This is a genomic window from Actinomadura latina NBRC 106108, assembly GCF_001552195.1.
Classification (GTDB): domain Bacteria; phylum Actinomycetota; class Actinomycetes; order Streptosporangiales; family Streptosporangiaceae; genus Spirillospora; species Spirillospora latina.
The window spans coordinates 619,467-733,176 of sequence record NZ_BCQS01000003.1 but is presented as its reverse complement, the minus strand read 5'-3'; the positions used below and the strand labels follow the sequence as shown (position 1 = coordinate 733,176).

The 113,710-nt window shown below is 71.0% G+C and carries 114 protein-coding genes, 1 pseudogene and 1 riboswitch (2 of these 116 only partly in view); of the genes and pseudogenes, 36 read left to right on the top strand and 79 right to left on the bottom strand.

The genetic code is table 11. The features are described 5' to 3' along the window. Together AL2_RS04225 and AL2_RS04220 are read left to right on the top strand one after the other, a co-directional pair. A protein-coding gene (locus tag AL2_RS04225; RefSeq protein ID WP_376741298.1) for a 2-oxoacid:ferredoxin oxidoreductase subunit beta crosses the window boundary here: on the top strand, positions 1-580 show its 3' portion. Its footprint begins 512 nt before the window's first position; 580 of the gene's 1,092 nt are visible here — the last part of the coding sequence; its start codon lies beyond the left edge, outside the window; it ends in the stop codon at positions 578-580. Positions 581-771: 191 nt separating this feature from the next. After that, entirely contained in the window at positions 772-1,725 is a 954-nt protein-coding gene (locus tag AL2_RS04220; protein WP_067629269.1) for a SecDF P1 head subdomain-containing protein, read from the top strand. Positions 1,726-1,729: 4 nt separating this feature from the next. Here the strand turns inward: AL2_RS04220 and AL2_RS04215 are convergent, their stop codons facing one another. After that, positions 1,730-2,557 (bottom strand): YceI family protein, encoded by an 828-nt coding sequence (locus AL2_RS04215; protein ID WP_067629267.1) that lies wholly within the window; start codon positions 2,555-2,557, stop codon positions 1,730-1,732. Between the two features lie 54 nt (positions 2,558-2,611). Further along, positions 2,612-5,197: an MFS transporter gene (locus tag AL2_RS40020; RefSeq protein WP_157437999.1), complete on the bottom strand. Its 2,586-nt coding sequence runs from the start codon at positions 5,195-5,197 to the stop codon at positions 2,612-2,614. A gap of 119 nt (positions 5,198-5,316) precedes the next feature. Between AL2_RS40020 and AL2_RS04205 the strand changes: the two genes are divergently transcribed. From AL2_RS04205 to AL2_RS04195, 3 genes are all read left to right on the top strand, one after another. Continuing rightward, the gene (locus tag AL2_RS04205; protein ID WP_245666311.1) at positions 5,317-5,952 is read left to right on the top strand and encodes a TetR/AcrR family transcriptional regulator; all 636 of its coding nucleotides are present in this window, start codon (positions 5,317-5,319) and stop codon (positions 5,950-5,952) included. A gap of 68 nt (positions 5,953-6,020) precedes the next feature. Next, positions 6,021-8,483, top strand: coding sequence for an alpha/beta fold hydrolase (locus AL2_RS04200; RefSeq protein ID WP_083945913.1), 2,463 nt, complete (start codon positions 6,021-6,023; stop codon positions 8,481-8,483). After that, on the top strand, positions 8,480-9,310 hold the full coding sequence (locus AL2_RS04195) for an ABC transporter permease (RefSeq protein ID WP_067629265.1): 831 nt from the start codon (positions 8,480-8,482) through the stop codon (positions 9,308-9,310). Before AL2_RS04200 ends, AL2_RS04195 begins: the two co-directional genes overlap by 4 nt. A 260-nt stretch (positions 9,311-9,570) precedes the next feature. Here AL2_RS04195 and AL2_RS04190 read toward each other — a convergent pair whose 3' ends face one another. From AL2_RS04190 to AL2_RS04170, 5 genes are all read right to left on the bottom strand, one after another. Further along, the gene (locus AL2_RS04190) at positions 9,571-9,771 is read right to left on the bottom strand and encodes a thioesterase family protein (protein ID WP_067629256.1); all 201 of its coding nucleotides are present in this window, start codon (positions 9,769-9,771) and stop codon (positions 9,571-9,573) included. 34 nt (positions 9,772-9,805) lie between these two features. Next, positions 9,806-10,498, bottom strand: coding sequence for a methylenetetrahydrofolate reductase (locus AL2_RS04185; RefSeq protein ID WP_245666310.1), 693 nt, complete (start codon positions 10,496-10,498; stop codon positions 9,806-9,808). 224 nt (positions 10,499-10,722) lie between these two features. Beyond that, complete coding sequence (locus tag AL2_RS04180; protein WP_067629252.1) at positions 10,723-11,439, bottom strand: hypothetical protein; 717 nt, start codon at positions 11,437-11,439, stop codon at positions 10,723-10,725. A 293-nt stretch (positions 11,440-11,732) separates the two neighbouring features. Next, complete coding sequence (locus AL2_RS04175) at positions 11,733-12,044, bottom strand: DUF4190 domain-containing protein (protein ID WP_067629251.1); 312 nt, start codon at positions 12,042-12,044, stop codon at positions 11,733-11,735. 134 nt (positions 12,045-12,178) lie between these two features. Beyond that, complete coding sequence (locus tag AL2_RS04170) at positions 12,179-13,222, bottom strand: serine hydrolase domain-containing protein (RefSeq protein ID WP_083945912.1); 1,044 nt, start codon at positions 13,220-13,222, stop codon at positions 12,179-12,181. A 110-nt stretch (positions 13,223-13,332) separates the two neighbouring features. Between AL2_RS04170 and rarD the strand changes: the two genes are divergently transcribed. The 9 genes from rarD to AL2_RS04125 all read left to right on the top strand — a co-directional run bounded on the left by rarD (position 13,333) and on the right by AL2_RS04125 (position 23,241). Continuing rightward, complete coding sequence (rarD, locus tag AL2_RS04165; protein WP_245666309.1) at positions 13,333-14,217, top strand: EamA family transporter RarD; 885 nt, start codon at positions 13,333-13,335, stop codon at positions 14,215-14,217. 47 nt (positions 14,218-14,264) lie between these two features. Then, positions 14,265-14,624 (top strand): hypothetical protein, encoded by a 360-nt coding sequence (locus AL2_RS04160; RefSeq protein WP_067629245.1) that lies wholly within the window; start codon positions 14,265-14,267, stop codon positions 14,622-14,624. Positions 14,625-14,970: 346 nt separating this feature from the next. Continuing rightward, positions 14,971-16,347, top strand: coding sequence for a cytochrome P450 (locus tag AL2_RS04155; RefSeq protein WP_083945911.1), 1,377 nt, complete (start codon positions 14,971-14,973; stop codon positions 16,345-16,347). 22 nt (positions 16,348-16,369) lie between these two features. Then, entirely contained in the window at positions 16,370-17,314 is a 945-nt protein-coding gene (locus AL2_RS04150) for a terpene synthase family protein (RefSeq protein WP_083945910.1), read from the top strand. Beyond that, positions 17,311-19,014: a prenyltransferase/squalene oxidase repeat-containing protein gene (locus AL2_RS04145; protein ID WP_245666307.1), complete on the top strand. Its 1,704-nt coding sequence runs from the start codon at positions 17,311-17,313 to the stop codon at positions 19,012-19,014. The genes AL2_RS04150 and AL2_RS04145 overlap by 4 nt, the downstream gene beginning before the upstream one ends. A 250-nt stretch (positions 19,015-19,264) precedes the next feature. Next, a complete protein-coding gene (locus AL2_RS04140; RefSeq protein WP_245666306.1) occupies positions 19,265-21,790 on the top strand; it encodes a sensor histidine kinase in 2,526 nt (841 codons plus the stop codon). After that, positions 21,787-22,212: a roadblock/LC7 domain-containing protein gene (locus AL2_RS04135; RefSeq protein ID WP_067629241.1), complete on the top strand. Its 426-nt coding sequence runs from the start codon at positions 21,787-21,789 to the stop codon at positions 22,210-22,212. Before AL2_RS04140 ends, AL2_RS04135 begins: the two co-directional genes overlap by 4 nt. Next, positions 22,209-22,649, top strand: a complete 441-nt coding sequence (locus tag AL2_RS04130; protein WP_083945909.1) for a DUF742 domain-containing protein — start codon at positions 22,209-22,211, stop codon at positions 22,647-22,649. The genes AL2_RS04135 and AL2_RS04130 overlap by 4 nt, the downstream gene beginning before the upstream one ends. Continuing rightward, a complete protein-coding gene (locus AL2_RS04125) occupies positions 22,630-23,241 on the top strand; it encodes a GTP-binding protein (RefSeq protein WP_067629239.1) in 612 nt (203 codons plus the stop codon). Before AL2_RS04130 ends, AL2_RS04125 begins: the two co-directional genes overlap by 20 nt. Before the next feature lie 65 nt (positions 23,242-23,306). On the opposite strand, the gene AL2_RS04120 is transcribed toward AL2_RS04125, so the two are convergent. The 19 genes from AL2_RS04120 to AL2_RS04030 all read right to left on the bottom strand — a co-directional run bounded on the left by AL2_RS04120 (position 23,307) and on the right by AL2_RS04030 (position 43,738). Next, positions 23,307-24,347: a polyprenyl synthetase family protein gene (locus AL2_RS04120; protein ID WP_083945908.1), complete on the bottom strand. Its 1,041-nt coding sequence runs from the start codon at positions 24,345-24,347 to the stop codon at positions 23,307-23,309. Between the two features lie 10 nt (positions 24,348-24,357). Next, positions 24,358-25,944, bottom strand: a complete 1,587-nt coding sequence (gene nuoN / locus AL2_RS04115) for an NADH-quinone oxidoreductase subunit NuoN (RefSeq protein WP_067629237.1) — start codon at positions 25,942-25,944, stop codon at positions 24,358-24,360. After that, complete coding sequence (locus AL2_RS04110) at positions 25,941-27,521, bottom strand: NADH-quinone oxidoreductase subunit M (RefSeq protein ID WP_067629235.1); 1,581 nt, start codon at positions 27,519-27,521, stop codon at positions 25,941-25,943. Before AL2_RS04110 ends, nuoN begins: the two co-directional genes overlap by 4 nt. Further along, positions 27,518-29,428 carry an NADH-quinone oxidoreductase subunit L gene (gene nuoL, locus AL2_RS04105; protein ID WP_067629233.1) on the bottom strand — a complete coding sequence of 637 codons (1,911 nt, stop codon included), beginning with the start codon at positions 29,426-29,428 and terminating at the stop codon, positions 27,518-27,520. Before nuoL ends, AL2_RS04110 begins: the two co-directional genes overlap by 4 nt. Before the next feature lie 10 nt (positions 29,429-29,438). After that, positions 29,439-29,738, bottom strand: a complete 300-nt coding sequence (gene nuoK, locus AL2_RS04100; RefSeq protein ID WP_067629231.1) for an NADH-quinone oxidoreductase subunit NuoK — start codon at positions 29,736-29,738, stop codon at positions 29,439-29,441. Further along, the gene (locus AL2_RS04095; RefSeq protein WP_067629229.1) at positions 29,735-30,640 is read right to left on the bottom strand and encodes an NADH-quinone oxidoreductase subunit J; all 906 of its coding nucleotides are present in this window, start codon (positions 30,638-30,640) and stop codon (positions 29,735-29,737) included. The genes nuoK and AL2_RS04095 overlap by 4 nt, the downstream gene beginning before the upstream one ends. After that, a complete protein-coding gene (gene nuoI / locus AL2_RS04090; RefSeq protein ID WP_067630294.1) occupies positions 30,637-31,245 on the bottom strand; it encodes an NADH-quinone oxidoreductase subunit NuoI in 609 nt (202 codons plus the stop codon). The genes AL2_RS04095 and nuoI overlap by 4 nt, the downstream gene beginning before the upstream one ends. Beyond that, on the bottom strand, positions 31,232-32,569 hold the full coding sequence (nuoH, locus tag AL2_RS04085; RefSeq protein ID WP_067629227.1) for an NADH-quinone oxidoreductase subunit NuoH: 1,338 nt from the start codon (positions 32,567-32,569) through the stop codon (positions 31,232-31,234). Before nuoH ends, nuoI begins: the two co-directional genes overlap by 14 nt. Beyond that, on the bottom strand, positions 32,566-35,031 hold the full coding sequence (locus AL2_RS04080) for an NADH-quinone oxidoreductase subunit G (RefSeq protein ID WP_067629225.1): 2,466 nt from the start codon (positions 35,029-35,031) through the stop codon (positions 32,566-32,568). Before AL2_RS04080 ends, nuoH begins: the two co-directional genes overlap by 4 nt. Further along, the gene (nuoF, locus tag AL2_RS04075) at positions 35,028-36,326 is read right to left on the bottom strand and encodes an NADH-quinone oxidoreductase subunit NuoF (protein ID WP_067629223.1); all 1,299 of its coding nucleotides are present in this window, start codon (positions 36,324-36,326) and stop codon (positions 35,028-35,030) included. The genes AL2_RS04080 and nuoF overlap by 4 nt, the downstream gene beginning before the upstream one ends. Further along, positions 36,323-37,102 (bottom strand): NADH-quinone oxidoreductase subunit NuoE, encoded by a 780-nt coding sequence (gene nuoE, locus AL2_RS04070; protein WP_067629221.1) that lies wholly within the window; start codon positions 37,100-37,102, stop codon positions 36,323-36,325. Before nuoE ends, nuoF begins: the two co-directional genes overlap by 4 nt. After that, positions 37,099-38,445 carry an NADH-quinone oxidoreductase subunit D gene (locus tag AL2_RS04065; RefSeq protein ID WP_067629219.1) on the bottom strand — a complete coding sequence of 449 codons (1,347 nt, stop codon included), beginning with the start codon at positions 38,443-38,445 and terminating at the stop codon, positions 37,099-37,101. Before AL2_RS04065 ends, nuoE begins: the two co-directional genes overlap by 4 nt. Beyond that, on the bottom strand, positions 38,442-39,221 hold the full coding sequence (locus tag AL2_RS04060; RefSeq protein ID WP_067629217.1) for an NADH-quinone oxidoreductase subunit C: 780 nt from the start codon (positions 39,219-39,221) through the stop codon (positions 38,442-38,444). The genes AL2_RS04065 and AL2_RS04060 overlap by 4 nt, the downstream gene beginning before the upstream one ends. 1 nt (position 39,222) lies before the next feature. Continuing rightward, positions 39,223-39,768 (bottom strand): NuoB/complex I 20 kDa subunit family protein, encoded by a 546-nt coding sequence (locus AL2_RS04055; protein WP_067629215.1) that lies wholly within the window; start codon positions 39,766-39,768, stop codon positions 39,223-39,225. A gap of 1 nt (position 39,769) precedes the next feature. After that, positions 39,770-40,129, bottom strand: coding sequence for an NADH-quinone oxidoreductase subunit A (locus AL2_RS04050; RefSeq protein ID WP_067629213.1), 360 nt, complete (start codon positions 40,127-40,129; stop codon positions 39,770-39,772). Between the two features lie 169 nt (positions 40,130-40,298). Continuing rightward, a complete protein-coding gene (locus AL2_RS04045; protein ID WP_067629211.1) occupies positions 40,299-41,555 on the bottom strand; it encodes a geranylgeranyl reductase family protein in 1,257 nt (418 codons plus the stop codon). Positions 41,556-41,691: 136 nt separating this feature from the next. Beyond that, entirely contained in the window at positions 41,692-42,393 is a 702-nt protein-coding gene (locus AL2_RS04040) for a demethylmenaquinone methyltransferase (protein ID WP_067629209.1), read from the bottom strand. Positions 42,394-42,456: 63 nt separating this feature from the next. After that, positions 42,457-42,714 carry a DUF4229 domain-containing protein gene (locus AL2_RS04035; RefSeq protein ID WP_067629207.1) on the bottom strand — a complete coding sequence of 86 codons (258 nt, stop codon included), beginning with the start codon at positions 42,712-42,714 and terminating at the stop codon, positions 42,457-42,459. Between the two features lie 46 nt (positions 42,715-42,760). After that, positions 42,761-43,738 (bottom strand): threonine ammonia-lyase, encoded by a 978-nt coding sequence (locus AL2_RS04030; RefSeq protein WP_067629205.1) that lies wholly within the window; start codon positions 43,736-43,738, stop codon positions 42,761-42,763. Between the two features lie 247 nt (positions 43,739-43,985). Between AL2_RS04030 and AL2_RS04025 the strand changes: the two genes are divergently transcribed. After that, a complete protein-coding gene (locus AL2_RS04025) occupies positions 43,986-44,192 on the top strand; it encodes a BldC family transcriptional regulator (protein ID WP_067629203.1) in 207 nt (68 codons plus the stop codon). A 92-nt stretch (positions 44,193-44,284) separates the two neighbouring features. On the opposite strand, the gene AL2_RS04020 is transcribed toward AL2_RS04025, so the two are convergent. The 9 genes from AL2_RS04020 to AL2_RS03980 form a co-directional block, all read right to left on the bottom strand. Continuing rightward, a complete protein-coding gene (locus AL2_RS04020; protein ID WP_067629201.1) occupies positions 44,285-44,551 on the bottom strand; it encodes a hypothetical protein in 267 nt (88 codons plus the stop codon). 35 nt (positions 44,552-44,586) lie between these two features. Further along, positions 44,587-45,579, bottom strand: a complete 993-nt coding sequence (locus tag AL2_RS04015; protein WP_067629199.1) for a hypothetical protein — start codon at positions 45,577-45,579, stop codon at positions 44,587-44,589. 231 nt (positions 45,580-45,810) lie between these two features. Then, positions 45,811-46,779 (bottom strand): c-type cytochrome biogenesis protein CcsB, encoded by a 969-nt coding sequence (gene ccsB, locus AL2_RS04010; protein WP_067629197.1) that lies wholly within the window; start codon positions 46,777-46,779, stop codon positions 45,811-45,813. A 4-nt stretch (positions 46,780-46,783) separates the two neighbouring features. Beyond that, positions 46,784-48,466, bottom strand: a complete 1,683-nt coding sequence (resB, locus tag AL2_RS04005) for a cytochrome c biogenesis protein ResB (RefSeq protein WP_067629195.1) — start codon at positions 48,464-48,466, stop codon at positions 46,784-46,786. A gap of 1 nt (position 48,467) precedes the next feature. Next, positions 48,468-49,208, bottom strand: coding sequence for a cytochrome c biogenesis CcdA family protein (locus tag AL2_RS04000; RefSeq protein WP_067629193.1), 741 nt, complete (start codon positions 49,206-49,208; stop codon positions 48,468-48,470). Beyond that, the gene (locus AL2_RS03995; RefSeq protein ID WP_067629191.1) at positions 49,205-49,795 is read right to left on the bottom strand and encodes a TlpA family protein disulfide reductase; all 591 of its coding nucleotides are present in this window, start codon (positions 49,793-49,795) and stop codon (positions 49,205-49,207) included. Before AL2_RS03995 ends, AL2_RS04000 begins: the two co-directional genes overlap by 4 nt. A gap of 48 nt (positions 49,796-49,843) precedes the next feature. Then, complete coding sequence (locus AL2_RS03990) at positions 49,844-50,482, bottom strand: histidine phosphatase family protein (RefSeq protein WP_083945907.1); 639 nt, start codon at positions 50,480-50,482, stop codon at positions 49,844-49,846. A gap of 62 nt (positions 50,483-50,544) precedes the next feature. Then, a complete protein-coding gene (locus AL2_RS37220) occupies positions 50,545-52,332 on the bottom strand; it encodes a serine/threonine-protein kinase (protein WP_157437997.1) in 1,788 nt (595 codons plus the stop codon). 56 nt (positions 52,333-52,388) lie between these two features. After that, positions 52,389-53,315: a LysR family transcriptional regulator gene (locus tag AL2_RS03980; RefSeq protein ID WP_067629187.1), complete on the bottom strand. Its 927-nt coding sequence runs from the start codon at positions 53,313-53,315 to the stop codon at positions 52,389-52,391. Between the two features lie 72 nt (positions 53,316-53,387). Between AL2_RS03980 and AL2_RS03975 the strand changes: the two genes are divergently transcribed. Further along, positions 53,388-54,302: an EamA family transporter gene (locus tag AL2_RS03975; protein ID WP_067630288.1), complete on the top strand. Its 915-nt coding sequence runs from the start codon at positions 53,388-53,390 to the stop codon at positions 54,300-54,302. Further along, entirely contained in the window at positions 54,299-55,180 is an 882-nt protein-coding gene (locus tag AL2_RS03970; protein ID WP_083945906.1) for a dihydrodipicolinate synthase family protein, read from the top strand. The genes AL2_RS03975 and AL2_RS03970 overlap by 4 nt, the downstream gene beginning before the upstream one ends. 10 nt (positions 55,181-55,190) lie before the next feature. On the opposite strand, the gene hemL is transcribed toward AL2_RS03970, so the two are convergent. Further along, positions 55,191-56,486 carry a glutamate-1-semialdehyde 2,1-aminomutase gene (gene hemL / locus AL2_RS03965; RefSeq protein ID WP_067629183.1) on the bottom strand — a complete coding sequence of 432 codons (1,296 nt, stop codon included), beginning with the start codon at positions 56,484-56,486 and terminating at the stop codon, positions 55,191-55,193. A 100-nt stretch (positions 56,487-56,586) separates the two neighbouring features. Between hemL and AL2_RS03960 the strand changes: the two genes are divergently transcribed. Next, the gene (locus tag AL2_RS03960) at positions 56,587-58,269 is read left to right on the top strand and encodes a serine/threonine-protein kinase (protein ID WP_067629181.1); all 1,683 of its coding nucleotides are present in this window, start codon (positions 56,587-56,589) and stop codon (positions 58,267-58,269) included. A 1-nt stretch (position 58,270) separates the two neighbouring features. Here AL2_RS03960 and AL2_RS03955 read toward each other — a convergent pair whose 3' ends face one another. From AL2_RS03955 to AL2_RS03920, 8 genes are all read right to left on the bottom strand, one after another. Then, positions 58,271-58,861, bottom strand: a complete 591-nt coding sequence (locus AL2_RS03955) for a bifunctional DNA primase/polymerase (RefSeq protein ID WP_369688481.1) — start codon at positions 58,859-58,861, stop codon at positions 58,271-58,273. A gap of 284 nt (positions 58,862-59,145) precedes the next feature. Continuing rightward, positions 59,146-60,126, bottom strand: coding sequence for a porphobilinogen synthase (hemB, locus tag AL2_RS03950; RefSeq protein ID WP_067629177.1), 981 nt, complete (start codon positions 60,124-60,126; stop codon positions 59,146-59,148). Positions 60,127-60,144: 18 nt separating this feature from the next. Beyond that, positions 60,145-61,716: a bifunctional uroporphyrinogen-III C-methyltransferase/uroporphyrinogen-III synthase gene (locus AL2_RS03945; protein WP_281181571.1), complete on the bottom strand. Its 1,572-nt coding sequence runs from the start codon at positions 61,714-61,716 to the stop codon at positions 60,145-60,147. A gap of 62 nt (positions 61,717-61,778) precedes the next feature. Beyond that, positions 61,779-62,648, bottom strand: a complete 870-nt coding sequence (hemC, locus tag AL2_RS03940) for a hydroxymethylbilane synthase (protein WP_210747696.1) — start codon at positions 62,646-62,648, stop codon at positions 61,779-61,781. A gap of 44 nt (positions 62,649-62,692) precedes the next feature. Continuing rightward, positions 62,693-64,084: a glutamyl-tRNA reductase gene (locus AL2_RS03935; protein ID WP_083945905.1), complete on the bottom strand. Its 1,392-nt coding sequence runs from the start codon at positions 64,082-64,084 to the stop codon at positions 62,693-62,695. 22 nt (positions 64,085-64,106) lie between these two features. Next, positions 64,107-64,847, bottom strand: a complete 741-nt coding sequence (locus tag AL2_RS03930) for a redox-sensing transcriptional repressor Rex (RefSeq protein WP_067629173.1) — start codon at positions 64,845-64,847, stop codon at positions 64,107-64,109. A 344-nt stretch (positions 64,848-65,191) separates the two neighbouring features. After that, positions 65,192-65,443, bottom strand: coding sequence for a glutaredoxin family protein (locus tag AL2_RS03925; protein ID WP_067629171.1), 252 nt, complete (start codon positions 65,441-65,443; stop codon positions 65,192-65,194). Between the two features lies 1 nt (position 65,444). Then, complete coding sequence (locus AL2_RS03920) at positions 65,445-66,764, bottom strand: putative quinol monooxygenase (RefSeq protein WP_067629169.1); 1,320 nt, start codon at positions 66,762-66,764, stop codon at positions 65,445-65,447. A 164-nt stretch (positions 66,765-66,928) separates the two neighbouring features. Between AL2_RS03920 and AL2_RS03915 the strand changes: the two genes are divergently transcribed. The 3 genes from AL2_RS03915 (at position 66,929) to AL2_RS03905 (ending at position 69,164) form a co-directional block, all read left to right on the top strand. Beyond that, positions 66,929-67,570: a sigma-70 family RNA polymerase sigma factor gene (locus AL2_RS03915; RefSeq protein ID WP_210747656.1), complete on the top strand. Its 642-nt coding sequence runs from the start codon at positions 66,929-66,931 to the stop codon at positions 67,568-67,570. 395 nt (positions 67,571-67,965) lie between these two features. Beyond that, positions 67,966-68,835, top strand: coding sequence for an HAD family hydrolase (locus AL2_RS03910; RefSeq protein ID WP_067629165.1), 870 nt, complete (start codon positions 67,966-67,968; stop codon positions 68,833-68,835). Between the two features lie 44 nt (positions 68,836-68,879). Next, complete coding sequence (locus AL2_RS03905) at positions 68,880-69,164, top strand: AfsR/SARP family transcriptional regulator (RefSeq protein WP_067629163.1); 285 nt, start codon at positions 68,880-68,882, stop codon at positions 69,162-69,164. Between the two features lie 43 nt (positions 69,165-69,207). On the opposite strand, the pseudogene AL2_RS03900 reads toward AL2_RS03905, so the two are convergent. Further along, a pseudogene (locus tag AL2_RS03900) lies at positions 69,208-69,564 on the bottom strand (ATP-binding cassette domain-containing protein); the annotation flags it as partial. Between the two features lie 135 nt (positions 69,565-69,699). Here AL2_RS03900 and AL2_RS03895 point away from each other — a divergent pair. Next, positions 69,700-70,002, top strand: a complete 303-nt coding sequence (locus tag AL2_RS03895) for a magnesium transporter MgtE N-terminal domain-containing protein (RefSeq protein ID WP_067629161.1) — start codon at positions 69,700-69,702, stop codon at positions 70,000-70,002. 183 nt (positions 70,003-70,185) lie between these two features. On the opposite strand, the gene AL2_RS03890 is transcribed toward AL2_RS03895, so the two are convergent. From AL2_RS03890 to AL2_RS03880, 5 genes are all read right to left on the bottom strand, one after another. Next, positions 70,186-70,905 carry a PaeR7I family type II restriction endonuclease gene (locus tag AL2_RS03890; RefSeq protein ID WP_067629159.1) on the bottom strand — a complete coding sequence of 240 codons (720 nt, stop codon included), beginning with the start codon at positions 70,903-70,905 and terminating at the stop codon, positions 70,186-70,188. A 28-nt stretch (positions 70,906-70,933) separates the two neighbouring features. Next, on the bottom strand, positions 70,934-72,607 hold the full coding sequence (locus AL2_RS03885; protein ID WP_083945903.1) for an Eco57I restriction-modification methylase domain-containing protein: 1,674 nt from the start codon (positions 72,605-72,607) through the stop codon (positions 70,934-70,936). A 196-nt stretch (positions 72,608-72,803) separates the two neighbouring features. After that, complete coding sequence (locus tag AL2_RS36065) at positions 72,804-72,983, bottom strand: DUF397 domain-containing protein (RefSeq protein ID WP_083945902.1); 180 nt, start codon at positions 72,981-72,983, stop codon at positions 72,804-72,806. Continuing rightward, a complete protein-coding gene (locus tag AL2_RS36060; protein ID WP_083946022.1) occupies positions 72,980-73,165 on the bottom strand; it encodes a DUF397 domain-containing protein in 186 nt (61 codons plus the stop codon). Before AL2_RS36060 ends, AL2_RS36065 begins: the two co-directional genes overlap by 4 nt. Continuing rightward, positions 73,162-73,974 (bottom strand): helix-turn-helix domain-containing protein, encoded by an 813-nt coding sequence (locus AL2_RS03880; protein WP_067629157.1) that lies wholly within the window; start codon positions 73,972-73,974, stop codon positions 73,162-73,164. Before AL2_RS03880 ends, AL2_RS36060 begins: the two co-directional genes overlap by 4 nt. A gap of 246 nt (positions 73,975-74,220) precedes the next feature. On the opposite strand from AL2_RS03880, the gene AL2_RS03875 reads away from it, so the two are divergent. The 4 genes from AL2_RS03875 to AL2_RS03860 all read left to right on the top strand — a co-directional run bounded on the left by AL2_RS03875 (position 74,221) and on the right by AL2_RS03860 (position 75,941). After that, positions 74,221-74,634 carry an ATP-binding protein gene (locus AL2_RS03875; protein WP_157437996.1) on the top strand — a complete coding sequence of 138 codons (414 nt, stop codon included), beginning with the start codon at positions 74,221-74,223 and terminating at the stop codon, positions 74,632-74,634. Beyond that, complete coding sequence (locus AL2_RS03870; RefSeq protein WP_157437995.1) at positions 74,613-74,987, top strand: hypothetical protein; 375 nt, start codon at positions 74,613-74,615, stop codon at positions 74,985-74,987. Before AL2_RS03875 ends, AL2_RS03870 begins: the two co-directional genes overlap by 22 nt. Before the next feature lie 206 nt (positions 74,988-75,193). Continuing rightward, a complete protein-coding gene (locus tag AL2_RS03865; RefSeq protein WP_067629145.1) occupies positions 75,194-75,529 on the top strand; it encodes an RNHCP domain-containing protein in 336 nt (111 codons plus the stop codon). 1 nt (position 75,530) lies between these two features. Next, entirely contained in the window at positions 75,531-75,941 is a 411-nt protein-coding gene (locus AL2_RS03860) for an RNHCP domain-containing protein (protein WP_067629143.1), read from the top strand. 54 nt (positions 75,942-75,995) lie between these two features. Here AL2_RS03860 and AL2_RS03855 read toward each other — a convergent pair whose 3' ends face one another. The 12 genes from AL2_RS03855 to AL2_RS03805 all read right to left on the bottom strand — a co-directional run bounded on the left by AL2_RS03855 (position 75,996) and on the right by AL2_RS03805 (position 86,185). After that, a complete protein-coding gene (locus tag AL2_RS03855; RefSeq protein WP_157437994.1) occupies positions 75,996-76,445 on the bottom strand; it encodes a hypothetical protein in 450 nt (149 codons plus the stop codon). A 16-nt stretch (positions 76,446-76,461) separates the two neighbouring features. After that, the gene (locus AL2_RS03850; protein ID WP_067629139.1) at positions 76,462-76,875 is read right to left on the bottom strand and encodes a hypothetical protein; all 414 of its coding nucleotides are present in this window, start codon (positions 76,873-76,875) and stop codon (positions 76,462-76,464) included. Between the two features lie 136 nt (positions 76,876-77,011). Beyond that, positions 77,012-77,902: an NBR1-Ig-like domain-containing protein gene (locus tag AL2_RS36055; RefSeq protein WP_157437993.1), complete on the bottom strand. Its 891-nt coding sequence runs from the start codon at positions 77,900-77,902 to the stop codon at positions 77,012-77,014. A gap of 165 nt (positions 77,903-78,067) precedes the next feature. Continuing rightward, positions 78,068-78,886: an alpha/beta fold hydrolase gene (locus AL2_RS03840; RefSeq protein ID WP_210747657.1), complete on the bottom strand. Its 819-nt coding sequence runs from the start codon at positions 78,884-78,886 to the stop codon at positions 78,068-78,070. Between the two features lie 72 nt (positions 78,887-78,958). Next, on the bottom strand, positions 78,959-80,119 hold the full coding sequence (locus tag AL2_RS03835; RefSeq protein ID WP_067630262.1) for a cytochrome P450: 1,161 nt from the start codon (positions 80,117-80,119) through the stop codon (positions 78,959-78,961). Then, positions 80,116-80,949, bottom strand: a complete 834-nt coding sequence (locus tag AL2_RS03830; protein WP_067629137.1) for an SAM-dependent methyltransferase — start codon at positions 80,947-80,949, stop codon at positions 80,116-80,118. The genes AL2_RS03835 and AL2_RS03830 overlap by 4 nt, the downstream gene beginning before the upstream one ends. Positions 80,950-81,025: 76 nt before the next feature. Further along, entirely contained in the window at positions 81,026-81,958 is a 933-nt protein-coding gene (locus AL2_RS03825; RefSeq protein WP_369688472.1) for a lysophospholipid acyltransferase family protein, read from the bottom strand. A gap of 16 nt (positions 81,959-81,974) precedes the next feature. Then, positions 81,975-82,970 carry an NAD-dependent epimerase/dehydratase family protein gene (locus AL2_RS03820; protein ID WP_067629135.1) on the bottom strand — a complete coding sequence of 332 codons (996 nt, stop codon included), beginning with the start codon at positions 82,968-82,970 and terminating at the stop codon, positions 81,975-81,977. A 48-nt stretch (positions 82,971-83,018) separates the two neighbouring features. Beyond that, the gene (locus AL2_RS36050) at positions 83,019-83,117 is read right to left on the bottom strand and encodes a 30S ribosomal protein bS22 (protein WP_018654693.1); all 99 of its coding nucleotides are present in this window, start codon (positions 83,115-83,117) and stop codon (positions 83,019-83,021) included. A gap of 479 nt (positions 83,118-83,596) precedes the next feature. Continuing rightward, a complete protein-coding gene (locus tag AL2_RS03815) occupies positions 83,597-83,800 on the bottom strand; it encodes a helix-turn-helix domain-containing protein (protein WP_021591693.1) in 204 nt (67 codons plus the stop codon). A gap of 352 nt (positions 83,801-84,152) precedes the next feature. Then, the gene (locus AL2_RS03810; protein ID WP_281181568.1) at positions 84,153-85,013 is read right to left on the bottom strand and encodes a phosphatase; all 861 of its coding nucleotides are present in this window, start codon (positions 85,011-85,013) and stop codon (positions 84,153-84,155) included. Between the two features lie 11 nt (positions 85,014-85,024). After that, positions 85,025-86,185 carry an acetoin utilization protein AcuC gene (locus AL2_RS03805; protein ID WP_067630253.1) on the bottom strand — a complete coding sequence of 387 codons (1,161 nt, stop codon included), beginning with the start codon at positions 86,183-86,185 and terminating at the stop codon, positions 85,025-85,027. Between the two features lie 226 nt (positions 86,186-86,411). On the opposite strand from AL2_RS03805, the gene AL2_RS03800 reads away from it, so the two are divergent. Then, positions 86,412-87,377, top strand: a complete 966-nt coding sequence (locus tag AL2_RS03800) for an alpha/beta hydrolase (protein ID WP_245666305.1) — start codon at positions 86,412-86,414, stop codon at positions 87,375-87,377. A 19-nt stretch (positions 87,378-87,396) separates the two neighbouring features. Here the strand turns inward: AL2_RS03800 and AL2_RS03795 are convergent, their stop codons facing one another. The 8 genes from AL2_RS03795 to AL2_RS03760 all read right to left on the bottom strand — a co-directional run bounded on the left by AL2_RS03795 (position 87,397) and on the right by AL2_RS03760 (position 94,039). Next, positions 87,397-87,831, bottom strand: coding sequence for a hypothetical protein (locus tag AL2_RS03795; protein ID WP_067629131.1), 435 nt, complete (start codon positions 87,829-87,831; stop codon positions 87,397-87,399). Positions 87,832-87,907: 76 nt separating this feature from the next. Beyond that, positions 87,908-88,702, bottom strand: a complete 795-nt coding sequence (gene proC / locus AL2_RS03790) for a pyrroline-5-carboxylate reductase (protein WP_067630250.1) — start codon at positions 88,700-88,702, stop codon at positions 87,908-87,910. Positions 88,703-88,800: 98 nt separating this feature from the next. Beyond that, positions 88,801-89,721, bottom strand: a complete 921-nt coding sequence (locus AL2_RS03785; RefSeq protein WP_067629129.1) for a proline dehydrogenase family protein — start codon at positions 89,719-89,721, stop codon at positions 88,801-88,803. 53 nt (positions 89,722-89,774) lie between these two features. Then, entirely contained in the window at positions 89,775-90,953 is a 1,179-nt protein-coding gene (locus AL2_RS03780; RefSeq protein ID WP_067629127.1) for an LCP family protein, read from the bottom strand. A 108-nt stretch (positions 90,954-91,061) separates the two neighbouring features. After that, entirely contained in the window at positions 91,062-91,796 is a 735-nt protein-coding gene (locus AL2_RS03775; RefSeq protein WP_067629126.1) for an ABC transporter permease, read from the bottom strand. Further along, positions 91,793-92,542, bottom strand: coding sequence for an ABC transporter ATP-binding protein (locus AL2_RS03770; RefSeq protein ID WP_210747658.1), 750 nt, complete (start codon positions 92,540-92,542; stop codon positions 91,793-91,795). Before AL2_RS03770 ends, AL2_RS03775 begins: the two co-directional genes overlap by 4 nt. Positions 92,543-92,573: 31 nt before the next feature. Then, on the bottom strand, positions 92,574-93,158 hold the full coding sequence (locus tag AL2_RS03765) for a TetR/AcrR family transcriptional regulator (RefSeq protein WP_067629124.1): 585 nt from the start codon (positions 93,156-93,158) through the stop codon (positions 92,574-92,576). Beyond that, on the bottom strand, positions 93,155-94,039 hold the full coding sequence (locus AL2_RS03760; protein ID WP_067629122.1) for a sugar phosphate isomerase/epimerase family protein: 885 nt from the start codon (positions 94,037-94,039) through the stop codon (positions 93,155-93,157). The genes AL2_RS03765 and AL2_RS03760 overlap by 4 nt, the downstream gene beginning before the upstream one ends. Before the next feature lie 140 nt (positions 94,040-94,179). On the opposite strand from AL2_RS03760, the gene AL2_RS03755 reads away from it, so the two are divergent. From AL2_RS03755 to disA, 4 genes are all read left to right on the top strand, one after another. Next, positions 94,180-94,884 carry a class I SAM-dependent methyltransferase gene (locus AL2_RS03755; RefSeq protein WP_067629120.1) on the top strand — a complete coding sequence of 235 codons (705 nt, stop codon included), beginning with the start codon at positions 94,180-94,182 and terminating at the stop codon, positions 94,882-94,884. A gap of 28 nt (positions 94,885-94,912) precedes the next feature. Beyond that, positions 94,913-95,971: an alpha/beta fold hydrolase gene (locus AL2_RS03750; RefSeq protein WP_067629119.1), complete on the top strand. Its 1,059-nt coding sequence runs from the start codon at positions 94,913-94,915 to the stop codon at positions 95,969-95,971. A 190-nt stretch (positions 95,972-96,161) separates the two neighbouring features. Further along, the gene (radA, locus tag AL2_RS03745) at positions 96,162-97,583 is read left to right on the top strand and encodes a DNA repair protein RadA (RefSeq protein WP_067629117.1); all 1,422 of its coding nucleotides are present in this window, start codon (positions 96,162-96,164) and stop codon (positions 97,581-97,583) included. Positions 97,584-97,696: 113 nt separating this feature from the next. Further along, positions 97,697-98,779, top strand: coding sequence for a DNA integrity scanning diadenylate cyclase DisA (gene disA / locus AL2_RS03740; RefSeq protein WP_067629115.1), 1,083 nt, complete (start codon positions 97,697-97,699; stop codon positions 98,777-98,779). A 75-nt stretch (positions 98,780-98,854) separates the two neighbouring features. On the opposite strand, the gene AL2_RS03735 is transcribed toward disA, so the two are convergent. Next, on the bottom strand, positions 98,855-99,469 hold the full coding sequence (locus AL2_RS03735) for a hypothetical protein (protein ID WP_067629113.1): 615 nt from the start codon (positions 99,467-99,469) through the stop codon (positions 98,855-98,857). A gap of 69 nt (positions 99,470-99,538) precedes the next feature. Here AL2_RS03735 and AL2_RS03730 point away from each other — a divergent pair, with 69 nt between their 5' ends. Both AL2_RS03730 and AL2_RS03725 read left to right on the top strand, forming a co-directional pair. Continuing rightward, complete coding sequence (locus AL2_RS03730) at positions 99,539-100,417, top strand: HhH-GPD family protein (protein ID WP_067629111.1); 879 nt, start codon at positions 99,539-99,541, stop codon at positions 100,415-100,417. Between the two features lie 207 nt (positions 100,418-100,624). Then, positions 100,625-101,203 (top strand): dihydrofolate reductase family protein, encoded by a 579-nt coding sequence (locus AL2_RS03725; protein WP_067629109.1) that lies wholly within the window; start codon positions 100,625-100,627, stop codon positions 101,201-101,203. Here the strand turns inward: AL2_RS03725 and AL2_RS03720 are convergent. Next, a complete protein-coding gene (locus AL2_RS03720) occupies positions 101,185-101,895 on the bottom strand; it encodes a helix-turn-helix domain-containing protein (RefSeq protein WP_067629107.1) in 711 nt (236 codons plus the stop codon). The genes AL2_RS03725 and AL2_RS03720 overlap by 19 nt on opposite strands. Positions 101,896-101,987: 92 nt before the next feature. On the opposite strand from AL2_RS03720, the gene add reads away from it, so the two are divergent. Then, positions 101,988-102,986 (top strand): adenosine deaminase, encoded by a 999-nt coding sequence (gene add, locus AL2_RS03715; protein WP_067629105.1) that lies wholly within the window; start codon positions 101,988-101,990, stop codon positions 102,984-102,986. Here add and AL2_RS03710 read toward each other — a convergent pair. The 6 genes from AL2_RS03710 to AL2_RS03685 form a co-directional block, all read right to left on the bottom strand. Further along, positions 102,983-103,591 carry an ArsR family transcriptional regulator gene (locus tag AL2_RS03710; protein ID WP_157437992.1) on the bottom strand — a complete coding sequence of 203 codons (609 nt, stop codon included), beginning with the start codon at positions 103,589-103,591 and terminating at the stop codon, positions 102,983-102,985. The two genes, add and AL2_RS03710, sit on opposite strands and share 4 nt — an antisense overlap. 276 nt (positions 103,592-103,867) lie before the next feature. Next, a complete protein-coding gene (locus AL2_RS03705) occupies positions 103,868-106,402 on the bottom strand; it encodes an ATP-dependent Clp protease ATP-binding subunit (protein ID WP_067629103.1) in 2,535 nt (844 codons plus the stop codon). 630 nt (positions 106,403-107,032) lie between these two features. Then, positions 107,033-107,356 carry a histone-like nucleoid-structuring protein Lsr2 gene (locus tag AL2_RS03700; RefSeq protein WP_067629101.1) on the bottom strand — a complete coding sequence of 108 codons (324 nt, stop codon included), beginning with the start codon at positions 107,354-107,356 and terminating at the stop codon, positions 107,033-107,035. Positions 107,357-108,472: 1,116 nt separating this feature from the next. After that, positions 108,473-109,093, bottom strand: a complete 621-nt coding sequence (locus AL2_RS39005) for an RDD family protein (protein WP_067629099.1) — start codon at positions 109,091-109,093, stop codon at positions 108,473-108,475. A gap of 7 nt (positions 109,094-109,100) precedes the next feature. Then, a complete protein-coding gene (locus AL2_RS03690) occupies positions 109,101-109,907 on the bottom strand; it encodes an RDD family protein (protein ID WP_067629097.1) in 807 nt (268 codons plus the stop codon). Between the two features lie 5 nt (positions 109,908-109,912). After that, positions 109,913-110,434, bottom strand: a complete 522-nt coding sequence (locus tag AL2_RS03685; RefSeq protein WP_376741297.1) for an amino-acid N-acetyltransferase — start codon at positions 110,432-110,434, stop codon at positions 109,913-109,915. A 267-nt stretch (positions 110,435-110,701) separates the two neighbouring features. Continuing rightward, a riboswitch (cyclic di-AMP (ydaO/yuaA leader) is annotated at positions 110,702-110,907 on the top strand. 3 nt (positions 110,908-110,910) lie between these two features. On the opposite strand from AL2_RS03685, the gene AL2_RS03680 reads away from it, so the two are divergent. Further along, the gene (locus tag AL2_RS03680; protein WP_245666301.1) at positions 110,911-111,906 is read left to right on the top strand and encodes a C40 family peptidase; all 996 of its coding nucleotides are present in this window, start codon (positions 110,911-110,913) and stop codon (positions 111,904-111,906) included. A gap of 208 nt (positions 111,907-112,114) precedes the next feature. On the opposite strand, the gene AL2_RS03675 is transcribed toward AL2_RS03680, so the two are convergent. After that, complete coding sequence (locus AL2_RS03675; protein ID WP_067629094.1) at positions 112,115-112,345, bottom strand: transcriptional regulator; 231 nt, start codon at positions 112,343-112,345, stop codon at positions 112,115-112,117. A 487-nt stretch (positions 112,346-112,832) separates the two neighbouring features. Between AL2_RS03675 and AL2_RS03670 the strand changes: the two genes are divergently transcribed. Further along, positions 112,833-113,710, top strand: partial view of a LacI family DNA-binding transcriptional regulator gene (locus AL2_RS03670; RefSeq protein ID WP_067629092.1) — the 5' portion only. It continues 145 nt past the right edge of the window; only the first 878 of its 1,023 coding nucleotides appear in the window; its start codon is at positions 112,833-112,835; its stop codon lies beyond the right edge, outside the window.

Sequence of the window (113,710 nt, the reverse complement as noted above, 5' to 3'; positions counted from 1 at the left end):
GTCGACGCCGATGGGGTCGCTGGACGCGCCGTTCAACCCGCTGTCGCTCGCGATCGGCGCGGAGGGCACGTTCGTCGCCCGCACGATCGACTCCGACCGCAAGCACCTGCAGTCGGTGCTGCGGGCGGCGGCCCAGCACCGCGGCACGGCGCTCGTGGAGATCTACCAGAACTGCAACATCTTCAACGACAACGCGTTCGAGCCGCTGAAGGACGCCTCCGTGCGGGACGACGTCACCGTCCGGTTGGAGCACGGGGAGCCGATCGTCTTCGGCGCGGACCGCGACAAGGCGCTGCGCCGCACCCGGACGGGGTCTTTCGAGGTGGTGCGGGTCGCGGACGTCGACCCGGCGGAGATCGCGGTGCACGACGCCCACAACCCGGACCCGTCGCAGGCGTTCGCGCTGTCGCGGCTGGACCAGCCGGCGTTCGAGCACACCCCGATCGGCATCTTCCGGGACGTGGACCGCCCGTCCTACGACGAGCTGATGCGGGCCCAGCTCGACGAGGCCGTCGAGAAGCAGGGCGAGGGCGACCTGGCCGCGCTGCTCGGCTCCGGCGACACCTGGCGAATCGATTAATCGCCTTTGCGCAGGCCCGGCCCCGGTTCGTCCGGGGCCGGGCTTTTTCGCGCGTATTGAACGCCCGCGAACGGGCACGGTTGGACATGATGACCAAGGGACGATTCGCGGCGGTCTTCGGCCGGGACGCGATGCGGGGCGGCGTCTCATCCTGAAAGACTGATGGAGATCATGAAGCCGGGGAGGTGACGATGCGGGTCATTCCGCGCCGCAGCAAGGATCGTCCGCGCGACGAAGCCCCCGCAGAGCCCGGCGCTCCCAGTCCGGACACTCCCAGCCCGGACATCCCCAGCCCGGACACTCCCACCCCGCCCAACGGCACCGCGCTGCCTCCGGCTCCCCCGCACGACGCGCCCGGCGGAGAAGGGCGGCCGGAGAAGGACGTCCCGGCGGAGGGGGACACGCAGCCGATCCTCGCGGGGCCTGATCCCGCGGAGGCGCTGGGGCAGGAGAGCTTCCGGGGCGGGACGAAGCCGGAGGCGACCACGGCGGTGCTGCCGGCCGCGGGCGGCGAGGCCGCGCGGCGGCGGGCGCGGGCAGCCGAGCGGCAGCGGCGGGCGGCGGAGGTCAAGCGCAGCCGGGCCGGGCGGCGGCCCCGGGTGCAGCAGGCGGCGGCCCCGGCCGGGGTCGCCGACCAGCACCGGTCCGCGCTGCTGGTCATGGTGCTGACGCTGGGGCTGCTGATCGCGGCCGTCGCGGTGTCCGGCGCGATGATCGCCTCCTCGATGCGGACCCGGCCGGTGGCGCTGGCCGCGCCGCTGCACATCTACCCGGTCGCGCAGGCGACGCCGGGGGCGTGCCCGGCCGGCACGAAGGGCATCACCGGGCAGGCGTCCACCGGGCCGACGTGCTACCACCTCACGCAGGGCATCGCGATCCGCAAGGTCGCCGACCTGCGCGTCCAGAAGTCGCGGGTGAAGCCGGGCGGGTACGACGTGGCGGTGACGCTGCGGCCGGCCGACCGGCAGGCGTTCGCCGACCTGACCCGCGCTACGGTCGGGCGGGACCTCGCGTTCGTCGTCCGCGACAGGCTCGTCACCCTGCCCCGCGTCGACATGGCGATCACGGACGGGAAGGTCGTCGTGACGGGCTCCCCGACCAAGGCGGCGGCGAAGAGGCTCGTCCGCGACCTCAAGGGCCGCTAGGACCCTAGCCTTCGGGGATCTCCTCGCCCTGGACGGCCTGGATCTCCAGCTCGACGCGGAGGCTCTCGCCGACCAGCACGACGCCCGCCTCCAGGATCTGGTTGTACCGGATGCCGAAGTCGGCGCGGCACAGTTCGGCGGTGGCGCGGAACGCGGCGCGGACGCCGCCCCACAGGTCGGAGCCGCTGCCGAGGTAGGTCAGGTCGAGGTCGACCGGCTGCGTGATCCCGTTGAGGGTGAGCCGGCCGTGGACGGTCCACCGGTCGGGCCCGGCGGCGGTGAGCCCATCACCCTCGTAGGTGATGACGGGGTTGACGTCGGCGTTCATGAAGTCGGCCGAGCGCAGGTGGTCGTCGCGCATCTTGTTGCCGGTGTCGATGGACGCGGTCTCGATGCGCGCCGTGACCCGCGACTCCTCGACCGGCTCGGCGACGTCGATCCGTCCCTCGAAGGCGGCGAACCGGCCGCGGACGCTGGACAGGCCGAGGTGCTGCGCGACGGCGCCGACGGTGGAGTGCGCCGGGTCGATCGTCCACGGGCCGGGCGCGGGCAGTCCGGCGCCGCCGGCGCGGCCCAGCACGATCTTCCCGATGTCGGCCGTGCCGGACGTGGAGACGATGAGGGTGGAGGCGGCCGGCTGGAAGCCCATCGCCGTCACGATCACCGTGTACGTCCCGGCGGGCAGTGGGCCGGCGGCGAGCACGCCGTCCTCTCCGGTCCGCTCCCGCGCCACCTGGTCGCCGGCCAGGTCCGTCACCGTGACGATGGCGTGCCGCACCGCCCAGCCGTCCTTCGTCCGCACCGTGCCGCGCAGACCTCGTTCAGCAACCATCAACGACCTTCGTGTCGGGGGCCGCCGCTGCCGGACGGCCCGGGATCGCGCCCGTCATTCGCCGGGGTAGCCGAGCGTCACGTCGTGCTCGTCCAGCCCGCTGCCCGAAAGGGACAGACCGGTGGCGACCGGAGGATATCCGGACGCGATCACGGTGTACTGTCCGCCGGTCAGGTCGGTGAAGGCGTACTCGCCGTCCGGTCCGGTGATCACCATCGCGACGACGTTGCCGGCCGCGTCGACGAGGGTGACGCGGGCCTCCTCGACCGGCTCGCCCGCCTCGTTGCGGACCGTCCCGCGGATCCGGGCGCCGGGCGGCATCTTCACGTCCTGCCGGGTCTGCCCGTTGCCGACCACGTCCACGGGCAGCGCGACCGGGCGGTGCGCGGCGGCGGACACGGCGAGCGTGTAGCCGCCGGACGTGATGTCCTTGAACAGGTAGTTCCCGTCGCCGTCGGTGCGGCCGGTGCCGACGACGTCGCCGCGCACGTCGGTGACCACGACCATCGCGTTGGCGATCGGGGCGCCGTCGCCGCTGCGGACCGTCCCGGCGAGGCCGCCGTTGCCCGCGAGCAGCAGGTCGAAGTCGACCGGCCGGTCGCCGACGACCAGCGTCGCGGCCTGCGGCTCGTGCTCGCCGGTCGCGGCGATCAGCACGTAGTTCCCGGGGCCCGGGGCGGGCAGCGCGTACCGGCCGTCCTCCCGGGTGAGCGCGCGGGCGAGCTGGTGGCCGTCCACGCCGATCAGGGTCAGCGCGGCGGACGGGACGGGCGTGCCGTCACCGGTCCGCACGATGCCGCGGACGGGCACGCCGCCGCCGTCCTGACCGTTCTGCCCGCTCTGCCCGTTCTGCTGCGCGAGGATCTGCGTCCGCGCCGCCAGATCGGCCTGGGGTGCGGGCGCGGCGACCGCGGCGAGCCGCGCGTCCGGGGCGTGGTCGTGCTCGCGCGCGTGCCGTCCGGCGCCGACGGCACCGACCGCTCCCGTCCGCGCCACCGGGGCCGGCGGTCGGACGACGCCGTTCTCCGCCGGAACACCATCGGCCGGAACACCGTCCGCCGGCGGCCGCTCGGCGGACTTGCCGCGCCCCGCCGATCCCCGCAGCGGCAGCTCCTTCAGCGCGAGGACCGCAAGGAAGCCGATCACCGCCACCGGGACGCCGACCAGGAAGACGGCCTCCATCGCCTTGGTGAACGCGTCCTGGATGATCCCGTGCACCGGCTCGGGCAGCTTCTGGATCTCCTCCGGCGAGCCGAGGCTCCCGGACGTGCCGGACGGCATGGGGATGCCGGCCGCGCGGAAGCCCGCCGCGATCTCGTTCGCCACCCGGTTGGTCAGGATCGCGCCGAACGCGGCCACGCCCATCGCGCCGCCGAGGTTCCGGAAGAACGAGACGCCGGACGTCGTCGAGGCCAGGTCGGCGGGCGCGGCGGCGTTCTGCGCGGCCAGGATCAGGATCTGCAGCGTCAGGCCCATCCCGATGCCGAGGAGCGCCAGGTCGGCGCCGATGACGATCTCCGAGGAGTCGGTGTGCAGCCGCGACAGCAGGTACATCGCGGCCGCGACGCACAGCATGCCGGCCACGGGGAAGAGCTTGTAGCGGCCCGTCCGGGTCACGACCTGCCCGGAACCGGTCGAGGTGACCAGCATGCCGAGGACGAGCGGCAGCGTCATCAGGCCGGACGCGGTGGGGCTCATCCCCTTCACGATCTGCAGGTACTGCGGCATGTAGATCATCGCGCCGAACATCGCCATGCCGACGCAGATGGAGATGAACGACGTCAGCACGAACATCCGGTTGCGGAACAGCCGGGGCGGCAGGATCGGGTCGCGGGCGACGCGCTCGGCGACGACCGCCAGCACGAGCAGGACCGCGACGCCCCCGAGGAGGATGTAGGTCCACTGGGAGTTCCACTCGAACTCCGTCCCGCCCATGGACAGGACCAGCATCAGCAGGGCGGCGCTGCCGGTGATGGTGAACGCGCCGAACACGTCCACCCGGGTGTCGCGCCGCACCTTCGGCAGCTTCAGCGCCTTCTGGATGACGATGAACGCGACGACGGCGAGCGGCACGCACACGTAGAAGGTCCAGCGCCAGCCGAGGCCGTCGGCGTCCACGATGAACCCGCCGAGCAGCGGTCCGGCGACGGTCGCGACACCGAACACCGCGCCCATGTAGCCGGCGTAGCGGCCGCGCTGGCGGGGTTCGACGACGTCGCCGAGGATCACCTGGGCGAGCGCGGACAGGCCGCCGACGCCGAGGCCCTGGAACGCGCGGGCCGCGATGAGCTGGCCGATGTCCTGCGACAGCCCCGCGCCCACCGAGGCGAGGACGAAGATCAGCAGGGCGGTCTGGAACATCAGCTTGCGCCCGGCGATGTCCGACAGCTTGCCCCACAGCGGGGTCGAGGCGGTCATCGTCAGCAGCGAGGCGCTGGCGACCCAGGACAGCTGGTCCTGGCCGCCGAGGTCGCCGACGATCGTCGGCAGGGCCGTGGCGACGACCGACGTCGAGATCATCGACGTCAGCATCGCCATCATCAGGCCGGCGAGGATCTTCAAGATCTGTCGGTGCGTGTACTGCGGTCTCGCCGGCTCGGACGCCGCCGGGCCGTGCGACGTCACGCTGGTCTGTGCCACCCTGCCCCCATGCGTACGGGTATTTACCTGTGCCGTGCATGTATCCTAGGTAGACGCTTGTTTACTTGCAACTCGGTGGATACTGAACACTGACCGTTACCGACAGGCCGGGGATGGGGATGCGGGTCGAGGACGAGCGCGCGATGCTGTCCGACGCGAGCGAGGACCGGCGGGCCCGGGGCAGGCGGCCGAGGCGGGACCGGGAGGCGACCGAGCGCCGCATCCTGGAGGCCGCCCGCGACCTGTTCGGCGAGCACGGCTACGACGGCGTCACCGTCCGCGAGATCGCGGCGCGGGCCGAGGCGAACGTCGCCCTGGTCAACCGGTACTTCGGCTCGAAGGCGGCGCTGTTCGGCGAGGTCCTGGCCGGCGAGTCGGTGATCCGCGACGTCATCGCGGGCGACCCGGCGGGACTGCCGCGCCGGCTCGCCGAGCACTTCGTCCGGCAGATCGACCAGCGCCCCGCCACCGCCATGTCCCGGATCATGGACCGGTCGGCGGGCCACCCCGAGGTCAAGGAGATCCTGCTCCGCTACCTGGAGGACAGGATCGTCCAGCCGATGATCGCGCAGCTGGACGGGCCGGACGCCCGCGCCCGCGCGCTGCTCGCGTCCACGATCATCATGGGCGGCGGGCCCGTCCGGCGGCTCTTCGGCCTGGCGGACCTGCGCGCGGCCGACCCCGCCGAGGTCACCGACCGCCTCACCGCCATGTTCGGCGCCGCGCTCGCCCCGCCCGTACGCCGCGGGGCGTAGCCGGCGCGGCCGGGATCGTCTCCAGGTCGGAGCTCCGGCGCGGCGGACCGCGCATAGGGTTGCTGACCATGAGGCTGGGGGGCGCTCTCCGGGCGCGGTGGGGCAGGACGGGACGGGCCGCGCGCTGGACGGCGGCAGGCGCGGCCGTGGTGCTCGCGGGCGGCGGCACGGCGTGGGGGGTCGCGGCCGATGACGCGCCGAGCGTCCGGACGTCCGAGCAGCGCATCGCCGTGGTGGACGGCCCGAAGAACGACCAGCGCGTCACGCTCGACACGACGTTCTACCGGCCCGCCGGGCGGGCGAAGGGCCCGGCGATCATGCTGGGGCACGGCTTCGGCGGCTCCAAGCGGGACGTGGCCGCCGAGGCGCGCGACCTGGCCCGCGCCGGGTACGCGGTGCTGGCGTGGTCGGCGCGCGGGTTCGGGCGGTCGACCGGGGAGATCGCGCTCAACTCGCCCGACTACGAGGTCAAGGACGTCCGGCAGCTGATCGACTGGCTGGCGGAGCGTCCCGAGGTCGTCCTCGACGGCCCGGGCGACCCGCGCGTCGGGATGGCGGGCCAGTCGTACGGCGGCGCGATCGCGCTGATGACGGCCGCGTACGACCGGCGGGTGGACGCCATCGCGCCGCAGATCACCTGGAACAGCCTCGCGGACGCGCTCTTCCCGTCCGCGAGCGGCGCCGGCGCTTCGGACGGCGTGTTCAAGAAGCTGTGGGCGGGACTGTTCTTCACGAGCGGCGCGGATCGTTCCGCATGCGGGCGCTTTCTGCCGTCATTGTGCGAGATGTACCAGGAGGTCGCGGAGAAGGGCCGTCCCACCTCGTCGGCGATCGAGACGCTGCGGAAGTCGAGCCCGGCCTCGGTGGCCGGCCGGATCAAGGTGCCGACGCTGCTGATCCAGGGGCAGGCCGACTCGCTGTTCCCGCTGGACCAGGCCGACGCCAACGCGCGGGCCATCGCCCGGAACGGCGCGCCGGTGTCGGTGGTCTGGTTCCAGGGCGGGCACGACGGCGGCGATCCGGAGACGGCGCGGGTCGACGGGCTGGTGCGCGACTTCTTCGACGTGCGGCTCCGCCGTTCCTCGCCCGCTCTGGGCGCTTTCACGGTGACGCGGGCCGGTGGGCTCGACTCGTCCACGCAGCAGGTCGTCGTGGGGGAGGCGACGACATCCCGGTATCCGGGGCTTTCCGGGGATCCGGTGGCGATGCCGCTTTCCGGCGGGGAGCAGACGATCTTCAACCCGGCGGGCGGGTCGCCCGCGTCGATCTCGGCGATGCCGGGGCTGGGGGCGCTCGGGTCACTGGGCTCGCTGGGCTCCCTGGGCGGGTCGCTGCCGTCCGACATGCCGGGACAGACCGCCGCGTTCGACACGCCTCCGGTGGACCATGCCGTGCGGCTGACCGGAGCGGCCACGGTGCGCCTCAAGGTGCGCGGGGACGGCCCGCTGTTCGCGAAGCTCTACGACGTCGCGCCGGACGGCCGCGCCGCTCCGGCGCGGCGGCTGGCGGCGCCGTTCCGCGTATCGGACGGCGAGGTCACGGTGACGCTCCCCGCGATGGACTACCGCTTCGACCGCGGCCACCGCCTGCGACTCGTCATCGCCACAACGGACATGGGCTTCGCGACGCCCGCTGCGCCTTCGTCCTACAAGGTCCAGGTGGTCTCGCCCTTGAGCGTGCCCACGGTGCCCTCATTGACCACGGCCTCCCCGCCGTTGCCCGCCTGGGTGTGGGTCCTGCCGGTGGCCGCTCTCGCTGTCGCCGTCGCCATCCTCTTGCCTGGACGTCGCCGGCGCGGCTCGTCCACGGGCAACGACGTCCCGCTGGAGATAACGGGCCTTACGAAGGCATACAAGAACGGCCATCTCGCCGTGGCCGACCTGTCGTTCCGTGTCGAGAAGGGGCAGGTGCTGGGGCTGCTGGGCCCGAACGGTGCTGGGAAGACGACGACCCTGCGCATGCTCATGGGCCTGATCCATCCCGACTCAGGCGAGATCCGCATCTTCGGCCACCGCGTCACCCCTGGGGCGCCCGTCCTGTCTCGCCTTGGCTCCTTCGTAGAGGGACCTGGGTTCCTTCCCCACCTCTCCGGGCGCGATAACCTGGACCTGTACTGGCGCGCCACCGGCCGTCCCTTGGACGAGGCCCACCTGGACGAGGCCCTGCAGATCGCCGACCTGGGATCCGCCCTGGACCGGACGGTCCGCACGTACTCGCAGGGAATGCGGCAGCGGCTCGCCATAGCCCAAGCCATGCTCGGCCTGCCGGACCTCCTCGTCCTGGACGAGCCCACCAACGGCCTCGACCCGCCGCAGATCCGCGAGATGCGGGAGGTGCTCGTCCGGTACGCCGCCGCCGGACGAACCGTCATCGTCTCCAGCCACCTCCTGGCCGAGGTCGAGCAGACCTGCACGCACGCGGTCGTCATGGCGGGCGGGCGCCGCGTCGCCGCCGGACCGGTCAGCGAGATCACCGGCTCCGGCCGCCGCCTGGAGGACGCGTTCCTGGAGATCATCGGGGAGAGTTCATGACGACCTACCACGTCCGGCGGACCCTGCCCCTGCGCGTCGAGGCCGTCCGCCAGTTCCGGCGCCGGCGGACCCTCGTCGCGTTCGGGATCCTGCTCGTCCTCCCGTGGATCCTGGTGCTCGCGTTCAAGCTCGGCGGCGATCCCGGCCGGGACGGCGTCCCCAGCCTGGTCGACGTCGCCACGTCGTCCGCGCTCAACTTCGCCCTCTTCGCCCTGTTCGTCTCGACGGGTTTCCTGCTGGTGGTCGCGGTCGCCCTGTTCTGCGGCGACACCGTCGCCAGCGAGGCGGGCTGGGCGTCCCTCCGCTACCTCCTCGCCGCCCCCGTGCCCCGCGCGCGCCTGCTCCGGCAGAAACTGATCGTCGCCCTCTCCTACGCCGTCGTGGCGGTCGTCAGCCTGCCGCTGATGTCCCTCGTGGCCGGCACGGCGGGCTTCGGCTGGGGCGACGTCGAACTCCCCACCGGCGGCACCGTCCCGGTGAGCACCGCGCTCGGCCGGATGGCGATCATCATCGGCTACTCCCTGATCGCCCAGCTCGTCGTCGCCGCCCTCGCCTTCCTGCTCTCCGTCACCACGGACTCGCCTCTGGGCGCGGTCGGCGGCGCCGTCGGCCTCGTCATCGTCAGCAACATCCTGGACGCCGTCACCGCACTCGGCTCCTGGCGCGACTTCCTCCCGACCCACTGGATGTACTCCTGGATGGACGCCCTCCAGCCCCAGATCCAGTGGACGGGGATGGCGAAAGGCGCCGCGATATCCCTCTCGTACGCCCTGATCCTGTTCGCCTTGGCGTTCCGCCGCTTCCGCACCCGCGACATCGTCTCGTGATTTCTGGCGACGTTCCGTGACGTCCTCGGCACGCCTCGTCGACGACCTCTTCCTGAAAATCGGTCGAACCGACAGTGTTCGTCGCATAAGCTCAGCGAACCTCGCACACGCCCGTCGCGTAGTACGAGGTGACGACGGTTAAGTCGGTCCCGTTGGGGGGAGATGATCACCATGGCACGGCAGCAGCTCGTCAAACGCCCCAAGCCCCCACGTCCCCCGAGCCAGCCGGACCTGAGGACCCCCTCGGGCCGCCTGCTCCCCTACTGAAGCCGCGCCAGAAACCCGTCCCGCTCGACGACGACCCGCTCGATGCGGCCGTCTCCCACCACACCGCGCTCGTCGACCGCCGTGACCGCGAACACGAGCCGCTTCCCGTCGACCTCTTCGAGTTGCGCTTCCACGGTCACCCGCACACCGACGGGGCTGGCCGCGCGGTGCTCCAGTTCGACGCGCGTCCCCACGGACGTCCGGACACCTGCCCCCGCAACCCCGCTCTCACAGCTCACCCTCCAGCCGCGCCGCGACCTCCCGGTACCGGCTGACCGGCACGAGATGCACCCCGTCGAACGCCCCCGTGTCGCGGACGGCGAGCACCTGCTCGCAGGCCGCCGCGACCCCCGCCGCCCGATCCCGCTCCACCGCCTCGACGAGCTCCGCGGGAATGTCGATATCCGGAATGGCCGCCGCCAGGTTCCGCGCCATCCCCGCACTCGCCAACACCATGACGCCGGCATAGACGGGCCCATCGATCCCAGCGTCCTCCCGCCACCGGAGCAGACTCTCCACCGAGTAACTGACCTGGACGAACGTGAAATCCGCGGCTCGCTTCCACTCGGGCACCCTCCGCAGCCCGGACGTCACCCCGACCTGGAACGGCGCGCACCCGGCGAACACCTCGTCCCCACTCGCCGCGCGAGCCTCCTCCATCATCGCCCGGACGGTCAGCTCACTCGTCCGTCCGCCCACACCCGGCTTGTCCCCGTAAACGAACAGAAACCGATCGACCCCGTAGGCGGCCGCCGTGAGCAGATCCCGCCGGAACCCGAGCAGATTCCGGTCGCGCGAGTTCAAGCACGCGATACCCCGCGCCCCCATGGCCTGCACCTCATGCGCGACGGCCACACTCGACACCGTGGCCCGCCCAATATGGTTATCGGGAATCAGGAACGAATCCGCGACCGGACTCATCACCCCGATCTGATGCCGAACCGTCCTCAAATCAGGCCGAGTCGGCGGCTCGACCTCACAAACAATTTCAAAGCCCATACCCTCAGTCACCATGTTTCAGTTCTGTCCCTGATATTCGTGACGACGCGCCGTTCGCGGGGGTTCAGCAGCGCCATCCCACACCTCCAGCCGCTCAACACTAACCCGCTCCGCTCCCGCACAGGAGTTCCTGCACGGCAGCGGTCCTAGGAATCGGTTGCCGCGTCGCGTTCTGCCTGGTCGATGAGGTCGATGGCGGCCGCGACGATGATCCTGCGGCCCATGTCGAAGGCCAGGTAGGCGCCGACGCCGTCGAGGTCGCGCAGCGTCCGGCCCGGAACCGGGAGTTTGTGGTCGTAGGTCTCCATGGCGTGCATCGCCGCCAGCAGTGCCCATCCCGTCCATTCTTGCGCTCTGCCATGCGATTCCTGGGCGGCGATGCTCTCGACGATGAAACGGCGCACCATGCCGCCGAGCAGGAGCTGAAGGTCCGGCGTGATCGCCGGGACTCCGTCACCACCGGCGATGCGCCGCGTGTTGAAGCTCCGCGCTTCCACCAGGAAACCCGAGGGACTGGGGCGCCTCATCGCCGCCGTCCCCATCTTCATGCCGGCCCGGTCGACCAGCTCAAAGATCATCGCCTCTAACAGGATCAGCGGCAGAGCCGAGGAGTTGGCCACGTCCGGGGCGAAGACCATCGCATCGGACTTGATCAGGTCACGGGTCAAGTCGGGAACGACCTCGATGAGAATTCGCTGCGCACCGATCAGGCTGCCGGGGGCGACAGAGGACTCGGCGTCAGGGAGCAGCAAGCACATCCTGTCCGTGACGTCACGCCGCAGGAGACGCGAGGTCGCTTTGGCCGCACGCCGCGGGATTCCGAGTTGCATGAAACTCTGCGTCGGCTCGTCAAGAGGCATCATGCCCATCCTTGGACCGCGGTTATGGGCAATGTACATCGCCCCCGCACCCCCGGGAACCCCTACTCAGACGGTGGAGGTCCGCCGCGGGCCGCCCCGTCGAGGCTACGGCGACGCGGCGGGGACGCCACCTCGTCCACCCTCCCCCTGGCGTTCGCGTCCCGTATCGAAGTACCTGGTCACGTAAGCATCCTCGGCAAGGTCGCTCGTGCGCATCAAAGAGAACACTTCAGCCCCTTCAGCGAGGACTCTTCGCCGCCACTAGAGTACGCCTGGGCAAAATCCAAGTACCGCGGCTAAGGGCCGGGCGGCCAGGCCTGGAAGGCCACACCGTAGGCCCAGATCGTGATGCCCAGGACGGCCGCCCAAAGGACGGTGAAGAGATAGCCGAAGATCAGACCCACGGTGGCCCGTCCCCTGCCGCCTTCCCCCGTCCGCCTGATCCTCCTGCGCGCGATGTGCCCCAGGACGATCGCACCGACGGCGAACTGCCCGAACGGAGCCAGCCCCAGCACACCCATGACCATGCTGGCCGTCGCCATGCCGTTCGTCGGCATGCTGTTCGTCGGCACGCTGCCCGGTTCCGGCTCGACCCGTTGCTCCGTCATGATCGTTCTCCCTCCGCGGACCCCGCAACAGTTCGACGCCCGAAATCAGCGCAGGATTACGCACTCTTCAGCAGACTTGCTCTCCACCATCTCCTGCGCACCCATCTCCCTGGGTCAGCATTGACGAGGCCGTATCAGGTCCGTAGGCCCTGAACCCCGTCGTAGGCGGCCATCACGATCTCCAGGCCCCGGTTATCGAGCTCCGGCTCACGCATTTGGTTGGTGACATACGCCACCGCCATGCGGTTCCCGGGATCGACCATGACGAGTGAGCCGCCCCAGCCGCCCCAGCCGAAGCTGTCGCCGAACAGGCCGTAGCCGAGCCCGTAACGAACCGCCATGCCCAGGAGCCGGTCCTCGCCGCTGAACTGCTCCTCCCTCGCGCGGTCGCAGCCCGCCCGCGACAGCAGCCGCACCCGGCCTACTGCGCCCCCGCAGGCCATCACCGACTGCACAAGGGCGACCGACCGGGCGTTGCCGAATCCGCCGGCCGCGGGGATCTGCGCCCGACGCCAGGCCACGCTGTTCCCGTCACGGACCCGTACGGCGGTGCCGGCCGCGGAGGACGCACCACCGCCCGGCGCGCTCGCGGCATAGTCCTCGTCCCGGAACGGCGGCGGCACCGCGAGCGCCACCCGGTGGTCATGTTCGGCAGGCGACCCGATGCGGAAGTCGGCACCCAGCGGGCCCGCCACGTCCTCCGCGAAGAACTCGCCCACGCTTCGGCCGGTGATCCGGCGCACGACTTCGCCCACGAGAAACCCCTGGGTGAGCGAGTGGTACCCGGCCGCGCTTCCGGGTTCCCAGCGCGGAGCCTGGGCGGCCAGACGTGCCGTGGCGGACGGCCAGTCGTACAGTTCCTCGATCGGCCCCTCCCAGTCGGGCAGGCCGGCAGTGTGCGCGAGAAGGTGCCGCACCAGCACCTTCTCCTTGCCCGCCACGGCGAACTCCGGCCAGTAGCGGCAGACCGGCGCGGCCAGATCGAGATCGCCGCGATCGGCCAGGATGAGTGCGCACAGCGCCGTCATCGTCTTGGTGACCGACCAGACATTCGTGATCGTGTCCCGCCGCCACGGAATCCTGCGGTCCGCGTCGGCGAACCCGCCCCAGACGTCCACCACGGGCTCGCCGTCCACGAACACCGCAACCGAACCGCCCGTGTCCCCATCGTCCAGCAACCCGCCCAGAGCGGCACTGGGATGGGCTCGTCCCTGCCGGGAGTGCCATGCCCGGAGCGGTCATGAGCGTCGCTCTTGTTGGCTGATTACGGCCTGGTAGGTTACTCGTCGTGGTGAAGCGGGGGGTGGCGTACGGGGTCGCGGCCTATGCGTTCTGGGGACTGTTCCCGCTGTACTGGCCGCTGCTGAAGCCGGCGGGGGCCGTCGAGATCCTCGCGCACCGGGTCATGTGGTCGCTCGTGGCCGTCGCGGCGGTGCTGGCGGGCAGGAGAAGCTGGGGGTGGATCCGCAGGCTCGGTCCGCGGCAGGCGCTGCTGCTGACGCTGGCGGCGGTCGTCATCAGCGTCAACTGGGTGACGTACATCTACGCCGTCAACTCGGGGCGGACGATCGAGTGCGCGCTCGGGTACTTCATCAACCCGCTCATCAGCGTCGTCCTCGGCGTGGTGGTCTTCCGGGAGCGCCTGCGGGCCTGGCAGTGGGGAGCGGTCGGGGTCGGGGCCGCGGCCGTGGTGGTGCTGACCGTCGATTACGGGCGCCCGCCCTGGATCGCGCTCTTGCTGGCCGTCGCGTTCGCGACGTACGGGCTGCTCAAGAAGTTCGCCGACATGCCTTCGGCGGAGAGCCTGGCGGTCGAGACGACGGTGCTGCTCCCGCCCGCGCTGGCGTTCGTGCTGATCCTGGACGCACAGGGCGGCGGGACGTTCGGGCACCACGGGGCGGGGAACGCGGCCCTCCTGGTCGGAGCCGGGGTCGTGACGGCGGTTCCGCTGATGCTGTTCAACGCCGCGGCCATCCGGCTGCCGTTGAGCATGATCGGGATGCTGCAGTACCTGACGCCCGTGCTGCAGTTCCTCATCGGGTACTTCGTGCAGCACGAGGAGATGCCGCCGAGCCGCTGGGCGGGGTTCCTGCTGGTGTGGCTCGCACTGGTGACACTGACGTGGGACGGGTTGCGCGCGGGACGGCGGGAAGGTCTGCCCGAAGCCGCCTGAAGGGGCTAAAGTGCCGGACGTCATATGCCCGGATTCGAGGAGTCCCGTTGCGTCTGGTCACCGTCAGCCTGCTGGGAACGGCCCTGATCGCGGCGGGAATGCTCGCGCCGGCGACCGGCGAGGCGAAGGCGACCCGGCACGACGACGTCGCGGTCCAGCCCGCGATGGTGCGGCCGGGCGAGCGGGTCCGGGTCTCGGTGCCGGGGTGCGCGGGCAGGGCGCGGGTGGTGTCCGAGGCGTTCACCAGGCGGGCCGCGGACGGCGCCGCGATCGTGAAGCCGGACGCCGCGCCGAGCACGTACGCGGTCGTCGCGCACTGCGGGTCGCGCACGGTGACCGGCGAGGTCCGGGTGGCGGGACGGGTCGCATGGCCGGACCTCCTCCCGCCCCGGCTAGACGACCGGTAACCGGTATAAGGTCGGCACCTTTTCTTTTCGGCGTCCGCTACTCAGCGGATTCAAGCGCTGACAGTAAGTCCTATCCAGGCGTGACCTGGGCAGACGATGTCAGGGTCGCTCAACAAATGAGACAACACGTCCAGCAAGTGACGAACGCCACCCGGAACAGGCTGATATTTCTTTCCTTCGCCCTCTTGATCGCGTTAATTGATCATGTGATACTTCCGGCAAAACTTACAAAGCACCACAAGAAACTCAGACGTGGCCAGAGATCGCTAATCGCCCAGCCAGGACCTCAGCGCAGCGGCCACGGCAGGCGGTCCGATGATGTCGAGCTCGTGGGGGGCCGTCGGAAGTGTCCGTTGATGTTGACGCCGTCCCCTTGCGACGGGCCAAGAACTTTCCTCTGTACCGAACCGCCCTGGGATTCATCAAAGATCCGTTGCAGCAGCTCGAACGCATGGGCGAGGAGGCCGGCGGGCAGCTGATGCGGATCGGCCTCGGGGCCTCCCGCCCGTACCTCGCGACCGATCCCGAGGACGTGGAACAGGTACTCCGGCACCAGTCGGACCGTTTCGACCGCAGCGGGGTCTACTGGCGTCCCATCCGCGACCTGATGACCGACAGCATCCTGGACGAGGGCCCGGGATGGGACGCGAGCAAGCGGACCCTGCAGCCGGTCTTCTCCCTCCACAACACCAAGAGGCTCACCGCGCTGATGGCGGATGCGATCAACGGCGCGGTGGACGGGCTGGAGGAGAACGCCCGGGGCGGCACCCCGGTCGACATGCTCCAGGAGATGTACCTGATCATCAATAAGACCGTGGTCAAGGTGCTCTTCGGCGACAAGATCACGCGTGCCGAGGCGGATGTGATGATCCCGCCCCTGCAGCAGATCGTCATGAGGATCGCGTACCGGTTCCTGTTCCCGTTCATGCCACGGTCCGTGCCCATGCCCGGCGACCGGGCGTTCCGTGCCGCCGTCAAGGCGATGGACGACTGCCTGTTCGCACTGGTCGAGCGCTACCGCGACGACCCCGGCGAGGGCAACGACATCTTCACCGCGCTGTGCCGTGCCGGCAAGCAGGAGGGCGGCCCGGTGGACGACCGGTGGATCCGCAGCAATCTGCTCGCCACGTTCGGTGCGAGCAACGAGACCACCACCGTGGCCCTGACCTGGCTGTGGCCGCTGCTGAACGGGCATCCGGAGGTCAGCGAGAAGCTGCATGAGGAAGCCCTGCGAGTGGTGGGCACCGACCGCGTCCGCGCCGAGCACCTGCCGCAACTCCAATACACCAAGCAGGTCGTCCAGGAGCTGCTGCGCATCTTCCCGGTGGGCTGGCTGTTCTCCAGGGTGGCCACCGAGGACACCGTGCTGAGCGGGGTGCGGATCCGCAAGGGTGACACCGTGCTGGTCAGCCCCTTCGTCACCCAGCGGATGAAGTCGATTTGGGGCGAGGACGCCCGCAGCTTCGACCCCGACCGGTTCGAGCCCGAGCGTGCGAGGCGGTACCACCGCTACGCCTACTTCCCCTTCGGCGGCGGCCCGCACCAGTGCATCGGCCGCCATATCGTCCAGGCCGAGGCGCAGCTGATCCTCGCCTCCATCTTCAGCCGGTTCCGCACGCGGCCGGTGGAAGGGGCGGAGATGCCCAAGCCGCAGGTGGGTCTGACGCTGCGGCCCGACAAGCCGATCATGATGACGCTGGATCCCCTCCAGCGGCCGGCCTGAGAACGGCATCGAGGGCAGAGCGATGCCGAACACTGACATCCCGGACGACGGCGTCCCCCCGTCCAGCGCGGAGCGGGCCGCCGGCGTTCCGATGCGCGTGGCCCAGGGCCACGGCGCAGTCCTGGCGCAGGCGGTGCGGGCCGCCCGCGACCTCGCGGCGTGCGCGGAGGCCTATCCCGACGTCTTCGCCGTCAAGCCCATCGACGGAACCCTGTTCACCGCCGTCGCGTGCGCCAACGCGTTCGGCTCCCCGGAGCTGAGCGCCGCGCGGCTGCGGATCGCCAACCGCACCTCGTTGTGGATCTTCGGCCTGGACTGGCTGGTCGACCACGTGGCGACGACCCGGAAGGAGATCGACGACCTCAACCGGCGCTGCCTCGCCGTGGCCGACGGCCGCGATCCGGCGCCCGGTGACGGGCTCGCCCGGTTCCTGGCCGACATCCGCGACGATGTCGCCGCCTCCCCCGCCTTCGCCGGGTTGCGCGACGACTGGCGGGGCCAGCTGGTGCGGCTGCTGGAGGCGGGGGCGCGGGAGGTGGAGTGGAAGGCGTCGGCCTCGTCCGGTGACCGGAGCGCCCTGCCGTCCTTCGAGGACTACCTCGACAACGCCGACAACTATGGATCGGCCTGGGTCAACATCTCGCACTGGATCGTCAACGGCGACACGGCCACCCTGGCACACGTCGACCGGCTCCAGGTCATCAGCCGCGAGGTGCAGAAGATCCTCCGGCTGCTGAACGACCTGGCCACACTGGAACGGGACAAGGCCTGGAACGATCTCAACGCGCAGTTGCTCGGCGCCGACGCCGGCATGCTGACCGCGCGCATCGAGGAGATCGTCCGGCACTGCCGCACGCTGCTCGAACCGTTGCGCGGCGAGTGCCCGGAGGCCGTGGACTACCTGGAACGCCAGATCGGCTACAGCACCGGGTTCTACGGCATCAGCGACTACTGGGGATCGCTGTGACACTGGACGCGACCCCGGACTGCGCGGGCCTCGTCGACATCATCGTGTCGGCGCAGAAGATCGTCGACGACCTGACCGAGCGGCCCTGGGGGTCGTCCTCGCCGTCGGTCTACGAGACCGGCAGGCTGGTGTCCCTGGTCCCCTGGCTGACCGGCCACGGAGAGCGGCTGCGGTTCCTGCTGGCAGAGCAGCGGCCGGACGGCGGCTGGGGCCTGCCGGACGACGGGTACGCGCTGGTTCCGACCCTCAGCGCGACCGAGGCCCTGCTCTCCGCCCTCGGCGCATCCCCTTCCCGCGTGGAGCCGCCCGGAGTATCTGTCGCCGACGTGGCGCGTGCCGCCGGGCGGGGGATGGTGCTGCTGTCGAGGTGGCTCGCCCCGGGGCGCGTCCTCGACCTGCCGGACATGCCCGCCATCGAGCACATCGTTCCCTACCTGATCGAACGGATCAACGTCCGGCTGGACGCGCGGGCGATGAGCTGGATCCCCGGGCTGGGGCACTGGACGGCCCCCGACCGCCGCCTGCGCGCCCCCGCCGGGATGACCGGCGAACTGCTTCCCGTCGTCCGGGAGGTGCTGGAGCGGGGCGATCCGATCCCGGAGAAGCTCCTGCACGCGCTGGAGATCGCGGGCGACTCCGCCCGCGGAACCGGCTCCGTCGTTCCCGGGCCTTCGGGGACGGTGGGCGCCTCCCCCGCGGCCACGGCCGCCTGGCTCGGCCATGAACCCGACCCGCGCAACGGTACCCGGGCGCGGGCTCGCCGGTATCTGGAGGCGGGCGTCGCCCAGTACAGAGGACCGGTGCCTGTGGCCACGCCCATCACCGAGTTCGAGCGGGGATGGGTACTGAGCTGGCTGACACGGGCCGGAATCCCGGTGAAGGCGCCGCCGCGGCTGACGGCCGAACTGCGTGCCGCTCTGGGGTCGGCCGGTACCGGAGGGGGCGAAGGCCTCCCGCCCGATGCCGACACCAGCTCTGGTGTGCTTTATGCCCTTTCGCTCCTCGGCAGTCCCTGTGCACCCGACCTTCTCCTGCAGTACGAGCTGGACACGCATTTCTGTACCTGGCAGGGCGAGAACGGCCGATCCGTGACGACCAACGCCCACGTACTGGAGGCGTTCGGGCACTTCCTGGAGACCACCGGCGGCGGCACCGCGGCACACCGCTATTCCGCCCCGATGTTCAAGATCACTTCCTGGCTGTGCGAGCGGCAGGAGGCCGACGGTTCCTGGCGGGACCGCTGGCACGCGTCCCCCTATTACGCCACGTGCTGCGCCGCGCTGGCCCTTCAGCGGTACGGTTCCGGGTCCGGGCACGCGGGTTGCGTGGACCGCGCGGTCCGCTGGGTGCTCGGCTCCCAGCGGGCGGACGGGGGGTGGGGACGCTGGGACGGCACCATCGAGGAGACGGCGTACGCCGTGCACATCCTCCTGCTCGCCGGATCGGCTCGGGAGCCGCTCTGGAATGAGTGCCTGCGTGCGGCCTTCCGCGGCGGCGCCTTCATCCGATCGGCCCTGACGGCGGGGGGTACGGCGGATGCGGCGGACACCCCCCAAACAATCGGACAAATGCTAACAAATTTCAATAATCCACCGCTGTGGCATGACAAGGATACATACCTCCCGGCCACCATCGTGAGCGCTGTCACTTTCGCCGCACTCGCGCTGCTCCAGGAATACCGTGCGGGATCTCTGATGTGATTCACCCCACTCGATCCTCGTGAAGGCGTTCGGAATCTTCCCAAATCAAACGATTCGCCTTGAGTGCCTATGAGGTCGTTGGTATGGTGCTGCAAGCAACAGAACCGGCCGACATCGGCGTTCCCCTGCATACCCCACCATCGCGCGCCCAGCATTCGGACATTTTCCGCCAATTGCAGGGCGCCTTGACATATTGTTGGGTTAAATAATGCGCTTCCGCAACTCGCGACTGCGGACCAAGATTGCGGCGATGCTGCTGTCACTCACCGCTCTGTGGGCCTTCGCGGCATGGGTGACCGCACGGGAGGGCGTCAACCTCCTCTGGGTGAGCACGCTGAACACGGTCGTGACCGCATCCAACCCGATGCTGGTCGAACTGCAGAACGAGCGCCGCTTCACCATGGTCTACCTCGCCGCTCCCAACCAGAACGGGCGCGAAGCCATGGTGACCCAGCGGAGCAAGACCGACAAGACCGTGGCGACCATGATCGACCGCACCGAGAGCGGCTCGGTGAGACGCGCCGCCGACGACACGCTCGAGAACCGCATGGCGGAGGCGGTCGGACTCCTGCGGAAGCTCGGCGACTACCGCCGGGCCGTGGACTCGGGCGCGATGGGCCGCAATCAGGCGCTCCAGAACTACACGGCCATGAACGAGGCCGTGTACCGCATGTACGACGCCATGGCCACCCTGGACGACGATGACTTCGCCGACGTCGTGCGCGCCGCCATCGCGGTCGCCCGTAGCGGCGAGCTGCTCACCCGGGAGGACGCGCTGGTCGCCGGCATGCTTCAGACCGGTCGGCTCAGCTCGGGAGATCTGCAGGCCGTCAACCAGTCCATCGCCGTCCGGCGCTACGCCTTCGACCAGGCGATGGTCGGGCTGCGCGACACCGAGCACCGCGAATACCAGGAGATGACCACCAGCCCCGAGCTGGCGGCGGTCAAGGCGCTGGAGGACCGGCTGCTCCAAACCCGGCCGGGCCAGCGCACGCGGGTCACCGCCGCGCAGTGGCGGCAGACCACCCAGGCCGGGCTGGCGGACATGAACCGGAGCATCGACGAGGCCGGTGAGCGCACCATCGACCGGGCCACGCCGCTCGGCGTCTGGGTCATCGTCCGGCTGCTGCTCGCCGGTGGTCTCGGCCTGCTCGCGGTCATCGCGTCCATCATCGTGTCGATCACCACGGCGCGCGCCCTCGTGCGGCAGCTGGAACGGCTGCGCGGCGCGGCCTGGGAGCTGGCCGAGCAGCGGCTGCCCGGCGTCGTCGAGCGGCTCGGGCACGGCGAGAAGGTCGACATCGCGGTCGAGGCGCCGCCACTGCAGTTCGGCAACGACGAGATCGGGCAGGTGGGGCGCGCGTTCAACGCCGTCCAGGAGACCGCGATCCGCACCGCCGTCGAGCAGGCGGAACTGCGCCGCGGCATCCGGGACGTCCTGCTGAGCCTGGCGCGCCGCACCCAGACGCTGGTGCACCGGCAGCTGAACATGCTCGACACGATGGAGCGCAAGCGGGACATCGACCCCAAGGACCTGGAAGAGCTGTTCCGGCTCGACCACCTCGCGACCCGCATGCGGCGCAACGCCGAGAACCTCATCGTGCTGTCGGGCTCGATCCCCGCCCGCGGCTGGCGGCAGTCGGTCCCGATGGTGGACGTCGTCCGCGCCGCCGTCGGCGAGGTCGAGGACTACACCCGCGTCACCGTGCTGCCGTTCGGCCCGATCGAACTGGCCGGACGGGCCGTCGGCGACGTCACCCACCTGCTGGCCGAGCTGATCGAGAACGCCGTGTCGTTCTCCCCGCCCGACACCGCCGTGCACATCGGCGGGCACCTCGTCGCCAACGGCTTCGCCATCGACATCGAGGACCGCGGGCTCGGCATGACCGACGACAAGCTCGCCGAGATCAACGAGCGGATCGTCGACCCGCCCGAGTTCAACCTGCGCAGCTCCGTGCAGCTCGGCCTGTTCGTCGTCGCGAAGCTGGCCGAGCGCTACGGCGTCCGCGTCGCGCTCAAGCGCTCCGCCTACGGCGGCACGACGGCCGTCATCGTCATCCCGCAGGAGCTGGTCGTCGAGAGCGGCGCCCGGCGGGCCCCCGCCGCCACCACCGAGAACGGCCTGGCCGTCCGGCAGCCGGCGGCGGTCCCGGCCGGCGCCGAGCGGGGCCGGCCTGCGGACGCGCAGGCGGCCGGGACGCGCGGTGTCGCGACCCTGACCAGGCAGCAGTCCGCCTCCCCGCTCGCCCTGGTGGCACCGCCCGCGTCCGAATCCGACGACACGGACGCCCCGGACTCCCCCGAGGCCCAGGCGACCGGGACTGGGACCGGCACCCGCTCGGACGCCACCGGCGACCCGCTGACCACCGGACCGCAGAGCACCGGACCGCAGAGCACCGGACCGCAGGCCGCCGAGCCGCTGAGCACCGCACCCCAGGCCGACCCCGCCCATGGTTCCGCCCCGGCGGAACCGCCGGACGGTCCCGAACCGCCCGGTGACGCAGCGACCAGTCACCCGGAGGACCAGCCGCCCGTGACCGATAGCTCAACCACCCCGTCCGGCCTGCCCGTCCGCGTTCCCCAGGCCAACCTCGCGGAGCCGCTGCGCACCGACGAGTCCGCCGCCGCCGAGCAGCCGGACGAGCACGACGACCCCGGCCGCTCGCCCGAGGAGATTCAGCGGATCATGGGTTCCTACCAGCGCGGCACCCGCCTTGCGAGGACGGCGGTCGAATCGCTCGGCAACGAAGCAGTGGAAGGCGAGGACGAGCAGTGAAGCAGAAGGCAGGTTCACCGTCCGATCTGGGCTGGCTGCTGGACGACCTGGTGCACCGCGTGCCGCACGCGCGCAACGCGGTCGTCCTGTCGGCGGACGGTCTCCTCATGGCCTCGTCGGAGGGGATGAGCCAGGACGACGGCGAGCACCTCGCCGCCGTGGCCGCCGGCATCCAGAGCCTGGCCAAGGGCGCCGGGGCGCGGTTCGGCGGCGGCCCCGTCCGGCAGACGATCATCGAGATGCAGTCGCGGTTCCTGCTCGTGACGGTGGCCGGGAAGGGCGCGTGCCTCGCAGTGCTGGCCGACGATGAGGCCGACGTCGGCCTCATCGCCTACGAGATGGCGATGCTCGTCACCAGCATGGGCGACCATCTCACCTCGCCGTCGCGGACGGAGACCGCCGCGGAGGGCCGCCCGACATGATGCCGCCCGAGGATCCCTCGCCCGAACTCTGGCCGGAGGACCCGCCGCGCCCGCCCGTCCCGGAGCCGGAACCGCACGAGCGCTACCTCGACGAGCACGCCGGACCCATGGTGCGGCCCTACGTGATGACCAGCGGGCGCATCGAGCCGACCCGGGGCAAGTTCGACCTGATCACACTCGTGGTCGCGGTCGGCGCGGAACCCGACACCACGATCGGGCTCGGACCCGAGCATCTGGCGATCCTCCAGCTCAGCCAGAACGTCATGTCGGTCGCCGAACTCACCGGGCACCTCGACCTGCCGGTCGCGACCGTGCGGGTGATGCTCGGCGACCTGCTCGACAAGGGGTTCGTCTCCCTGCAAGAACCCGAACCGGAGGCGGACATGCACGACATCAGGCTCTACAAGGCGGTGATCGATGGTCTCCGGGCCCTCTAGGGGCGTGCGCGCCCGCCGGCTCCCCACCGCGGTCAAGATCGTGATCGCGGGCGGTTTCGGGGTCGGCAAGACCACGATGGTGGGCACGGTCTCCGAGACCCAGCCGCTGCGCACCGAGGAACTCCTCACCGACCAGGGCGTCGGCGTGGACGACCTCTCCGGCGTCGAGCGCAAGAGCACCACCACGGTCGCGATGGACTTCGGCCGCATCACGATGCGGAACGAGTACGTCCTCTACCTGTTCGGCACCCCGGGCCAGGAGCGCTTCTGGTTCATGTGGGACGAGGTCTCCCTCGGGGCGCTCGGCGCCGTCGTCCTCGCCGACACCCGCCGGCTGTCCGACTGCTTCCCGTCGGTCGACTACTTCGAGCGCCGCGGCACCCCGTTCATCGTCGCCGTCAACTGCTTCGACGGCGCCAAGGAGTACGACCTCGCGGAGATCCAGATGGCCCTCAACCTGGGCCCCAAGGTCCCCGTCATGCTCTGCGACGCGCGCAGCCTCGAATCCTGCAAGCAGGTCCTCATCGACCTCGTCCTGCACGCGATGAAGGTCCGCGGCCTGACCGGAGAACCCGAACCCCAGAACGCCTAGAACGAGAAAGCGGGGCCGTTCCCGCCGCCGGCTCGACACCGGCGGCGGGAGCGGCCCCGCTTTGATCAGCCCGTGCGGGAGACGACGTAGTCGCAGAGGTTGGTGAAGGCGTCGCGGGCGGGGATGTCGGGGAGGGTGAGGAGTTCGGCGCGGGCGTCCTCGGCCCACTGGCGGAGGTCGGCGCGGGCGCGGTCCATGGCGGAGTGGGCGCGCAGCAGGGCCAGGGCCTCGGCGTGGAGGGCGTCGTCGGTGAGGTCCTGGACGAGGAGCTCGCGGAGGCGGGCGTCGTCCGGGCCGGAGCCGACACCGGCGAGGACCAGGTGCATCGGGAGGGTGCGGATGCCTTCGCGTAGGTCGGTGCCGGGAATCTTGCCGGACTCCTCCGTCTCGGCGTCGATGTCGAGGATGTCGTCGGACAACTGGAACGCGACGCCGATCTTCTCGCAGGCGGAGGTGATCGTGTCGACGACGTGCGAGGGGGCGCCGGACAGGAGGGCCCCGAACTGGCCGGAGACGGCGATGAGGGACGCGGTCTTGTCGGCGACGACGCCCAGGTAGTGCTTGAGGGGGTCGGCGTCCGTGCCGGGGCCGACGGTCTCCTGGATCTGGCCGCGGACGAGCCGGGCGAACGCGCGGGCCTGGATCCGGACGGCCTCCGGGCCGAGGTCGGCGAGCAGGTCGGACGCGCGGGCGAACAGGTAGTCGCCGGTGAGGATGGCGACGGTGTTCGTCCAGCGCGAGTTGGCGGACTCCTGGCCGCGCCGGACGGTCGCCTCGTCCATCACGTCGTCGTGGTACAGGGTGCCGAGGTGGGTCAGCTCGACGACGACGGCGGCGGGGACCACGCCGGACGCGGCGGGGTCCCCGAAGTGGGAGGCGAGCAGCACCAGCATCGGCCGGAACCGCTTGCCGCCCGCCTCGACGAGATGCTCGGACGCCTCGGTGAGCAGCGGGTCCTCGCCGCGCACGCAGTCGAGCAGCATGGTCTCGACGTCGGCCAGGCGCCCATTGGCGTCGGACGCGAGCGCGGCGTCGATGGGAAGCCCGAACGGGCCGGTCACCTTGTCGGCCGGCCCGCCGGACTTCTCGGCGGATGGGTTGCTCACCCAAGACTCCCTAACGGACGAACATGTGGGTCGTGGCCTGACCCGCGAGGTCCAGAACGGGCTGCGGGATCACGCCGAGTACAACAGTAGCCGTCACGCCGACGGCCACGGCGACCGCGGTGGCCGGCCCGGCGACCACGACCGGCCCGTCCGCGTCCGGCTCGCTGAAGAACATGACGACGATCACCCGGACGTAGAAGAACGCGGCGACGCCGGACGCGACGACGGCGACGATCACCAGCGGGGTCGCGCCCGCCTCGACGGCCGCCTTGAACACCGCGAACTTCCCGGTGAACCCGCTGGTGAGCGGGATGCCGGCGAACGCCAGCAGGAAGAAGGCGAACACGCCGGCGACGACCGGGGACCGTTTGCCGAGCCCGGCCCACCGGGACAGGTGCCCGGCCTCGCCGTTCGCGTCCCGCACCATCGTGACGACGGCGAACGCGCCGACCGAGGTGAAGCCGTAGGCGAGCAGGTAGAACAGGGTGCTCGACAGGCCGTGCGGGGAGCTGGCGATCACGCCCATGAGCAGGAAGCCCGCGTGCGCGATCGACGAGTAGGCCAGCAGCCGCTTGATGTCGGTCTGCGTGATCGCGATGAGCGACCCGACGACCATCGTGAGAATGGCCACGCCCCACATGACGGGCCGCCAGTCCCAGCGGAGCGTCTCGAACGCGACGTAGTAGACGCGCAGGATCCCGCCGAACGCGGCGACGACCGTGCCGGACGCCATCAGCGCCGTGATCGGGGTCGGGGCGCCCTGGTAGACGTCCGGCTTCCACATGTGGAAGGGGACGCCGCCGAGCTTGAACAGCAGCCCCACCGACAGCAGCGCGACGCCCGCGAGGAGCAGGGTCTCGCTGCCGGCGTCCTTGCTGATCTGCGCGGAGATGGCCGACAGCCGCACCGACCCGGCATACCCGTACAGCAGCGCGATTCCGTAGAGGAAGAACGCCGACGAGAACGCGCCGAGCAGGAAGTACTTGACCGCCGCCTCCTGGGAGAGCAGGCGCCGCCGGCGGGCGAGCCCGCACAGCAGGTACAGCGGCAGCGACATGACCTCCAGCGCCACGAACATCGTGAGCAGGTCGTTCGACGCCGGGAACATGATCATGCCGCCGACGGCGAACATCATCAGCGGGAACACCTCGGTCTGGGTGATCCCCGCCTCGGTGGTGCGCTGCTCGGCCTCGCTGCCGGGCAGCGCGGACGCCTGCGCGGCGAACGCGCCGTCGGCACGGGCCCCGCCGCGCTCGGCGATCAGCAGCAGGCTGACGAGCGCCAGCACCAGGATGGTGCCCTGGATGAACAGCGTCGGCCCGTCCACGCCGAGCGCGCCCTCGGCCGCGACGTGGTGCGGGTTCTCGCTCCACCCCAGCGCGATCGTCCACGCGAACGCGCCGGCGAGGCCGAGGAACGCGAGCGGCACCTGCACGTAGTAGCGCGCGTTGCGGCCGACGAACGCCTCGACGAGCACGCCCGCGACGGCGATGCCGAGGACCAGGAGCAGCGGGGCGATCTGCCCGTACTCGATGTGCGGCGCGGGGATGTCACCCCCCTGCGCGAGGACCGCGCTCACCTGGTTGGTGGTGCTCATGGACGGGCTCCGTTCTCGGCGACGTTACCGGTGATGTCCGGCGCCGGGTCGTGCTGGTCGACCCGGGCCAGCGTGTGGTCCACCGACGGGTTGATCACGTGCAGCACCGGCTGCGGGAAGAAGCCCATCGCCACGATGATCGCGATGATCGGGGCGATGACCCACTTCTCCCGGGCGGACAGGTCCTTCATGCCCTCGACCGCGGGGACCGTCGGGCCGCCCATGGTCCGCTGGTACATCCACAGGATGTAGATGGCGGCGAGCACGATGGCGATGATGGAGGCGACGGCGGCCCACTCATAGCGGCTGAACGTGCCGACCACGACGAGGAACTCCGAGATGAACGGCGACAGGCCGGGCAGCGACAGGCTCGACAGGCCGGCGACGAGGAACATCCCGGCCAGCACGGGCGCCACCTTCTGCATGCCGCCGAAGTCGGAGATCCGCGCCGACCTCCGCCGGACGATCATGAACCCGACGATGAGGAACAGCGCGCCGGTGGAGAAGCCGTGGTTCACCATGTACAGCGCCGCGCCCGACTGGGCCTGCGACGTCATCGCGAAGATGCCGAGCACGATGAACCCGAAGTGGGAGATCGACGTGTAGGCGATCAGCCGCTTCATGTCGACCTGCCCGATCGCGAGGACCGCGCCGTAGATGATGCTGACGACCGCGAACGCGAGCACGGCCGGCGTCGCCCACTTGGACGCGCCGGGGAACAGCTCCAGGCAGAACCGCAGCATCCCGTACGTGCCGACCTTGTCCAGGACGCCGACGATCAGCACCAGCGCGCCGGCCGGGGACTGCTGCGCCGCGTCCGGCAGCCAGGTGTGCACCGGGAACATCGGCGCCTTGATCGCGAACGCGACGAAGAAGCCGAGGAACAGCCACTTCGCCGTGGTCGGGTCGATGTTCATCTTCGACAGCTCGTCGAACATGAACGTCCCGTGCCCGAGGCCGCCGTCCGCGACGGACTTGGCCGACAGCGGGTACAGCCAGATGACGGCGACCAGCATCAGCAGCCCGCCGAACAGCGAGTACAGCAGGAACTTCACCGCGGCGTAGGAGCGCTGGGCGCCGCCGTAGGACCCGATGATGAAGTACACCGGGATCAGCATCGCCTCGAAGAAGACGTAGAAGAGGAACACGTCGGTCGCCGCGAAGACGCCGATCATGGTCGCTTCCAGCGACAGCAGCAGCGCGAAGTACGTCTTCGCCGATCGCTTCGGCGGGACGTCCGAGCCGCCGGAGCGGTCGGCCTCGTTCCAGGAGGCGAGGATGACCAGCGGGACGAGGATCACCGACATCAGGATCAGCGTCAGCGCGACGCCGTCGACGCCGAGCGCCCAGTGGACCCCGAACTCCCTGATCCACCAGTACTTCTCTTCGAACTGGAAGCGCGCCCCGCCCGCGTCGAAGCCCGCCGCCACGACGCCGGTGAGCGCCGCGACGACGAGGGAGACGCCGAGCGCGAACTGCTTGACCAGCGTCTCCCGCTCGCGCGGGATGACGACGAGCAGCAGCGCGCCCACCAGTGGCAGTCCGATGAGGACGCTCAGCCAGGGAAAGTCGCTCATGAAACGTTCACCACCAGGAGCGCCGCGACCACGAGGGCCGCGCCGCCCAGCATCGAGAGAGCGTAGGAACGGGCGAAGCCGGTCTGGACCCGGCGGAGCCGGCCGGAGCTGCCGCCGACACCGGCGGCGGTGCCGTTGACGAGGCCGTCGACGCCGCGTCCGTCGAACCAGACCGCGAGCCGGGTCAGCCACTGCCCGGGACGCATGAGCAGCGACTCGTTGAACGCGTCGCCGTACAGGTCCTTGCGGGCCGCGACCGTGACGAACGAGCCCTTGGGCGCCTCGCGCGGCACCTTGCGGGCGCCGTACTGCCGCCACGCGATCGCCGCACCGATGACCATCAGTACGAAGACGGCCGCGCCGGGGGCGGTGAGCCACGTGAACTCGTGCTCGTGCTCGGGGGCCCCGACGACCGGTTCGAGGAAGTCGGCGAACCCGCCGAGGATCAGCAGGCCGCCGGCGGCGACGGAACCGACCGCGAGCAGCACCAGCGGCACCGTCATGACCTTCGGCGACTCGTGCGGGTGGACGTCGTCCGCCCAGCGCTTCTCGCCGAAGAACGTCATGAACATCACGCGCGACATGTAGTAGGCGGTGATGGCCGCGCCGACCACCGCGCAGACGCCGAGGATCGCCCCGGACGTGCCGCCCTTGTCGAACGCGGCCTCGATGATGGCGTCCTTGGTGAACCAGCCGGACAGGAACGGGAACCCGATGATCGCGAGGTACCCGAGCCCGAACGTGACGTAGGTGAACATCATCACGGCGCGGAGCGCGCCGTAGTGGCGCATGTTCACGTCGTCCTTCATGCCGTGCATGACCGAGCCGGCCCCGAGGAACAGGCCCGCCTTGAAGAAGCCGTGCGCGATGAGGTGCGCGATGGCGAACACGTACCCGGCCTTGCCGAGCCCGGCCGCCAGCGTCATGTAGCCGATCTGCGACATCGTCGAGCCGGCCAGGGCCTTCTTGATGTCGTCCTTCGCGCAACCGATGATCGCACCGAACAGCAGCGTGGCCGCCCCGACGATCGTGACGACGAGCTGCGCGGTCTGCGACATCTCGAAGATCGGCCCGGACCGGACGATCAGGTAGACGCCGGCGGTGACCATCGTCGCCGCGTGGATGAGCGCCGACACCGGGGTCGGGCCCTCCATCGCGTCCAGCAGCCACGACTGCAGCGGCAGCTGCGCCGACTTGCCGCACGCGCCGAGCAGCAGGAGCAGCCCGATCGCGGTGGCCGTACCGGTGCTGAGCTGGGACGCGAGGCCCGCCTGTTCACCGCCGAGGATCGGCCCGTAGTCGATCGTGCCGAACGTGGCGAACATCAGCGCGATCGCGATGATGATCCCCATGTCGCCGACGCGGTTGACGACGAACGCCTTCTTCGCCGCGGTCGCCGCGGTCGGCTTGTGCTGCCAGAACCCGATCAGCAGGTACGAGGCGAGGCCCACGCCCTCCCAGCCGAGGAACATGACCAGGTAGTTGTTCCCGAGCACGAGCAGCAGCATCGCCGCGACGAACAGGTTCAGGTAGGCGAAGAACTTGCGCCGCTCGGGGTCCTCGGCCATGTAGCCGATGGAGTAGACGTGGATGAGCGAGCCCACCCCGGTGATCAGCAGGACGAAGCTGATGGACAGCGGGTCCACCAGCAGGTCCATGCCGATCTTGAAGGAGCCGACGTCGATGAAGTCCCACAGATGCTGGGTCCGGCTGCGCGCCGCGGCGTCGTAGCCGAGCATCTGCACGAGCATCGCGACGCCCACGCCGAACGACGCGACCGCCGTCGCGGTGCCGAGCAGGTGGCCCCACCTGTCGGTGCGCCTCCCTCCGAGCAGGAGGATCGCGGCGCCCGCGAGCGGGAGCGCGACGAGAAGCCAGGACGCGGCCTGGATGCCTTCCGCTTGCATTCCCGACCTCTCAGTACTTCAGCAGGTTCGCGTCGTCGACCGACGAGGACCTGCGGGTCCGGAAGATGGTCATGATGATCGCCAGGCCCACCACGACCTCCGCGGCGGCCACCACCATCACGAAGAACGCGATGATCTGGCCGTCGAGGTTGCCGTGCATGCGGGAGAACGAGATGAACGCCAGGTTGGACGCGTTCAGCATGAGCTCGATGCACATGAACACCACGATCGCGTTGCGGCGCACGAGGACGCCGAGCGCTCCGATGGTGAACAGGATCGCCGAGAGCGCCAGGTAGTGCCCCGGACTCATTGACCAGCCTCGCCTTCACTCGTGCCGCCGCCCGCGGCCGGCGTCCCCGCCTTCACCGAGCGCCCCTCGGCGTCGGCCTCCTCGGCCTCCTCGGTGACCGCCTTGACCGCGGCCACGTCCCGTTCGAGCGCCTCCTCCTCGGTACCGCCGAACAGGTCGGCGTGCCGCTCGGCGGTGTCGGTGCGGGCCGCGATGACCGGGTTGAGCGAGAGCTCCGACGGCGTCCCGTCCGGCAGCAGCGCCGGCATGTCGACGGCGTTGTGCCGGGCGTAGGTGCCGGGGCCCGGCAGCGGGCCCGGGTGGTCGCCGGCCAGGAACCGGCCCTTGGACAGGTCCTTCTGCGTCGGCTTCGGCTCGGTGCGCTCGCGGTGCGCCAGCACCATCGCGCCCAGCGCCGCGGTGATCAGCAGGGCGCTGGTCGCCTCGAACGCGAACACGTACTTGGAGAACAGCAGCCGGGCCAGGCCGATCACGTTGCCCTCGGCGTTGGCCTGGTTCAGGCCCGCCGAGCCGCCGAGCGACGCGTTCCCGAGGCCCGCGGTCAGCAGGGCGATGAAGCCGATCGAGGCGATCACGCCCCAGAAGCGCTGCCCCCGGATCGTCTCCACCAGCGAGTCGGTGGTACTGACCCCGACGACCATCATCACGAACAGGAACAGCATCAGCACCGCGCCGGTGTAGACGATCACCTGGACGAACGCCAGGAACGGCGCGTTCTGGATCGCGTACAGCGCGGCGAGGCTCAGCATCACGGTCGCCAGCAGCAGCGCCGAGTGCACCGCCTTCCGTGTGAAGATCATGCCGAGCGCGGCGAGCACCGAGACGACGGCGAGCAGCCAGAAGAAGAACGGCTCACCGGACTGCTTGTCGGCGACCTCGGCCGCGAGGACGGCGGTGCTCATTCGCCCTCACCGTCCTTGCGCCGCTTCTCCGCCTTCACCGCGTTGTCGAGGCTCGCCCGGCCGCCGCCCTCGGACGGGACGGCCGGGCCCTCGTCGGGCTGGAGGCCGAGGCGGTAGTAGTCCTCCTCGGTGTCGCCGAGCCGCATCTCGTGCGGCGGCGTCTCCATGCCTTCGCGCAGCGGCGCCAGCAGCATGTCCTTGGTGTAGATCAGGCTCTCGCGGCTGTCGTCGGCGAGCTCGTACTCGTTCGTCATCGTGAGCGCCCGGGTGGGGCACGCCTCGATGCAGAGCCCGCAGAGGATGCAGCGCAGATAGTTGATCTGGTAGGTGCGGCCGTACCGCTCGCCGGGCGAGTACCGCTCGTCCTCGGTGTTGTCGGCGCCCTCGACGAAGATGGCGTCCGCCGGGCAGGCCCACGCGCACAGCTCGCAGCCGATGCACTTCTCCAGCCCGTCCGGCCAGCGGTTCAGCTGGTGCCGCCCGTGGAAGCGCGGGGCGGTCGGCTTCTTCACCTCCGGGTACTGGACGGTCTCGCTCTTCATGAACATCTGGTGGAACGAGACCCCGAACCCCTTGACCGGGTTCAGGAAATCACTTACTCCCACTGGTGACCTCCTCGGAGGAAGTTTCGATCGTGGGCCGGACCGGCTCGTGGACGCGGCCGTGGTAGTGCGGCAGGTCCAGCGGCGGCACCGGGAACCCGCCCGCGGCCGGGTCGGGCCGGTCGCCCTGTGCGGCGCCGGGGACGATCTCCTTGTCGTCCTCGCCGCCCCGGACCATCTCCCAGACCACCGTCGCCACCAGCACGACCGCCGCCGCCACCGCGGTGGCGATGGCGATCTGCTGGATGTCGTAGCCCTCGTTGCGGAACGCGCGGATGGCCGCGACCAGCATGATCCAGCCGAGCGAGACCGGGATCAGCACCTTCCACCCGAGCCGCATCAGCTGGTCGTAGCGGACCCGCGGCAGCGTGCCGCGCAGCCAGATGAAGAAGAAGATGAACAGGAAGACCTTGATCAGGAACCACAGCACCGGCCACCAGCCGGAGTTGGCGCCGGCCCAGACGGTGGAGATCGGCGCGGGTGCGCGCCAGCCGCCGAGGAACATCGTGGTGGCGAGCGCCGACAGGGTGGTGAGGTTGATGTACTCGGCGAGGAAGAACATCGCGAACTTCAGCGACGAGTACTCGGTGTGGAAGCCGCCGACGATCTCGCCCTCGCCCTCGGGCAGGTCGAACGGGATGCGGTTCGACTCGCCCATCATCGTGATCACGTACACGATGAAGGACGGCGCCAGCAGCACCACGAACCAGGTGTCGTGCTGCTCCGCGACGATCTCCGACGTGGACATCGAGCCCGCGAACATGAACACCGCGACGAACGACAGGCCCATCGCGATCTCGTAGGAGATCATCTGCGCGGACGAGCGGAGCCCGCCGAGCAGCGAGTACGGCGACATCGACGACCAGCCGGCGAGCACCACGCCGTAGATCCCCATCGACGACATCGCGAGGACCAGCAGCACCGCGACCGGAAGGTCGGTGCCCTGCAGCGCCGTCTGGTGACCGAAGATCGACACCGTCGGCCCGAACGGGATGACGATGAACGAGATGAACGCAGGCACCGCCGCCATGACCGGCGCCAGGACGAACACCACCTTGTCCACCTGGCGGGGGACGATGTCCTCCTTCAGCGCCAGCTTGACGCCGTCGGCGAGGCCCTGGAGCAGGCCGAACGGCCCGGCGCGGTTCGGCCCGACGCGCAGCTGCATCCGGCCGATGACGCGGCGCTCGATCCACATCGTCAGCAGCACGGTCACGACGAGGAACGCGAAGATCACGACGACCTTGCCGCCGATCAGCCACCACGGGTCGGCGCCGAAGTCCTGCAGCGTCGGGTCGGCCGCCGGGGCGGCGGCGAGGGGACTCATTCGGTGCCTCCAGCGTTCTCGGTCGCCGTCGCGAGCATCCCGCTCGCGATCTTGACGACGCCGCCCGCGGCCGTGCCCAGGTCCCGGTACAGGGCGCAGCCGGCCGAGTTCGTCGGCAGCCACACCACCCGGTCGGGCAGGTCCGGGGTGATCTCCAGCGGGAGCGTCACCTCGCCGCGCGCCGCCGACACGGTCACCGCGTCGCTCGCGCCGATCTCCGCGGCCGTCGCGGGCGACAGCCGGGCGGTCGCGGGCTTGGCGGTGCCCGCGAGGAACGGCTCCCCGTCCTGCAGCCGACCCCGGTCCAGCAGCAGCCGCCACGTCGCGACCAGCGCCTCACCCTGCTCGGGGTGCGGCGGCAGCTCCTGCGCCGTGTTCGGCGCCTCCGGCCGCTCGCCGCGGTGGGCGCCGAGCTCGGTCAGCTCGCGGCGGGCCGCCTCCGGGCCGGGCAGGCCCAGGTGGACGTCCATCTCGTCGGCAAGCGCGTCCAGCACCCGCAGGTCGGACATCCGCCCGGCCGACTTCAGCACGGTGTCGAACGGGCGGCCGCGGCCCTCCCAGTCGACGAACGTCCCGGACTTCTCCGCGACGGCCGCGACCGGGAGCACCACGTCGGCGCGGTCGGTGACCGCGGACGGGCGCTGCTCCAGGCTCACCACGAACGGGGCGGCGTCCAGCGCCCGCAGCATCGCATCCGGGTCGGGCAGGTCGTAGGGGTCGACGCCGCCGACGAGCAGCGCGCCGCGCCGCCCCTCCGCCGCCGCCGCGATGATCCCGGCGGTGTCCTCGCCGGGCCCGGCGGGCAGCTCCGCGACGCCCCAGGTGCGGGCGACCTCGGCGCGTGCGGCGGGGTCGGTGACCGGGCGGCCGATCGGCAGCAGGCCGGGCAGTGCCCCGGCCTCGATCGCGCCGCGTTCCCCGGCCCGGCGCGGCACCCACGCCAGCTTCGCGCCGGTGACCTGCGCGAGCCGGACCGCCGCGGTCAGCGCGCCGGGGCTGGTCGCGAGCCGCTCACCGGCCAGGATCACGGCGCCGGGCGTCTCCAGCAGCGTCCTGACGTCGGACCGGGCCTCGTCCCCGATGAGGGAGCCGAGCGTCTCGGCCTCCGCGCCGGGCGGCGTCGGCAGCAGCGTGCCGCCGACCTTGGTGAGCCCGCGCGTCGCGAACGGCGCGGCGGCGTACACCGGGAGCCGGTTCCTGCGGAACGCCTTGCGGAGCCGCAGGAACACGATCGGCGACTCCTCCTCCGGCTCGAAGCCGGCGAGGACGACGACGGGCGCCTTCTCCAGGTCGGCGTAGGAGACCTCGATGGAGCGTCCCGCGACGGACGACGCGAAGAACCGCGACTCCTCGTCCGACAGCGCGCGGGCCCGGAAGTCGACGTCGTTGGTGCCGAGCGCGATCCTGGCGAACTTGGCGTACGCGTAGGCGTCCTCGAGGGTGACGCGGCCGCCGGTCAGCACGCCGGCCGAGCCGCGCGCCGCCGCGAGGCCGCGCGCCGCGATGGTGAGCGCCTCCGGCCAGGACGCCGGCTCCAGCTCGCCGTCCTCGCCCCGGACGAGCGGGGTGGTGAGCCGCTCCGGCTGCGTGGCGTAGGTGAACGCCCAGCGGCCCTTGTCGCAGTTCCATTCCTCGTTGACCTGCGGCTCGTCCCCGGCCAGCCGGCGGGTGACCTTCCCGCGCCGGTGGTCGGTGCGCAGCCCGCAGCCCGCCGCGCAGTGCTCGCAGACGCTCGGCTGCGACACGAGGTCGAACGGCCGGGACCGGAACCGGTACGCGGTGCCGGTGAGCGCTCCCACCGGGCAGATCTGCACGGTGTTGCCGGAGAAGTAGGAGTGGAAGGGGTTGCCGTCGGCGGTCGCGATCTCCTCCTTCGCCCCGCGATCGAAGAAGTCGATGAACGGGTCGCCGGCGATCTCGTCGGAGAAGCGGGTGCAGCGGGTGCACTGGATGCACCGCTCCCGGTCGAGCAGCACCTGGCTGGACAGCGGGATCGGCTTAGGCCAGGTCCGCTTGGTCTCCAGGAACCGCGTCTCGCCCCGCCCGTTGGACATCGCCTGGTTCTGCAGCGGGCACTCGCCGCCCTTGTCGCAGACCGGGCAGTCCAGCGGGTGGTTGATGAGCAGGAACTCCATGACGCCGTGCTGGGCCTTGTCGGCCACCGGCGAGGTGAGCTGGGTCTTGACCACCATGCCCGGCATCACCGGCGTCGTGCAGGACGCCTGCGGCTTCGGCATCCCCCGGCCGTTCCCCGCGTCGGGGATCTCCACAAGGCACTGCCGGCACGCGCCGATCGGGTCGAGCAGCGGGTGCTCGCAGAACCGGGGGATCTGGATGCCGATCAGCTCGGCGGCCCGGATGATCAGCGTGCCCTTCGGCACCTCGATCTCGAAGCCGTCGATGGTGCAGGACACCATCTCCACGGGCTTCTCCACCGCCGACTTGTCGTCGGTGACGGTCACTTGGCACCTCCCCAGAGGGTGGACTTGGCCGGGTCGAACGGGCAGCCGCCCTGCTCGAAGTGCTGGAGGTACTCGTCCCGGAACAGCTTGATGGACGACACGACCGGGCTGGTCGCGCCGTCGCCGAGGGCGCAGAACGCGCGGCCGAGGATGTTGTCGGAGATGTCCAGCAGGGTCTCCAGGTCCTCCTCGGAACCGTCGCCGGCCTCCAGCCGCTTGAACATGTTCTTGTACCAGTAGGTGCCTTCGCGACACGGCGTGCACTTGCCGCACGACTCGTGCGCGTAGAACTCCGACCAGCGCTGGACGGCCCGCACGACGCAGGTCGTCTCGTCGAAGATCTGCAGCGCCCGGGTGCCGAGCATGGACCCGGCGGCGCCGACGGACTCGAAGTCCAGCGGGACGTCCAGGTGCTCGTCGGTGAAGATCGGCGTGGACGACCCGCCGGGCGTCCAGAACTTCAGCCGGTGGCCCGCGCGGACGCCGCCCGCCATGTCGAGCAGTTCGCGCAGCGTGATGCCGAGCGGCGCCTCGTACTGGCCGGGCCGCGTGACGTGCCCGGACAGCGAGAAGATCCCGAAGCCCTGCGACTTCTCGGTGCCCATCGCGGCGAACCACTCCGGCCCGTTCCCGATGATCGAGGGAACCGAGGAGATCGACTCGACGTTGTTGATGACGGTGGGCCCGCCGTACAGGCCCGCGACGGCCGGGAAGGGGGGCTTCAGCCTGGGCAGACCGCGGAACCCCTCCAGGGAGTCCAGCAGCGCCGTCTCCTCGCCGCAGATGTAGGCGCCGGCGCCGCAGTGCACGACCACGTCCAGGTCGTAGCCGGAGCCGAGGATGTCCTTGCCGATGTATCCGGCCTCGTACGCCTCCGCCACCGCCTGCTGGAGGCGGCGGATCACGTGCAGGACCTCGCCGCGCACGTAGATGAACGCCTGGTTCGACTTGATGGCGTACGCGCTGATGATGACGCCCTCGATGAGGACGTGCGGGTTCGCCATCATCAGCGGGATGTCCTTGCACGTGCCCGGCTCGGACTCGTCGGCGTTGACGACGAGGTAGCGCGGGTTCGGGCTGGACGGGGGCAGGAAGCCCCACTTCATCCCGGTGGGGAATCCGGCGCCGCCGCGGCCGCGGAGCCCGGAGTCCTTGACGGCCTGGACGATCTCGTCCGGCGCCATGCGCAGCGCGGTGCGCAGCGCCGTGTAGCCGCCGCCGCGCTCGTAGCCGGCGCGGGTGAACGAGTCGGCCTGGTCCCAGTTGTTCGTGAGGACGGGGGTCAGCGTGGTCACTTGTTCCGTCCCTCCTGGCTGCCGGGCTTGGCCTCGCCGGGGATGGGCTCGCCCGGCTCGTGCGGCGGCTCGGCGATCTGCTCCGGCTTCACCGGTTCCTCCGGCCGCTCGCGGTCGGCGTCGACGGCGGGGGCCGCCCACCCGCGCTCCTGCGCGAGCTTCAGGCCGACCAGCGACTCCGGCCCGGCCTGGACGCCCTCGCCGGCGAGCCCGTCCGGGAACCCGGCGAGCACGCGGGACGCCTCCCTCCAGGTGCTCAGGCGGTTCGGGCCGCGGGAGGGGAGCACGTCGTTGCCGAGGCGCAGGTCGTCGACGAGCTGCTTGGCCTTCTCGGGAGTCATGTTGTCGAAGAACTCCCAGTTGACCATCACCACGGGGGCGAAGTCGCAGGCCGCGTTGCACTCGACCCGCTCAAGGCTGACCTTGCCGTCCGGGGTGGTCTCGTCGTGGCCGACCCCGGTGTGCTCGCTCAGCTCGTCCCAGATCTGGTCGCCGCCCATGATCGCGCACAGCGTGTTCGTGCAGACGCCGACGTGGTAGTCCCCGACCGGCTTCTGCTTGTACTGCGTGTAGAACGTGACGACGCCCATCACCTGCGCGGGCGTGATGCCGAGCGTCTCGGCGCAGAACGCCACGCCGTCCTTGGTGACGTGGCCCTCCTCCGATTGCACCAGGTGCAGCATCGGCAGGAGCGCCGACCGCGGCCGCGGGTACCGGCCGATGATCTCCTTGGCGTCCCGCTCCAGCCGCTCGCGTACGTCGGGTTCGTATGTCATCGGTCCACTCCCCCCATGACCGGGTCGATGCTGGCCACGGCGGCGATGATGTCGGCGACCATGCCGCCCTCGCTCATCGCCGGGGCGGCCTGCAGGTTGACGAAGGACGGCTCGCGGAAGTGCACGCGGTAGGGGCGGGTGCCGCCGTCGCTGACCACATGGGCGCCGAGCTCGCCGCGCGGCGACTCGATCGGCACGTACGCCTGCCCCGCCGGCACCCGGAAGCCCTCCGTCACCAGCTTGAAGTGGTGGATCAGCGCCTCCATCGAGGTGCCCATGATGTGCGCGATGTGCCGGGGCGAGTTGCCCATGCCGTCCGCGCCGATGGCCAGCTGCGCCGGCCAGCCGATCTTCTTGTCCTCGATCATGACCGGGCCCTTGACCGTCTGCAGCCGCTCCAGGCACTGCTCGACGATCCGCAGCGACTGCTCCATCTCGTCCATCCGGACGAGGTAGCGGCCGTACACGTCGCAGGTGTCCTGCGTCGGGACCTCGAAGTCGTAGGTCTCGTAACCGCAGTAGGGCTGCGACTTGCGCAGGTCCCACGGCAGGCCGGTCGAGCGCAGTATCGGGCCGGTGATGCCGAGCGCCATGCAGCCGGTCAGGTCGAGGTACGCGACGTTCTGCGTGCGGGCCTTGAAGACGTGGTTGTCGTCCATCAGCTTGCGCAGCGCCTGGATCCGCTTCGGCATCCGGTCCAGGTAGTCGCGGACCTTGCTGGCCGCGCCGCTCGGCAGGTCCTGCGAGACGCCGCCCGGCCTGATGTAGGCGTGGTTCATCCGCAGGCCGGTGATCTCCTCGAACAGGTCGAGGGTGTACTCGCGCTCGATGAACCCGTTCAGCATCACGGTCGTCGCGCCGAGCTCCAGCCCGAACGTGGCGATCGCGACCAGGTGGGAGGAGATCCGGTTCAGTTCCATCATCATCACGCGGATGATCTGGGCCCGCTCGGGGATCTGGTCCTCGATGCCGAGCAGCCGCTCCACGCCGAGGCAGTACGTCGCCTCGTTGAACAGCGGGGCCAGGTAGTCCATCCGGGTGCAGAACGTGGTGCCCTGCGTCCAGGTGCGGAACTCCATGTTCTTCTCGATGCCGGTGTGCAGGTAGCCGATGACCACCCGGGCCTCGTTCACCGTCTCACCGTCGAGCGTGAGGATCAGCCGGAGCACGCCGTGCGTGGACGGGTGCTGCGGGCCCATGTTGATGACGAGCCGCTCGTCGCCCATCTCCTCGGCGGCGGAGACGACCTTCTCCCAGTCCTGCCCGCCGACGTCGAAGACCTTGCCCTCGGCCGCCTCTTCGGCGGCGTACGCGTCGTACTCGGTGTACTTCGTCGAACTCATACGTACGACCGCCTTTCGTCCGGCGGCGGAATCTCCGCTCCTCGGTACTCGACGGGGATGCCGCCGAGCGGGTAGTCCTTGCGCTGCGGGTGCCCCACCCAGTCGTCCGGCATCTCGATGCGGGTCAGCGCGGGGTGGCCGTCGAAGACGATCCCGAAGAAGTCGTACGTCTCGCGCTCGTGCCAGTCGGCCGTCGGGTAGACGGGGACCAGCGACGGGACGTGCGGGTCGGCGTCGGGGCAGCTCGCCTCCAGCCGGACCCGCCGGTTGTGCGTGATCGACAGCAGGTGGACGACGGCGTGCAGCTCGGCGCCCTCGTCCTTCGGGTAGTGGACGCCGGACACGCCCGAGCACAGCTCGAAGCGCAGCGACGGGTCGTCCCGCATGGTCTTGGCGACCTCGCGCAGGTGCTCGCGCCTGACGTGGAAGGTCAGCTCGCCGCGGTGCACGACGACGCGCTCGATCGCGTCCCCGAAGTCCGGCCCCGCCTTCTCCGGGGACGACCCCGAACCCCGGAGAGCCCTTTCCAGCTCGTCCGCGATCTCGTCGAACTCGCCGGGCTCGGCGGCGCCGCCCGGCCCGCCGTACGGGCGCGGCGCCGACACCTTCGGGCTCTGCCGGACGACGAGGCCGCCGTACCCGGAGGTGTCGCCGGTCGTCTTCGCGCCGAACATGCCCTTGCGGACGACCGGCTGCTCGCGGCGCTCCTCCTCGGCGTGCGCGGGCAGCTGGTCGGCGGCCTGCTCGGCCTGCTGCTCGGGGTGCTCCGAACTCACGTCACGCCCCCTGTCCGAGAAGCGGCAGCTGCCGGCGCTTGGCCTCTTCCAGCTCGGCGATCTGCTTCTCGCGCTGCGGGCCGAGCTTGGTGTTCTGGATCTTGTCGTGCAGCTTCAGGATCGCGTCCAGCAGCATCTCCGGCCGCGGCGGGCAGCCGGGCAGGTAGATGTCCACCGGGACGATGTGGTCGACGCCCTGCACGATCGCGTAGTTGTTGAACATGCCGCCGGACGAGGCGCACACGCCCATCGCGATGACCCACTTCGGCTCGGTCATCTGGTCGTAGATCTGCCGCAGCACCGGCGCCATCTTCTGGCTCACCCGGCCCGCGACGATCATCAGGTCGGCCTGCCGCGGCGTCGCCGAGGCACGCTCCATCCCCCACCGGGAGAAGTCGTGCCGGGGGTCGCCGGCCGCCATCATCTCGATCGCGCAGCAGGCGAGGCCGAACGTCGCCGGCCACACCGAGCTCTTGCGCGCCCATCCCGCGACCTGCTCGACCGTGGTCAGCAGGAATCCGCTGGGCAGTTTCTCCTCTAGACCCATGTCAGTCCCACTCCAGACCGCCGCGCCGCCAGATGTAGGCGTACGCCACGAGGACGGTGACGATGAAAAGAACCATCTCGACAAGGCCGAAGAGCCCCATCCGGTCGAAAGCGACCGCCCAGGGATAAAGGAAGATGATCTCAATATCGAAGACGATGAAGAGCATCGCCGTCAGGTAGTACTTGATCGGAAATCGTCCGCCGCCGACGGGCTGGGGGGTCGGCTCGATGCCGCACTCATAGGCGTCCAGCCGGGCGCGGTTCCACCGCTTCGGGCCGGTGAACGCGGCCATCAGCACCGAGCCGCCGGCGAAGGCGAAGGCGAGCACTCCGAGCACGATGATCGGAATATAGAGATCCATATCCCTACGACCTCTCCTCGGGACGTACGACGTTGTACGGGACGGGCCGACCGCGACCCGCCACCCTAACCAAGGTGATCAATAGCGCTCCCCTCAGGGGGTCGGGTTATGCACTGTAGTCCGCTCACCTGCGGAAGCTTGAATTCGATCAGCCGCGTCGTCCGCCCGCTCATGCCGCCGGAGCCACCTTCTGCATCGCGTTGATGACACGGTCCATCGCGTCCCCGCCCTTGGGGTCGGTCAGGTTGGCCAGGAGCTTGAGCGTGAAGCGCATCAGCGTCGGATGCGGGAGGCCGTGCGATGTGAGGAACTTCATGATGCGCGGATCGCCGATCGCCTGCACGAACACGCGGGCGAGGGTGAAATAGCCGCCGTGCTCGTCCTTCAGGATGCGCGGGTACTCGTACAGGGTCCGCTCGCGCTGCGCCGGGGTGCGGCGGGCGAGCGCCTGCACCATGATGTCGGCCGCCAGCCGGCCGGACTCCAGCGCGTAGTCGATGCCCTCGCCGTTGAACGGGTTGATCATGCCGCCGGCGTCGCCGACGAGCAGCATGCCGCGGGTGTAGTGCGGCTGCCGGTTGAAGCCCATCGGCAGCGCGGCGCCGCGGATCTTCGAGGTGGCGTGCTCCTCGTCGAACTGCCAGTCCTCCGGCATCTGCGCGCACCAGCGCTGCAGCATGCCGCGGTAGTCGACGCTCTGGAACGCCTTGCTGGTGTTGAGGAGGCCGAGCCCGACGTTGGACGTCCCGTCGCCGACGCCGAACACCCAGCCGTAGCCGGGCAGGAGGCGCTCGCCGTCCCAGAGTTCGAGCCACGCCTCCATGTAGTCGTCGTCGTGGCGCGGCGTCTGGAAGTAGCGGCGGACCGCGACGCCCATCGGACGGTCCTCGCGCCGCCGCAGCCCCATCGCGAGCGACAGCCGGGTCGAGTTGCCGTCGGCGGCGACGACGAGCGGCGCCCGGAACTCGACCTCCTCGCCGTCGAACTGCGCGGTGACGCCGATGATGCGGTCGGTGCGCTCGTCCAGGATGGGACCGGTCACGTTGCAGCCCTGCAGCAGTTGCGCGCCGGCCTTCGCGGCGTGCTCGGCGAGCAACTGGTCGAGGTCGGTGCGCTTGCGGACGAGGCCGAAGTCGGGGAACGAGGCGAGTTCCGGCCAGGGCAGCTCGACCTTGACGCCGCCGCCGTAGATGCGCAGCCCCTTGTTGCGCCCCCAGCCGGGGTCGTTGATGTCGACGCCCATGCCGATGAGCGCGCGGACGGCCCGCGGGGTGAGCCCGTCGCCGCAGATCTTGTCCCGGGGGAAGGCGGCCTTCTCCAGCAGGAACACGTCCAGGCCCGCCTGCGCGAGCCAGTAGGCGGTCGACGACCCGGCGGGGCCTGCCCCGACGACGATCACGTCCGCGTGTCGGGTGGAGTCGGTCACGGCGGTCCTCTTCAGCTCGTTCGCTTGTGAAGCACTTCACAAGGATCCGACAGGGGAGTCTATTCCTTTATCACGACTGGTGGGTACTTCTGGGTCGGTCTGAGTTCGGACCGGTCCGGCCCACCGGCCGCGGCGATCAGCCCGGATTGACGGCGTGGTGCAGCGCGGCCACCCCGAACGTGAGATCACGCCAGCGCACGCCGCCCCACCCCGCGTCCTGGATCAGCCGCGCCAGCGCCGCCTGGTCGGGCCAGGCGAGCGTCGACTCGGCGAGGTAGCGGTAGGAGTCGGGATTGGAACTGACCCGCGCCAGCAGCGGCAGCCCGTAGCGCAGGTGCGCCTTGTGGCCGAGCGCCAGCAGCGCGTTCGGCGGATGGCTCACCTCGCAGACCAGCAGCCGCCCGCCCGGCCTGGCCACCCGGCGCAGCTCGCGCAGCGCCCGGCCGGTGTCGGCGACGTTGCGCAGCCCGAACGAGATCGTGACGGCGTCGAACGAGGCGTCCGCGAACGGCAGCCGCAGCGCGTCCCCCGCCACGAAGCTCAGCCGCCGCACGTCCGCCTGCCGCCGCACCCCGACGCGCAGCATGCCGAGCGAGAAGTCGCACGCCACGGTGTCGGCGCCCGCCTCCGCGAACGGCACCGAAGAGGTACCCGTCCCCGCCGCGAGGTCGAGGACGCGCTCACCGGGCTTCGCCTCCAGCGCCCGCACGACCTCCCGGCGCCACCGCCGGTCCTGCCCGCCGGTCATCAGCGTGTTCAGCAGGTCGTACCGCTCGGCGGTGCCGTCGAACATCGCCGCGACGTCGGCGGGCTGCTTGTCAAGAGAGGCGCGGGTCATGCCCCCACCCTAGAAGGACGGCCGACCCGCCGCGCGCACCGCCCGGCGCCCCGCGGCCGGCGGCTACTCCCCGCCGGGGCGCAGCCCGTCCTCTTTGGTGAGGCTCTTGTCGAATTTCCGGCGCTGGGAGCGGACGCCGCGGTTCACGGCCGCGGACATCCGGTCGCGCTGCGCGGACAGCAGTACGTAGCTGACGATGCCGCTGATCAGCAGGGCCGTCAGCAGGAGCAGGAAGCCGCGGGCGCCGAAGAGCGCCAGCACACCCGCGGTCGCCCCGAAGATGGCGAGCCGCGCGACGGTGTAGAGAATGACGGATCGCATGGCCCTTCGAGGTTATCCCCGGTGCTCCATGGTCCGGCCCCTGGGGTCACTTCAGGACGTCCAGGAAGAGGGCCGGGTCGACGTTGCCGCCGGAGAGGATCGAGACGTAGGTGCGCCCCTCCGGCAGTTCGGCCCGGTGGTGGAGGTAGGCGGCGGTGGCGGCGGCGCCGCCCGGTTCGGCGATCAGGCGGGCCTCGCGGGCGAGGCGCCGCATCGCCTGGCGGATCTCGTCCTCGGTGACGGTGACGATGCCGTCCACGTGCGCCTGGATGTGCGCGAACGGGAGGTCGCCGACCTGCTGGACGCGGAGGGCGTCGGCGATGGTGCGGCCGGTCTTCTCCGCGTCCCAGGAGACGGGACGTCCCGCGGCCATCGAGTCGCGGGCGTCCGCGGCGAGCTCCGGTTCGACGCCGATGACCTTCGCCTCGGGGCGCAGCGCCTTGACGGCGGCGGAGACACCCGCGATGAGGCCGCCGCCGCTGATCGGGACGAGCACGACGTCGGCGTCCGGGCAGTCCTGGACGATCTCCAGCCCGGCGGTGCCCTGCCCGGCGATGACCCGAGCGTCGTCGTAGGGCGGGATCATCGTGAAGCCGTGCGCGGCGGCGAGCTTGCCCGCGGTCTCGGCGCGGGCCTGCGCGGTCGGCTCGACGTAGACGACCTCGGCGCCGAGCGCGATGCACCGGTCGACCTTCACGCCGGGGGTGGTGTGCGGCATGACCAGGACCGCCTTGATGCCCAGGGCGCGGGCCGCGTAGGCGACGGCCTGCGCGTGGTTGCCGCTGGAGTGCGTCACCACGCCGGCCGCGCGCTCGGCGGCGGTGAGGGACGCTATGGCGGCGTACGCGCCGCGCACCTTGAAGGCGCCGATCGGCTGCAGCGACTCGGCCTTCACCAGCAGCGCCGGCTCTCCGGCGGCGGGGTCGGGGTCGCGGGGAAAGGGAACGAGCGGGGTCCGGACCGCGACGCCCGCGATGCGCTCGGCGGCCCGCTCGATCTCCGGCAGCGTGACTAGATCGGACATGGTCTCGAAGACTACTTCGGGCGCCGCCGGCAGGGGCCCGGAGACGCGTTTCCGCCGTGACATGGCAGGTCAAACGGGGTCAGCGTGCACGCTGTGCCAGAGGAGGCGAATACTGAGCGCGATCGCTCCAGTTCGGGAAACTACGGTCGGTGATCTTTTCCGAAAACAAGGGAGAAATCGGTCTTGACCCGCCACACTGTTAAACAGTCCACCCGCGCCGAGAGCGGGACAAAGGGGGAGAGAAAACGTGGAGAGCACGAGCGAGCGCCTGCTGACCCCAGGGGAGGTCGCCGCCCTCTTCCGGGTCGACCCGAAGACGGTCACCCGGTGGGCCGCCGCGGGCCGGATCAGCAGCATCCGCACTCCGGGGGGCCACCGGCGCTTCCGCGAGTCCGAGGTGCACGCGCTGCTGCGCGGCGAAGAGCCCGTCGCCGAGCATTCATCGGCCCGCTGACGAGGCTCTGGCCGCCCGGACCGCCGCGCCACGGACCGGTCCTTCCAGCCGGGCGGCCGGGGCATCGCACCCGACCCGGGGGCGTCTCCCGCTCAGTCCTCCGCGTCCCCCTTCCACTCCTCGAACCTGCGGAGCAGATCCGCGTCCTCGTCCCGCCAGCGGCGCCGCCTGTCCTCCAGTTCCTCCTCGGTGAGCGACTCGCGGAGAAGCCGGTCGTAGTCGGGGTCGCCGGGGCCGATCTCGACGTAGGCGTCGGCGATGATCCGTCCCTCGCGCGCCTCCGGCCCGGACTCGTCCGCGTCGGCGACGACGCTGTGCGGAACCCGGAGCGTGCCGTCGGGGAGCCGGATCACGTACATCGTCGACCACCCTCGCCGTCTGCCATCGCGGTGTCCTAGATCCCGTACCTGCGGTTGAAGAAGAGCATGACCTCAAGCGCCGTCCTGATGTTGCCGGCGAGCATATCCACGAGCGCGGGCCGCTGCCGGGAGGAGATCGCGGCGAACGCGTCGGCGAAGAACTCGCGGCGGCCGAGCGCGTCCGGCTGCCTGTGGAACGCGCTCGCCAGATGCGGCCGGCACTCCTCGTACAGCTTGACGAAGGCGGGGCTGTCGGACGTCCACTCGCCGTCGTCGCCGTCGATGTCGTCGAGGGCGTGCCCGACCTCGTGCAGCATCACGTCCGGTGTCGGGGACGGCCGGTCCCCTACGACGATCTTGCGGTCGCCGTACGCGCCGGCGCAGATGTCCCAGGTCGCTCGGCCGGACGGCAGCGGACGGTCGCGCAGATGGCCCATGTCGTCCAGCTGGGGGACGCCGCCCGGCCCCACATAGATGCCGTCGAGCCCGGCCGCGAGCTTCTCCTTCAGCGCCTCCGGCAGCGACGCCAGGCTGTCCACGGCGCCGATGACCTCGGGTGTCGGCGGCCCGTCCCGCACGTCCCACTGCCGGTACAGGACGCTCTCCAGCACGCCGCAGTGGCGGCGGCCGTCGGCGACGTGCGGCATGCCCGGCGGGTACGGCTCGACGCGGACCCGGTCGTCCTCCAGCTCGAAGTCGCTCCACGAGTAGTCGGCGGCGCGCGGCCGCCCGTGCCCGCGCCGCGCGAGCCTGCCGGTCAGGCCGCGCGGCCCGCCGGCGGTGTCGGCGCCCGCCAGCGCGGGGCCGTCCGGGCCGTTCACCGCGAAGTCGTCGTCGCGGCCCGCCTTGCGGAACCGGCCGAACCGGTCGCGCGGCTGGTTGCTGCGCGGCCGCACCTGCCCGGAGTCGGGCGGGGACGGCGCGTAGGCGACCTCGTCCCGGGCCGTGTCGGCCCGGAACCGGCCGCCGCGCGGCGCCTCGCGGGTCCGCTGCTCCCGGGGCTTGCGGTGGACGCCTTTGAAGCGCATCGGGCTCCTCTGTCTGCGGGCCCCGTGGACGTCGAGCGGCGTGCGCGCCGGACCGGGCCCCGGAGGCAGGGTAAGCCGGAACCCGACACGCCGTCATCCCCCCGAGTAACGAGCGTGCGCTAAGCCGTTCCTCCCGAGGGGGGACGACCCCCCGCACCCCCCGGGTCCGCTTCGCTCAGGCCGTTCCTCCCGAGGGGGGACGACCCCCCGCACCCCCCGGGTCCGCTTCGCTCAGGCGTAGGAGTGCAGGCCGGAGAACATGTAGTTGACGCCGAAGAAGTTGAACATGAGCGCGGCGAACGCGATCAGCGACAGGATCGCGGCCTTGCGGCCCTTCCAGCCGGAGGTGGCGCGGGCGTGCAGGTAGGCGGCGTAGATCACCCACGTGATGAACGACCAGACCTCCTTCGGGTCCCAGCCCCAGTAGCGGCCCCACGCCTGGTCGGCCCAGATCGCGCCCATGATGATCGCGGCCGTCCAGATCGGGAAGGCGAACGTGGTGACCCGCATGGAGAGGCGGTCGAGGCCCTCGATCGACGGCAGCCGGGACAGGACGCCGCCCTCCGCCGCGCCGCCGCGCGACTCCGCGCGCTCCTTCACCAGGTAGAGGATCGTGGCGGCGCCCGCGACCGTGAACGAGCCGGTCGCGATGATCGCGGCGGTCACGTGCAGGGCGATCCAGTAGGAGTTGAGCGCGGCGGTGACCGGGCCGACCGAGTCGTAGAGCCAGATGTTGGCGACGCCGAGCGCGATGACCGCGGCGACCATGACGAACGCGCCCAGGAACCGCGCCTTGTACCGGAACATCACGACCAGGAACGCGGTCACCGCGGCGAGCGAGATGGCGGTGAGGAACTCGTACATGTTCCCCCACGGCCACCGGTTCGCGGAGAGGCCGCGGGTCACCAGGACGCCGAGGTGCGCGCCCCAGCCCAGCACGTTCAGCAGGACCGCGAGACTGGCCCAGTCGACCCGGGGCCGCTCGGACTCGCCGTCCTCCGCCGCCTCCGTGCCGCCGGCCGCGGTCTCCGCGCCCGCCGCGCCGACCAGGACCTTCGCTTCCGCCGGCGCTTGCGCGGCCGCCGTGCGGCGGCGGCCGAAGCCGAGGTCGGCGGCGTAGGCGACCATCGCGACGATGTACAGCACGACGGTGGTCAGCATGAGCTTGTCGCTCAGGTTCGCGAGGTCGGCGTTGCTCACCTCGTCACTCCTTCGTTTCGGGGGCCGACCCGGGTTCCTGATCGGCGTCGGGATCGCTCTCACCGGGCTCGGTGCCGGGCTCGGTGCCGGGCCCGTCCTCCGGGCCGGGCTCGTCCTCCGGGCCGCGCAGCGCGGCCACGACTTCGTCGAACTCCGAGGTCGGGTTCCCCAGCGTGAGGCCGCCGACCTCCACAACCGTACGCCCGTCCCTTCCGGCGCTCGCACGGACCCACACCCTGCGCCGCCGCACCGTGAACGAGGTCGCCACGCCGAGCACGGCGAGGATGGCCGCGATCAGCGCGGGGATGCGTCCGGGGTCGTGGTTGACCGACAGGCTCGTCCACTCCTTGAGCCCGTCGAACGTGATGGAGCCCGCGCCGCCGGGCAGCTCGAACGTCTCCCCCGGCTCCAGCAGCTTCTGGCCGCCCTTGACCGGCTGGAGCGTCTTGCCGATGCCCTCCAGCTTGTAGACCGACTGCGGGGTACCGGAGTCCAGCCCGATGTCGCCCTTGAACGCCGTGACGGTGACGACCGGGCGCAGCGGCGCGGGGAACGCCGAGATGATCTGCTTCCCGTCCTCGCTGGCGGTCGCGGTCGGCCACAGGATCGCGTAGAAGGCGAGCTGGTCGGGCTGCGCGTCGGGGGCCTTGATGACGCCCTCGGACGTCAGGTTGCGCGGCTCCATCCCCAGGAACGGCACCGAGTCCTGGAAGGCGACGTTGCCCTTGGCGTCGCGGACGGTGAACACCGGCGCGTACCCGTGGCCGAGCAGGTACACCTTCGTGCCGTCGACCTTCAGCGGATGGTTGATCTGGAGGTCGTAGGGCTTCTCCTTGGCGTCCGGGGTGGAGCGGTAGCGGATGTGGGCGTTGAAATCGGTGCCCATGCCGCGCTTGTCGCCCTCGGTCTCGTACTTCGCCTTGAAGTCGTCCAGCGTGATCGTGAAGGGGGCCAGGTCGCCTCCCTCGAACGCCCGTCCCGGCTGGAACTGGTCGTACAGGCCCAGCGAGTTGGCGAACGTCTTGCCCTCCATCAGCAGGACGTTCCCCCGGTAGCCGAACAGGTTGCCGAAGCCGAGCGCGAACAGCAGCCCCAGCAGCGCGAGGTGGAACAGCAGGTTGCCGGACTCGCCCAGGTAGCCCTTCTCGGCGGACGCGGCGCCGCCGGAGACGTCCACCCGGAACCGGCGCCCGCGCAGCACCGTGCGCGCTTCGGCGAGGACGTCCTCGGGGGACGCGTCCGTCTCGTACGCCGCCGACTGCGGCAGCCGGCCCAGGTTGCGGGGCGCCGCCGGCGGGCGGGCCCGCATCGACTTGTAGTGCTTGACCGCGCGCGGCAGCACGCAGCCGGCCAGCGACACGAAGAGCAGGATGTAGATCGCCGCGAACCAGGGCGCGGCGAACACGTCGAACATCGAGAACCGGTCGAGCCACGGGCCGAGCGTCTGGTGCTCGTCCAGGTAGGCGACGACCTTCTCGGGCGCCTGGCCCCGCTGCGGCAGGACCGACCCGGGCACCGCGCCCAGCGCGACCAGGAACAGCAGGATCAGCGCCGTGCGCATCGTGGTGAGCTGCCGCCACGCCCAGCGCAGCCAGCCGAGCGGCCCGATCCCCCTGGGGCGCGGCACCTCCTCGGGGGCCTGCCGCGCGGCGGGCGCCTCGGTACCGGTCTCCGTTGTCTCAGTCATCTCAAATCACCGGTTCGAAGCCGCTGATCCACGACTTCAGCTCGATGGTCAGGTTCCCCCACAGGCCGCTCACCAGCAGCACCCCGATGAGGACGAGCATCCCCCCGCCGATCCGCATGACCAGGGGGTAGTGGCGCTTCACGGCGCCGAACGCACCGAGCGCCCGGCGGTAGGCGATCGCGGTCGCCACGAACGGCAGGCCGAGGCCGAGGCAGTACGCCAGCGACAGCAGCGCGCCCCGCCCGGCGCTGGCCTCGGTGATCGCGAGGCTCTGCACGGCGCCGAGCGTCGGCCCGATGCAGGGCGTCCAGCCGAGCCCGAACAGGACGCCGAGGAGCGGCGCGCCGGCGAGTCCCGCCGCCGGCAGGCGCCCCGACTTCACCGTCCGCTGCAGGCCGGGGATGAACCCCATGAACGCGAGGCCGAACACGATGGTGACGACGCCGAGGACGCGGGTGATCGTGTCCTGGTACTCCAGCAGCCACCGCCCGAGGCCGCCGAAGACGAGGCCGTAGCTGACGAACACGACGCTGAAGCCCGCGATGAACAGCAGCGCGCCGGCGAGGAGCCGCCCGCGCCGCTGCTCGGCGAGGTCGGCGCCGGACATCCCGGTCACGTACGACAGGTAGCCGGGGACCAGCGGCAGGACGCACGGCGAGGCGAACGAGACGAGCCCGGCGAGGGCCGCCAGCGGCGCCGCGGCCACCAGTGACCCGTTGACCACCGTCTCGTTGACGCTCACTTCTCTTGGACGATCTCGGCGACCAGGGGATTCAGCTTCGAGTACGTCGTCGCGCCGATGATGCGGGCCGCGACCCGGCCCTGCCGGTCGAGGACGAGCGTGCTCGGGATCGCACTCGGCGGGACCTCCCGGAACGCCAGCGTGACCTGCCCGTCCGCGTCGAACAGGCTCGGGTAGGTGACCTTGAACTTGCGCTCGAACGCCTGCGCGTTGGCCTTGGAGTCCTTGAAGTTGACGCCGACGAACTCGACGCCCTTGGCCTTGTTCTCCGTGTAGACCTGCTCCAGCGAGGGCGCTTCGCCGCGGCACGGCGCGCACCACGACGCCCAGAAGTTGACGACGGCGACCTTGCCCTTGAGCTCCGACAGTGCGAACGCCTTGCCGTCGAGGCGCTCCCCGGTGACGTTCTGCACGCTCTTCCGCTTGGCGGGCGCGTAGTGCGTCACGTTCCCGTCCCCGGATATGAAGCGGTTGTCGCCGCCGTCCGGCCCGCTCCCGGCGGCGTTGGTGCCGGCGCAGCCGGCGAGCAGCCCGCACAGCGCGACGGCGGCCGCGGCGGCGCGCAGCGGGGAGATTCGGGGGCTCAACGGACCCTCCTACTACTACAGGACGTAGTACACAACTTAGCGGTGCGGTCAGGCTCCGGCGACACTGGGTCCCTTCGCGATCCCGGCGGCCGGCTCGCAGTAGGCGACCTCGACGAGCCTGCTGCCCTCGAACGTCAGGCTCGTCAGGCTGGCCAGGCCGCACTCGCGCCGGCTCGGGTGGTGCCACAGCCGGCGGCGCTCGGCGTGCAGCCGCAGGATCCAGATCGGCAGCTGGTGGCTGACGCACACGGCCTCATGGCCGCGCGCCGCCGCCCGCGCCCGGATCACGGCGGCCCGCATCCGCGCGGCGAGTTCCCGGTACGGCTCGCCCCACGACGGCGTGAACGGGTTGACCAGATGGCGCCAGTGCTCGGGGCGGCGCAGCGAGCCCGCTCCGGCCCCGAACGTCAGCCCCTCGAAGTGGTTGTCGGCCTCGATCAGACGGTCGTCCACGGTCACCGGCAGGTCCAGCGCGTCCGCGAGCGGCGCGGCCGTCTCCAGCGCCCGCTGCATCGGCGAGGAGAACAGCGCGGTGACGTCCCGGTCGGCGCACCACTTGGCGGCGGCCTTCGCCATGAGGACGCCGTCCTCGCTGAGGCGGTAGCCGGGCAGCCGCCCGTAGAGAATGCCCTCGGGGTTGTGCACCTCACCGTGCCGCAGCATGTGAACGATCGTCGTGTCAGTCATCGCGGTCAGGGTACCCGCGCCGCACGCCCGTCCCTTCCTCGCCCTGCTGGCAAGGGCGCCGCTCAGATGCGGGTGGAGTCGACGAACTCGGCGATGCTCGCGGCGGCGCGGTCGAGGTCGGCCTTGGCGGGCTGGACGTCCCCCAGGCGCTGGATGAACCAGTAGGTCAGCGCCGCCTTGCAGATGCCCGCGTGCGCCGCCGGCGCGACGCAGGTGATCGGCCAGGCCACGCCGTTCGTCGTCAGGACGGACAGCTCCGCCTTCACGGCGGGCGACGGCGGGAGATCGTCGGTGCCCGGCCCGCGGGTGAGCACCGCCTGGACGCCGGGGACGCCCGTCTCCAGGGGCTGCCGGGTGGACAGGATCGACGTGCAGTCGTTGCCCTGCGCCCGCTCCTTCCGCGCCTGGGGGGAGTCCGGGAAGTACTCGCAGAGCTGGCTCCGGATGCCGCCGATCGACCCCTGCCAGTTCTGGCCGACCTGCGCCGTCCCGAAGTCGCCGACCGTGCTGGAGCCCGCGTTCGCACCCATCGACCCCTCGCACTGAGCCCCTGCGGGACCGATCAGCAACCCTTGGCCGGACCGGTACACGGCGGCGTTCTTCGGGAGCTTGACCTGGGCGGGGAGCGTCACCTTCGCGGGGCCCCCGGACGGTGTGGTGACCCCGCCCAGCGCCTGGACGACGCAGGGCCGCACGTCCGCGACGGTGGCCGCGGCCTTCGCGGTCGCGGTCGGCCTGGGCGCCGGATCCTGCTCGGTGAGCTGCTGGACCGCGATGGCGCCGGCCCCGACGACCGCGACCGTCCCGACGGAGACGGCGGTGAGCCCGGCGCCGCTGCCGAGGAACGCCTTGACGGCCGAGCCACCGGCGATCTTCGCGGTGGTGGCCGCCGCACCGGCCGCGGAGCCCCCCGCTCCGGCGGCGGAGGCCGCGCCCGCCGCGCCCGCCGCCCCCGGCACCAGCCAGGCGGCGAGCGGGAACAGCGCGGCGAGCGCGACGGCGCCGGCGGACAGGGCGTGGACGCCGCGCGACTCCCAGTCCCCGCCGTAGCTCTCCCGGGCGGTGCGTTCCAGCTCGTCCACGAAGAGGGAGGCGCCGCCCGGACGGTCCTCCGGCGCCTTGGCCATGCCGCGCAGGACGAGCGGTCGCAGCGCCTCCGGCACGGCCTCGACGGGGATCTCGCCGGTGAGGTGGGCCCGCATCAGGCCGGCGCGGTCGCCGGCGTAGGGCCGCTGCCCGGTCACGCACTCCACGAACACGCAGGTCGCCGCGTACACGTCGGACGCGGGCGTGGCCACGTGCCGGCTCCACTGCTCGGGCGCCATGTAGTACGGGGTTCCGGCGCCGCCCGCCTCCTGCCCGGCCGGTGCGGCGATGCCGAAGTCGACGAGGCGGCTGCGCCCGTCCGCCGGGACGACGACGTTCGCGGGCTTGTAGTCGCGGTGGACGACGCCGACCGCGTGGGCGGCGGCGAGCCCCAGCAGCGAGCCCTTGAGGACGGCCAGCGACGCCTCCGGGCCGAGCGCGCCGTGCCGTTCCAGCAGTTCCTTGAGGGAGACGCCGTCGACGGCCTCCATGACGATGGCGGTCGTCTCCGGGCCTTCGACGAGCCGGAACAGGCGCGCCACGTGCGGGCTGCCGGCCCGGCCGAGCATCAGGGCCTCGTGGCGGAGCCGCTCCCGGTCGGCCTCGTCCGCCCGGGTGGCCAGGTACTTGATCGCCACCGGCGTGCCGGACGCGTCGTGCCGGGCCAGCACGACCCGCCCCTGGGCGCCGGCACCGAGCTCGCGCACCTCGGTGTACCCGTCGACCCGCCACTCCCCGTCCACGTGCCCCTCCGCAAAGTCCATGATCGCGATGAACTTACCGAACTGGGGTTATTTGCGGCGAGCCGTCCGGAAATGCATTAGTTAAGGACGGGCACGACCTCCGGGACGCCGGCCGGGACGGCGGCGCGCAGCGCGGTGACGGCCGCGCGGATCGCCGGGCGCCGCGCCGCCTCCTCCCGCCACACCGCGTACACCCGGCGCGAAAGCGGCGCGGACAGCGGCACGACCGCCACGCCGGGCGGGACGTCGCAGCGGCCGAGGCGCGGCAGGATCACGTTGCCGAGCCCGGCGGCGACCAGGGACAGCTGCGTGGCGAACTCGTAGGCCATGTGGTCGATATGGGGCTCGCTGTCGACGGCGCGGAGCGTGCGCAGCAGCCAGTCGCAGCAGATGCTGTCCGGCGAGGAGCTGATCCAGGGGTCGCCGGCCAGTTCCTCGAGGTCGATCGTGTCGCGCCCCGCGAGCGGGTGGTCGGCGGGCAGCGCCACGTCCGCGACGTCGTCGCAGATGACGCCCTTGTGGAGGCCCTCGTGGAAGGGCAGCGGCTCGTTGTTCCAGTCCTGGACTACGGCCATGTCGATGTCGCCGCGCGAGACGAGCGGCATGCTGCGCATCGGGTCCTCCTCGCGGAGCTGGACGCGCAGGTCGGGGTGGTCGGCGCGGAGATCCCGCAGCGCCGTGGGCATCAGCCCGCGGACGGCGGTGGGGAACGCGGCGACGGTGAGCTGCCCGACGACGGAGCCGCGGTGCGCCTCCAGGTCGGCCTGCGCCTGCTCGACGAGGGACAGGATCCGCTCGGCGTGCGCGACGAGGAGCTCGGCGGCGTCGGTCAGCCGCACGCCGCGGCCGTTGCGTTCGAGGAGCTTCTGCCCCGTCTCCCGCTCCAGCTTCGCGAGCTGCTGGGAGACGGCCGAGGTGGTGACGTGCAGGACGTCGGCGGCGGCGCTGACCGAGCCGTAGGTCGCGACCGAGTGGAGGGCGCGCAGCCGTTCGAGATCAAGCATGAAGCAATACTAAAACGAGGTGTCAAGCATTACTCGCTTGTCCTAAATAAAATGCGCGGCGACGATCGGGGCATGAGATCGCGCCACGTCCTGCTGGCCACCGTGATCGCGGCGCTGTGGGGGTTCAACTTCGTCCCCATCAAGGTGGCCCTGGACGACTTCCCGCCGCTGCTGATGGCCGCGCTGCGGTTCACCGCCGCGGCGGTGCCCGCGGTGTTCCTCGTCCGCCGGCCGCCCGTCGCCGCGCGCTGGTTCGTGCTGATCGGCGTCCCGCTCGGCGTCGGGCAGTTCGGCCTGCTGTTCATCGGAATGAGCATGGGCATGCCGGCGGGTCTCGCGTCCGTGGTGCTGCAGGTGCAGGCCGTCTTCACGGCGCTGTTCGCGGGCCTGCTGCTCGGCGAGCGGCTCAGCGCCCGGCAGGTCGCCGGGATGGTCGTCGCGTTCGGCGGCGTCTCGCTGCTCGGCGTGGCGCAGGCCGAGGGCGGCTCCCCGGTGGCGGCGTTCCTGATCTGCCTCGGCGGCGCGGCCGGCTGGGGCCTGGCGAACGTCGGGATGCGGCGGATGAACCAGGTCACCGAGCAGCCGGTCGACGCGTTCGGGTTCATGGTCTGGATGTCGCTGGTGCCGCCCGTCCCGCTGTTCGTCCTGTCGCTGATCTTCGAGGGGCCGGGGGCGCTGCCGGACTCCGCGCGGCACCTGTCGGTCGCCGGGATCGCGTCGCTCGCGTTCATCGCCTACGTCGCCACGCTGTTCGGCTTCGGCGCGTGGGGGTGGCTGATACGCCGGTACGAGGCGGGCACGGTCGCCATGTACTCGCTGCTCGTTCCGCCGTTCGGGCTGCTGTCGGCGGCCGTCCTGCTCGGCGAGCACGTGACCGCGACACGGCTCGCCGGCGCCGCTCTGATCATCGCGGGCGTCGCCGCCGGGAGCATCCGGCTGCCGTCCCGCATGCGCATCGCGCCGGCTCCGACCAACGAGATGACATGAACAAGCGAGGTGACATGACCCTGCACGGAATCCACGCTTCGCTCGTCACGCCGTTCACCCGCTCCGGGGAGGTGGACGCGGAGTCGCTCGGACGGCTCGCCGCCCACTGCCTGGAGAACGGCGTGGACGGCCTGGTCGCGCTCGGCACGACCGGCGAGGCCGCGCTGCTGACCCCGGAGGAGCAGCGGGCGGCGCTGGAGGTGTGCCGCGCCGTCTGCGACGAGCACGGGACGCCGCTGATCGTCGGCGCCGGGACGATGGGCACCGCCGACTCGATCCGGCAGACGCGCGAGAGGGCCGCGTTCGCCGACGCGCTGCTCGTCGTCGTCCCGTACTACCTGCGCCCGTCGGACGAGGCCGTCGTCGACCACTTCGCCGCCATCGGCGCGGCCGTGGACGTCCCGCTCCTCCCGTACAACATCCCGTACCGGACGGGGAAGCACCTGTCCGCCGGCACGCTCCTCAAGATCCTGGCGCTCGACTGCGTCGCCGGCATGAAGCACTGCGCGGGCGGCATCGACGCCGACACCCTCACCATGCTGGCGTCGAACCCCGGCAAGGCGGTGCTGTGCGGGGACGACGCGTACATCTACCCGATGCTGCGGCTCGGCGCGGCCGGGGGCATCGCCGCGTGCGCGTGCCTCGCGCCGTCCGCCTACGCGGCGATGTTCGCCGCCACGCGCCGAGACGACGCGCTGGCCACGCACAACACGTTGCTGCCGATGGTGGAGGCGCTGTTCGGCGAACCCGCCCCGGCCGTCCTCAAGGCGTGCCTCGCCGAGGTCGGCCTGATCGACGACCCGGCGGTGCGCGCTCCCCTGCGCGCACCGCGTCCCGAGTCGGTCGCCGCCGCCATGAAGGCGTTCCAGTCCCTCTAGGAAAGCCTGGCTAGGAGGAAGCCCGGGCCGCGGCGCGGGCGGCGTGCGGGAGGGCCTCCAGGACGCGTCCCAGCGCCTCCTCGTCGTGCGCGGCCGACAGGAACCACACCTCGTACGCGGACGGCGGCAGGTACACGCCGTGCTCCAGCGCGGCGTGGAAGAACGCGGCGTACGCCTTGGAGTCCTGGCGCTGCGCGGCGGCGAAGTCGCCCACCGGCGTCTCGCTGAAGAAGATCGAGAACAGGTTCCCGGCGTGCTGCAGCGAGTGCGGGACGCCCTCCCGCTCCAGCGCCTCCGACGCGGCCTTCGACACGGTCTCCGCGGACCGGTCGATCGCCGCGTACACCTCGGCGGTCGCGTTGCGCAGCGTGGCGAGCCCGGCGGCCGTGGCGAGCGGATTTCCGGACAGGGTGCCCGCCTGGTAGACGGGCCCGGCCGGGGCGAGGTGGTCCATGACGTCGGCGCGCCCGCCGAACGCGGCGGCGGGCAGCCCGCCGCCCATCACCTTCCCGAACGTCATCAGGTCGCCCGCCACGCCCTCGATCCCGAACCAGCCGGACCGGGAGGCACGGAACCCGGTGAGGACCTCGTCGACGACGAGCAGCGCCCCGTACCGCTCGCACAGCCGCTTCAGCAGCGCGTTGAACCCGGTCAGCGGCGGCACCACGCCCATGTTGCACGGGACGGCCTCGGTGATGACGCACGCGATGTCGGTACCGTGCTCGTCGAACGCCGTCTCCGCGGCGGTGACGTCGTTGTACGGGAGGATCAGCGTGTCGGCCGTGGTCGCGCCCGTGACGCCGGGCGTGTCGGGCAGCCCGAACGTCGCGACGCCCGACCCGGCCGCGGCGAGCAGCGAGTCGACGTGCCCGTGGTAGCAGCCCGCGAACTTCACGATCTTGGTGCGCCCGGTGAAGCCGCGCGCCAGCCGGATCGCCGACATCGTCGCCTCCGTCCCGGAGTTGACGAGCCGGACCTTGCCCGCCGGCGTCCGCGACACGATCTCCTCGGCGAGCTCCACCTCGCCCTGCGTCGGCGCGCCGTAGGAGGTGCCGCGGCCCGCCGCGTCCCGCACCGCCTCGACCACGGCCGGGTGCGCGTGCCCGAGGATCAGCGGGCCCCACGAGCACACCAGGTCGACGTAGGTGTTCCCGTCGGCGTCCGTCAGGTACGGGCCGCGCCCGGACGCCATGAAGCGGGGCGTCCCGCCGACGGCGCCGAAGGCCCGCACCGGGGAGTTGACGCCGCCGGGAACGACCCCGGAGGCGCGGTCGAACAGCTGCTGGGAGCGGTCGATTTCAGTCACGGTTTCAGTCTCTCAGTTGCAGTTCGGGAACTTGCCTTGACCTCGCGGCGTACGGGCCGATATTCCACCAAGTACGACATCGGAGGGATGGGCTTTCAACGTGGTTGACGGCTGGACGGTCCCGGGTTTCACCCATGAGCGGGAGCTGGGCGGCGGAGCCTCGGGCCGGGTGATGCTGGCGGTCGACGACCAGACCGGCACGAAGGTCGCGATCAAATACCTCGACGGCGCGCTCGCGGCCGACGAGGCTTTCCTCGCGCGCTTCCGCGCCGCGGCGCGCCCGCTGTCACAACTCGAAGACCCCAACGTGGTCGACTTCTACGACTTCGTGGAGTCCGCGGACGGCGCCGCGATCGTGATGCAGTGGGTCGAGGGCGTCAGCCTGCGGCGGATGCTCGCCGCGCAGGGCCCCACCGGCCCGCTCGCGGCGCTGTCGGTGCTGGGCGGCGTCCTGCTCGGCCTCGCCGCCGCGCACGACCGCGGCGTCGTGCACGGCGCGCTCCGGCCCGCGAACGTCCTGCTGGACGGCGACGGCAACGCGCAGCTCGCCGACTTCGCCACCGCGCCCGCCGGCACCGAGGTGCGGTTCGGCGCGCAGTACGCGGCGCCGGAGCTGTGGGACGGCGAGCCCGCCACCGCCGCCACCGACCTGTACGCCGCCACCGCGATCTTCTACGAGTCGCTCACCGGACGGCCCCCGTACGCGGGCCGGAACATGGCGCGGCTGCACCGCGAGGCGCCGATCCCCGCCGAGGAGGTCCCCGGGCCGCTGCGCGAACTCGTCCTTCAGGGGCTCGCGAAGGAGCCGGGAGAGCGTCCGAAGTCCGCCGCCGACTTCCTCGGCGCGCTGGAGGACGCGGCCGTCTCCGCCTACGGGCCGTCGTGGGAGGCGCAGGGCCGCGGGCGCCTCACCGAGCTCGCCGCGCAGGCCGCGCTGCAGCCCGAGCCGCCGAAGCCGAAGCCGGCCCGCAGCAGCGGACGCAACCCGGTCGTCGCCGGCAAGCAGTCCGGCGGCCGGTCCCGGACGCGCTGGATCGCCATCGCCGCCGCCGTCGTGGTCATCGCCGGCGGCGGCGCGGGCGCGGCGGTGCTGCTGAAGGACGAGGCGAAGAAGCCGCCGCCCGAGCCGACCCCGGCGCAGAGCAGCACCCCGCAGCCGACGCTGCCCGCCGGCGGCGTCGACCCGGCGCCGCTCATCGCCCAGATCGACCAGGCCGTCGCACAGGCCCCCGGCGCCGCGTTCAGCTACCGGCAGACGGGCTGCTGCGGCTTCCCCGTGACCAGCCGCGGCACGCTGGAGCTGCAGGGCGGGCAGGCCTCCTACTCCATGACGCTCGCCGGCTCGGGATCGGCCCGCAAGCCGCTGCCCGCCGTCGTCGTCCAGAACCGGCTGTACGTGCGCGTGGGCAAGAAGTGGAAGTCGTCCGCGCTCGGCGGCCGCGGCTACCCGGCGGCGGCCGACCAGGTCCGGCAGGGCAGCTCGGTGACGAACCTGACGACGCTGCTGCGGTCGGCGACGAAGCTGACGCTGGCGGGCGGGATCTACACGGGCGAGGCGCCCGCCGCGCAGCTGGCGCAGGCGCCCGGCCTCGGCCCCATGTACGCGCGGATGGCGCAGGCGACCGGCGCCCAGGAGATCGCCTTCGCCATCAAGCTCGACGCGGGCCACCGGCCCGTCGCGTTCTGGGTCCGCGCCGGGCCCGAGAAGGGCCGCAACCAGATGCAGCGCGGCTCCTACTCCAAGTGGGGCGCGAAGCCCGCCGTGAAGGCGCCGGGCCGCTAGCTCAGGCGTCCTCGCAGGCGTCCGCGAGGACGCCCAGGAGGCGCAGCGGGTCGGGCAGCGCGTCCCGGCCCGGCGGCCGCAGCCAGGCGACCTCGCGCCCGTACGGCAGGACGGACGGCGGCGCGACGACGTAGCTGTCGCGGCAGTGCCACCGCATCCCCGGCGTCTCGGCGACGTCCTCCGGCAGGGTGTCGAGATGGCACGACCACCACTCGTCCTCGTCGGCGGGCGCGCCGCGGGTCGCGACGAAGAACAGGTGCCGCTCGCCCCCGAACGACGCGACCGGACCGACGGGGAGGTCCTCCCGCTCGATCCGGTCGAGGGCGATGGCGCCGGCGGCCGCCGGGACGTCGAACACGTCGAAGACCCGGCCCGTCGGCAGGATGATGTTGGCCTCCGGGCGCTTCCCCCACCAGCGTTCGATCACCTCGGGGTCCACGCCGGCCTGATGCGCCCAGGCCGCCGATACCGGATGCGCGCCCGGGTCGGGACACCCGATCCGGTCGCACGAACACGCTCTGTCAGCGCCGACATGGGCGCCGGGAAAGCACGGCCACCCGAAATCGGCGTACTCCCGCGCCGCCGCGGCCATCCGGTTCCGTGCCGCCTTCTGCCGCCTGTGCCCCGTGACCGCCAGCATGTCGCCCCCCAAATAGCCCAAGGTCGCGCGTTGGGTTCCTGGTTACCGATGATGCCCGCCGGGGTCACGCCCAGACACGGCGACCCCTGGAAAACGACCCTAAGTAACTAGGGGCGTCCCGTCCCACCCCGGGACAGCGGCAACACGGAACTCTGCCAGCACAACACGGCATGCCCGCGGAGGGCGCGCCCAGCGCCCGGCTCGTGACGAGGGTTCCAGGGGGTCGCCCCCCCGGGCTAACAAAGCCGGGCCGCCTCCGTGGCCCAGTAGGTGAGGAGCATGTCGGCGCCGGCGCGGCGGATGGACACGAGCGACTCCATGATGGTGCGCTCGCGGTCGATCCAGCCCTTCTCCGCGGCGGCCTCGATCATCGCGTACTCGCCGCTCACCTGGTAGGCGGCGACGGGCACGTCCACGGCGTCGCGGACGCGGCGGACGATGTCGAGGTAGGCGCCGGCGGGCTTCACCATGACCATGTCGGCGCCCTCGTCGACGTCGAGGAGGACCTCGCGGAGCGACTCGGCGGCGTTCGCCGGGTCCTGCTGGTGGGACGCGCGGTCGCCGAACCGCGGCGCGCACTCGGCGGCGTCGCGGAACGGGCCGTAGTACGCGGAGGCGTACTTCACCGAGTACGCGAGGATCGCGGTGCCGGTGTGGCCCGCCTGGTCGAGGGCCGTCCTGATCGCTCCGACCTGGCCGTCCATCATGCCGGACGGACCGACGACGGCCGAGCCCGCCTCGGCCTGCGCCAGGGCGATGGAGGCGTAGCGCTCCAGGGTGGCGTCGTTGTCGATCTCGCCGGAGTCGGTGACGATGCCGCAGTGGCCGTGGTCGGTGTACTCGTCCAGGCACAGGTCCGTCATGATCACGGTCGCGTCGCCGAGGTCGGACGCCAGGTCGCGCAGCGCCAGCTGGACGATGCCGTCCGGGTCGTCGGCGGCGGACCCGGTGCCGTCCTTCTCGGCCGGGATCCCGAACAGGATGATCCCGCCGACGCCGGCCTCGGCCGCCTCGTGCGCCGCCTTGCGCAGGCTGTCGCGGGTGTGCTGGAACACGCCCGGCATGGACGCGACGGGCTGCGGCTCGGCGATGCCCTCCTTGACGAACATCGGCAGCACGAGGTCGGCCGGCGCGAGCCGCGTCTCGGCGACCATCCGGCGCAGCGCGGGCGTACGGCGCAACCGCCGCGGGCGCGCGACGGGGAACTGTGCGGACATGGAATCCCTCTGTATGGGTTACTTCCTGCGCCGGGCCCCCCGGCGCATCTGGCTGGGCTTGCGGAGCGGGTCGCCCGCCTCGATCTGTGCCGCCCGCCGGTTCGCACCGTACTCCGCGAGCGCCTCGGCGAGGGCCGATACGGACGGCTCCTTCGCCATGACGTCGACGCGGAGCCCGTATTCCTGCGCGGTCTTCGCGGTCTGCGGGCCGATCACGGCGATCACCGTCACGTTGTGCGGCTTGCCGGCGATCCCGATCAGGTTCTTCACCGTCGAGGACGAGGTGAACAGCACGGCGTCGAACCCGCCGCCCTTGATCGCCTCGCGGATCGGCGCGGGCGGCGGCGCGGCCCGGACCGTCCGGTACGCGGTCACGTCCTCGCACTCCCAGCCGAGCTCGGTCAGCCCGGCGATGAGCACGTCGGTGGCGATGTCGGCGCGCGGCAGCAGCACCCGGTTGATCGGGTCGAGGTCCTCGTCGTAGGGCGGCCACTCGCGGACCAGGCCCTCGCCGGACTGCTCGCCGGCCGGGACGAGGTCGGGCTGCACGCCGAACTCGACCAGCGCGGCGGCGGTCTGCTCGCCGACGGCGGCGACTTTCAGCCCGGCGAACGCGCGGGCGTCGAGGCCGTAGTCGGTGAACTTCTCCCGGACGGCCCGCACCGCGTTGGTGGAGGTGAAGACCACCCACTCGTAGCGTCCGGTGACGAGGCCCTTCACGGCCCGGTCCATCTGCTGCGGGGTGCGCGGCGGCTCGACGGAGATCGTCGGGACCTCGTCCGGGACGGCCCCGTACCCGCGCAGCTGGTCCGACAGCGACGCGGCCTGCTCCCTGGTGCGCGGCACCAGGACGCGCCAGCCGAACAGCGGCTTGGTCTCGAACCAGGACAGCTTGTCGCGCAGCTTCACGACGTCCCCGACGATGATCAGCGCGGGCGACTCCATGCCCTTGGTGTCGGACGCGAGCCTGCTCAGCGTCGAGACGACGGTCTCCTGCTCGGTGGTGGTGCCGAGGCTCGTCATGGCGGCGGGGGTGGAGTCGGCGCGCCCGGCCGCGATCAGGCCCTTGGCGACCTCGGCGACCGCGCCCTCCGCGCCCGTGATGACGAGCGTGGCGCCGGACCCGGCGAACTCCTCCCAGTCGACGCCGCCGGCGGAGGCGTCCACGAACCGGAACTCGCGGTGCTCGGGGTCGGTGAGCGGGATGCCCGCGTACCCCGGCACGCCGGTCACGGCGGACACGCCCGGGACGACCTCGAACGGCACGCCCGCCTTGCGCAGCGCGGTGCCCTCGGCGGCCAGGCCGCAGGCGACGCCCGGGTCGCCGGCGAACATCCGGACGACGCGGCGGCCGGCCTTCGCGGCGCGGACGGCGAGCTTCACCGGGTCGCCCTCGGCGGTGTCGAGGATCTCGGCGTCCGCGCGGCAGTGCGCGAGGACGCCGGCGGGGCAGTGCGCGCGGCTGACGATGACGGTGTCGGCGCGTTCCAGTTCGGCGGCGGCGCGCAGCGTCAGCAGCCCCGGGTCTCCCGGGCCCATGCCGACGATCGCGACCGTCCCCGGGTCGGCCGTCCGGCTCGGCGCGGCCACCCGGGCGGCGGTCCTGCTCTCAGCGGCGCTGCTCTTCGCAGCGGCGCTCTTCGCGGCGGGGCTCAATCGCGCTCCCCCATCAACTGGTCGGCCCCCTGCGCGAGCAGCCGGGCCGCGAGGTCGCGGCCGATCTGCTCGGCGCCATCCGGGTGGCCGCTGGCGGACAGCCTGATCTGCCTGCTCCCGTCGATCGCCGCGACGGTCGCCGTCAGATGCAGCTCTTCATCTACTTCGGCAGCGTATGTTCCCACGGGCGCGGAGCAACCCGCCTCCAGCACCGCCAGCACCGTCCGCTCGGCGGTGACGGCGCGCCGGGTCGCGGGGTCGTCGACCGTTCCAAGCAGCTCGCGTAGGTCGTCCCGGTCGGAGCGGCATTCGAGGGCGAGCGACCCCTGGCCGGGCGCGGGCAGCATCTGGTCGGTGTCGAAGACCTCGCCGACCTCCGCCAGCCGGCCGATCCGCTTCAGGCCCGCGTGCGCCAGCACGATGGCGTCCAGCTCGCCATCGGCGATCTTGCGGAGCCGGGTGTCGGCGTTGCCGCGGATCGGGAGGATCTCCAGGTCGGGGCGCAGCGCGCGCAGCTGCGCGACCCGGCGCGGCGAGCCGGTGCCGACGCGGGCGCCGCGCGGCAGGTCCGCCAGCTTGCACGGGGCGCACAGCGCGTCCCGCGGGTCGTCGCGCGCGGGCGTCGCGGCCAGCGCGATGCCCGGCGTCTCCGACGTCGGCAGGTCCTTCAGCGAGTGCACGGCGAAGTCGACCTCGCCGGACAGGACCTTGTCGCGCAGCGCGTTCACGAACACGCCCGTTCCGCCGATCTGGGCGAGCAGGGCCTTGGAGACGTCACCCTGCGTGGTTACCCCGACCAGCTCCACGGCATGCCCGGTCAGCCGCGTCAACGCATCCGCGACGCCCCGCGACTGCGTCGTCGCCATCAGGCTCTTGCGGGTGCCGAGCCGCAGCGGGCCCTTGCTTGTACTCACGTCTCGTCTCCTTCACGCGCCGGGACCGCGTCCCGGGCACTGACCGCCCGGACGCTGGCGGCCTGGGCGTTCACCGTCTCAACGTTCACATCGGCGCGGGCCACCGCCACCGGCGCCTTCGGGTCCAGGTCGAACAGCTCGCGGAGCGCGTCGGCGTAGCTGCCGCCGCCCGGCGCCGCCGCCAGTTCCTTGACCCGGACGGTCGGCGCGTGCAGCAGCTTGTCCACGACGCGCCGCACGGTCTGCTCGATCTCCCTGCGGTCCCGGTCGTTCATGTCCGGCACCCGGCCCGTCAGCCGGGACAGTTCCGCGTCCACCACCTCGGCGGCCTTGCTGCGCAGCGCGACGACGGTCGGCGCCACCGCGGCGGCGCGGGCCGCGCTGAGGAACGCCTCGACCTCCTCGCACACGATCCGCCGGGCCGCGTCGACGGCCGCCGGGCCGATCGCCTTCGCCGCCTCCTGCGCGGTCCGCAGATCGTCCAGCCCGGCCATCTCGACGCCGTCCAGGTCGCGCACGGACCGCTCGACGTCGTGCGGCAGCGCCAGGTCGAGGAAGAACCGGAGGCGCCCGTCGGCCCCGACGCCGCGCGCGGTCAGCTGCCCGGCGGACACCACCAGGCCGGCGGCGCCGGTGCACGACACCACCAGGTCGGCGTCGGCCATCGCGACGTCCAGCGCGGCCAGCTCGATCGCGCGGGACGGGACCTCCAGCGACTCCGCGAGGCGGACGGCCCGCGCATGGGTGCGGTTGGCCACCACCACCTCGCGCGCTCCCGCGCGGCTCAGCGTGGCCGCGGCCAGCGAGCTCATCGAACCGGCGCCGACCACCAGCGCGCGGACGCCGTCCAGCGGCCCGAGGTGCCGGACGGCGACCTCCAGCCCCACGCTGACCAGCGACGCGCCGGCCTTGTCTATGCCGGTCTCGTGGTGGGCGCGCTTGCCCACCCGCAGCGACTGCTGCAGGACGTCGTGGAGGTCGCGGCCGAGCGTGCGCTCGTCCTGCGCGAGCTTGAACGCCTGCCGGATCTGGCCGAGGATCTGCCCCTCGCCGACGACCATCGACTCCAGCCCGCACGCCACGGCGAACACGTGCTGGACGGCCCGCTCCTCGTAGTGGACGTACAGGTGCCGCGACAGGTCGTCCATCGGGACGCCGGAGTGCAGCGCCAGCAGCTCGGAGATCGCCGAGACGCCGCCGTGGAACTTGTCGACCACCGCGTAGATCTCGACCCGGTTGCACGTCGAGACGATCGCCGTCTCGGCGATGTTCGCGGAGTCGTGCACCGCGTGCAGCAGCTTGACCAGGTCGTCCCCGGCCACCGCCGCCCGCTCCAGCACCGCGACGGGCGCGCTGCGGTGACTGAGCCCCACCACCAGAATGCTCATGCCCTGTCTCCCGCGTCTCCGCTCATGCCTCTATCGTCTCTACGTACTGCGACGTCCCCGGCGGCGTGTCGCCGGCGGCCAGCGGGGCCGGCCCGTCCGGCCCGCCGGCCTTGCGCTGCTCGTGGAACGCGAGGATCTGCAGCTCGATCGACAGGTCGACCTTGCGCACGTCGACGCCGTCGGGCACGGACAGGACCACGGGGGCGAAGTTCAGCACACTGGTCACGCCCGCGGCGACCACGCGATCGCACACCCCCTGGGCCGCGCCCGCGGGGGTGGCGATCACGGCGATGGACACGCCGTGGGCCGCGATGATGTCCTCCAGCCCGTCGATGTGCTGCACCGTCATCCCGGAGATCTCCTGGCCGACGATGGACTCGTCCGCGTCGAGCAGGCCCGCCACGCGGAAGCCGCGGGACGCGAAACCGCCGTAGCCGGCCAGTGCACGGCCCAGGTTACCGACACCGATGATCGCGACCACCCAGTCCTGCGTGAGGCCCAGCTCGCGGGAGATCTGGTAGACGAGGTACTCGACCTCGTAGCCGACGCCGCGCGTCCCGTAGGAGCCGAGGTGGGACAGGTCCTTGCGCAGCTTGGCCGAGTTCACCCCGGCGGCCGCCGCCAACTCCTCGGAGGAGACGGTCGCGACGCCGCGCTCCTGCAGCCCGGTGAGGGCGCGCAGGTACACGGGGAGCCGCGCCACGGTGGCTTCGGGGATGCCGCGGCCGCCGCGGTCGCGGTGCCGGTTCTGTCGAGATGTCACGGCCTGCTCTTCGGGCTCGACGCTGGGGACGGGGCGCTCGGTGAACCCCTCGCCCCGGCTCGCGCGGCTCGGTGACGGCCTGACGACCGCGGCCCGACCGCCCCCAGGGCTGGCCACCAGGTTAAGCCTTTGTGAACACGCGCACAAAGTCACCCCCCGGTCGCATGGGCCGGACGGCACCGCGGAAGGGCCGTCCATCAGGGATCTAGAGGGTACGACGAACCAACCCGAATATCGTTCGGATGTGACCGACCAGACATCCGGCGGGCCGCCGCCGCCACTCTCCGGGCGCGCTGCGGCGGTGGTGGCGGCCTATCCGCGGGGTCGCCGGCGGCGGCCGGGGGTCAGCGAAGCTCGGCGACGGCCGCGCGGAGGCGGCCCTCGTCGACGCGCCAGAAATCGTGCTGGACGCCGTTGATCAGCGTGACCGGGATCTGCTCCCAGTAGCGCTCGTAGTCGGCCTCCGACCGGGTGATGTCGCGCTCCTCCCAAGGGACGCCGAGGTCGCCGGCGACGCGCTCGATCACCGCGCGGGCGTCGTCGCACAGGTGGCAGCCCGGCTTGCCGAGCAGCGTGATCACGATCTCGTCCGGCATGTCACCGCCTCGGGAAGTCCGGGGCCGGCAGCGGCACCTTGGCCGGGCCGAGCCTCAGCTCGATCACGTTCGTGGCCAGCACGTGGGTGCGCGACTCCGCCAGGAAGCGGCGCAGGTGCGCCTGCCCGCGGTGCGCGGCGAACGCCGCCTCGTCCCGGAACAGCTGGTAGAAGATCCGCTGCGTGGGGCCGCCGACGACCTCGTGGCAGGCGAAGATCACCGTGTCCGGCTCGGCGGCGAGCGCCGCCTTCACCAGGTCGGCGGCGAGCCGGTCGAAGGCCTCCTCGCGTCCGTCCAGCAGCGTGTAGACGGTGATCTGCCCGCACGCGTTCGCCAGGTCCCCGGCCGCGGGCGCCGCGCCGGGGAGTCCGCCGGGGGCGGGGAGCCCGCCGGGCGCGGGGAGCCCGCCGGGCGCGGGGAGCGCGCCGGAGGCGCCCAGGCCGTCCACGGCGGTGGGCCCGGCCGGGTTGCCGGCCGGGAAGCGCAGCTCCTCGGCCGCCGGCTCGGGGAACCGCAGCTCGCCGCGCCTCGGCTCGGGGGACGGGGTCGGCGCCGGGACGGGGTCGGGCTTCGCCGGGTACGCCTGCTCCTCGTAGCCGGTCGCGGGCTCGTCCCCGAAGTCGCCCCGGCCGGCGTAGTCGTCGTAGCCCTCGTCCTCGTCGTACACGGGGATCGTGCGCATCGCGCCGTACCAGACCAGGCCCGCGGCGGCGCCGAGCGCGATCACCGCGAGCGGCGCGGGCAGGAACCCGCGGGTGCCGCTGACCACGAGGACGCCCGCGAGCGCGACCAGCGCGACCGGGATGAGCAGCTCGGCGGCCTCCCGGTCCTGCTTGCTCGCCAGCCACGCGGTCACGCCGGTGCAGGCCGCCAGGGAGATCACCGCGACGACGTGCGCGCCGTCGATCAGCAGCAGCGGCAGCGCGTCGTAGGTGGCGCTCGGCTTGGGCAGGCTCTTGGAGAGCGAGCCCTTGAGCGGGTCCAGGATCAGGATGACGATCGCGACGACCGTGTAGGAGATCGCGAACAGCCAGGCGGCGAACCGCACCTGCACGTACCGCGCGATCAGCTCGATCATGCCGAGCGCGAGCCACACCGGCCCGATCAGCGCGGCGCCGAGTTCCATGACGCGGAACAGCGGGCCGCTGAACCCCATCATGAAGCCGAAAGCCATGCACAGCAGCGCGAGCGTCAGCCCGACCTGCGTGAACGACCAGGCGATGAGGTAGAGCAGCCGGTCCTTGTGGGCGCGCTGAACCAGCAACCCGGTGGCCATTAAGGCACCAAGGGTCGCCAGGAGCGCGAGAAGAGCGTCGACCATCGCGCCTAATGGTGCCCGATGCCGCGAGCGGACTGGTAACCGCGTCGGAGAAGAGCCGTGGAAGACGGCCCGCCGGGCCGTGGAACGGCCATTGCTTCCCGTACCTTCCGGTATCTAGAGTGGCAGATCACGCCGGACGTCGCGTACGCCCCGAGGAGAACTGCATGAGCAGCTTGACCCTCGATGCCGGGGTCATCCCGTTTCCTCGGCGTTCCCGGAGCCGTGCCGCCCGTCCCGGCGAGCCGGGGGCCGACCGGGCGGAGGTCCTCAAGGCGCTGGTCCTGCGCGCGCGGGACGGCGACGCCGACGCGTTCGGCTCCCTCTACGACCATTACGTGGACCTCGTCTACCGGTACATCTACTACCGGGTCGGGACGCACTCCCTCAGCGAGGACCTGACGAGCGAGACGTTCCTGCGCGCCCTCCGCCGGATCCGCGACTTCCACTGGCAGGGCAAGGACTTCGGGGCCTGGCTGGTGACGATCGCCCGGAACCTGGTCGCCGACCACTTCAAGTCCGGCCGCTACCGGCTGGAGGTCTGCACCGCCGAGCTGATCGAGCCGGACCGCCACCACGAGGGGCCGGAGCGGGCCGTCATCGACGCGCTCACCAACCGGACGCTGCTGCTGGCCGTCCGGCGGCTCGGGTCCGAGCAGCAGGAATGCATCGTCCTGCGGTTCCTGCACGGCCTGTCGGTCGCCGAGACCGCGCTGGTCATGGACAGGAAACCGGGCGCGATCAAGGCACTGCAGTATCGTGCCGTCCGGTCGCTGGGCCGTATGCTCCCCGACGACCTGCGCCATTGACGCACCGCCGAACGACATTATTAGACTGTTTATCAATTAATCACCGGGCCGTAACCCGCCGCGCCGCCCGCTCGTTTTGCGGGCGGAGGCGCTGGCGCGCCCGGATTCCGCAAGGGAGCGGCGGCCGACTCCGGAAGGAGGATGGGGTCCCAATTCCTTCCCGGTCTGAAGGCCGGGCATCCCTTCGGAGGACCAGGTGAAGACGAGGCGGGGAAGGACCATGGAGCGAGGAGACGCACTCGTCCGGCTGCGGGCGAGCGGGGCGGGGCCGGATCCGCGGTTCCGTGAAGTGCTGCGTGAACGGCTGATGGCCGCCGCGAACGACCGGAGTGAAGAATGCCGCAATCGTCGCGGGGACGACGGCCGCCGGGAGGCGGTTGACTAGGCTTCGCCTCATGCGGCGATTCTGGCAGCGCGACGTGGACCACAAAAGCGCCGGGGAGGCCGCCGCCGCGGCCGCGGCCCCGCCGGGCCCGATCCCCGCGCCGGACCCCACCGCGGCGGCGTTCTTCGACGTCGACAACACGATGATGCGCGGCGCGTCCATCTACTACTTCGCGCGCGGCCTCGCCGCCCGCAAGCTGTTCACCATGCGCGACCTCGCGATGTTCGCGTGGGGGCAGGCCCTGTTCCGGATGCGCGGCACCGAGAACTCCGAGCACATCGGCAGCGCCAAGGAGGCCGCGCTCGCGTTCGTCGCCGGGCAGCAGGTCGCCCAGATCGTCACGCTCAGCGAGGAGATCTACGACGAGGTGATGGCGGACCGCATCTGGCACGGCACCCGCACCCTCGCCCTCCAGCACCTGGACGCCGGCCAGCAGGTGTGGCTGGTCACCGCCACGCCCGTCGAGGTCGCCCGCACGATCGCGCACCGCCTCGGCCTCACCGGCGCCCTCGGCACCGTCGCCGAGACCCGCGAGGGCCTCTACACCGGGCGGCTCGTCGGGAACCTGCTGCACGGGCCGGCGAAGGCGGAGGCCGTCCGCGCCCTCGCCCAGCGCGAGGGCCTCGACCTCGACCGCTGCTCCGCCTACAGCGACTCGATCAACGACCTGCCGATGCTGACCGTCGTCGGGCACCCGCACGCCGTCAACCCCGACGCCGAACTGCGCGCGCACGCCAGGGAGAACGGCTGGCCGATCCACGACTTCCGCACCGGCCGCAAGGTCACGATGGTCGCACTCCCCGCCGCCGCCGGAGCCGGCGCCCTGGCCGGCGGCGTCGCCGCCGGCATAGCCCTCCGCCGCCACTACCGCGCCACCTGAATCGCGATCGATCACGTTCGCAGGACGCGCCCTACGCTGTCCCCGTGGAGCTGACCCTGCTGTCGCGGGTCGCGTGCCGCGGGCGGGACGTCACGAGTCCGCGGGTCCGCGACCTCCTCGCGCTGCTCGCCGGTGGGCCGCGCGGCGGCGTGTCCGCCGTGCGCCTGGCCGAGAGCCTGTGGGCGGACGGCGAGCGTCCGGAGAACCCGGTGAAGGCGCTCCAGGTCGTGGTCTCGCGCGCTCGGTCGGCGCTGGGCGCCGACGTCATCGAGAGCACGCCGACCGGGTACCGGCTGGGGCCGGACGAGTCCGAACCACGTTCATGCTGAAGGGGCCGCAGGTCACCCGAGCGCTCGTCGCGCTGCGCCGGCTCCGCCGCCCAGCGGCCTTCCCCAGATGATGCAGGTCCGCCATCAGGATGAGGTTCTCCCGCCCGGTGAGCAGCCCATCCACCGCCGAGTACTGCCCCGTGACCCCGATCGCCCTGCGCACCCCGTCGGGGTTCCGCACCGGATCGCACCCGGCGACCCGCGCCTCGCCCCCGTCCGCCCGGATCAGCGTCGACAGGATCCGCACGGCCGTCGTCTTGCCCGCCCCATTGGGCCCGAGCAGCGAGAACACCGTCCCGCGCGCCACCTCGAGATCGATCATGTCGAGGACGACCTTCTCCCCGAACACCTTCCGCAGCCCGACCACCGAAATGGCCGTCTGCCCAGTTCCCATCACCATGCCGAAGACTCTGAAGCCCCCCGCTTTCACCCTTCTTTCACCACGGCTTCACCCGGTTTCATCGGCCCGCAGGCTCGATCCGCGAAAGACACTTCCTCGGATGGTCCGCGGATTATCCTTCGGAGAATGACTGGCGTGTTCGTCAACTACCGGTCCGAAGACGCTGCTCAGGCCGCCGAGAGCATCGCCCAGCACTTCTTCAAGCGTTTGAAGACGAGCGACTGCGTCGAGGTGCTGGGGCGGATGTCCGCGCGGCGGGCCGCAGCCGTGCTGGAACTCATCGACCTGCCGAAGGCGGTCCAGATCTTGCGGTCGATGCCGGTGCGTTCCAGAAGGCGGCTACTGGACGAACTCTCGCCCGGTCTCCGATACCGGCTGGAGGCCGAGATCCGAGTACCGGCCTCGAGTGAGCCGCCTGGCGGCCCGGCCAACGACTGACCCGTGCAGCCCTCTGCACTCGTGGGACGGTGTCTCTAGTCGAGTGGGGCCTCGCCGTCATCTCCGCGGCGGTGGGTCATGGGATGGAAGGCAGGAAGGCCGCCGCGATCATCAGGTCGCGGGCATGGTCCCCGTGAGGTAGCCGCAGTTCGGTCCTGACGTGCGGCGCTGTACGTCAGGGGGTCAGGGGACTTCTGGAGGCACGGGGACATTGCCGCCGAAGGCCCCGTGCAGATCCGTGGCAAAGCGCCGCCATCCGACTTCAGGGTTCGGCTCGTACCAACTGACCGGATCCTCCCGGACGCCGACGGCCCAGGTCAGGTGGAATAGACCCGACTCGCGCATCCGATGGCACATGATCACCGAACGTTCGAAGTAGGAGCGCCCATCAAAGATCGGGTCGGCTCCACCGAAAGCGGTCTGCACCTCCACCGGGTTGAGGCTCTCGGGGGTGAGGCCCATAACGAATACATAGGCTCGACGCAGATTCCGCAAGAGCCGCCCGTTGAGTTCCGCCTGCCGAAGATCCTCGGCCATCCCGAATATCTCGTCAGCACGATTATTGAGGTTCTTTCCTTCGCTTCCCTTCATCGATTTGTACTCTACGACGAGTACGGGGCAGCCGTGCTGGAGTACGAGCAGATCCCATGCCTTGGACGGCCGGTAGTACCCCGGCAGGGTGGCCTTTCGATTGGTTCGGATTTCCAGGCCGGACGCACCTGTGCTCCGTATCTCGTCCACGATCAGGGTGTTCAGCCCGTCGAGATGCCCAGCACCAGTGACCGCTGACCGGTTGCCCTCCTGAGCATTGCCGCTGGCTCTGGACTTCTCTTGCTGCTCACGACGCACTTGAACCCAGTGCTCAAGAGCAAGCTGCACTCTTTGCTCGGCCGTATGGCCCATGGACTACTCCGGGGGGAGGAGGCGAAAGCTAGGGAAGCGCGCTCAACTTGTAGGCAGCCAGCGCTGCGGCCGTGGCTGCGGCCCTATCGCGAGCCCTGAACGCCACAACAAGCTCATCTGCTATGTCCGCAGAGATCTCCGCAGGCCGCGGAGCATGCACCCTGCGGAGATACTGAGCCTGAAAGCGCAGGGTGTTACCGCGCATCTTCACACAGTATGCTGCGATCTGGCGCTCTACCACCTCAGAGAGGAGGAGGCCGCCCAAGACCTCCAGGTTCCACTCCTGAGACACCAGGTAGTAGAGATTGTGGTGCGGGTAGTGGCCGCCCGGCTCCAGGACGGGATTCGGCTGCCGCTTCATGTCTTCAAGAAGAAGCTTCGGCCGGTCGGTGAGAGACGACGTGACGCGGTCGATGGTGCGGAACCAACTCGCAGGTGACCGCTTCGAGATCGAACGGCGCAGGACGGCGGTCGCGTTCCGGCTGAGGTACTCGGACAACCGCGGCCATTCGTCCAAGTCGACGAGACCATCGTCGTCCCATGGGTTGACCAGGTAATGTCCCGTCCAGCCATAGGTGCCGCTCTTCACGTCGGCGGACATGGCGAGCGGCAGCATACGTTCCGGTTCGGCCGCCCCGGCGTCCTGCGTGATGTAAACCGCGTCGGCTCCGGTCGCGACACCGATCCCTATCCGAGTGCCGGCCTCGCGATCTTCGAGCGGCGGATGCCGGTCCTGCAAATCCTCAAGCCACGCCAGGGCCTCGGGAGTTCCATCCGGCCACGAGTCGGCGGTGCGGTGCCAATGCGGCAGGCGTGACCCCCGTACGGCTGCGCCATGGAGGGGGTTACGCGTCCGGAGGCTCGACCAGTTCGCGAAGTCCGCGGCGGCTTCGAAGTCGAAGGTCTCGCCCGCCTCGCCGATGCCCACATCGCCTTGCGGTCCACGCGTGAGAACCGTGATCGCCGGATAGGCGGACACCTCGTTCTCGAACGCAGCGACATCGTGCATCACCAAGCAGGAGTCGACGGCGAAACCACCCTTGACGATCTTCTCTCGCAAGCGGCGTCCGTACTGGTTCCGCATCCAGCGGTCAGCACAGATGAACGCCAGAGTGCCGCCTTCACCGAGTAGGTCGAGGCCGCGCTCGAAAAAGCCAATGTAAACATCAGCCCTGCCTCCCATAGTGGGGCAGGCCCGCCGGTACGCGGCAAGAAGGCCGGGAGCCACGTCTTCGATGCGAATGTACGGTGGGTTCCCAACCACATAATCCACGCCGCCGACGACCTTGTCGAGCAGAAAATCCCCTTCCCATACCCAGGCGACCGCAAGTCGGTTCGCGGCTTCAGCCGGGCACCCCGCCCTGGTGAGTCGTTCCACGACGAGCCGCCGGCAATTGCGCACATGCCCAGGTTGGACGTCCATGGCGAGGATGGCGGGAAGCAACTCATCCCAAGGCCCGTCGGGCGAGTACTTCTCCTTGGCTTCGCACAGTCGGTCCAAGACCGGCATGAGGAAGGCACCGGAGCCTATGGCAGGCTCTACGAGCCTCTTCGTTGTCAGGTCCGTGTCCACGGAGTAGCCGCAGAGATCGAGGATCAGTTCAACGATCCATCGCCGGGTGAAGACTTCCCCGTACTGCACCGGCGCGCCGCCTGCGCTCGGCGTCGTGTCGGAGAGACTCCCACTCGGCTCCGTCAGCATGGCCTTCATCGTAGACGCCCCCTGTGACACACCACCGCGCCGCCACACTGGCAGCCTCCGCCGGTCCTCGGCGTGCACGCAACGTAGTACCGACCGGCTGATCCCGCTGCCGGCGGGCCATGCCGGCCGACATCCGCGTCCCATTCCGTTCGCCGTCAGATCGTTGGATCGGCCGGAGGATGAGTAGCCGCCGGGCCTAACGGCCGATCAGGCCGCGAAGGGCCGCCCGCAGGACCGGACGCGGAACGAGCAGGACCGCCCCGTCCGGGTCCTTCGAGTCCCGCACGGCCACGCCATCCTTCGCGTCGGCCAACTCGGCACAGTCGCCGCCGGAACTACCGCTGCGGCGCGACTTACGCCAAGTCGTTCGCGTCATGAGGTCACATGCACACGACGAATGGCGTCACGCAAGGCGTCGCGGGAGGTGGCGAGAACCGGACCTTGTGGATCCTTCGAGTCCCGAATGGCAACCCCGTGCTCTACCTTGGCAAGTTCGACGCACTGATCACCATCACTGCTGCTGCGACTCGACTTGCGCCAAGCGAGTTCTCGCTTCATGAAGACCACTTCTCTTCGATTGTGCGATTGATCAGCTCGACGGACAGGTTGGCCGGGAGCGCCTGTGTCCAGATCGCGTCAAATCGCTCCTTTAGCCTACAGATGTCCGCTCGCGCCTCCATCATGATGCCACGAGCAGCAGTCGCCACGTAAGCGATCTCCTCTCCGCTCGGCAGCGTCGCAAGCGTGAACGTTCCGTTGCTTGGATGCGTTGCCCCATTGGGAACCACTTGGACGCTGAGGCGGGGCCCAACTGCACCCGAAAGACGCTGGAGCTGGGCACGCATCACCTCTGGCCCGCCCACGTCGTTCCAAAGCACGGTCTCGGGCAGCAGGTAGATCAGGCGCGGTGGTGGCGGCGCGGTGCGCGTGAGGATCGCCTGCCGGGCCATTCTCGCGTCGATCGCCTCTCTGTCGCCGAAGAGTAGCGTGCTCGCGTACTCCTCGGTCTGGAGGAGGCCGTAGACGACCTGCGGCTCGTAGACCTTGAGGGTCCGCGTTTCCTCCTCGACGCCGGGCCACTTGCGGAACCACTCGGGGAAGCCGTCCTTCTTGTCGCCGAACAGGCCGTCGTGGAGGTGGGCGAGGGCCTGCTTGGTGTCGAGGGAGGCGTCGCAGTGTTCGGCGAAGTTTCGTTCGCAGTGGCATTCGGCGCGTTCGACGGCGCCGATGAAGGACGGGCTGTAAAGGATCTTGTCGGCGAGCTGCTTGATGCTGTAGTTCGCGAGCACGCGGTATCTGCGGACTTCTGATCCGAACAGGTCGAGGGCGCTGTTCGACGGGGTGAGTCGCTTCGGGGGTTGCGGCATGACTTCTCCCTTTGACCAGCCATGACCAGTGACGACCAGTGGTCGGGGGCCATGGTCCGAGGTTGCCTTGTGGGGTTCCTTTCGCATTTCCCAGCATGACACTGTGCGCGATGCTCGGCCAGGGGATGACAGAAAAAGAGTCGCCATGTTCGATGCGGATCTTTTGACAGTTCCCCGCGAAACGGTCATAGCGGAATTGGTTTTCGCAACCTGTCGGGCAAATCGGACGGGATGGAGTGCTGGGCAATGAATCAATTCACAAAGGGAGTGGCCGCAATGTGCGGCGAGGGCGTTTCGACGCTCATCCTCGAACCGGACGAGCACGCGCCGGCCGAGGCGCGGCGTTTCGTCGCCGAGCGGTTCGGGGCTTGGGGCATCGCCGACGACTACACCGGGCGGCTCATCGTCTCCGAGCTGGTCACGAACGCGCTGATGCATGGGGAGGGCCCGATCGTCCTGCGCGTGTTCCAGGACCAGCGCGACTGCCTGCCCACCATCGAGGTCCGGGACGGCGGTGACGGGCAGCCGGTGGTCAAGCCGGAGAACCACGCGGCGATCAGCGGGCGCGGACTCCGGATGGTGGCCGGTCTCGCCCATGACTGGGGGACACGGCCGCTGGTGGAAGGAGGGAAGCTGGCGTGGGCGAAGTGCGGGATATAGCCGTCCGCGCGGAGCGTCACCTACTGCGGTGGCGCACACGGCTGGGACACCAGACGGCCACGCGGTATCTGGACGACCTCGCTGCGGCGCTCGCACCCCAGGGCTGGCGGTTCGTGAAGTTCTACCGGCGTGAGGAGTTCCCCGTCCCGGCTCCGCTGCTCTGGATCCACGCGAGCGGGACCAAGGACGTCGGCATCGTGGTCAGCGCCCTCGCCGTCCCCGGGCGCGCCTGGGCCTACCACGACGCCCAGCGGGGGCGGCACGGCTACCTGTCCCTATGCGGCGACGCCGGGACGGCCGCCGCCCAGATCGATCGCCTTCTCAAGCACCGCCTCTTCCCCGCCACCTGGTGACCTCCGGAAAAACCAGTCGCGTGCGGCGTGGGACGGTGTCTACGCTGGCGAGTCCACCAGATCGCATGTACCTGGCCTTGTGCCTTAGGAAGAGGATTTATGTCCCAGCCCGTGCCGAGCGTTACTCGGCGCATTCTGTAGCCGTTCGCCGAGACCGCTCGGCCGCCTCTTGCTGTCTTCAACGACTCTCAGCAAGGAGCTTCCGGGTGTCCGACACCTTCCTCTGCGTCAAGTGCGGTCTGACCGTCACCGTCCGCGCCGCTGACGGTACGCGTCGCAACCACTGTCCCGCGTGTCTGCATTCCGAGCACGTCATCGACCACATCGAAGGCGGCCGGAGCGACTGCCGTTCGCGCATGATGCCCATCGCCATCGCGGTGCTGCGCACCGGCGACTGGATGGTCGTCCATCGCTGCGTGGGCTGCGACCTGCTCACGTCCAATCCGGTGTGCGCGGATGACAACCAGCTCATCCTCATGCGCATGGCGGTGCGTCCGCTGGCGGAGCCGCCGTTCCCTCTCGAAACGTTCGGATCGCTTTGATATGCCAAGGCGAAAGAACCCGCGGGAACGGCGGCCGCAGCGCCGCAAGGACGTCCTCCACACCGAGGGCGGGCGCGCGGGCGCCTTCCGCTGCGTCGGGTGCCGGCTCGACGTGTCCCTGGACGCGCCGGGCAGCGCTCACCGCAACCACTGCCCGAACTGCCTGGTCAGCCTGCACGTGGACCACCGCGTCCCCGGCGACCGCGCGTCCGCCTGCCGGAGGCGCATGGAGCCGCTGACACTGTCCGCACGCCCCGACGGCGAGTGGATGATCATCCATCAGTGCCAGACCTGCGAGAAGGTCAGTGCCAACCGCATCGCCGGTGACGACAACGTGCTGGTTCTGATGCGCCTGGCCCTGAAACCACTCCAGGACGGGGCCATCGCCACCCGCACGATGCTCACCTTGTGAAGCCCGCCGTGGGCGGTGCCGCCGGCACCGCCCACGGCCGGACCGCCTGCGGCGTCAGCCGCAGTGCTGGGCGGATTTGTACAGGTGGGCGAACTCGTCGTAGTAGTACGTGCTGGCGACGATGGAGATGCACATGCCGCGGCCCTTCACCTTCACTGGGCCGGCGTACTGCCAGTACTTTCCGTTGTCCTGGTCGATGTTGACGCCCCAGCGGATGTTGTCCTCGGTCAGCGTCGTGTTGTAGATCTCGATGCTGATGTCGTGCTTGAACTGCGAGTAGTACGCGGTCTTGACGTTGACCGCGCAGTTGTAGCCGGTGCTGGAGTTGTAATACAGGTACACGTGGCTCAGCGTGTTCACCGGCGACTTCACCGCGTAGGTGTCGATGAGCGAGCCGGAGCAGCCGTAGCCGCCCGCGTGCGCCGCGGGCGACACCGCCATGGTGAATCCGGCGGCGACGGCGAGCGAGGTGGCCACCGCCGCGGCACGTTCGCGCAGACGCACTGATTCCCCCCCGTCCTCAGCAGCGCTCGCTGGACTTGGCGGACGGGCCGCCGGGAATCCAGCCGACCGCCTGCGTGCAGTGGGCGAGGGTGTTGGCGCTAAGCGACCAGATCTCCTTGGTCTTCGTCCGGCACTGGGTGCCCTCCAGCGAACGGGTGCTGTTGTCGCCGACGGCGACGCACGCGTTCCAGGAACTGTGCGAACTGCGGTATCCCGCCCAGACGTAAAGGTAGCCCCAGTTCTTCCCGCATCCCTTGTACTGCTTCACCGAGGCGAAGGTCTGGCCGCCCGAGGTGATATGCGCGGTACTGCCGATCTGCACGGCGCCGGAGCACCCGGGAGCGGTTTCGGCATTGGCGACGGCCGGAATTCCCACGACCGCCGGCACCGCCAGGAATCCCGCCAGCGCCGTCTTGGCGATTCTTCTCATGTCTGCCCCTTCTGCTCAGGCCCGCCCAGCGCGGACGGCGCAAGCCTGGCAGCGGGACTCCGCTGTCCGGTACACGTCTGACAAGCTATGACAGTCTCTGACAGCCGGGCGGGCCGGCGGCCGGAGGCGCCCGGGGCTACTCGGCGACGTTGACCACGAAATAGATGGGCCTGGCGCCCGGCAGGAACTGCTGTCCCCGTCCGTCCACCATCTTCCAGCCGACCCAGCACGAACCGGGCCGGTTCGGCGCCACGACGGAAACCTTGATGAGCACGTGCCGCCCCGGTGCGGTATCGGGGACCCGCACCTTTCCCGGAGTGGAACACGTTCCGTTGTCAGCCGGCAGATCGGCCCTTTGCAGGAATCGGCCGTGCCAGGAAACGGTCCCCGCGTTCTTGACCTCCCATGTCTTCTCGAACCGCTGGCCGACCTTCACCGCCGTCCCATCGGGAATGGTGACATCGCGGACGAAGACACTCCTGTCCCCGGGAAAGAGAGGTTCGGGAGGCGGTGCCTCCGCGGCCACGGTGGAGCGCGCCCCCGGACGTTCGTGCTGCCCCGGCAGCAGGTACACCGCGGTCCCGCCGGCGATCAGCAGCACTCCGCAGACCGCGCTCACGACGATGTACGACCGCGGCACCCCGCCACGGCCCTCGGCGGCGCCCGGAATCTCGACGGTGTCCGCGCCGGAACGACCGGCGGCCTCGTCCTGCCCCGCCCCGGCGCCGGCCTGTTCCGGCGCATCTTCGGCCTCCCCGGCGCCGGAAGCCTCGTACCAGCGCGCACGCCAGTCGTCCACGTCTCCGCCGCACACATCGACGAAGGCACTCGTCGTGAGCCAGCTCGGGAACCGGGCGCCCTTCGCTGCCTCATGCAGAGTCGTATGGCTGACACTGCCCGCCTTGCCGGCCATCGTCCGGAACGACGGGTTGCCCGCCGCGGCGCGGAGACGGCGCAGGTCTCTGGCGAACTGCTCCTGGCGCTCTCGTCTTCCGTCCGCGGGAGTCGGCGAAACGGGATCGGGCAAGGCTCGCTCCAGTCCTGGCGCCCGCCGGCCGGACGCCCTGCGGTGAAAGGTCCTGCCGCGCGATGCTGTTTCCCGGTCGCACGGAGCACCATTTCTGATCTTGCAGAAAACGCACCCGTCTCGCAACCGCCCTGCGTGAAGCGGCATGAGCACGACGACCGCGGTTCACGAACCCGCCGCGAAGGCGTCCAGGGCGCCCAGCACACGCCTCCGCGTCATCTCCCCGCCCAGATGGCCCGCCGCCTCCACAACGATCAGTTCCGACCCGGCCCAGGCCCGGCGGAGTTCCCAGGCCGTGCCGAGGTGCCCGCCCATGTCGAGCCGGCCGTGGACGAGGACGCCGGGAATCCCCGCCAGCCTGCCCGCCTCGCGGAGCAGCATCCCTTCTTCCAGCCACGCCCCATGGGAGAAGTAGTGGGCGCAGATGCGCACCAGGGCCAGCCGTGCGGCCGGAGGACGATCGCCGTACGGATTCGCGGCGCCTTTCGTCTCCCCCGACAGCACGGCGTCCTCCCAGGCGCACCAGTCGGCCGTCGCCCGCTCCCGCACGGCGGCGTCGGGGTTCTCCGTCAGGCGCGCGTAGGCCGCGACGATGTCGCCGTCCCGTCCGGTGCCGGGAGCACCCGCGAGGAAGCGTTCCCACTGCTCGGGGAAGAAGCGTCCGACGCCGCGGTAGAGCCAGTCGATCTCCGACCGCCGCGTCGTCGTGACACTGGAGATGACGATCTCCGACACACGCTCGGGATACCGCTCGGCGTAGGCCAGCAGGAGCGTGGAACCCCACGAGCCGCCGTACAGCAGCCAGCGGTCGATACCGAGATGCTCGCGGAGCCGTTCCATGTCGGCGACCAGATGCCAGGTGGTGTTGTGCCGCAGCCCGGTCGCCGGGTCGCTCGCGTGCGGGGTGCTGCGCCCGCAGCCGCGCTGGTCGAACAGGACGACCCGGTAGCGATCCGGGTCGAATTTCCGTCGCGTGCGGCTCAATCTCGGGATGCATCGGCACCGCCTTCGGCGTTGTCGGTGTCCATCGATGCGGTGAGGCGCTCCCGGCGCACCTCACCAAGTCAGCGGGAGGGTGTCGAGGCCCAGGACGAGGCTGGCGTGCTCGAGGGGCCGGCCCCCGGGAGTGATGCGGTAGTCGGGGATCCGGGCGTGCCACTCGCGCAGGGCTATCTGGAGTTCGAGGCGGGCGAGGTGCGCGCCGAGGCAGCGGTGCGGGCCCGCCCCGAAGGCCAGGTGCTTGGTCGGCGGACGGTCCAGGTCGACCGACGACCCGGCGGGGACCACGCGCGGGTCACGGGTCGCCATGGAGAGCGGAAGCATGACCATGTCCCCGGCCTTCATCGGGCAGCCGCGCACGTCGGCGTCGCGGGTGAGCTTGCGCGCGGGCAGGACGATCGCGTAGACGCGCAGGAACTCCTCGATCGCGTCAGGGATGCCGTCCGGGTCGGCGGTGATGCGGGCCCGGTCGGCGTCGTGCCCCGCCAGGTGCCAGAAGATGTAGGACAGCTGGGCGGTGACGGTGTCGAGGCCGGCGAGGAACAGCAGGATGCACAGCTGCAGCAGCTCGTCGTCGGTGACGGGGCGTCCGTCGACGGCGAAGGCGGTCGCGGCGCTGATGAGGTCTTCCCGCGGATGCGCCCGGCGATCCTGGATCAGCTCGGTGAAGCACGCCGTCAGCGCCGCCATGGCCGCGGTCCGTCCGTCGCCGGACGGCGGCGGATGCAGGATGGCGTACTCCCAGCCCAGGAACTCCTCCAGCCGTTCGGTGGGGAGGCCGACGAGTTCCAGGAAGATGGTCGTGGGGTACAGGCGGGCGAAGTCGGCGACGAAGTCGCACGACCCCCGGGACACGAGACCGTCGATCAGGGCGGCGCAGTGCCGCGTGATCCGGTCCCGCAGCGCCGCGGCGGCCACGGGGGTGAAGAACGGGCGGAGCAGCCGCCGCCAGGTCGTGTGCAGCGGCGGGTCCAGCATGACCGGGATCCACTGGTACGCCGGGTCGGGGTCGATGACGGCGATCGCGCGGCTGGAGAACGTTTCCGGGTCCTGGAACGCGGCGAGGACGTCGTCGTAGCGGGTCAGCACCCAGAAGCCGTGCCCGGCGGTGCTGCGGAACGCCGGGTGCCGCTCGCGCAGCTCGTCCAGGAGCCGATGGGCCCGCCCGGCGGGCCCCGGACCGGCGAACGGGTCGAACGGGACGTCCGGCGCGGTCACCGCGCCGCCTTCCGGCCGACGCCGCACAGGTACACGGCCGGGAGCCCCTGCCCGGACACCGGGCCCAGCTCCGGGTCGGGCCGCCAGTCCGGCAGGCCGACCAGGCCCGGTTCCAGCAGCTCCATCCCGTCGAAGAACCCGGCGATCTGCTCCCGGTCGCGGAAGGTCATGCCGGTGTTGACGCCCCGGTCCCGGTAGGTCCGCGCCGCCTCCTCGGCGGCCGCCCGGTAGCTGGACGCGGCGGGCGGCCGGGTGATGTGCGAGATCGCCACGTGGCTGCCCGGCGCGAGCGCGTCCCGTAACCGCCGGACCGCGTCCCGCACCAGGTCGTCGTCGGACACGCAGTGCAGGACGGAGAACAGCAGGACCCCGACCGGACGGTCCAGATCGAGGATCGCCGTCAGATCCGGATCGGCCAGGATCGACTCGGGATCGCAGACGTCTCCGCCGATGACCTCGGTCCGCGTCCGCGTCGCCAGCAGCGCCCGCGCGTGGGCGAGGACGACGGAATCGTTGTCGACGTAGACCACGCTCGCGTCGGAACGCGCTTCCTGCGCCACCTCGTGCACGTTCTGCTGGGTGGGCAGCCCGCATCCGATGTCCAGGAACTGGTCGATTCCCGCTTCGACGGCGAGGAACCGCACCACCCGCGCGAGAAAATGCCTGCTCGCCAGAGCAGTCGCGCGAGTCGCCGGTGCCGCGCCGATGATCTGCTCGGCGGCCGCCCGGTCGGCCGCGTAATTGTCCTTCCCGCCCAGGAAGTAGTCGTAAATACGCGCGACATTGGGGATGGTGACATCGATATCGGCGGGCACGATCTCCGAAGCCATGACGCCTCCAATGGTGGCGGACGACCGTCATGATCATACGCAGAAGCAGTCACCCTGGCGAGATCCGCGGCGGGTCCTAGAGGAAGGCGGGGCCGCGGCGCATGAGCGCCTCGTAGAGCATGTGCTGGATGTTCTCGCGGACGTGGTCGGTGATCTCGAACACCGTCATCGGGTCGTCGGCGTCGTCGGGCTCGTACTCGTCCAGCGTCATCGGCGCGCCGAACTGGATCACCCACCGGGACGGCAGCGGGATGAGGCCGCCGAGCCCGAGCAGCGGGAACGTCGGCGTGATCGGGAAGTACGGGAGGCCGAGCAGCCGGGCCAGCGGCCGCAGGTCGGCGATCTTGGGGTAGGTCTCCTCGGCGCCGACGATGGCGCACGGGACGATGGGGGCGCCGGCGCGCAGCGCGGTGCCGACGAAGCCGCCGCGGCCGAAGCGCTGCAGCTTGTACCGGTCGGCGAACGGCTTGCCGACGCCCTTGAAGCCCTCCGGGAACACGCCGACGAGTTCGCCCTTGGCGAGGAGGCGTGACGCGTCGGCCTGGCAGGCGAGGGTGTGGCCGGCCTTGCGGGCCAGGTGGCCGAGCACCGGGATCTGGTAGACGAGGTCGGCGCCGAGGAGCCGGATGCACCGGTCGACGTTGTCGTGCAGCGCGACCGTCAGCATCAGCGCGTCGAGCGGGACGGTGCCGGAATGGTTGGCGACGAGCAGGGCGCCGCCTTCGGGGACGTTCTCCAGACCGGAGAGTTCGATGCGGAACCAGTGCTCGTACAGGGCGCGGGCGAACGGCAGCAGGAGCGTGGAATTGAACTCGGGGTCGAACCCGAACTCGTCCACCTCGTAGTCGCCGGCCAGCCGGCGGCGCAGGAACGCGAGCCCGGACGCGAGGGTGCGCTCCAGCGGGCTCTGCTCCGCACCGGACTCGGCTGAATCCTGGTGGTGGCCCGTGTCGAGCTGGATGACCTGCGCGCCCTCGTCGCCGTCATCCAGGTGGCGGGCGTTCATCATCGGGGTCACTCCCCTTTCAGGCGCGTCCGAGCAGATTCGTCAGCCGGGTGTGGACGAGCCCCTGGGCGGCGGCGAAGTCGGCAAAAGCCGCCTCGGAGCTGTATTTGGGACGCCACGACAGCTCGTCCTCCAGGGCGGTGGTGTCGATGACCCGGCCGTACGTCAGCCAGCGCAGCAGTTCGGGTGAGAACCCGGACAGGCCCGCGAAGCGGCGCCCCATGTCGCCGAGCACCGAGATCGACGGCGCCGGGACGGGCACGTACGGCCGTCCGGCGCGCCGCAGAGCCTGGGACAGCAGCAGCACGCCGTCCCCGGCGACGTTGTAGCAGCCGGGGTGGTTCTCTGTGGTCATGCGGCGCAGCACCTCGACGCCGTCGTCCTCGTGGACGAACTGCAGCCGCGGGTCGAACCCCAGCACGGTCGGGACGACCGGCAGGTGCAGGTACCGGGTGAGCGGCGAGTCGACGCCGGGGCCGATGAAGTTCGCGAACCGCAGCACCGACACGGTGAGGTCGGAGCGGCGCCGCATCAGCCCGCGGACATAGCCCTCCACCTCGACGGCGTCCTTGGCGTAGCCGGTCTTCGGCACCTCGGCGGGCTCGTCCCCCTCGGTGAAGACCGCCGGGTCCATCGGCGAGGACCCGTACACGGCGGCCGAGGACCGCACGACGAGCTTGCGCATGTCGGGCGAGCGCTGGCAGGCCGCGAGCAGCTGCATCGTGCCGATGACGTTGAACTCTTTGACCTTCGCCCGCGGGGCGCTGGAGGACGTCACCAGGTTGAGGTGCACCACCGTGTCCACCCCCGCCGACGCGATGATCTTCGCGATTCCGGGCGTGCGGATGTCGACGCGGACGAACTCGGTGCGGCCGAGCGACTCGGCGGGCGGCACCGTGTCCACGCCGATGACCCGCTCGATGCCCGGGTCCGCCTGCAGGGTGTTCGCGACCCGCGCCCCCAGGAAACGGGAGACGCCCGTGACGAGGACGACACGGGCCGCGGCGGCGGGCATGGAGGACACTGTGCGCCCCACCCCTTCACGGCTGAGTTGCCGGCGTGATCACTTCTTGTTGCGGCGCTGGATACGCGTCTTCTTCAGCAGCTTGCGGTGCTTCTTCTTGGCCATCCTCTTGCGGCGCTTTTTGATGACAGAGCCCACGGGACCTCGCTCGGCGTATCGGGTGACGTGCAGGAGACGAACGTGCCGCGGAAGAGCCCGCGTGAGAGCAGGGCTCGATGAGCGCGCACGGTCCGCCGCCCAAGACTACCGCCGAACGGGCGGAGATCACGCCGCGGCCCGTCCCTGGACAGGGCACGGCGTCCTCGCGGCGCGGCGTCCGGCGCCGCGCGTCGCACGGCGCCGGGCACCGTTCCACCGGGGCGGGCCCTGTCGCCGGCCGTTTCGCCGGCAGCCCGTCCCGCTCGGTGTCCGGACCGACTCGCCGGGTCGGGGCGGGCGGGGGCGGCGCCCCCGTTCCCCTCGACGCCGGCTCCGGCGGCCCTGCGGCCACCGGCCGGTCCTCGTCCTGCTTCCCCAGCTTCGGGACGGTCCGTGCGGATCGCCCCGACGCCCCCTGCACGGCCGGGTGGTGAGCAAGGTATGCGGCGGGGTCGTGAGTCATCCCCCGCCCTTACCCATTATCCGGCTTCGATGTACGCGTCGCGCAGGTAGTCGTGAACGGCCTGCTCGGGAACCCGGAACGAGCGGCCCACGCGGATCGCGGGAAGCTCGCCCGAGTGGACGAGGCGGTAGACGGTCATCTTGGACACCCGCATCACCGCCGCCACTTCGGCCACGGTCAGGAACCTGACCTCGCTCAGAGGTCGCTCGCCTGAGGTCATCGGACGCCCTCTTCCACACGTGCCGCGCACCGGCCCTTCGGGTGACTTTGATCACGCACGTGTACTTCTCCAGCGTAAATCGCGTATCGGCAGTCGCAAGAGGGGAGTTCCGCACATTTCCGTATCCCGACCTGACTCGCGGGTGACAGTGCTGATCCCGCACACAGCGCGAACGTGACGGCACTACCCGTGTCGCGACGAACGGTTGTCAACCACAACCCCGTACTGACCTGCGGTTCCGCCGTTCCCGATGGCACATCGCAAGCCCATGCGCCCCGTTACGGCAGCCCTGTCACACCCCGTGACATGCGGGACGGAACGCCAGAGCGGCACGGCGCGGAGGCAAGGGGAGTCAGGCGGAAGCGGACAGTCCCGCACGATCAAGGATGTACGCGGTCAGCGGCGCGTAGTGGTGCGGGGAGACGCCGTCGTCGAGCGGCACGACCACGTCGATCTTGCCTTCGGCGGCCCCGGCGAACAGCGCCGGGTCGTTACAGTCCGCGAACCCCACGGTGTCGATGCCCGCCTGACCGGCGGCTCCGGCCCAGCCGTGATCGGCGATGGCCAGATCCGGCCAAATATCAGGTTTAGCCTCCGAGGAGCGCTCAGAACCACTATTGGCGAGCTCCCGGAGCATGGCCTCCATCGGATGCGGGTCGTGCGTGTGGTGCGTCCGGCGGTCGTCGCCCTCCAGCATCGCGACGCCGGGCTCGGCGTAGACGATGCGGCGCAGGTCCGAGCCGCCGTAGCCGGTCTCGATCTCGTACGTCCAGCCGGCCGCGGGCGTCAGCACCCGGCAGCCCGCCTCCGCCAGCGCCCGCGCGACCGCCTGGTACAGCGGGGTCAGCGTCGCCGGATGGCCCGTCGCGATGACCACGTTCTCCCGGCGGCGGGCCGCGAGACCGATCCGGTCGCCCATCGCCTCGAGCGTGTCGAGCGTGATGTCGGGATCGATGGTGTCGTCCCCGTACAGGTACCGGGGGTCGGGGTCGACGCCGCAGCGCTCGACCATCATCTCCAGGACGGTCCGCTCCGTCCACGACGGCTTCAGCTCCAGGCCGAACTGGTAGTACGGCTGGCCGGCGGCCATCCGCCGGTAGTGCAGCAGATTGTTCTGGCGCGGCGTCGCCACGTCGCCGGCGATCATCGTCCGGACGAGGTGGGCGCGCAGCTCGGCGCGGGCGGGTGCCGGTTTCAGGGGGGCGGGTTTCACAGGGGCGGGCCTCACTCGTCCGTCATCGGGTCGAGGCCGTGCTCGGGGAACACCGCCCGGCGCGTCGCCAGGATCGCCTGGTCGATCGGGCTCGCCGGGTCGTAGCCGTCCCCCCACCTGACGACCTCCACGACTTCCGTCCCGTCCGTCATCCGGCGCGGGGCGATCTCCTCGGTCCGCCGCCGGACGAGGTCGCGCCACTCCTCCGGGGTCGCCGTGCCCGGCGCGATCGGGCCGCCCGCCGCCTCGGCGAGCAGGTGCGTCCACGCGCGCGGCACGACCTGGACCAGCTCGTAGCCGCCGCCTCCGGTGAGCACCCACCGGCCGCCCGCGGTCTCGTGCGCCAGCCGGTGCAGCAGCGCGTAGGCCGTCCGCTGCCCGTCCACGCTGAGGATGAGGTGCGCGAGCGGGTCGAGCGCGTGCCCGTCGGCGCCCTGCTGCGTCACGAGGACGTCCGGGCGGAACCGGCGCAGCAGCGGCGGGATGATCGCGTCGAACGCGCGCAGCCACGGCCGGTCGCCGGTGCCGGGCGGCAGCGAGATGTTGACGGAGGTGCCCTCCGCGCCCGTCTCGTTCGGGAAGCCGGTGCCGGGGAACAGCGTGCGCGGCGTCTCGTGCAGGCTGATCGTCAGGACGCGGGGGTCGTCGTAGAAGGCGGCCTGGACGCCGTCGCCGTGGTGGACGTCGATGTCGACGTACGCGACGCGCTCCGCGCCGTTCTCCAGCAGCCACGCGATGGCGATCGCCGGGTCGTTGTAGACGCAGAACCCGCTGGCGGCGCCGCTCAGGGCGTGGTGCAGGCCGCCGGAGATGTTCGCGGCGTGCTCGGCGCGGCCCGTCCACACCGCCTCGGCGGCGGCGACCGACGCGCCGGCGACCAGGGCGGACGCCTCGTGCATGCCGAGGAAGATCGGGTTGTCGGCGGTGCCGAGGCCGTGCCTGACGTCCGGGAGCCCGGTCGCGCCGGCGTGCTTGACCGACGCGATGTAGGACTCCTCGTGGACGAGCCGCAGCAGCTTGTCGCCGGCCGCCTCGAACTCCGACACGCGCACGTTGGGACGGTCCAGGACGCCGAGTTCCCGGGCCAGCGCCATCGTCAGTTCGACGCGCACGGGGTCCATGGGATGCCCGGAGCCGAAGTCGTAGGAGATGAGCCGCTCGTCCCAGAAGATCTCGAGTCCGCAGTTCTCGGGGTCGGCGGGCCGGGACGCATCGGGACTGCTCATGACCTCACGGTATCGCGAGCGTCACGTGGCCCGGCTCACACGGCCGCCTCAGGGGCGCCGCCCCGGTCCCGGTCACCGATTGCCGGACTGTGACGTGAATTACTGTCCGAAAACGGGCATACCGATCACACGACGTCAAAATACCAAAGGGGGGTACATGGACAGCCCAAGCGTGCGCAGTCGTGCGATCAGCAGCGCTCTGCGGCTGGGCGTCCGGCCTCTCCTGCACTACCTGCCCGGCCACGCCACCGGGATCCGGACCGCCCGGTCCACGGTGGACGCCGCGTCCTTACTGATGCGGCCCTGCTCGGGGGTGCGGATCGAGGGGCTGAACGAGCGGCCCGGCGAAGACCTCGGTGAGCGCCCGATCAAGGGCGAATGGCTCGTCCCCCGGGACGCCCCCGAGGGCCGGCCCGACGGCGCCGTCCTCTACCTGCACGGCGGCGGCTACGTGGCCTGCTCGCCGCGCACCCACCGGCCGATCACGTCGCGGCTCGCGCACGACACGGGCCTGCCCGTCCTCGCCCCCCGGTACCGGCTGGCGCCCGAGCACCCGTTCCCGGCGCCGCTGGAGGACGCCGTCACCGCCTACCGGTGGCTGCTCGCGCGGGGCGTCCCCCCGGCCGGCATCGTGATCGCGGGCGACTCGGCCGGCGGGCACCTCGCCGGCGTCCTCGCCGGGGAGATCTGCCGGCAGGACCTGCCGGCCCCCGCCGGGATCACCCTCTTCTCCCCATGGATCGACCTGACCTGCGAACTCTCCATCCAGGCGCAGGCCCGCGCCCACGACCCGTACATCAGCGCCGCGTCGGCGCGCCGGGTCGCCCGCCTCGTGGTGGGGCCGGCCGGATTCGACGACCCGCGGCTGGCCCTGCTCACCTGCGCCTGGACGGACGTGCCGCCCGTCCTCATCCAGGTCGGCGGCGCCGAGGTCCTGCGCACCGAGGCCGAGGCGTTCGCGGACGCCCTGCGGAGCGCCGGCGGGAAATGCGAACTCCAGGTCTGGGACGGCCAGATGCACGTCTTCCAGATCCTGAACCGCGTGCTGCCCGAGGCGGGCGAGGCGATGCGCGACGCGGCCGCGTTCATCTGCTCGGTCACGCACCACAGCGCCCCCGGCCGCACCGCGGCCGCCTAGCGGTCCCTCCGGGCGGCGGTCAGAAGCGGCCGGCGGGTTCGCGTTCGAGGTACGCGTCCTCCGCGCGGCGCCCGCGGCCCGCGGCGAAGAACCCGACCAGGGCGGCCAGCGCGGCGCCGCCCTCACCGGCCAGGCTGATCGTCTTGTCGAGGTACCAGACGGGTTCGTGCATGTCCGGCAGCGGGCCGAGCGCCCCGAGATCGACGTAGTAGTAGAGGACGACGGCCCCGGCCGCGCTCGCCGCGACGAGGAACGCCAGCGCGTACGCCCAGCGGGCGCCGTAGGTGAGGACGACGACGGCGACCACGCCCGCGACCGCCGCCTGGATGCGGAACAGGTCGTCGCCGCCGATGGACCCGCCCGCGACGTAGGCCATGTCGGGCGCGAACATCCAGTGCACGATGGCGTCGGCCGCCAGCCCGGCGGCGACGATCAGGCGGAGTATGAGTCCCATACCCCTAGCACGGGCGGACCCCCCGGACCGGCTCAAATGTTCAAAGATGAACTTTCGCTGAGGCCGCCGGGCCCGATCAGCCGCCCGCCAGCTCGCGTCCCCGGTTGCGGGCCGCCTCGATGGCCTCCAGGACGGCGGCGCGGACGCCGTGCCGCTCCAGCTCCCGGATCGCCGAGATCGTCGTCCCGCCCGGGGACGTGACGGCCTCGCGCAGCAGCACCGGGTGCTCGCCGGAGTCGCGGAGCATGATCGCCGCGCCCACGGCGGACTGGATCACCATCTCCAGCGCGGCGGCGCGCGGCATGCCGAGCAGGATGCCCGCGTCCACCATCGCCTCGACCAGGTAGTAGAAGTACGCGGGGCCGCTGCCGGACAGGGCCGTCGCGCCGTCCTGCAGCGACTCGGGGATGCGGAGCACCTTCCCGACCGGGGACAGCAGCTCCTCGGCGAGTTTCAGATGCTCTTCCGCCGCGTGCGAGCCGGGCGAGATCACGCTCATCGCCTCGTCCACGTGCACGGGCGTGTTGGACATGACGCGGACGACGGGGACGCCCGCCGGCAGCCGCGCCTCGATGAACCCGGTCGTGATGCCCGCCGCCATCGAGATCACGAGGCGGCCGGGCGGGACGTGCGCGCCGATCTCGTCCAGCAGGGCGCCCATGTCCTGCGGCTTCACCGCGAGGATGAGCGTCTCGGCCTTCGCCGCGGCCACCGCGTTCGGCACGATCTCGATGCCGTACCGCTCGCGCAGCAGCGCGCCCCGCTCCTCCCGGCGCGCGGTCGCCATCAGCTCGGACGGGCGGCGGCCGGCCCGGAGCACCCCGGACAGCAGCGCCTCGCCCATCTTCCCGGCACCCAGAATCGCGATCATCGGCATACCTTGACGTGGGGATTCAACGACCGGACCAGCCTAGCGCCGGGCCCTTCTCGTGTGGGGGGACGCCCCCACCCCCCGGAAGAGCGCTCTGATCACGACCGTCCGGCGAGGGAGCGCACGAGGAAGCGGAGGTTGGCGGGACGTTCCGCCAGGCGCCGCATGAAGTACTCGTACCACTCGCGCCCGTACGCGACATAGACGCGGACCTGCGCTCCCTGCGCGGCCAGCCGGCGCTGCTCCTGCGAACGGACCCCGTAGAGCATCTGGTACTCGAACGTGTCGGCGTCACGCTCGTGCAGAATCGACAGCGCACCGGCGATATCGATGAGCCGAGGATCGTGCGTGGCGAGCATCGGGTAGCCCTTGCCCGCCATGAGGACCTTCATACAGCGGACGAACGACTTGTCGATCTCATCCTTGTCGGTGAAGGCCACCGCCGCCGGTGCCGCATACGCGCCCTTGCACAGCCTCACGCGCGACCCCTCGTAGGCCAGTTCCGCGCAGTGCTCCTCTGCCCGCCGCAGGTACGCCTGGATGACCGCCCCCACGTCCGGGAAGTCGCGCCGTAGTTCCTGGACGACCCGCAGGGTCGAATCGACGGTGGTGTGCTCCTCCATGTCGAGCGTCACCGTCGTCCCGGCGGAACGGGCGGCCTCGCACACCCGCCTTGCGTTCTCCAGGGCCAGGTCTTCGTCGAGGGTCTGGCCGACGGCCGAGAGCTTCAGCGACACCTCGGCGCGTGCACCGAGCCCGGCGGCGCCGAGCCGTTCCAGCAGTTCGACGTAGTGGGTGACGTTCGCCTCGGCGCGTCCCTTGTCGGACGTGTCCTCGCCCAGGACGTCCAGGGTGACGAGCAGCCCCTCGCCGGTCAGCCGCCCGGTGACGCGCGCCGCGTCCTCGATCGTCTCACCCGCGATGAAGCGCCGGACGACGTCCCCGGTGAACGGCGCGGTCTCCACGACCCTGCGCGCGCCGCCACTGCGCGACGCGGCGAGCAACGCCTGACGAAGCACTGTGCGCACCCTTCGCTCCCTGGTTCTCCTCGTCCCAGGTTAAGCCCGCGCGATCACGACACCGTGCCGAGCCTGTTGCCGGCCCCGTGCTGCTTCACGTACTCGGACATCTGAGCGGTCTTGACGGCCTCGAACAGCTGCTTCGCCTTCGTCCCGTCGACGAACACGACGCTCTGCTTGCCGCGCATGCCGGTGCCCTTGTGCGGGAGCGTCATGAACATCACGTCCGACACCCGGACGCTGCGCATGCTCAGCGCCAGCGAGCGCAGGTCGCCCGCCGACACGCCCTCGTCCACGCTGATCGACTTCGACAGCGCGGACAGGAAGCGGTCGAGCTTGAGCGGGTTGGTCAGCGTGCCGCGGTCCGCGGCCTGCTTGGCGAGCGCGCCGAGGAACGCCTGCTGCCGCTTGATCCGGTCGAAGTCGCCGTTCGGCAGGTTGTAGCGCTGCCGGACGAACAGCAGCGCCTCCTCGCCGTTCAGCTTCTGCTTTCCCGCCGTCCACTGCTTCTTGCGGGCCGGGTCGTACACGCTCTGCTTGATGTTGACGGTGACGCCGCCGAGCGCGTCCGTCATCGACTTGAAGCCCTCGAAGTCGATCGCGCCGTAGTGGTCGACGCGGATCCCGGTGAGGTTCTCCATCGTCTCGATCAGCAGCTTCGGCCCGCCGAACGAGAACGCCGCGTTGATCTTCTGGTTGCCGTAGCCGGGGATCTCGACCCACGAGTCGCGCGGGAACGAGATGATGTAGGCCTTCTTCCGGTCCGCCGGCAGGTGCAGCAGCATGATCGTGTCGGTGCGCTGCCGGCCCGGCTTCCAGACCTGGTTGCCCTCGCCGGTCGTCGCCGCGTCGGCCCGCGAGTCCGAGCCGACGAGCAGCCAGTTCTCGGTGCCCTCCACGTTCGGCCCCGGCCGGTTCGCCCGGTCGGTCGGCATGACGCCCTTGATCCGGTCGATGTTGCCGTTGTAGGACGACTGGCGCTGCCACAGCAGCCCGCCGACCCCGGCCACGACCAGCGCGACGAACAACCCCATCGCGATCAGGACCCGCGGCCACCGCCGCTTGCGCTTGCGCTCGGCGCCGTCGGCCCCGGCCCAGAAGGCGTCCCCGCCGTCGCCCTGGGGGGCGCCGGGCCCCGCTGGGGCCTCGGTGGCCTGAGCTGCCGCCGGTGCCTGCGGGCCCTGGTCGGCCCGCTGCGGCGCCTGCGGTCCGGAGTGATCTGGCGCGGTCATGGCGCAGAAGCTACCAGCAGGATCGACCCGGGATGGCCCGGTTCAACCCACCTGTCCGATTAAGGCGCAACCCGCCTCCGCAGGTAAACCTCAACCCCCTTTCGCGGGTCATGGGGTGCGGCGGCGGAGGGTCACCGCGCCCAGGACCAGGGCCACGATCGTGAAGGCCGTTATCACGGCGACGTCGCGGGTCAGAGTGGCGGTGAAGTCGGGGCGGGCGCTGATCTCCTGCATGCCCTCGACGGCGTATGACAGGGGCAGGACGTCCGAGAGCGCGTTCAGCCAGGACGCCATGTCGTCGCGCGGCATGATCAGGCCGCACAGCAGCGTCTGCGGCAGGACGAAGGCGGGCATGAACTGGACGGCCTGGAACTCGGTCCGGGCGAAGGCGCTGGCGAACAGGCCGAGCGACATGCCGAGCAGCGCGTCCAGCAGGGACACGAGGACCAGCGACCCCAGCGAGCCTTTCAGGTCGAGGCCGAGCCAGGTCAGCGAGATCACCAGCACGACGCCGACCTGCACCAGCGCGATCAGCCCGAAGGCGAGCGCGTACCCGAGCAGCAGGTCGAGCTTGCCGAGCGGCATGGTCATCAGCCGTTCGAGGGTGCCGCTCGTCCGTTCGCGGAGGGTGGCGACGCTGGTCACGACGAACATGACCGTGAAGGGGAACAGGCCGAGCAGCATCGGCCCGATCCGGTCGAAGAGCATCGGCTGGTCGAACACGTAGCGCAGCAGGATCATCAGCAGCGCCGGCACGCCGATCAGCAGTGCGAGGGTGCGGTGGTCGTGCTTGAGCTGCGCGAGGATGCGCCGCATCGTGGCGAGGGTGACGGCCGCGCTCATGCCGGGCTCCCGGCCTTCTCGGTGATCAGGTGGAGGAACGCCGCCTCGAGGTCGGGCGCGCCGGTGCGGGAGCGGAGCCCCGCCGGGGTGCCGTCGGCGAGGATCATGCCCTCCCGCATGAGGAGGAGGCGGTCGGTGCGGCCCGCCTCGTCCATGACGTGGCTGGACACGACGAGGGTCGCGCCCCGGTCGGCCAGCTCCCGGAACAGCTCCCACAGCTCCTGGCGCAGGACGGGGTCGAGGCCGACGGTCGGCTCGTCCAGGACGATCAGCTCGGGCGCGCCGAGCAGCGCCGCGGCGAGGTTGGTGCGGCTGAGCTGCCCGCCGGACAGCGTCGCCGCCGTCTGGTCGCGGCTCCGGCCGAGTCCGACCTCGTCGATGACGCGGTCGACGTCCGAGCGGGGCGCGCCCAGGACGGACGCGAAGTAGCGCAGGTTCTCGGCGACGGTCAGGTCGGCGTACACGGCCGGGGACTGCGTCGCGTAGCCGACGCGGTTCCGCAGGCCGGCCGATCCGGCGGGCGCGCCGAGCACCGTCACCGTGCCGCTCCGCACGATCTGGACGCCGACGAGCGCCCTGATCAGCGTGGTCTTCCCGCAGCCGCTCGGGCCGAGCAGCCCCACGATGGAGCCGCGCGGGACGTCGAAGGTGAGCCCGCGCAGGACTTCCTGGCCGCCGCGCACGACCCGCAGATCGCGGACGCGCACGGCCGGCTCGGCACCGCTCGCCGGGCTAGAACTCATCATGTGTTGAATTTAAGCGGACGGCGGGGCCCGGTCAAGAGGTCAGGTAGCGCTGGACGGTGGGGGCCACCAGTGCGATCAGCTCGTCCTCCGACGCCGACGCCATCGGCTCGATGCGCAGGACGTACCGCAGGATCATCACGCCGATCATCTGCCCCGCCGCCGCCTGGATGCCGAGCGGCGGCGCCTCGGTCGCCTGCTTGGCGCGGCCGAACAGGGCGACCGCGACGAACTCGCGCAGGAGCGCCGCCGCCCGCTCGTTCGTCATCGCCGAGCGCAGCATCGCGAGCATGGGCGCCCGGCTGTCGTCGTCCCCCCACACGTCCAGGAACGCGCGGACGATCGCCTCACCGCGCCGTTCGCCGGGGAAGGCCATGATGCGCGGCAGCAGGACGGACGGGTCCACCGGGAAGCGCATCGCCTCGATGAACACGCCCTCCTTGTTGCCGAAGAAGTGGTGGACGAGGGCGGGGTCGACGCCGGCGGCGCGGGCGATGGCGCGCAGCGAGGCCCCGTCGTAGCCCTTCTCGGCGAACAGGTCGCGCGCCTCGGCCAGGATCTTCTCGCGCGTCTCGGTCGGGCCGGGCCGGCGGCCCCTCGGCGCGGCGGGATCGGTCACCGCACGCCCCGGCGGGTGACCTCCCCGGCCGACGTGACCTCCCAGGTGTGGTCGGCGGCGGCGAGGTGCAGGCGGGCGAACGCCAGGGCCTCGGCGAGGTCCTCCATGCGCTCGACCCGGCTGGACGCGCGCCGCGTGTTCACCTCCAGGACGATGTGCCCCCGGAAGCCGCCCTCGGCAAGGTTCTCCAGCATCGTCCCGCACGGCTGGTGGCCCCGGCCGGGGACGAGGTGCTCGTCCTTGTTCGTGATGCCCACGCCGTCGGCGAGATGGATGTGCCGCAGGCGGTCGCCCAGGCCGCCCGCCATGTCGACGGGGTCCGACCCGGAGACGGCGGTGTGGGACAGGTCGAGGGTGACGTACGGGTAGTCCTGGTCGACCGGGTTCCAGTCGGGCAGGTACATGCCCGCTTCGGCACCTCGCGCCTTGAGCGGGAACATGTTCTCCACCGCGAACAGGACGTCGGTCTCGTCCTGCATGCGGGCGAGGCCCTCGACGAACTCCTTCGCGTAGTCGCGCTGCCAGCGGAACGGCGGATGGACGACGACGACCTCCGCGCCCAGTTCCTCGGCGACGTCCTTGGAGCGGATGAGCTTGCCCCAGGGCTCGCGGCCCCACACCCTCTGCGTGAGCAGCAGGCATGGCGCGTGGATCGACTTGATCGGCACCTCGTGGTAGTCGGACAGCCGGCGCAGGACGTTCAGGTCCTGCGAGGAGGCGTCCGTGGAGACCATGACCTCGATGCCGTCGTAGCCCAGCAGTGAGGCGATCTCGAACGCGCTCGGTACCTTCTCCGGGTAGACCGACGCGGTGGAGAGCGTGATCGGCGCGTCCGGTACGCGGAGAGCGGGTGTAGTGACGCCGTTGTGCTGCGGGGTCAAGGCTTCCTCGCCAGGAATGATCGCTCGACGATGGTCATCGGGTTCGCACGGTAAAGCCTATGCGGCGGCGGCGGTGATGAAACAACCGCCCGGAGTGATCCTGATTGCTCTGCCCCCGGAGGCCGCTACTCTCGGTCGCCGTGGCCGATATCGCGCCGGGCGCCGTGCCGAGCCCCAACATCTGGAACTCCCCGCAGGTCTACGAACTGGAGAACCGCGCCGTCGACCCCGACGGCGTGCTCGCCGGCGCGATGCGCGCCATCCGCCCATGGGACGGCGCGGACGTCCTGGACGTCGGCTGCGGCACCGGCTTCCACCTGCCCTTCTTCGCCGCCGGCGCCCGCCGCGTGATCGGCGTCGAGCCGCACGCGGGCCTCGCCTCCGCCGCCGCCCGCCGGACCCGCGACCTCCCCAACGTCACCGTCCGTGCCGGCGCGGCCCAGGCCCTGCCGCTTCCGGACGCCTCGGTCGACGTCGCCCACGCCCGGTGGGCGTACTTCTTCGGGCCGGGCTGCGAACCGGGCCTGCGTGAACTGGACCGGGTCGTCCGGCGCGGCGGAGCGATCTTCATCATCGACAACGACGCCACCCGCTCCACGTTCGGCCGCTGGTTCCGGCGCGCCCTGCCGAAATACGACCCGGCGGCCGTCGAGCGGTTCTGGACGCGGCGCGGCTTCTCCCGCGAGCCCCTCACGATCCGGTGGTCGTTCCAGAACCGGGACGACCTCGCCGCCGTCCTGCGGATCGAGTTCCCGCCCGGCCTCGCGGACGCCTGCCTGCGCGAGCACCCCGGACTTGAGGTGGACTATGCCGTTAATTTGTGGTGGCGTTGCCTGAGTTACTGACTAGTTGGGTCGTTCAGGAGGTACGGACATGGGCCGTGTCACTGCTGGAAGAGCGCTCGGCGGCCTCGCCGCCGCCACCGCCGTCGGCGCGGCCGGCGCCGGGGCCGGGCTGGTCGCCCAGCGCCGCGCCATGCGCCGCCTCCAGTTGCGCCCCGACCCGTTCGCCGGTGAGCCGTTCGGCTCCCTGCGCGGCCGTCCCGTCCCCGTCCGCGCCGACGACGGCACCCGCCTGTACGCCGAGATCGACGGCGACGACCGCACCGACCTCGCCGTCGTGTTCTCCCACGGCTGGACGCTCACCCAGGACTCCTGGCACTTCCAGCGCAAGGCCCTGCGCGGCCTCGGCCGGCTGGTCTTCTGGGACCACCGCGGCCACGGCCGCTCCGACGGCGGCGCCCGCGACGGCTACTCCATCCCGCGCCTGGCCGCCGACCTCGGCGCCGTCATCGAGGCCACCGTCCCCGCCGGCACGCCCGTCGTCCTCGTCGGCCACTCCATGGGCGGCATGACGATCATGCGGTACTGCGACGAGAACCCCGGCCTGGTCGGCCGCAGGGTCCTCGCGACCTGCCTGCTGTGCACGTCGTCCGGCGCTCTCGGCGAGGTCACCCTCGGCATGCCCGCCCTCGTCGCGCGCACCACCCACCGCGTCCTGCCCCGCGCCCTCGCCGCGCTCGGCACCGGCTCCGGCGCCATCGAGAGGGTCCGCCACCTCGGCCGCGACGCCGCCACCCTCATCGAGGACCTGGTCGCCTTCGGCCCCGAAGCGAGCCCCGCCGCGATCGCCTTCGCCGAGCAGATGATGACCGAGACCCGCATGGACGCGTTCGTCGACTACTTCCGCTCGATGATCACGACGGACGTCATCAGCGACTGCGCCTCCCTCGCCGGCGCCGACACGCTCGTCCTCGGCGGCGAGAACGACGTGCTCACCCCCGTCGAGCACAGCCTCAAGATCGCCTCCTGTGTCCCGTCCGCGCGCCTGGAGGTCGTCCCGTCGGCCGGCCACATGGCCATGCTCGAACGCCCCGGCGCCGTCTCCGACCACCTCGGCGACCTGATCGAACGAGCCCGCAAGGACTGTTGACCCAGGGGCCCCCTGAGCCGGTACACCACGGGCATGCCCGGCGACGCAGGCGACCGCAGCGACGCCGCACGAACCGCACAGGCACAGAGGCCGCAACAGCGGCGTGAGGATCGCCTGCGTCGTGACGGGGGTTCCAGCGGGGCGTCCCCCTGGGCGGACGCTGTCGGTGCCGGGCTCTAGGCTGCCGCGCATGGCGAAGGCTAAGACGGCCAAGGCGGCCTATCGGTGCTCGGAGTGCGGGTGGCAGACGTCCAAGTGGGTGGGGCGCTGCGGCGAGTGCCAGACGTGGGGGACGGTCACCGAGGGAACCTCCGCCACCCCCGCGCGGGTCGTGTCCGCCGGGCCGGTCAGCGCGCCGGCGCGCCCGATCGGGCAGGTGGACGTCCGGTCGGCGCGCACGCGGCCCACGGGCCTGGACGAGCTGGACCGGGTGCTCGGCGGCGGCATCGTGCCCGGGGCCGTCCTGCTGCTGGCCGGGGAGCCGGGCATCGGCAAGTCGACGCTGCTGCTGGAGGTCGCCGCGCTCGCCTCGACCGCGGCCGGGGACGGCGGGAAGAACGTCCTCTATGTGACAGGTGAGGAGTCGGCCGAGCAGGTGCGGCTGCGCGCCGACCGGGTCGGGGCGATCACCGACCACCTGTATCTGGCGGCGGAGACCGAGCTGTCGGCGATCCTCGGGCACATCGACTCCGTGGAGCCGTCGCTGCTCGTCGTCGACTCCATCCAGACGGTCGGGACGTCCGAGGTGGACGGCGCGCCCGGCGGCGTCACGCAGATCCGCGAGGTCGCCGCCAACCTGATCAGGGTCGCCAAGGAGCGCGGGATCACCGTCGTGCTGGTCGGCCACGTCACCAAGGAGGGCGCGATCGCCGGGCCGCGGCTGCTGGAACACCTGGTCGACGTCGTCCTGTACTTCGAGGGCGACCGGCACTCGCGGCTCCGCATGATCCGCGCGGTGAAGAACCGGTACGGGCCGACCGACGAACTGGGCTGCTTCGACCTCTCGGAGGTGGGCATCGTCGGGCTGCCGGACCCGAGCGGCCTGTTCCTCACCCGCCGCGAGGAGGCCGTCCCCGGCACGTGCGTGACGGTCACGCTGGAGGGACGCCGCCCGCTCGTCGCCGAGGTCCAGTCACTCGTCGCGAAATCGCATCTGCCCGCGCCGCGCCGGGCCACGTCCGGGCTCGACACGTCCCGGGTCGCCATGGTCCTCGCCGTCCTCGCGCAGCGCTGCAAGATCTCCATGCACGAGCAGGACGTGTACGTCTCGACGGTCGGCGGGGTGCGGCTCAGCGAGACGTCCGTCGACCTGGCCCTCGCCCTGGCCGTGGCGGGCTCCACGGTCGAGCAGGCCCTGTCCAACAGCCTCATCGCGCTCGGCGAGGTCGGGCTCGCCGGGGAGGTCCGCGTCGTGCCCGGCGTCCAGCGGCGGCTCGGCGAGGCGGCGCGGCTCGGCTTCAAGCACGCCATCGTCCCCCGCGGCTCCCTCGAACTCGCCGACGGATCGCCGCTCAAACGCGCGGATCCGCAGCTCAGCAGCTACGAGGGCATGAAGGTGATGGAGGTGGACAGCCTGCAGCAGGCCCTCCAGGTCGCGTTTACGGCGCCCTGACGGGAGTCACGCCAGAGTATTACTGCACACAACTCGGTCTTGCGACCTGCGGAGGAACCAGGGCGCGGCCCGCCTCGGTAAACTGACGCCGTCCAGCGACCTCCGGGGGTCAGGTGCCATCACACGACAAGGGTTATGACGAGCGACGCCGTGCCACATTGGCAGCGGTGGCCCCGGGCACCCAGATCCGCGACGGACTCGAGCGGATCCTGCGGGGCCACACCGGCGGCCTGATCGTGCTCGGCTACGACAAGACCGTCGAGGAACTGTGCTCGGGCGGCTTCGAGCTCGACGTCGAGTTCTCCGCGACCCGGCTCCGCGAGCTCGCCAAGATGGACGGCGCCATCGTCCTCGACGACAGCCACAGCCGCATCGTCCGCGCCGCCGTCCACCTCGTGCCCGACTCGACCATCCCCACCGAGGAGTCGGGGACGCGCCACCGCACCGCGGAGCGCGTCGCCCGCCAGACCGTCTACCCGGTCATCTCGGTCAGCCAGTCGATGCACATCATCGCGCTGTACCTCGACGGGATCCGCTACGTCCTCGAAGACTCGGCGGCCATCCTGTCCAAGGCCAACCAGGCCCTGGCCACGCTCGAACGCTACAAGCTGCGGCTGGACGAGGTGTCCGGCACCCTCTCGGCGCTGGAGATCGAGGACCTCGTCACCGTCCGCGACGTCAGCGCCGTCGTCCAGCGCCTCGAAATGGTGCGCCGCATCGCCGACGAGATCGAGGGCTACGTCGTCGAGCTCGGCACCGACGGCCGGCTGCTCTCCCTCCAGCTGGACGAGCTCGTCTCCGGCGTCGACGCCGACCGCGAGCTGATCGTCCGCGACTACCCGTCCGACGACACCCGCGCCCGCGGCGTCGCCGCGATCCTGTCGTCCCTCGACACCCTCTCCGCCAACGAGCTGCTCGACCTGTCGACGGTCGCCGAGGTGATGGGCTTCGCCGGCCCGGACGCCCTCGACCTGCCGGTCAGCCCCAAGGGGTTCCGCCTCCTCGCGAAGGTCCCGCGGCTGCCGGGCATGGTCGTCGAACGCCTCGTCGAGCACTTCGGGGGCCTGCAGAAACTCCTCGCCGCCAGCATCGACGACCTCCAGGCCGTCGGCGGCGTCGGCGAATCCCGCGCCCGCAGCGTCCGCGAGGGCCTCTCCCGCCTCGCCGAATCCTCGATCCTGGAACGCTACGTCTGACCACGCGCGCACCCGTGGCAGCGGTCACCAGTGCCGGCGGCATCCCAGCAGGGCCGGCGGGACGGGCCTGTGCGGTCAGCGCAGGCGGAAGATCAGCTTCTTGACCTTCGTGTCCTTCAGGTCGGCCACGTAGGTGCCGGGGCGGGCCCGCGTCCTGCCCTTGCAGCCGCGCTCGCGGTCCCAGGTGACGGTGTCGACGTAGGGAATGCCGCGGCGGAGGGTCTCCTTGGGCGCGTCACCATGGCGGCAGTCGGCGGACGACCAGATGCGGTCCGAGCCGGACGTGATGCGGACGTCCAGCGTCCCCGTGTCGAACCTGCAGGTGCCGCGGCCGGTGTTGACGACCGTGATCCGGAACTCCGGCCGTTCCGAGCCCCTGTAGGTGTCGCCGGCGGCGGACATGTTCACGACGAGGTCATCGGCGTCGCAGGGACCGCCGTCGTCCGCCGGGGCCGGCTCGGGCGTGGCCGTCGTGGTGACCGTGACCGTCGGCATCGCGGTGGGCGGGGGCGGCGGGCTGGCGCTCTCGGCCGCCTTCGCGTCCCGCACCGGCTCGCCCTCTCCCGTACCGGCGCACGCCCAGGCCAGCAGGCCGACGGCGCCGAGCAATCCGGCCAGGGCCAACGCGCGGCGCCGCCAGTACTGGTCCAGCCCAGAACCGTCCGAGTCACGTCCAGTATTCGGACCCATACGGTCAGTATGCATTCACCGAACCGGAGAGAGGGGGCGACCCGCCGCGTGCCACAATGGCGGCGCACCATGAACCTGAACTCCGCCTACACCGCCCCGATCCTCGGCTGGTACGAGACGAACGCCCGGGAGCTGCCGTGGCGGGCGCCGGACGCGACCCCGTGGGGCGTCCTCGTCAGCGAGATCATGCTCCAGCAGACGCCGGTCGTCCGCGTCCTGCCCGTCTGGGACGCCTGGATGGCGCGCTGGGCCACGCCCGCCGCGCTGGCCGCCGAACCGCCCGGCGAGGCCGTCCGGGCGTGGGGACGGCTCGGCTACCCGCGCCGCGCGCTGCGCCTGCACGCGAGCGCCCGCGCGATCACCGAACGGCACGGCGGCGACGTGCCGTCCGCCCACGAGGAGCTGCTGGCCCTGCCGGGCATCGGCGCCTACACGGCCGCGGCCGTCGCGAGCTTCGCGTTCCGGCAGCGGCACGCCGTCCTCGACACCAACGTCCGGCGCGTCCTGGCCCGGCTGGTGTCCGGCGTCGAGTACCCGCCGAAGTCGCAGACCAAGGCCGAGGTGGCGCTCGCGGAGAGCCTCCTGCCGGTCGATCCCCCGACCGCCGCCCGCTGGGCCGTCGCCGTCATGGAACTGGGCGCGCTGGTCTGCACCGCCCGCACACCCCGCTGCGCCGACTGCCCGGTGCTCGGCAGCTGCGCCTGGCAGCTGGCCGGCCGGCCCGCCTACGACGGGCCGCCGCGCCGGGGCCAGACGTACGCGGGCACCGACCGCCAGTGCCGCGGCCGCCTCCTGGCCGTCCTGCGGGACGCCGAGGGACCGGTCCCGAAACCCGCCCTCGACATCGTCTGGTCGGACGCCGTCCAACGCGAACGCGCCCTGGACGCCCTCATCGCCGACGGCCTGGTCGACCCCCTGGACAACGGCCACTACGCCCTCCCCGCCTGAGCGGCCGCACCCCCGCAAGCCGACGGCGACGCACCGGGCACGGCCGCCCCTCTCCGCCGGGCGCGATCCAGTGATCGGAATCCCTCCCGCGTAGCTCCCTGACCTCGCCTGGCTTGGTCGACCCGCTGTCGTTTCCGTCCAAGACGGCCCCGCACCCGCGGTCTAGCGTGAAGTGAAGAGTTCGCCTGATCATGAGGAGAAAGCGCTATGCGTGACCTGGTCTACACCGGTTTCATGTCCCTCGACGGCGTCGTGGACTCGCCCGGCGGCGGGCCGGGAGAGGAGCACCGCGCCGGCGGCTGGGTGTTCAAGGACCTCGAGTTCGTCCCGGAAGCCTGGTCGCTCAAGGGCGAGGAACTCGCCTACACGACGGCGCTGATGTTCGGCCGCCGCAGCTATGAGGCGTTCGCGCCGGTCTGGCCCGGCTCGGAGGACCACGCCGACTACAAGGAGCTGCCCAAGTACGTGGTGTCGACCACGCTGTCCGAGGACGCCCTTGTCGACGGGTGGGGGCCGACGACGATCCTGCGCTCGACCGAGGACGTCGCCGCGCTCAAGGAGGGCGAGGGCGGCGCGATCCTCATCCACGGGAGCGCGGAACTGGCCCGGAGGCTGTCGGACGCGGGCCTGATCGACCGGTACAACCTGCTCGTCTTCCCCGTCCTGCTCGGAGCCGGGAAGAGCCTGTTCGGGCGGGCCGACCGCGACAAGTACATGCTGACGCTCCAGGAGTCGGAGAGCTACCCGAACGGGATCCTGAAGCTGGTCTACGACGTGAAGCGCTGATCCAGGTCGAGACCGATCGCGCCGCCGGCGCCCTCGCGCAGCTGCCCGGCGGTCCGTCCGACATAGGAGCGCAGCGCCCGGGCCAGGTGCGGCTCGTCGAAATAGCCGAGCTTGGCGACGACGTCGGCGGCAGTTTCGCCGGCCGCCAGCAGTCCCGCCGCCGTGCGGGCCCGCTCGATCTGCCGGACGGCGCCCCGGGTCAGCCCGGTCGCGGCGCGGAACCGGCGTTCGACCGTGCGCCCCGAGACGTCCGGGCGGCGCCCCCGCAGCACCTCGGCGACGAGCGGGTCACCGACCACGATCCCGGCCCGGACGAGACGCTCGACCAGGGCCTCGGCGTCGTCGGGGCCAGGAGTCTCCCAGCGCGCGCCGTCCAGCCGGAACGTCCGGCGCGTGGTGTCGGGGAGCTCGATGCCCGCGTCCACCAGCGCGGGCGTGGGCACGGCTCGCAACGAGGTGCCCACGGCGAAATCGATGCCCGTGAAGGTCGCGCCCTCCGGCACCGGCGCCGTGCCGGTCCGGGTCTCGGGGCCGGTGACGCTCGTGTACGCCTGGCCGTCCTGCTGCCAGAACACCAGGCCCCAGCGCACCCCTGCGACGGACGTCATCTCCGTGACCTGCTCGCTCGTGCAGGTCCAGACGGCGTCGACCCAGGGCGAGTCGGACCGGCGCGTCTCGAAGCGCAGTTCCACGGACGAAGGATACGTCGCACGCCACCCGATGGCGGGCGTGGTCGTACGCGCCGCCCTCAACCCTTCAGGCGCCGGAGAGGTAGCGTACGGGCGTGCGTGATCTGCTGAGCCTGCCCAAAGCCCATCTGCACGTCCACCTGGAGAGCACCGTCCGGTCGGCCACGCTCCGGGAGATCGGCGCGGCCAACGGCGTCCGGGTACCCGACGACGTGGGCACGTTCGGCGACTTCGCCTCCTTCTTCGCGCAGAACGACCTCGTCCGCGCCTGCCTGCGGCGCCCCGCCGACTTCCGCCGCATCGCCTACGAGTTCTGCGAGGACGAATCCGCCCAAGGCGTCCAGTACGCCGAGGTCTCCTTCACCGCGGCCGGCCACGGCGAGCGGCTCGGCGACCTCGGCATGCCGCTCCGGGCCGTCCTGGAGGGGCTGGAGGCCGGGCAGGACGCGTTCGGGATCGAATGCCGCGTCATCCTCGACCACTCGCGGCGCCGGTCCGTCGAGCGCGCCTGGCGGACGCTCGACCTCGCCCGCCGCCACGACCGCGTTGCGGCCATCGGGCTCGCGGGAGACGAAGCCCACCCCGGCGCCCCGTTCGACGACGTCTTCGCCGCCGCTCGCGACGCCGGGCTCCACGTCGTCCACCACGCGGGCGAAGGCGAAGGGCCCGCCAGCATCCGGCAGGCCCTCGGGCCCGGCCGTACCGAGCGCCTGGGCCACGGAATCCGCATCCTGGACGACCCGGACCTCGTGGCCGAAGTCCGCGAACGCGGAATCCCCCTCGAAGTCTGCCCATCCTCCAACGTCGCCCTGGGCTTCGCGCCGTCGCTCGACGCTCATCCCCTCCCCCGCCTCCGCGACGCGGGCCTGATCGTGACGATCAACACCGACATCCCGGCGCTGATCGACACCTCCCTGACCGCCGAGTACGCCCGCGTCCGCGACGCCTTCGGCTACGACGACCGCACCCTCGCCGGCCTCGCCCGCGCCGGCGTCGACGCGTCCTTCGCCCCCGACGCCACCAAGACCCGGCTCCACGGAGCGATCGCCACATGGCTGGCCGGCCATGCCCCCGAACCACCGTCCGTCGGCTAGAGCCTGGTCAGGGGACCGGCCCGGATCTCGCGGAGAAAGGGGTCATCGTCGTTGTGCCACCGGCCCCGTGTCCGGACGACCGGATGGACGGGAAGACCGAGGCGCCCGGCGGCCTCCTGCGCCGCGTCGAATGCGGCGTCCGGGGCGATGTCGCCGATCACCAGCACTTCGACGTCGCCGGCCTGGCCCCCGGCCGGATGCTCGTACCGCCCGGCCCAGGCCCCGAAGAGGTAGATCTCCTGAACGGACGGCAGCCTGCCGAACTCCTCCGCCACCACCGCCGCCGGCCCGAACGTCAGCATCAGCAGATGGGCGAGCGGCTCGTACAGGGGGCTGCTCGCATCGCGCGCCACCAGCCGTCCGGCCAGGGTGCGGCGCATCGCGAGTATGCCCGCCCTCGCCAGCCGCTCCACTTCGCGCATCACGGACGCGAGGTCGGTGCGGAGCATCACCGCCAGGTCGAGCATCGATATCTCACGAACCGGCCCCAGCAGCAGGCGTGCGAGCAGTTCGCCCTGCAGGCGCGACCGGAAGATCGGCAACCGGTCCGGCGCACGGGCCGCCACGTCGCGCAGGAACGCCTCCGCCACACGCGCTTCGCTCACCGGTACGGGCACCCCCCGCCGCCGGAATCCGGCCGCCCCACCCGCCTCATTCGATCGCATGTTCGAATACTAGGAGCCACCACCGACATCCCGAACGCGTCGGCATGAAGGCGATCCACACAGGGGACTCGGGTTCCGGGAGGAAGTCGGCCAGGGCGATGCCCGTGGCTTCTGCGTGCTCGCAGGCGGCCTCCAGGTCGGGCATGCGAAAGGGCCCGCAGCCGGACGAATCCGGTCACGGGCCCTTGCGCAGGACGTCAGTCCCTGTTGAAGACGTCAGTCCTTGTTGAAGTTGACCGCGCCCTCGATGGGCGGCGGGCTGTCCGGGACGCCCGTCGGCTTCGGCACGCCCTTGAACGTGAACTTGGCGTTCTCCACCGAGTCCTTGTTGTCGGGGTCGAAGCCCTCGGTGCCCACGATCACGATCTGGCCGGCCTTGAGCTCGTTGTACAGGATCTTCTCGGACAGGTTGTCCTCGATCTCCCGCTGGATCGTGCGGCGCAGCGGCCGGGCGCCGAGCACCGGGTCGTACCCCCGGAGCGCGAGCAGGTCCTTGGCCTCCTGCCGCAGCTCGATGCCCATGTCGCGGTCGCGGAGCCGCTCGTCCACCTTGGCGATCATCAGGTCGACGATCTGGATGATCTCCTTGGGGGTGAGCTGGTGGAAGACCACCGTGTCGTCGACGCGGTTGAGGAACTCGGGACGGAAGTGCTGCTTCAGCTCCTCCGACACCTTCGCCTTCATACGGTCGTACGAGCCCTGCTCGTCGTTCTGACGGGCGAAGCCCATCGAGACGCCCTTGGAGATGTCCTTGGACCCCAGGTTCGTCGTCATGATGATGACGGTGTTCTTGAAGTCCACGACGCGGCCCTGCGCGTCGGTGAGGCGGCCGTCCTCCAGGATCTGCAGCAGCGAGTTGAAGATGTCCTGGTGGGCCTTCTCGATCTCGTCGAACAGGACGACCGAGAACGGCTTGCGGCGGACCTTCTCCGTCAGCTGGCCGCCCTCCTCGTACCCGACGTAGCCGGGCGGGGAGCCGAACAGCCGCGAGACCGTGTGCTTCTCCATGAACTCGGACATGTCGAGCTGGATCAGCGCGTCCTCGTCCCCGAACAGGAACTCCGCGAGGGTCTTGGACAGCTCGGTCTTACCGACACCGGACGGGCCGGCGAAGATGAACGAGCCGCCGGGACGCTTCGGGTCCTTCAGGCCGGCGCGGGTGCGCCGGATCGACTGCGAGAGCGCCTTGATGGCGTCGTGCTGGCCGATGACCCGCTTGTGGAGCTCGTCCTCCATGCGCAGGAGGCGCGTCGACTCCTCCTCGGTCAGCTTGAAGACCGGGATGCCGGTGGCGGTGGCGAGGACCTCGGCGATCAGCTCGTCGGTGACCTCGGCGACGACGTCCATGTCGCCGGCCTTCCACTCCTTCTCCCGCTGCGCCTTCTGCCCGAGCAGCTGCTTCTCGCTGTCGCGCAGCGCCGCGGCCTTCTCGAAGTCCTGCGCGTCGATCGCGGACTCCTTGTCGCGCCGGACGTCGGCGATCTTCTCGTCGTACTCGCGCAGGTCCGGCGGCGCGGTCATGCGGCGGATGCGCATCCGCGAACCGGCCTCGTCGATCAGGTCGATCGCCTTGTCGGGCAGGAACCGGTCGCTGATGTAGCGGTCGGCGAGCTGCGCGGCCGCGACCAGCGCGCTGTCGGTGATCGACACGCGGTGGTGCGCCTCGTAGCGGTCCCGCAGGCCCTTGAGGATCTCGATCGTGTGCGACAGGGACGGCTCGGCGACCTGGATCGGCTGGAAGCGGCGCTCCAGCGCGGCGTCCTTCTCCAGGTGCTTGCGGTACTCGTCCAGCGTGGTGGCGCCGATGGTCTGCAGCTCACCCCGCGCCAGCATCGGCTTGAGGATGGACGCGGCGTCGATCGCGCCCTCGGCGGCGCCCGCACCGACCAGCGTGTGCAGCTCGTCGATGAACAGGATGATGTCGCCGCGGGTGCGGATCTCCTTCAGCACCTTCTTCAGGCGCTCCTCGAAGTCACCGCGGTACCGGGAACCGGCGACCAGCGCGCCCAGGTCGAGGGTGTAGAGCTGCTTGTCCTTGAGCGTCTCGGGCACCTCGCCCTTGACGATCTTCTGCGCGAGCCCCTCGACGACGGCCGTTTTACCGACGCCGGGCTCGCCCACGAGGACGGGGTTGTTCTTGGTACGGCGGGACAGCACCTGCATGACCCGCTCGATCTCCTTGTCCCGGCCGATGACCGGGTCGAGCTTGCTCTCGCGCGCGGCCTGCGTCAGGTTGCGGCCGAACTGGTCGAGCACGAGGGAGGTGGACGGAGCCGACTCCGAGGGACCGCCGGAGGCGGCCGGCTCCTTGCCCTGGTAGCCGTGCAGCAACTGGATGACCTGCTGGCGGACCCGGTTGAGGTCGGCGCCGAGCTTCACCAGCACCTGGGCGGCGACGCCCTCGCCCTCACGGATCAGACCCAGCAGGATGTGCTCGGTACCGATGTAGTTGTGGCCGAGCTGCAGCGCCTCGCGCAGTGACAGCTCAAGGACCTTCTTGGCACGCGGAGTGAACGGGATGTGGCCCGACGGCGCCTGCTGGCCCTGGCCGATGATCTCCTCGACCTGCTGGCGCACCGCTTCAAGACTGATCCCGAGGCTCTCCAGAGCCTTGGCGGCGACACCCTCGCCCTCGTGGATCAGGCCGAGGAGGATGTGCTCGGTGCCGATGTAGTTGTGGTTGAGCATCCTGGCCTCCTCCTGAGCCAGGACGACAACGCGCCGCGCGCGGTCGGTGAACCTCTCGAACATCTCGTCGCTCCTCACAGAGCGGTTGGGCAGAGTCCGGAACGTCCGGAACTGTCCTTCCGCATGCTAGCCCGCCCCGAGGAGGCCGCCCGGTGCACTCCCACCAGAAGACGTTCCCCAGCTAAGCGCTGTTCAGTCTCATCCAACTACCGCATCGGTGCGTCATGTTCCCGCTACGCCGCAAGCGAACGGAGGCTTTCCGCAGGTCGATCGGGGCGCGGGCCGAACACGCCGAATGGGCCGCAGTTCCGCCCGCGCCGCCTCTGTACCTCGCCGCCTCCACGCCGAACCCCATTGCCGCTACGCCACAAGCGAACGGCCGATTTCATCGCGGCCCGGCTCTCCGCGCCGCGCCGCTCCTGACGGAGCCCTTGGAGGACGGCTCCTCGGGCCGCAAGAACGCGGCCCGGTCGAGAGGCGGGAGGACGCGGACGCCCGGCGGAACGTGCACCGCTGCGGGACCGGAAGAAGGCGGATGCCCAGCAGAGCGCGGGACGGCAGAGAGAGCGGAAGAAGGCGGGTTCGCGAGAACACAGGCCGCCGGAACGTCGTGCGGGCCCGGGAGAACCGGGGTCCGGAGAAGGCGAACGGCCCGTCTCGTTAAGGGAGACGGGCCGCCGGTGGTGAAGCGGATCAGTTGGCCGCTTCGTACTGCTCGATCACGTGGGCCGGGATGCGTCCGCGCTCATTGACCTTGATGCCATTGTTCTTGGCCCAGGCACGGATCTCGGCACTGCGTTCCCGGCTGGACGCGCCACGCTGCCGGCGGCGGCGCGAGACCGTGCCCGCCTTGCGGGACTTCTCCACGAACGGCTGCAGCGATTCCCGCAGCTTCGTTGCGTTGGCGCCACTCAGGTCGATCTCGTAGGAGGCGCCGTCGATCGAGAACGCTACGGTCTCGTCCGCCTCGCCACCGTCGAGGTCGTCGACGAGAAGCACCTGAACCTTCTGTGCCATGGGGACAGACCTTTCGGCTGGAGCAAACTTCAATCGGTTGACAAAGATATACCGAGAACTCCGCGGATGACAATTCAAGCGCTCGCGTTGAACCGGCACTGCGCCGGAAGTCGCCTTCCCGCCGGTGACCGGGCGTAATCACGCTCGTCGTTTCCGGAGCAGCCGGGGGACGCACCAGGGCCTGCCGCGGCCCGGCGCCCGTGAATTCCCGGCGCGGCGGACGGGCGGGGTTTTCCGGCGTGACCGGTCTCACGGCCTGCCGTGCTGACCTGGGACGGACGCTCCACGCATTGAGCCGGGTTTGCGGACGCCCTCGGCTTTCGAGCGGTGCGGCCCGTCCCGGCGGAAAAGCCCTGCCCGGACCTTAACAGGCGGTACGCACCGGCACGCACTCGACGATTAACCCGGATGTGCCGGCCCTAACCGTCCACCGGGCGGGAATCCGCGCGGACCCCGCGGCCTCGGGCACGGCAGCCACCTGGGGAGACCCGAGACGACGTCCGGGCACGCATGGACGCGTGTATGCGCGAGGGATCCCAAGGAACGGAAAGCGGAGATCATCCCCTGACCGGCCGATGTTGCCGGATAACCGGAAGGGGGGCGGTTCCGAAAATCTGTTCCGCGACTCAGGACGCGAAGTCGCCGTCCACACCGCCAACGGTGATCCCGCCGAAGACCACCGGCGCCGCTTGGACTCCTGAAATCAGGAGATCGAGGCACAATCCGACCGGCCGGTCCCCACACGACGCGCATGGGCGCGGGAAAGTCCGTTCCCGACTGAGGCCGCGTCCCATCAACGTCCCATCAACACTTAGTCCAGTAGCGCTATGAACCGGCACCGCGGCTCCATGGCAACGGCCGGCGGAAGCAACTTTCAATCCGGAGGCGGCGTCCGGGACGCGACACATCCCGCTCGGATTCGAGCCCGTAACCGGAACGAGCTGGGATTCGCCTGGCGAACGGGGACGTCCGAAACAGACCTGGCCATCTCCAGGAAAGCTTGGAGAAGGCAGGCGAATACCCTCGTCCCACGATGGATCACGGGACGAGGGACGGGGATCGCACCTCCGGAAGCCCGTCTGAACGCGCCTGAGAGGGCCGCAGAAGGCCGATGAATCAGGGCGTGCGGCGTTTTACCACGACCGTCCCAGCGAGCCTGTCGTGGACGGCTTGGCGGCGCGTCCCCTCGAACATGGCCCCGGCGTTCGCGACCCAGAAGACGCTCGCCAGGAGACCGGCGACGGGAATCGGGCGCGCGGCGACCGGCAGCGAATAGACCGCGGCGCGGAGAACGGACCGCAGAACATCGGGACGGGCGCCGGCCTCCACCTCGCCGGGAGAACCCTGAGAAGCAGCCGATCGCCCAGGCGCGCCCTCCTCCGGCCCCTCGGGCGCGGTCAGGGGCACGAATCCCGGCACGGAGACGGGCATGACCCCAGCGCCGCCCATGGCCGCGCCACCCGTCCCCTCCGCGTCCGCCCCGCCGGGTTGCACGGCCGACAGGGCGACGACGACCTCCGTGCCCGCGAAGCGCTTGCCGAGCGTCCGGCCCCAGAGGGACAGCTGGACCGCCTCGTACAGGAGCATGCATCCCGCCACAGCGGGCGGGGCGACGACGTCCACCAGGTGCCCGGAGACCAGTTCCCGGACGATGGCGATGACGGGCACGCCGACGATGAGCGTGTCGACGACGCGCGCCAGCAGGCGCTGCCCCGGTTCGGCGAGAGGAGCCGCCATCGCGGCCCTACTCCGCGTACTCGGTGTACTCGGTGTACTCGTCGTATGCGCCGCGCTCGTCGATGACGAGCGTGTCGGCGAAGCGGTCGTGCAGGGCCTGATGCAGGGGCTGGTCCCAGATCGCCCACAGGTAGGCCATCACGCCGCCCACCCAGACCAGCGCCATCCCGTAGGCGGCGTACTCCCACACCATCACGGCCAGGACGAGGAAGAAGAAGACACCGATCTGGTAGCCGACATGGATGATCCCGGCCCGCCACACGGCCTGCGTGGTGGTCATCGGCCGGCCCACCGGACGCGCCTGGACGATGCCCAGTCCCAGGACGCGCTTGCCCAGCGTCCGCCCCCACATGGACAGCTGGACGGCCTCATAGAGGAACGGCAGCACCGACATGACGCAGAACAGGGTGAAGATGATGGGCCAGTTCCAGATGCCGCCCTCGTCCTGGTCGCTGCCGCTCTTCTCGCCGAGACCGAACGCGGCGACCGTCACGGGCAAAACGAGCGCGAACCCGAAGACCGCGACGAGGGCGTTGTCGATGACCCTGGCGCCCGCCCGCCGGGCGATCGGGGCGAGCTGCGGCTCATCGCCGTGGGAGCCGCCGTACTCGTCGTGGGACGGCTCGTAGGACTGCCCCCAGTCCTGCTGGGGCTGCTGCCACTGCTGCTGGGGCTGCTCCTGCCACTGCTGCTGCGACGGCTGCCGCTGCTGAGGCTGCTGCCGCTGGGAACCTTGGTAAGGGGGCGGGGGGCCGTAGGAACCCTGCCCCTGCGGCGCCTGGTAACGCCGCCCGCGGTGGGGGGAATCGCTCATTTGGGTCAGTCCTCCAGGCGAAGCAACATCCGGGTGTTGCCCAACGTATTCGGCTTGACCCGGTCGAGGTCCAAGAACTCTGCCACGCCTTCGTCGTAAGAGCGGAGAAGCTCCTCGTACACCTCTGGCGCCACTGGAGTCCCGAGGATCTGCTGGAAGCCGTGCCGGGCGAAGAACTCCACCTCGAAGGTAAGGCAGAACACCCTCCGCACGCCGAGTTCCCGCGCGGTGTCGAGCAGCCGGGCGACGATGCGGTGCCCGATGCCGCGCCCGCCGCACCCCTTCTCCACGGCGACGGAGCGGACCTCCGCGAGGTCCTCCCACATCACGTGGAGGGCACCGCAGCCGACGACGGGCCCCGGCGTCCCCTCCCGGACCTCCTCGGCGATCCAGAACTCCTGGACGTCCTCGTACAGCTTCACGGTGCTCTTCTTCAGCAGGCGTCGCCCCGATCCGGCGTACAGATCGACCAGCCTGCGGATCTCCTGAACGTCGGCGGTACGGGCACGCCGGATCACGACCTCCACAAACAGGCGAGATTATCGAACACCGGGTCTTACCGAACGCACGCGTCCGCAGACGTAGCGAGGGCGCCTCCCAGGGAGAACTAGATAAAAACAACTAGGCATGGTCTTCTGTGTTCGAAAAAGTGACGCAAAACACAGCCGCCGTTACGGCGTGTACTCGGCTTCCATCGCGCCCCGCCCTGGCGACCTGCGATTTCACCTGTTCTGGTTGGCATCCATTGCGCGTTCCGTTAGTGTCCATCGCTGACGTCGGCCACCCGGAGAACGGAGGCCGCACCGCCGAGTCCGCGGGGCGCAACCAGCGTCCCGGGGAGCCGGGGACCCACTTTCGGAGCGTCCGGGGATTCGTGCCCCGGGCCTGCGCCGTGAGGGGTGAATCCGCAACGCCGCGGGACGACCCGTGCATGCTCGCGGACGGGCTGCTCCGGCCCCAACCCGTCAGCTAACCCGGTAGGCGGACGAGGAGAGGAGAATCCGTGCAGCAATCGCGGCCTGCGTTCCTTCCACGATTCAGCGGCCGCGCGGTCACCGTGGCCGGGGCGATCATCGCCCTGACGGCCGCACCGCACGTCATCGCCCCGCACACCACCGCCGTCGCGCACGCCGATCCGGAGCCGTCCACCAAGGAGCTCCGGTCCCAGGCCTTCAAGCTCGCCGACCAGCTGGAGCAGCTGACCGAGGAGTACAACGGCCTGAAGGTGAAGCTGGCGCAGTCCAAGCGCGCCGCGACGGTCGCCACCGAGAACGCCGAACGGCAGGAGAAGGCGCTCCAGGCCATCCGCCAGAAGGTCGGCACCCTGGCCGCGACCAGCTACATGCAGGGCGGCTCCGATCCCGCGGTCTCGTTCGTCGCCTCCCAGGACCCGCAGGCCGTCCTCGACCAGGCCGCGACCCTCCACTACTTCGCCAAGCAGGACAGCACCAAGGTCCTCGGGCTCATGCAGGCCATGCAGGCCGCCCAGCGCGCCCGCAAGTCCGCCGAGGCGCGCGCCAAGCAGGTCAAGGACCTGCGGACGCAGCTGGACTCGCAGCGCAAGAAGGTCACCGAGACCTACGAGAAGGTCCGCGGCACGATCGTCAAGCGCGACCCCACCCAGCTCGCCAAGCTCCCCGTCATCGGCACCGGCAAGGCCGCGCAGGCCCTGCGGTACGCCATGGGCAAGCTCGGACGCCCGTACGTCTGGGGCGCCGCCGGGCCGAGCACCTTCGACTGCTCCGGCCTCACGATGTGGGCCTACAAGCAGGTGGGCATCAACCTGCCGCACTACACCGGCAGCCAGTGGAACGCGGGCACCCACGTGTCACGCAGCCAACTCCAGCCGGGCGACCTCGTGTTCTTCTACTCCGACCTCCACCACATGGGGATGTACGTCGGCGACGGCAAGATGATCCACGCTCCCCAGACGGGTGACGTCGTGAAGATCGTCCCCATGGGCGGACGCCCGTTCGCCGGCGCTGTCCGGGTCGCCTGAGCTCCAGCGGCGTCGTACTGAGACCCATCGGCCTGAGACCCATCGGCTCGGGCTTCGAACGCCGTCCGCGGCGACGCCTCCTGCAGGGACCTACCTGCCAGGGCGCCGGCGCCGCCGCTGCGGGGTCGGACGGAATTCGACCGTGTTCGCCGACTGGGTCTCTCGGTGACGCTCGCCCGTCCCCTGGCGAGCGTCGGGGGTGAAGCTGCTAGATGAGCTGCCTGCGGGCCGCCCACACCACGGCCTCGATAGGGGTGTTGACCTCCAGCCGGTCGCAGATCGTCCGCAACCGGCGCCGCAAGGTCCGTGCGCTCAGCTCCAGCTTCCGTGCCGCCACATCGGCGGTGACACCGCTCGCGATTTGGGCGAGCAACCGGATCTCCTCCTCGTTCAGCCCGAAATCGTCGGTGCCACGACGTGCGAGTGTGGCTGTTTCCACTCCGTCCTCCCTCGTCCGTGGTGATGACCGCGGGGATGCAGCCGTCCGCTGCACAGGCACGGGGGCCTCGATCTGTACGCGCGTTGGGTTGCCGGGTCCGGAGCCTTCCGGACTTAGATCATCGGGTTCCTTTTCTGTCTCGCGCGCTTGGCCGGAGGTGGCCGCCTGGCCGATTGCGGGGTCGTTCGGGGGAACTCCGGGTGACGATTCACTCGTTGGCCGTGCGAGGAGGACGGGATGGGATCGCCAGCCATCCGCACCCGTCCCTTCTCGTCGGACTCGCCAGAACTCGCCGCGGACCAAGATCGTGAATCGTTTCAAGCTACGCTTTGGCTCGGAACGCTAGGCGGCCGGATCCGGCCCGTCAAGCGCTGCCCAAATGCGCTACGCGTCGGTTTAATGACGCTGCGTAGCCGCATCAGCGGCCACGCGCCGCGCACAACGCCACTACCTGGGAAAAGTCTCCCGGGTCGGGACGAGGAGCGAGTTGCCACAGACCAGTATTCGTGAGGTCGCGAGGCGTGCTGGAGTCTCAGTTGGGACCGTTTCGAATGTCCTAAACCGGCCAGACCTCGTGGCCGAAGCTACCCGTGACCGTGTTCGCGCGGCGATCGAGGAGCTCGGATTCGTCCGGAACGAGTCCGCGCGCCGGCTCCGCCGGGGCCCCGAGCGCACCGCGGGCGAGTTCGGCGACCAGCCGCGCCGGGCCTTCGGCATCGTCGTCGAGGACCTCACCAACCCGTACGCGTCCGATGTCGCGCGCGGCGCCGAGGCGGCGCTCAACGCGGCGGGCCACGACGCCCTCTGGCTCTCCAGCGACCAGTCGTCCGCCAAGGAGCGCCGCTCGCTGGAACTCCTGGAGGAGCAGCGCGCCGCCGGGGTGCTGATCATTCCGGTCGGGCTGAATCCCGGCGACTTCTCCCGGCTGCGCGCCGCCGGGATGAGCGTGGTGCTGATCGACCGCGACTCGTCCCAGGCGTGCACGGCGCGGGTCGACCATGTCGCGGGCGGGGAGATCGCCGCCGCGTACCTGCTCGGCATCGGCCGGGAGCGGATCGTCTTCGTGACCGGAGTACCGGAACCGCAGCCGTGCGTGGAGCGCCGCGACGGCGCTGCCAGAACGATCGTCGAAGCGGGCTTGAGCAAGCCCCGCACGCTCGTCCAGGACGCCCTGAGCCCCACCGAAGGGCAGGCCGCCGCACACGAGGTCCTGGCGCTCTCCCCGCGGCCCGACGGCGTGTTCTGCGCCAACGACCTGCTGGCCATCGGCCTGATCAACGAGCTGACCCGGCTCGGCGTCCGCGTCCCGGCGGACATCGCCGTCATCGGCTACGACGACATCGAGCTGGCCGCGAGCGCCGCCGT

Coding starts and splice junctions, on each gene's coding strand:
- AL2_RS04040 (WP_067629209.1), bottom strand. CDS start 42,393: ATGACCCGCGCCTCTCTTGACAAGCAGCCCGCCGACGTCGCGGCGATG.
- AL2_RS03780 (WP_067629127.1), bottom strand. CDS start 90,953: ATGACCGCGCCAGATCACTCCGGACCGCAGGCGCCGCAGCGGGCCGAC.
- AL2_RS04030 (WP_067629205.1), bottom strand. CDS start 43,738: ATGTCCGATCTAGTCACGCTGCCGGAGATCGAGCGGGCCGCCGAGCGC.
- AL2_RS03990 (WP_083945907.1), bottom strand. CDS start 50,482: ATGACTGACACGACGATCGTTCACATGCTGCGGCACGGTGAGGTGCAC.
- AL2_RS04020 (WP_067629201.1), bottom strand. CDS start 44,551: ATGTACGTGATCCGGCTCCCCGACGGCACGCTCCGGGTTCCGCACAGC.
- AL2_RS03925 (WP_067629171.1), bottom strand. CDS start 65,443: ATGCCGGACGAGATCGTGATCACGCTGCTCGGCAAGCCGGGCTGCCAC.
- AL2_RS04205 (WP_245666311.1), top strand. CDS start 5,317: ATGCGGGTCGAGGACGAGCGCGCGATGCTGTCCGACGCGAGCGAGGAC.
- AL2_RS03795 (WP_067629131.1), bottom strand. CDS start 87,831: ATGGGACTCATACTCCGCCTGATCGTCGCCGCCGGGCTGGCGGCCGAC.
- AL2_RS03830 (WP_067629137.1), bottom strand. CDS start 80,949: ATGGCTTCGGAGATCGTGCCCGCCGATATCGATGTCACCATCCCCAAT.
- AL2_RS03815 (WP_021591693.1), bottom strand. CDS start 83,800: ATGACCTCAGGCGAGCGACCTCTGAGCGAGGTCAGGTTCCTGACCGTG.
- AL2_RS04175 (WP_067629251.1), bottom strand. CDS start 12,044: ATGACGGAGCAACGGGTCGAGCCGGAACCGGGCAGCGTGCCGACGAAC.
- AL2_RS04215 (WP_067629267.1), bottom strand. CDS start 2,557: ATGGTTGCTGAACGAGGTCTGCGCGGCACGGTGCGGACGAAGGACGGC.
- AL2_RS04150 (WP_083945910.1), top strand. CDS start 16,370: ATGCCGAACACTGACATCCCGGACGACGGCGTCCCCCCGTCCAGCGCG.
- AL2_RS36060 (WP_083946022.1), bottom strand. CDS start 73,165: ATGAAGCGAGAACTCGCTTGGCGCAAGTCGAGTCGCAGCAGCAGTGAT.
- AL2_RS04095 (WP_067629229.1), bottom strand. CDS start 30,640: ATGAGCACCGCCGTCCTCGCGGCCGAGGTCGCCGACAAGCAGTCCGGT.
- AL2_RS03955 (WP_369688481.1), bottom strand. CDS start 58,861: ATGGCCGCGGCGGCGCGGGAGTACGCCGATTTCGGGTGGCCGTGCTTT.
- AL2_RS03915 (WP_210747656.1), top strand. CDS start 66,929: ATGAGCAGCTTGACCCTCGATGCCGGGGTCATCCCGTTTCCTCGGCGT.
- nuoH (WP_067629227.1), bottom strand. CDS start 32,569: ATGAGTCCCCTCGCCGCCGCCCCGGCGGCCGACCCGACGCTGCAGGAC.
- AL2_RS03735 (WP_067629113.1), bottom strand. CDS start 99,469: ATGGGTCCGAATACTGGACGTGACTCGGACGGTTCTGGGCTGGACCAG.
- AL2_RS03875 (WP_157437996.1), top strand. CDS start 74,221: ATGAATCAATTCACAAAGGGAGTGGCCGCAATGTGCGGCGAGGGCGTT.
- AL2_RS03910 (WP_067629165.1), top strand. CDS start 67,966: ATGCGGCGATTCTGGCAGCGCGACGTGGACCACAAAAGCGCCGGGGAG.
- AL2_RS04200 (WP_083945913.1), top strand. CDS start 6,021: ATGAGGCTGGGGGGCGCTCTCCGGGCGCGGTGGGGCAGGACGGGACGG.
- AL2_RS03690 (WP_067629097.1), bottom strand. CDS start 109,907: ATGAGCGATTCCCCCCACCGCGGGCGGCGTTACCAGGCGCCGCAGGGG.
- AL2_RS03885 (WP_083945903.1), bottom strand. CDS start 72,607: ATGCTGACGGAGCCGAGTGGGAGTCTCTCCGACACGACGCCGAGCGCA.
- AL2_RS03820 (WP_067629135.1), bottom strand. CDS start 82,970: ATGCCCGCCGCCGCGGCCCGTGTCGTCCTCGTCACGGGCGTCTCCCGT.
- AL2_RS03880 (WP_067629157.1), bottom strand. CDS start 73,974: ATGCCGCAACCCCCGAAGCGACTCACCCCGTCGAACAGCGCCCTCGAC.
- AL2_RS03970 (WP_083945906.1), top strand. CDS start 54,299: ATGAACAAGCGAGGTGACATGACCCTGCACGGAATCCACGCTTCGCTC.
- AL2_RS03705 (WP_067629103.1), bottom strand. CDS start 106,402: ATGTTCGAGAGGTTCACCGACCGCGCGCGGCGCGTTGTCGTCCTGGCT.
- AL2_RS03725 (WP_067629109.1), top strand. CDS start 100,625: ATGCGTGACCTGGTCTACACCGGTTTCATGTCCCTCGACGGCGTCGTG.
- AL2_RS04015 (WP_067629199.1), bottom strand. CDS start 45,579: ATGCGCTTCAAAGGCGTCCACCGCAAGCCCCGGGAGCAGCGGACCCGC.
- AL2_RS04220 (WP_067629269.1), top strand. CDS start 772: ATGCGGGTCATTCCGCGCCGCAGCAAGGATCGTCCGCGCGACGAAGCC.
- AL2_RS36065 (WP_083945902.1), bottom strand. CDS start 72,983: ATGACGCGAACGACTTGGCGTAAGTCGCGCCGCAGCGGTAGTTCCGGC.
- proC (WP_067630250.1), bottom strand. CDS start 88,702: ATGATCGCGATTCTGGGTGCCGGGAAGATGGGCGAGGCGCTGCTGTCC.
- nuoK (WP_067629231.1), bottom strand. CDS start 29,738: ATGAGTCCGGGGCACTACCTGGCGCTCTCGGCGATCCTGTTCACCATC.
- nuoL (WP_067629233.1), bottom strand. CDS start 29,428: ATGCAAGCGGAAGGCATCCAGGCCGCGTCCTGGCTTCTCGTCGCGCTC.
- AL2_RS04185 (WP_245666310.1), bottom strand. CDS start 10,498: ATGAGTCCGGTCGCGGATTCGTTCCTGATTCCCGATAACCATATTGGG.
- AL2_RS04055 (WP_067629215.1), bottom strand. CDS start 39,768: ATGGGTCTAGAGGAGAAACTGCCCAGCGGATTCCTGCTGACCACGGTC.
- AL2_RS39005 (WP_067629099.1), bottom strand. CDS start 109,093: ATGGCGGCTCCTCTCGCCGAACCGGGGCAGCGCCTGCTGGCGCGCGTC.
- AL2_RS03935 (WP_083945905.1), bottom strand. CDS start 64,084: ATGAGCATTCTGGTGGTGGGGCTCAGTCACCGCAGCGCGCCCGTCGCG.
- resB (WP_067629195.1), bottom strand. CDS start 48,466: ATGACTGAGACAACGGAGACCGGTACCGAGGCGCCCGCCGCGCGGCAG.
- AL2_RS03750 (WP_067629119.1), top strand. CDS start 94,913: ATGGGCCGTGTCACTGCTGGAAGAGCGCTCGGCGGCCTCGCCGCCGCC.
- hemB (WP_067629177.1), bottom strand. CDS start 60,126: ATGTCCGCACAGTTCCCCGTCGCGCGCCCGCGGCGGTTGCGCCGTACG.
- AL2_RS03975 (WP_067630288.1), top strand. CDS start 53,388: ATGAGATCGCGCCACGTCCTGCTGGCCACCGTGATCGCGGCGCTGTGG.
- AL2_RS03770 (WP_210747658.1), bottom strand. CDS start 92,542: ATGATGAGTTCTAGCCCGGCGAGCGGTGCCGAGCCGGCCGTGCGCGTC.
- AL2_RS03850 (WP_067629139.1), bottom strand. CDS start 76,875: ATGAGAAGAATCGCCAAGACGGCGCTGGCGGGATTCCTGGCGGTGCCG.
- AL2_RS04195 (WP_067629265.1), top strand. CDS start 8,480: ATGACGACCTACCACGTCCGGCGGACCCTGCCCCTGCGCGTCGAGGCC.
- AL2_RS04110 (WP_067629235.1), bottom strand. CDS start 27,521: ATGAGCGACTTTCCCTGGCTGAGCGTCCTCATCGGACTGCCACTGGTG.
- AL2_RS03860 (WP_067629143.1), top strand. CDS start 75,531: ATGCCAAGGCGAAAGAACCCGCGGGAACGGCGGCCGCAGCGCCGCAAG.
- AL2_RS04050 (WP_067629213.1), bottom strand. CDS start 40,129: ATGGATCTCTATATTCCGATCATCGTGCTCGGAGTGCTCGCCTTCGCC.
- AL2_RS04140 (WP_245666306.1), top strand. CDS start 19,265: ATGCTGCTGTCACTCACCGCTCTGTGGGCCTTCGCGGCATGGGTGACC.
- AL2_RS03890 (WP_067629159.1), bottom strand. CDS start 70,905: ATGGGCCATACGGCCGAGCAAAGAGTGCAGCTTGCTCTTGAGCACTGG.
- AL2_RS37220 (WP_157437997.1), bottom strand. CDS start 52,332: ATGGACTTTGCGGAGGGGCACGTGGACGGGGAGTGGCGGGTCGACGGG.
- AL2_RS04035 (WP_067629207.1), bottom strand. CDS start 42,714: ATGCGATCCGTCATTCTCTACACCGTCGCGCGGCTCGCCATCTTCGGG.
- AL2_RS03920 (WP_067629169.1), bottom strand. CDS start 66,764: ATGGTCGACGCTCTTCTCGCGCTCCTGGCGACCCTTGGTGCCTTAATG.
- AL2_RS03825 (WP_369688472.1), bottom strand. CDS start 81,958: ATGATGAACGCCCGCCACCTGGATGACGGCGACGAGGGCGCGCAGGTC.
- AL2_RS04180 (WP_067629252.1), bottom strand. CDS start 11,439: ATGATGCCTCTTGACGAGCCGACGCAGAGTTTCATGCAACTCGGAATC.
- hemC (WP_210747696.1), bottom strand. CDS start 62,648: ATGGCGACGACGCAGTCGCGGGGCGTCGCGGATGCGTTGACGCGGCTG.
- radA (WP_067629117.1), top strand. CDS start 96,162: ATGGCGAAGGCTAAGACGGCCAAGGCGGCCTATCGGTGCTCGGAGTGC.
- AL2_RS04130 (WP_083945909.1), top strand. CDS start 22,209: ATGATGCCGCCCGAGGATCCCTCGCCCGAACTCTGGCCGGAGGACCCG.
- AL2_RS03700 (WP_067629101.1), bottom strand. CDS start 107,356: ATGGCACAGAAGGTTCAGGTGCTTCTCGTCGACGACCTCGACGGTGGC.
- AL2_RS03775 (WP_067629126.1), bottom strand. CDS start 91,796: ATGAGCGCGGCCGTCACCCTCGCCACGATGCGGCGCATCCTCGCGCAG.
- nuoN (WP_067629237.1), bottom strand. CDS start 25,944: ATGAGCACCACCAACCAGGTGAGCGCGGTCCTCGCGCAGGGGGGTGAC.
- nuoE (WP_067629221.1), bottom strand. CDS start 37,102: ATGACATACGAACCCGACGTACGCGAGCGGCTGGAGCGGGACGCCAAG.
- AL2_RS03730 (WP_067629111.1), top strand. CDS start 99,539: ATGAACCTGAACTCCGCCTACACCGCCCCGATCCTCGGCTGGTACGAG.
- AL2_RS04065 (WP_067629219.1), bottom strand. CDS start 38,445: ATGAGTTCGACGAAGTACACCGAGTACGACGCGTACGCCGCCGAAGAG.
- AL2_RS04125 (WP_067629239.1), top strand. CDS start 22,630: ATGGTCTCCGGGCCCTCTAGGGGCGTGCGCGCCCGCCGGCTCCCCACC.
- AL2_RS03980 (WP_067629187.1), bottom strand. CDS start 53,315: ATGCTTGATCTCGAACGGCTGCGCGCCCTCCACTCGGTCGCGACCTAC.